This is a genomic window from Halogeometricum sp. S1BR25-6 (assembly GCF_031624495.1).
GTDB lineage: Archaea > Halobacteriota > Halobacteria > Halobacteriales > Haloferacaceae > Halogeometricum > Halogeometricum salsisoli.
Genome location: NZ_JAMQOP010000002.1, coordinates 1 through 109,718 on the forward strand (window position 1 = coordinate 1; position 109,718 = coordinate 109,718).

Annotated in this window: 109 protein-coding genes, 3 tRNA genes and 1 pseudogene (1 of these 113 running past the window's edge); 60 read left to right on the plus strand and 53 right to left on the minus strand. The window is 67.8% G+C overall.

Annotated features, from left to right (window positions below):
* Positions 1-426: 426 nt before the first annotated feature.
* Positions 427-1,764, plus strand: coding sequence for a hypothetical protein (locus tag NDI76_RS09865; RefSeq protein ID WP_310923904.1), 1,338 nt, complete (start codon positions 427-429; stop codon positions 1,762-1,764).
* 72 nt (positions 1,765-1,836) lie between these two features.
* On the opposite strand, the gene NDI76_RS09870 is transcribed toward NDI76_RS09865, so the two are convergent.
* Both NDI76_RS09870 and NDI76_RS09875 read right to left on the minus strand, forming a co-directional pair.
* A complete protein-coding gene (locus NDI76_RS09870) occupies positions 1,837-2,226 on the minus strand; it encodes a hypothetical protein (protein WP_310923905.1) in 390 nt (129 codons plus the stop codon).
* Complete coding sequence (locus tag NDI76_RS09875; RefSeq protein WP_310923906.1) at positions 2,223-2,582, minus strand: DUF8124 family protein; 360 nt, start codon at positions 2,580-2,582, stop codon at positions 2,223-2,225. The genes NDI76_RS09870 and NDI76_RS09875 overlap by 4 nt, the downstream gene beginning before the upstream one ends.
* Before the next feature lie 175 nt (positions 2,583-2,757).
* Between NDI76_RS09875 and NDI76_RS09880 the strand changes: the two genes are divergently transcribed.
* Positions 2,758-3,948, plus strand: coding sequence for a redox-regulated ATPase YchF (locus NDI76_RS09880; protein ID WP_310923907.1), 1,191 nt, complete (start codon positions 2,758-2,760; stop codon positions 3,946-3,948).
* A gap of 140 nt (positions 3,949-4,088) precedes the next feature.
* On the plus strand, positions 4,089-4,370 hold the full coding sequence (locus NDI76_RS09885) for a hypothetical protein (protein ID WP_310923908.1): 282 nt from the start codon (positions 4,089-4,091) through the stop codon (positions 4,368-4,370).
* 140 nt (positions 4,371-4,510) lie between these two features.
* Here the strand turns inward: NDI76_RS09885 and NDI76_RS09890 are convergent, their stop codons facing one another.
* A complete protein-coding gene (locus tag NDI76_RS09890; protein ID WP_310923909.1) occupies positions 4,511-5,176 on the minus strand; it encodes a helix-turn-helix domain-containing protein in 666 nt (221 codons plus the stop codon).
* Positions 5,177-5,260: 84 nt separating this feature from the next.
* Between NDI76_RS09890 and hutU the strand changes: the two genes are divergently transcribed.
* The 5 genes and pseudogenes from hutU to NDI76_RS09915 all read left to right on the plus strand — a co-directional run.
* Positions 5,261-7,174: a urocanate hydratase gene (gene hutU / locus NDI76_RS09895; protein ID WP_310923910.1), complete on the plus strand. Its 1,914-nt coding sequence runs from the start codon at positions 5,261-5,263 to the stop codon at positions 7,172-7,174.
* Positions 7,171-8,124: a formimidoylglutamase gene (gene hutG / locus NDI76_RS09900; RefSeq protein ID WP_310923911.1), complete on the plus strand. Its 954-nt coding sequence runs from the start codon at positions 7,171-7,173 to the stop codon at positions 8,122-8,124. The genes hutU and hutG overlap by 4 nt, the downstream gene beginning before the upstream one ends.
* Complete coding sequence (gene hutI / locus NDI76_RS09905) at positions 8,121-9,365, plus strand: imidazolonepropionase (protein ID WP_310923912.1); 1,245 nt, start codon at positions 8,121-8,123, stop codon at positions 9,363-9,365. The genes hutG and hutI overlap by 4 nt, the downstream gene beginning before the upstream one ends.
* Positions 9,362-10,951 (plus strand): histidine ammonia-lyase, encoded by a 1,590-nt coding sequence (gene hutH, locus NDI76_RS09910; RefSeq protein WP_310923913.1) that lies wholly within the window; start codon positions 9,362-9,364, stop codon positions 10,949-10,951. The genes hutI and hutH overlap by 4 nt, the downstream gene beginning before the upstream one ends.
* Before the next feature lie 128 nt (positions 10,952-11,079).
* Positions 11,080-11,817 (plus strand): annotated as a pseudogene (locus NDI76_RS09915) (DUF2270 domain-containing protein); the annotation flags it as partial.
* Positions 11,818-11,967: 150 nt separating this feature from the next.
* On the opposite strand, the gene NDI76_RS09920 reads toward NDI76_RS09915, so the two are convergent.
* Both NDI76_RS09920 and NDI76_RS09925 read right to left on the minus strand, forming a co-directional pair.
* On the minus strand, positions 11,968-12,312 hold the full coding sequence (locus NDI76_RS09920; protein WP_310923914.1) for a DUF7521 family protein: 345 nt from the start codon (positions 12,310-12,312) through the stop codon (positions 11,968-11,970).
* Positions 12,309-12,662 carry an ArsR/SmtB family transcription factor gene (locus NDI76_RS09925; protein ID WP_310923915.1) on the minus strand — a complete coding sequence of 118 codons (354 nt, stop codon included), beginning with the start codon at positions 12,660-12,662 and terminating at the stop codon, positions 12,309-12,311. Before NDI76_RS09925 ends, NDI76_RS09920 begins: the two co-directional genes overlap by 4 nt.
* Before the next feature lie 117 nt (positions 12,663-12,779).
* On the opposite strand from NDI76_RS09925, the gene NDI76_RS09930 reads away from it, so the two are divergent.
* A complete protein-coding gene (locus tag NDI76_RS09930; protein ID WP_310923916.1) occupies positions 12,780-13,304 on the plus strand; it encodes a hypothetical protein in 525 nt (174 codons plus the stop codon).
* Between the two features lie 183 nt (positions 13,305-13,487).
* On the opposite strand, the gene NDI76_RS09935 is transcribed toward NDI76_RS09930, so the two are convergent.
* The 5 genes from NDI76_RS09935 to NDI76_RS09955 all read right to left on the minus strand — a co-directional run bounded on the left by NDI76_RS09935 (position 13,488) and on the right by NDI76_RS09955 (position 16,945).
* Positions 13,488-13,562 (minus strand) — tRNA-Glu (locus NDI76_RS09935).
* A gap of 105 nt (positions 13,563-13,667) precedes the next feature.
* A complete protein-coding gene (locus tag NDI76_RS09940; RefSeq protein ID WP_310923917.1) occupies positions 13,668-14,867 on the minus strand; it encodes a metal-dependent hydrolase family protein in 1,200 nt (399 codons plus the stop codon).
* 97 nt (positions 14,868-14,964) lie between these two features.
* Positions 14,965-15,885, minus strand: coding sequence for an MOSC domain-containing protein (locus NDI76_RS09945; protein ID WP_310923918.1), 921 nt, complete (start codon positions 15,883-15,885; stop codon positions 14,965-14,967).
* Positions 15,886-15,891: 6 nt separating this feature from the next.
* The gene (gene psmA, locus NDI76_RS09950) at positions 15,892-16,644 is read right to left on the minus strand and encodes an archaeal proteasome endopeptidase complex subunit alpha (protein WP_310923919.1); all 753 of its coding nucleotides are present in this window, start codon (positions 16,642-16,644) and stop codon (positions 15,892-15,894) included.
* Between the two features lie 121 nt (positions 16,645-16,765).
* Positions 16,766-16,945: an HVO_2922 family protein gene (locus NDI76_RS09955; RefSeq protein ID WP_310923920.1), complete on the minus strand. Its 180-nt coding sequence runs from the start codon at positions 16,943-16,945 to the stop codon at positions 16,766-16,768.
* Positions 16,946-17,116: 171 nt separating this feature from the next.
* On the opposite strand from NDI76_RS09955, the gene NDI76_RS09960 reads away from it, so the two are divergent.
* The gene (locus NDI76_RS09960; protein ID WP_310923921.1) at positions 17,117-17,608 is read left to right on the plus strand and encodes a hypothetical protein; all 492 of its coding nucleotides are present in this window, start codon (positions 17,117-17,119) and stop codon (positions 17,606-17,608) included.
* Between the two features lie 26 nt (positions 17,609-17,634).
* Here the strand turns inward: NDI76_RS09960 and NDI76_RS09965 are convergent, their stop codons facing one another.
* Positions 17,635-18,147 (minus strand): dihydrofolate reductase, encoded by a 513-nt coding sequence (locus NDI76_RS09965; protein ID WP_310923922.1) that lies wholly within the window; start codon positions 18,145-18,147, stop codon positions 17,635-17,637.
* A gap of 1 nt (position 18,148) precedes the next feature.
* A complete protein-coding gene (gene thyA / locus NDI76_RS09970; RefSeq protein WP_310923923.1) occupies positions 18,149-19,150 on the minus strand; it encodes a thymidylate synthase in 1,002 nt (333 codons plus the stop codon).
* A gap of 127 nt (positions 19,151-19,277) precedes the next feature.
* On the opposite strand from thyA, the gene NDI76_RS09975 reads away from it, so the two are divergent.
* Positions 19,278-19,856, plus strand: coding sequence for an MBL fold metallo-hydrolase (locus tag NDI76_RS09975; protein ID WP_310923924.1), 579 nt, complete (start codon positions 19,278-19,280; stop codon positions 19,854-19,856).
* Between the two features lie 7 nt (positions 19,857-19,863).
* On the opposite strand, the gene NDI76_RS09980 is transcribed toward NDI76_RS09975, so the two are convergent.
* The 4 genes from NDI76_RS09980 to NDI76_RS09995 form a co-directional block, all read right to left on the minus strand.
* Positions 19,864-20,169 carry a DUF5827 family protein gene (locus NDI76_RS09980; RefSeq protein ID WP_310923925.1) on the minus strand — a complete coding sequence of 102 codons (306 nt, stop codon included), beginning with the start codon at positions 20,167-20,169 and terminating at the stop codon, positions 19,864-19,866.
* A 147-nt stretch (positions 20,170-20,316) separates the two neighbouring features.
* Positions 20,317-20,916, minus strand: coding sequence for a superoxide dismutase (sod, locus tag NDI76_RS09985; RefSeq protein ID WP_310923927.1), 600 nt, complete (start codon positions 20,914-20,916; stop codon positions 20,317-20,319).
* Between the two features lie 102 nt (positions 20,917-21,018).
* Positions 21,019-21,636, minus strand: coding sequence for a DJ-1/PfpI family protein (locus tag NDI76_RS09990; protein ID WP_310923928.1), 618 nt, complete (start codon positions 21,634-21,636; stop codon positions 21,019-21,021).
* Positions 21,637-21,722: 86 nt separating this feature from the next.
* Positions 21,723-23,129, minus strand: coding sequence for a cryptochrome/photolyase family protein (locus NDI76_RS09995; RefSeq protein WP_310923930.1), 1,407 nt, complete (start codon positions 23,127-23,129; stop codon positions 21,723-21,725).
* 270 nt (positions 23,130-23,399) lie between these two features.
* On the opposite strand from NDI76_RS09995, the gene NDI76_RS10000 reads away from it, so the two are divergent.
* Complete coding sequence (locus tag NDI76_RS10000; RefSeq protein ID WP_310923931.1) at positions 23,400-24,329, plus strand: DUF8054 domain-containing protein; 930 nt, start codon at positions 23,400-23,402, stop codon at positions 24,327-24,329.
* A gap of 65 nt (positions 24,330-24,394) precedes the next feature.
* Here the strand turns inward: NDI76_RS10000 and NDI76_RS10005 are convergent, their stop codons facing one another.
* Positions 24,395-25,069, minus strand: a complete 675-nt coding sequence (locus NDI76_RS10005; protein ID WP_310923932.1) for a 6-hydroxymethylpterin diphosphokinase MptE-like protein — start codon at positions 25,067-25,069, stop codon at positions 24,395-24,397.
* A gap of 184 nt (positions 25,070-25,253) precedes the next feature.
* Complete coding sequence (locus NDI76_RS10010) at positions 25,254-26,444, minus strand: dihydropteroate synthase (protein ID WP_310923933.1); 1,191 nt, start codon at positions 26,442-26,444, stop codon at positions 25,254-25,256.
* Between the two features lie 115 nt (positions 26,445-26,559).
* Here NDI76_RS10010 and NDI76_RS10015 point away from each other — a divergent pair, with 115 nt between their 5' ends.
* Together NDI76_RS10015 and NDI76_RS10020 are read left to right on the plus strand one after the other, a co-directional pair.
* The gene (locus NDI76_RS10015; protein ID WP_310923934.1) at positions 26,560-27,135 is read left to right on the plus strand and encodes a DUF8114 family protein; all 576 of its coding nucleotides are present in this window, start codon (positions 26,560-26,562) and stop codon (positions 27,133-27,135) included.
* A 5-nt stretch (positions 27,136-27,140) separates the two neighbouring features.
* Entirely contained in the window at positions 27,141-27,953 is an 813-nt protein-coding gene (locus NDI76_RS10020; RefSeq protein WP_310923935.1) for an RNA methyltransferase, read from the plus strand.
* A 1-nt stretch (position 27,954) separates the two neighbouring features.
* On the opposite strand, the gene NDI76_RS10025 is transcribed toward NDI76_RS10020, so the two are convergent.
* A complete protein-coding gene (locus tag NDI76_RS10025; RefSeq protein ID WP_310923936.1) occupies positions 27,955-28,230 on the minus strand; it encodes a hypothetical protein in 276 nt (91 codons plus the stop codon).
* Positions 28,231-28,344: 114 nt separating this feature from the next.
* Here NDI76_RS10025 and NDI76_RS10030 point away from each other — a divergent pair, with 114 nt between their 5' ends.
* The gene (locus NDI76_RS10030) at positions 28,345-29,274 is read left to right on the plus strand and encodes a M48 family metalloprotease (protein WP_310924941.1); all 930 of its coding nucleotides are present in this window, start codon (positions 28,345-28,347) and stop codon (positions 29,272-29,274) included.
* Between the two features lie 338 nt (positions 29,275-29,612).
* Entirely contained in the window at positions 29,613-30,035 is a 423-nt protein-coding gene (locus NDI76_RS10035) for a MaoC/PaaZ C-terminal domain-containing protein (protein WP_310923937.1), read from the plus strand.
* Here NDI76_RS10035 and gatE read toward each other — a convergent pair.
* From gatE to NDI76_RS10050, 3 genes are all read right to left on the minus strand, one after another.
* Positions 30,032-31,900, minus strand: coding sequence for a Glu-tRNA(Gln) amidotransferase subunit GatE (gene gatE, locus NDI76_RS10040; RefSeq protein ID WP_310923938.1), 1,869 nt, complete (start codon positions 31,898-31,900; stop codon positions 30,032-30,034). The genes NDI76_RS10035 and gatE overlap by 4 nt on opposite strands.
* A 227-nt stretch (positions 31,901-32,127) precedes the next feature.
* Positions 32,128-32,292, minus strand: a complete 165-nt coding sequence (locus NDI76_RS10045) for an HVO_2901 family zinc finger protein (RefSeq protein ID WP_310923939.1) — start codon at positions 32,290-32,292, stop codon at positions 32,128-32,130.
* A gap of 174 nt (positions 32,293-32,466) precedes the next feature.
* A complete protein-coding gene (locus NDI76_RS10050) occupies positions 32,467-33,873 on the minus strand; it encodes a class II fumarate hydratase (protein WP_310923941.1) in 1,407 nt (468 codons plus the stop codon).
* 350 nt (positions 33,874-34,223) lie between these two features.
* On the opposite strand from NDI76_RS10050, the gene NDI76_RS10055 reads away from it, so the two are divergent.
* Genes NDI76_RS10055 through NDI76_RS10070 form a run of 4 tightly spaced genes read left to right on the plus strand, consistent with a single transcriptional unit; the run spans position 34,224 to position 38,672 of the window.
* Positions 34,224-35,609: an ABC transporter substrate-binding protein gene (locus NDI76_RS10055; protein ID WP_310923942.1), complete on the plus strand. Its 1,386-nt coding sequence runs from the start codon at positions 34,224-34,226 to the stop codon at positions 35,607-35,609.
* 9 nt (positions 35,610-35,618) lie between these two features.
* Complete coding sequence (locus tag NDI76_RS10060; protein ID WP_310923943.1) at positions 35,619-36,635, plus strand: carbohydrate ABC transporter permease; 1,017 nt, start codon at positions 35,619-35,621, stop codon at positions 36,633-36,635.
* Complete coding sequence (locus tag NDI76_RS10065) at positions 36,632-37,531, plus strand: carbohydrate ABC transporter permease (RefSeq protein ID WP_310923944.1); 900 nt, start codon at positions 36,632-36,634, stop codon at positions 37,529-37,531. The genes NDI76_RS10060 and NDI76_RS10065 overlap by 4 nt, the downstream gene beginning before the upstream one ends.
* Before the next feature lies 1 nt (position 37,532).
* Positions 37,533-38,672: an ABC transporter ATP-binding protein gene (locus NDI76_RS10070; RefSeq protein WP_310923945.1), complete on the plus strand. Its 1,140-nt coding sequence runs from the start codon at positions 37,533-37,535 to the stop codon at positions 38,670-38,672.
* 109 nt (positions 38,673-38,781) lie between these two features.
* Here the strand turns inward: NDI76_RS10070 and NDI76_RS10075 are convergent, their stop codons facing one another.
* Entirely contained in the window at positions 38,782-39,051 is a 270-nt protein-coding gene (locus NDI76_RS10075) for a BolA family protein (protein ID WP_310923946.1), read from the minus strand.
* 293 nt (positions 39,052-39,344) lie between these two features.
* On the opposite strand from NDI76_RS10075, the gene NDI76_RS10080 reads away from it, so the two are divergent.
* Complete coding sequence (locus NDI76_RS10080; protein ID WP_310923947.1) at positions 39,345-41,618, plus strand: methyl-accepting chemotaxis protein; 2,274 nt, start codon at positions 39,345-39,347, stop codon at positions 41,616-41,618.
* 51 nt (positions 41,619-41,669) lie between these two features.
* A complete protein-coding gene (locus NDI76_RS10085; RefSeq protein ID WP_310923948.1) occupies positions 41,670-42,188 on the plus strand; it encodes a DUF7988 family protein in 519 nt (172 codons plus the stop codon).
* 27 nt (positions 42,189-42,215) lie between these two features.
* Here NDI76_RS10085 and NDI76_RS10090 read toward each other — a convergent pair whose 3' ends face one another.
* Complete coding sequence (locus NDI76_RS10090) at positions 42,216-42,539, minus strand: ribbon-helix-helix protein (protein WP_310923949.1); 324 nt, start codon at positions 42,537-42,539, stop codon at positions 42,216-42,218.
* 104 nt (positions 42,540-42,643) lie between these two features.
* On the opposite strand from NDI76_RS10090, the gene NDI76_RS10095 reads away from it, so the two are divergent.
* The gene (locus NDI76_RS10095) at positions 42,644-43,597 is read left to right on the plus strand and encodes an A/G-specific adenine glycosylase (protein WP_310923950.1); all 954 of its coding nucleotides are present in this window, start codon (positions 42,644-42,646) and stop codon (positions 43,595-43,597) included.
* 110 nt (positions 43,598-43,707) lie between these two features.
* On the opposite strand, the gene NDI76_RS10100 is transcribed toward NDI76_RS10095, so the two are convergent.
* The 3 genes from NDI76_RS10100 to NDI76_RS10110 form a co-directional block, all read right to left on the minus strand.
* Positions 43,708-44,202: a universal stress protein gene (locus NDI76_RS10100; protein ID WP_310923951.1), complete on the minus strand. Its 495-nt coding sequence runs from the start codon at positions 44,200-44,202 to the stop codon at positions 43,708-43,710.
* A 271-nt stretch (positions 44,203-44,473) separates the two neighbouring features.
* Positions 44,474-45,358, minus strand: coding sequence for a carbonic anhydrase (locus tag NDI76_RS10105; RefSeq protein WP_310923952.1), 885 nt, complete (start codon positions 45,356-45,358; stop codon positions 44,474-44,476).
* Positions 45,359-45,522: 164 nt separating this feature from the next.
* A complete protein-coding gene (locus NDI76_RS10110; RefSeq protein ID WP_310923953.1) occupies positions 45,523-46,071 on the minus strand; it encodes a DUF8159 domain-containing protein in 549 nt (182 codons plus the stop codon).
* A gap of 92 nt (positions 46,072-46,163) precedes the next feature.
* Between NDI76_RS10110 and NDI76_RS10115 the strand changes: the two genes are divergently transcribed.
* Positions 46,164-47,429: a cation:proton antiporter gene (locus NDI76_RS10115; RefSeq protein ID WP_310923954.1), complete on the plus strand. Its 1,266-nt coding sequence runs from the start codon at positions 46,164-46,166 to the stop codon at positions 47,427-47,429.
* Positions 47,430-47,538: 109 nt separating this feature from the next.
* Positions 47,539-47,958, plus strand: coding sequence for an SHOCT domain-containing protein (locus tag NDI76_RS10120; RefSeq protein ID WP_310923955.1), 420 nt, complete (start codon positions 47,539-47,541; stop codon positions 47,956-47,958).
* 37 nt (positions 47,959-47,995) lie between these two features.
* Here the strand turns inward: NDI76_RS10120 and NDI76_RS10125 are convergent, their stop codons facing one another.
* Positions 47,996-48,334, minus strand: a complete 339-nt coding sequence (locus NDI76_RS10125; RefSeq protein ID WP_310923956.1) for a DsrE family protein — start codon at positions 48,332-48,334, stop codon at positions 47,996-47,998.
* Between the two features lie 108 nt (positions 48,335-48,442).
* Here NDI76_RS10125 and NDI76_RS10130 point away from each other — a divergent pair, with 108 nt between their 5' ends.
* The 7 genes from NDI76_RS10130 to NDI76_RS10160 all read left to right on the plus strand — a co-directional run bounded on the left by NDI76_RS10130 (position 48,443) and on the right by NDI76_RS10160 (position 58,599).
* Complete coding sequence (locus tag NDI76_RS10130; protein ID WP_310923957.1) at positions 48,443-49,024, plus strand: NADPH-dependent FMN reductase; 582 nt, start codon at positions 48,443-48,445, stop codon at positions 49,022-49,024.
* Positions 49,025-49,146: 122 nt separating this feature from the next.
* A complete protein-coding gene (locus NDI76_RS10135) occupies positions 49,147-49,734 on the plus strand; it encodes a thymidine kinase (protein ID WP_310923958.1) in 588 nt (195 codons plus the stop codon).
* Between the two features lie 9 nt (positions 49,735-49,743).
* On the plus strand, positions 49,744-50,346 hold the full coding sequence (locus NDI76_RS10140; RefSeq protein ID WP_310923959.1) for a YIP1 family protein: 603 nt from the start codon (positions 49,744-49,746) through the stop codon (positions 50,344-50,346).
* Between the two features lie 220 nt (positions 50,347-50,566).
* Positions 50,567-52,768 (plus strand): DHH family phosphoesterase, encoded by a 2,202-nt coding sequence (locus tag NDI76_RS10145; protein ID WP_310923961.1) that lies wholly within the window; start codon positions 50,567-50,569, stop codon positions 52,766-52,768.
* Positions 52,769-52,882: 114 nt separating this feature from the next.
* Entirely contained in the window at positions 52,883-54,652 is a 1,770-nt protein-coding gene (locus tag NDI76_RS10150) for a tRNA uridine(34) 5-carboxymethylaminomethyl modification radical SAM/GNAT enzyme Elp3 (protein WP_310923962.1), read from the plus strand.
* A 212-nt stretch (positions 54,653-54,864) separates the two neighbouring features.
* Positions 54,865-55,953 (plus strand): DUF2891 domain-containing protein, encoded by a 1,089-nt coding sequence (locus NDI76_RS10155; protein WP_310923963.1) that lies wholly within the window; start codon positions 54,865-54,867, stop codon positions 55,951-55,953.
* Between the two features lie 366 nt (positions 55,954-56,319).
* Positions 56,320-58,599, plus strand: a complete 2,280-nt coding sequence (locus tag NDI76_RS10160; RefSeq protein ID WP_310923964.1) for a PAS domain S-box protein — start codon at positions 56,320-56,322, stop codon at positions 58,597-58,599.
* An 86-nt stretch (positions 58,600-58,685) separates the two neighbouring features.
* Here the strand turns inward: NDI76_RS10160 and NDI76_RS10165 are convergent, their stop codons facing one another.
* From NDI76_RS10165 to NDI76_RS10175, 3 genes are all read right to left on the minus strand, one after another.
* A complete protein-coding gene (locus NDI76_RS10165; protein ID WP_310923965.1) occupies positions 58,686-60,191 on the minus strand; it encodes a methyl-accepting chemotaxis protein in 1,506 nt (501 codons plus the stop codon).
* A gap of 68 nt (positions 60,192-60,259) precedes the next feature.
* Complete coding sequence (locus NDI76_RS10170; protein ID WP_310923966.1) at positions 60,260-60,772, minus strand: GNAT family N-acetyltransferase; 513 nt, start codon at positions 60,770-60,772, stop codon at positions 60,260-60,262.
* An 85-nt stretch (positions 60,773-60,857) separates the two neighbouring features.
* A complete protein-coding gene (locus NDI76_RS10175) occupies positions 60,858-61,076 on the minus strand; it encodes a DUF7835 family putative zinc beta-ribbon protein (protein WP_310923968.1) in 219 nt (72 codons plus the stop codon).
* Positions 61,077-61,269: 193 nt separating this feature from the next.
* On the opposite strand from NDI76_RS10175, the gene rqcH reads away from it, so the two are divergent.
* The 5 genes from rqcH (at position 61,270) to NDI76_RS10200 (ending at position 66,776) form a co-directional block, all read left to right on the plus strand.
* Positions 61,270-63,369 (plus strand): ribosome rescue protein RqcH, encoded by a 2,100-nt coding sequence (rqcH, locus tag NDI76_RS10180; protein ID WP_310923969.1) that lies wholly within the window; start codon positions 61,270-61,272, stop codon positions 63,367-63,369.
* A 336-nt stretch (positions 63,370-63,705) separates the two neighbouring features.
* Positions 63,706-64,419 carry a DUF4013 domain-containing protein gene (locus tag NDI76_RS10185; RefSeq protein ID WP_310923970.1) on the plus strand — a complete coding sequence of 238 codons (714 nt, stop codon included), beginning with the start codon at positions 63,706-63,708 and terminating at the stop codon, positions 64,417-64,419.
* A 70-nt stretch (positions 64,420-64,489) separates the two neighbouring features.
* Positions 64,490-65,176, plus strand: a complete 687-nt coding sequence (locus tag NDI76_RS10190) for a DUF4013 domain-containing protein (protein WP_310923971.1) — start codon at positions 64,490-64,492, stop codon at positions 65,174-65,176.
* Positions 65,177-65,230: 54 nt separating this feature from the next.
* On the plus strand, positions 65,231-66,298 hold the full coding sequence (locus NDI76_RS10195) for an mRNA surveillance protein pelota (RefSeq protein WP_310923972.1): 1,068 nt from the start codon (positions 65,231-65,233) through the stop codon (positions 66,296-66,298).
* Between the two features lie 43 nt (positions 66,299-66,341).
* On the plus strand, positions 66,342-66,776 hold the full coding sequence (locus tag NDI76_RS10200) for a DUF8215 family protein (RefSeq protein ID WP_310923973.1): 435 nt from the start codon (positions 66,342-66,344) through the stop codon (positions 66,774-66,776).
* 21 nt (positions 66,777-66,797) lie between these two features.
* Here NDI76_RS10200 and NDI76_RS10205 read toward each other — a convergent pair whose 3' ends face one another.
* Positions 66,798-67,796, minus strand: a complete 999-nt coding sequence (locus NDI76_RS10205) for an ornithine cyclodeaminase family protein (RefSeq protein ID WP_310923974.1) — start codon at positions 67,794-67,796, stop codon at positions 66,798-66,800.
* 219 nt (positions 67,797-68,015) lie between these two features.
* Positions 68,016-68,264, minus strand: coding sequence for a DUF8015 family protein (locus NDI76_RS10210; protein WP_310923975.1), 249 nt, complete (start codon positions 68,262-68,264; stop codon positions 68,016-68,018).
* A gap of 292 nt (positions 68,265-68,556) precedes the next feature.
* Between NDI76_RS10210 and NDI76_RS10215 the strand changes: the two genes are divergently transcribed.
* Positions 68,557-69,855: an MFS transporter gene (locus NDI76_RS10215; RefSeq protein WP_310924942.1), complete on the plus strand. Its 1,299-nt coding sequence runs from the start codon at positions 68,557-68,559 to the stop codon at positions 69,853-69,855.
* 59 nt (positions 69,856-69,914) lie between these two features.
* Here NDI76_RS10215 and NDI76_RS10220 read toward each other — a convergent pair whose 3' ends face one another.
* Positions 69,915-70,337 carry a DUF3054 domain-containing protein gene (locus NDI76_RS10220; protein ID WP_310923976.1) on the minus strand — a complete coding sequence of 141 codons (423 nt, stop codon included), beginning with the start codon at positions 70,335-70,337 and terminating at the stop codon, positions 69,915-69,917.
* Between the two features lie 131 nt (positions 70,338-70,468).
* Here NDI76_RS10220 and NDI76_RS10225 point away from each other — a divergent pair, with 131 nt between their 5' ends.
* Entirely contained in the window at positions 70,469-70,687 is a 219-nt protein-coding gene (locus NDI76_RS10225; protein ID WP_310923977.1) for a YgaP family membrane protein, read from the plus strand.
* A gap of 2 nt (positions 70,688-70,689) precedes the next feature.
* Here NDI76_RS10225 and NDI76_RS10230 read toward each other — a convergent pair whose 3' ends face one another.
* A complete protein-coding gene (locus tag NDI76_RS10230; RefSeq protein ID WP_310923978.1) occupies positions 70,690-71,289 on the minus strand; it encodes a class I SAM-dependent methyltransferase in 600 nt (199 codons plus the stop codon).
* A 72-nt stretch (positions 71,290-71,361) separates the two neighbouring features.
* Between NDI76_RS10230 and NDI76_RS10235 the strand changes: the two genes are divergently transcribed.
* The 3 genes from NDI76_RS10235 (at position 71,362) to NDI76_RS10245 (ending at position 73,686) form a co-directional block, all read left to right on the plus strand.
* On the plus strand, positions 71,362-71,961 hold the full coding sequence (locus NDI76_RS10235; protein WP_310923979.1) for a GNAT family N-acetyltransferase: 600 nt from the start codon (positions 71,362-71,364) through the stop codon (positions 71,959-71,961).
* Positions 71,962-71,988: 27 nt separating this feature from the next.
* On the plus strand, positions 71,989-72,969 hold the full coding sequence (gene fen, locus NDI76_RS10240) for a flap endonuclease-1 (protein ID WP_310923980.1): 981 nt from the start codon (positions 71,989-71,991) through the stop codon (positions 72,967-72,969).
* 120 nt (positions 72,970-73,089) lie between these two features.
* Positions 73,090-73,686 (plus strand): hypothetical protein, encoded by a 597-nt coding sequence (locus NDI76_RS10245; RefSeq protein ID WP_310923981.1) that lies wholly within the window; start codon positions 73,090-73,092, stop codon positions 73,684-73,686.
* A gap of 28 nt (positions 73,687-73,714) precedes the next feature.
* On the opposite strand, the gene NDI76_RS10250 is transcribed toward NDI76_RS10245, so the two are convergent.
* Positions 73,715-75,064: a class-III pyridoxal-phosphate-dependent aminotransferase gene (locus NDI76_RS10250; protein WP_310923982.1), complete on the minus strand. Its 1,350-nt coding sequence runs from the start codon at positions 75,062-75,064 to the stop codon at positions 73,715-73,717.
* Between the two features lie 60 nt (positions 75,065-75,124).
* A complete protein-coding gene (locus tag NDI76_RS10255) occupies positions 75,125-76,432 on the minus strand; it encodes an MgtC/SapB family protein (protein ID WP_310923983.1) in 1,308 nt (435 codons plus the stop codon).
* 105 nt (positions 76,433-76,537) lie between these two features.
* Between NDI76_RS10255 and NDI76_RS10260 the strand changes: the two genes are divergently transcribed.
* Positions 76,538-77,848 (plus strand): AI-2E family transporter, encoded by a 1,311-nt coding sequence (locus NDI76_RS10260; RefSeq protein WP_310923984.1) that lies wholly within the window; start codon positions 76,538-76,540, stop codon positions 77,846-77,848.
* 28 nt (positions 77,849-77,876) lie between these two features.
* On the opposite strand, the gene NDI76_RS10265 is transcribed toward NDI76_RS10260, so the two are convergent.
* Together NDI76_RS10265 and NDI76_RS10270 are read right to left on the minus strand one after the other, a co-directional pair.
* Entirely contained in the window at positions 77,877-78,173 is a 297-nt protein-coding gene (locus tag NDI76_RS10265) for a PadR family transcriptional regulator (protein ID WP_310923985.1), read from the minus strand.
* A gap of 369 nt (positions 78,174-78,542) precedes the next feature.
* Positions 78,543-78,689 carry a hypothetical protein gene (locus tag NDI76_RS10270; RefSeq protein ID WP_310923986.1) on the minus strand — a complete coding sequence of 49 codons (147 nt, stop codon included), beginning with the start codon at positions 78,687-78,689 and terminating at the stop codon, positions 78,543-78,545.
* A gap of 127 nt (positions 78,690-78,816) precedes the next feature.
* On the opposite strand from NDI76_RS10270, the gene NDI76_RS10275 reads away from it, so the two are divergent.
* On the plus strand, positions 78,817-79,527 hold the full coding sequence (locus tag NDI76_RS10275; RefSeq protein WP_310923987.1) for a DUF7117 family protein: 711 nt from the start codon (positions 78,817-78,819) through the stop codon (positions 79,525-79,527).
* A gap of 42 nt (positions 79,528-79,569) precedes the next feature.
* Positions 79,570-79,803, plus strand: coding sequence for a DUF7385 family protein (locus tag NDI76_RS10280; RefSeq protein ID WP_310923988.1), 234 nt, complete (start codon positions 79,570-79,572; stop codon positions 79,801-79,803).
* Positions 79,804-79,830: 27 nt separating this feature from the next.
* On the opposite strand, the gene NDI76_RS10285 is transcribed toward NDI76_RS10280, so the two are convergent.
* The 3 genes from NDI76_RS10285 to glyA all read right to left on the minus strand — a co-directional run bounded on the left by NDI76_RS10285 (position 79,831) and on the right by glyA (position 82,849).
* The gene (locus tag NDI76_RS10285) at positions 79,831-80,724 is read right to left on the minus strand and encodes a bifunctional methylenetetrahydrofolate dehydrogenase/methenyltetrahydrofolate cyclohydrolase (RefSeq protein WP_310923989.1); all 894 of its coding nucleotides are present in this window, start codon (positions 80,722-80,724) and stop codon (positions 79,831-79,833) included.
* Between the two features lie 121 nt (positions 80,725-80,845).
* A complete protein-coding gene (locus NDI76_RS10290) occupies positions 80,846-81,499 on the minus strand; it encodes a hypothetical protein (RefSeq protein ID WP_310923990.1) in 654 nt (217 codons plus the stop codon).
* 102 nt (positions 81,500-81,601) lie between these two features.
* Positions 81,602-82,849: a serine hydroxymethyltransferase gene (glyA, locus tag NDI76_RS10295; protein WP_310923991.1), complete on the minus strand. Its 1,248-nt coding sequence runs from the start codon at positions 82,847-82,849 to the stop codon at positions 81,602-81,604.
* Between the two features lie 197 nt (positions 82,850-83,046).
* Here glyA and NDI76_RS10300 point away from each other — a divergent pair, with 197 nt between their 5' ends.
* The 4 genes from NDI76_RS10300 (at position 83,047) to NDI76_RS10315 (ending at position 88,625) form a co-directional block, all read left to right on the plus strand.
* Positions 83,047-85,119, plus strand: coding sequence for a hypothetical protein (locus NDI76_RS10300; RefSeq protein ID WP_310923992.1), 2,073 nt, complete (start codon positions 83,047-83,049; stop codon positions 85,117-85,119).
* 263 nt (positions 85,120-85,382) lie between these two features.
* Positions 85,383-86,207, plus strand: a complete 825-nt coding sequence (tbsP, locus tag NDI76_RS10305) for a transcriptional regulator TbsP (protein WP_310923993.1) — start codon at positions 85,383-85,385, stop codon at positions 86,205-86,207.
* 93 nt (positions 86,208-86,300) lie between these two features.
* Positions 86,301-88,013 (plus strand): YcaO-like family protein, encoded by a 1,713-nt coding sequence (locus NDI76_RS10310; RefSeq protein WP_310923994.1) that lies wholly within the window; start codon positions 86,301-86,303, stop codon positions 88,011-88,013.
* Between the two features lie 402 nt (positions 88,014-88,415).
* Positions 88,416-88,625, plus strand: coding sequence for a DUF7835 family putative zinc beta-ribbon protein (locus NDI76_RS10315; RefSeq protein WP_310923995.1), 210 nt, complete (start codon positions 88,416-88,418; stop codon positions 88,623-88,625).
* A 25-nt stretch (positions 88,626-88,650) separates the two neighbouring features.
* On the opposite strand, the gene NDI76_RS10320 is transcribed toward NDI76_RS10315, so the two are convergent.
* Positions 88,651-89,790 (minus strand): DUF63 family protein, encoded by a 1,140-nt coding sequence (locus NDI76_RS10320; RefSeq protein WP_310923996.1) that lies wholly within the window; start codon positions 89,788-89,790, stop codon positions 88,651-88,653.
* Between the two features lie 85 nt (positions 89,791-89,875).
* Entirely contained in the window at positions 89,876-90,325 is a 450-nt protein-coding gene (locus NDI76_RS10325; RefSeq protein WP_310923997.1) for an Lrp/AsnC family transcriptional regulator, read from the minus strand.
* Positions 90,326-90,493: 168 nt separating this feature from the next.
* Here NDI76_RS10325 and NDI76_RS10330 point away from each other — a divergent pair, with 168 nt between their 5' ends.
* The 3 genes from NDI76_RS10330 to NDI76_RS10340 all read left to right on the plus strand — a co-directional run bounded on the left by NDI76_RS10330 (position 90,494) and on the right by NDI76_RS10340 (position 92,230).
* A complete protein-coding gene (locus NDI76_RS10330; RefSeq protein ID WP_310923998.1) occupies positions 90,494-90,760 on the plus strand; it encodes a DUF8101 family protein in 267 nt (88 codons plus the stop codon).
* 497 nt (positions 90,761-91,257) lie between these two features.
* Positions 91,258-91,896 carry an RNA ligase partner protein gene (locus tag NDI76_RS10335; protein WP_310923999.1) on the plus strand — a complete coding sequence of 213 codons (639 nt, stop codon included), beginning with the start codon at positions 91,258-91,260 and terminating at the stop codon, positions 91,894-91,896.
* Positions 91,897-91,948: 52 nt separating this feature from the next.
* Complete coding sequence (locus tag NDI76_RS10340) at positions 91,949-92,230, plus strand: hypothetical protein (protein ID WP_310924000.1); 282 nt, start codon at positions 91,949-91,951, stop codon at positions 92,228-92,230.
* 327 nt (positions 92,231-92,557) lie between these two features.
* Here the strand turns inward: NDI76_RS10340 and NDI76_RS10345 are convergent.
* Together NDI76_RS10345 and NDI76_RS10350 are read right to left on the minus strand one after the other, a co-directional pair.
* Positions 92,558-92,641 (minus strand) — tRNA-Leu (locus NDI76_RS10345).
* Positions 92,642-92,713: 72 nt separating this feature from the next.
* Positions 92,714-92,956, minus strand: coding sequence for a hypothetical protein (locus NDI76_RS10350; RefSeq protein ID WP_310924001.1), 243 nt, complete (start codon positions 92,954-92,956; stop codon positions 92,714-92,716).
* A gap of 102 nt (positions 92,957-93,058) precedes the next feature.
* Here NDI76_RS10350 and NDI76_RS10355 point away from each other — a divergent pair, with 102 nt between their 5' ends.
* Positions 93,059-93,544, plus strand: a complete 486-nt coding sequence (locus NDI76_RS10355; RefSeq protein ID WP_310924002.1) for a DUF309 domain-containing protein — start codon at positions 93,059-93,061, stop codon at positions 93,542-93,544.
* 53 nt (positions 93,545-93,597) lie between these two features.
* The gene (locus NDI76_RS10360; protein WP_310924003.1) at positions 93,598-94,413 is read left to right on the plus strand and encodes a M14 family metallopeptidase; all 816 of its coding nucleotides are present in this window, start codon (positions 93,598-93,600) and stop codon (positions 94,411-94,413) included.
* 23 nt (positions 94,414-94,436) lie between these two features.
* Here the strand turns inward: NDI76_RS10360 and NDI76_RS10365 are convergent, their stop codons facing one another.
* Both NDI76_RS10365 and NDI76_RS10370 read right to left on the minus strand, forming a co-directional pair.
* The gene (locus tag NDI76_RS10365) at positions 94,437-94,886 is read right to left on the minus strand and encodes a UPF0179 family protein (RefSeq protein ID WP_310924004.1); all 450 of its coding nucleotides are present in this window, start codon (positions 94,884-94,886) and stop codon (positions 94,437-94,439) included.
* Between the two features lie 33 nt (positions 94,887-94,919).
* A complete protein-coding gene (locus NDI76_RS10370) occupies positions 94,920-95,384 on the minus strand; it encodes a DUF5820 family protein (protein ID WP_310924005.1) in 465 nt (154 codons plus the stop codon).
* Positions 95,385-95,885: 501 nt separating this feature from the next.
* On the opposite strand from NDI76_RS10370, the gene NDI76_RS10375 reads away from it, so the two are divergent.
* From NDI76_RS10375 to NDI76_RS10400, 6 genes are all read left to right on the plus strand, one after another.
* Complete coding sequence (locus NDI76_RS10375) at positions 95,886-97,958, plus strand: PrkA family serine protein kinase (protein ID WP_310924006.1); 2,073 nt, start codon at positions 95,886-95,888, stop codon at positions 97,956-97,958.
* 1 nt (position 97,959) lies between these two features.
* Positions 97,960-100,239 carry a PrkA family serine protein kinase gene (locus tag NDI76_RS10380; protein ID WP_310924007.1) on the plus strand — a complete coding sequence of 760 codons (2,280 nt, stop codon included), beginning with the start codon at positions 97,960-97,962 and terminating at the stop codon, positions 100,237-100,239.
* Positions 100,230-101,558, plus strand: coding sequence for a YeaH/YhbH family protein (locus NDI76_RS10385; protein WP_310924008.1), 1,329 nt, complete (start codon positions 100,230-100,232; stop codon positions 101,556-101,558). Before NDI76_RS10380 ends, NDI76_RS10385 begins: the two co-directional genes overlap by 10 nt.
* Complete coding sequence (locus NDI76_RS10390) at positions 101,555-103,558, plus strand: SpoVR family protein (RefSeq protein WP_310924009.1); 2,004 nt, start codon at positions 101,555-101,557, stop codon at positions 103,556-103,558. The genes NDI76_RS10385 and NDI76_RS10390 overlap by 4 nt, the downstream gene beginning before the upstream one ends.
* Positions 103,559-103,643: 85 nt before the next feature.
* Positions 103,644-104,252 carry a DUF7344 domain-containing protein gene (locus tag NDI76_RS10395; RefSeq protein ID WP_310924010.1) on the plus strand — a complete coding sequence of 203 codons (609 nt, stop codon included), beginning with the start codon at positions 103,644-103,646 and terminating at the stop codon, positions 104,250-104,252.
* A 74-nt stretch (positions 104,253-104,326) separates the two neighbouring features.
* Positions 104,327-105,778, plus strand: a complete 1,452-nt coding sequence (locus tag NDI76_RS10400) for a DASH family cryptochrome (RefSeq protein ID WP_310924011.1) — start codon at positions 104,327-104,329, stop codon at positions 105,776-105,778.
* 7 nt (positions 105,779-105,785) lie between these two features.
* Here NDI76_RS10400 and NDI76_RS10405 read toward each other — a convergent pair whose 3' ends face one another.
* From NDI76_RS10405 to NDI76_RS10425, 5 genes are all read right to left on the minus strand, one after another.
* Complete coding sequence (locus NDI76_RS10405) at positions 105,786-106,217, minus strand: disulfide bond formation protein B (protein ID WP_310924012.1); 432 nt, start codon at positions 106,215-106,217, stop codon at positions 105,786-105,788.
* Between the two features lie 43 nt (positions 106,218-106,260).
* Complete coding sequence (locus NDI76_RS10410) at positions 106,261-106,863, minus strand: DUF7344 domain-containing protein (protein ID WP_310924013.1); 603 nt, start codon at positions 106,861-106,863, stop codon at positions 106,261-106,263.
* A 218-nt stretch (positions 106,864-107,081) separates the two neighbouring features.
* Positions 107,082-107,819, minus strand: coding sequence for a hypothetical protein (locus NDI76_RS10415; protein WP_310924014.1), 738 nt, complete (start codon positions 107,817-107,819; stop codon positions 107,082-107,084).
* Between the two features lie 267 nt (positions 107,820-108,086).
* Positions 108,087-108,161: transfer RNA gene (locus tag NDI76_RS10420), tRNA-Glu, on the minus strand.
* A gap of 69 nt (positions 108,162-108,230) precedes the next feature.
* Positions 108,231-109,718, minus strand: partial view of a 3-hydroxyacyl-CoA dehydrogenase/enoyl-CoA hydratase family protein gene (locus NDI76_RS10425; RefSeq protein ID WP_310924015.1) — the 3' portion only. It continues 492 nt past the right edge of the window; 1,488 of the gene's 1,980 nt are visible here — the last part of the coding sequence; the start codon falls outside the window, past its right edge; the stop codon is at positions 108,231-108,233.

The window sequence follows — 109,718 nt, forward strand, 5'->3', positions numbered from 1 at the left end:
TTAAGCTCGCCAGCGTGAACGCAAGTACTGGAGTGTGCGAACCTCTGGGAACACGTTCTCGCCGCCTCCCACTCATACTCAAACGCAGACGCGAACGATACTCAACTGCGGATTCATTCGCCCGCGCAGGACCGACCCGCGCGGGCGAGTTTCATTTCGAAAAGCGAAGAGCGACTGCCACGCCCGAGACGCATCTGCCCGTCGTGGACTCGATAGCCGGGGTGCTGCGGACGCCCCGAACCACGCTCAGAATCTGTTCGGCGAGGGATTCCGTCCATTCGCTCTTGGTACCGACTACGGTCTTCGTTTCGCGACGAAACCCGCGCAGTCTGCCGATTAAGCCGAATTAAATCCGGCTAAAACGAGCTATAGTCGGATTTAGATACTATCTCTATTATGTGTATGTAGGGTGTAGATGAGAGTGCAATGCGCATCAAATCACTGACGGTCGTGCTGGCACTGCTGGTCGTGACCGCCGCCCTTCCGGGGGCGGCGAGTGCGGCGACGAGGGTGAGCGTCGACGTCGAACAGGACGAGGCGACGGGCGAAGCGCTCGTCCTCGTCACAGACAACGGAACCGCGGTCGAGAACGCGACGGTGAACGTCACCGGGGAACTGGCGTACGCGGGCGCGGGGACGTACCAAACGGACGCGAACGGGAGCGTCACGCTCCCCGAACCCGCGGAGACGCAGAACGTCACCGTCGTCGCGACGGACGGCGACGCGACGGACGAGACGACTGTCCGTCTCGTCGGCGCCGGACTGACGCTCGACGTCGCACAGGCCGACGACGGTACCGTGACCGTCGGCGTCGCCCGCGACGGTAGCGGAGTCGCGAACGCGACGGTCAACGTCGCCGTCGAGAACGGTAGCTACGCCGCGGCCGGCAACCACACCACCGACGAGAACGGCACGGTCGAACTCGCCGCGCCCGCGGAGAACGTCACCGCGACGGTCACCGCCTCGGAGGCCGACGAGACGGCCACCGAGACGGTGACGCTGCTCGCACCGACGGTGCCGCTCGAGTTGACCGTCGAACAGGATGCCGGCGTCGAAATCGGCGTCTCCCGCGGCGACGGCGCGGTGGAGAACGCGACGGTGACCGTGGCGAGCGCCAGCGACTACGTGGGGACCGGAACCTTCGAGACCGGCGAGGACGGAACCGTCTCCCTGCTCGCGCCGACGGAGAACGTCTCCGTGACGGTGACCGCGACGGCCGACGGCGACACAGTCTCCGAGACGGTCGCGTTGACGACGGAGTTCGTCGGAGAGCAGAAGAACTTCGGACAGGCGGTGAAGACGTTCCTCGACGCACTGCGCGCCGCGGGCTTCAACGGCCCGCCGGGACGGATCATCTCGGACTTCGTGACGGCGAACAATCCCGGTAACGCGGACGACGCGCCGGGCCGGTCCGATGCGGCGGACCGCTCGAACGCGCCGGGCCGGTCTGACGCGGCCGGACAGGGAGCGAACGCTTCCGCGGCCGCCGACCGAGGCGCCGACGGCGAACGCGGGGCGCCGGAGCACGCGAAGAAGGGGAAGAACCCGGACGACTCCGATTCGGACTCCGACGCGCCGGAAGACGACCGAGCGGCGAACGACGCCGGTGAAGACGACGTCGACGAGGACGACGCCGACGGCGCGGACGAGGACGATTCCGACGACGACGAGGAACGCTCCTCCTCGAACCGAGGCAACGGAGGGGGGAACGGGAACGGGAACGGGAACGGGAACGGTAACGGCAACGACAGAAAGAACGAGTAACCGCTCGGAACGCGACCGAACCCGACGTCGATACCGACATCGACATCGACCCGGGTTATCGACGCCCGGGGGTCACGGCTCGGTACGCTCTTTTGCGAGTCGGGTTTCGAGGTCGGAGAGCGGGACGCCCGCGCGCGCGGCGACGCGTTCGGGGTCGACGTCGAAGCGTTCGGACGCACACACCGCGCCGACGGCGACGAGTTCGTTGCGCGTGTCCGGCGGCGACCACGTCGGAACGAGCGGTTCTGACTCGGCCGTCGACTCCAGGGCGGAGACGGCGACGGTGCACACCAACGCCGCGGTCAGCGGGTCGGACCGCGGGTCGCCGGCGTCTTCGCGGGCGCGTTCGACCGCGCCGGCCAGCGCGAAGTAGCGTCGCGCGTCCGACGCTTCGAGCAGCGCCCGTTCGAGGGCGCTGTCGACGACGGCGGACAGGGCGTCCACGTCGGGCGAGTCGGTCACGCCTCGCCCGTCGCTTCGAGGTCCGCGCCGACGACGGTGCCGTCCGGGCGGAGCGTGACGCGTCCGAGCGTCACCGTCTCGCCGTTCGGCGTCTCGGTCGCGATGGCGCGAAGGGTGCGCTCTCGGTCGAGTCGCTCCCAGACGACTTCCTCGACGAGACGCTGGAACTCCTCGGGGTCGGTCCACCCGGAGTCGATGTCCGAGGGGACGCGGACGACGAACTGCAGGTCGGACTCGGTGACGTGGATGCCGACGCCGAACGTGTCCCCGGCGGCGCGGCCGTCGGTGTCTCCGTCCGCGTCCGCCCTCGCCCTCTCGTTCTCGTCTGCCTTCGCGTCCCCGTCGCTGTCGGTCATGTCGGGTCCTCGGGGGCGACGCGGCAAATAATCGGTGGTGCGTCGGGGGAGTCGAAGCGTCGGCACGTCGGCGCGGCGACGACTTGCGACGTCCGGCCCCGTGCGAACTGCCAGCACGGGCCTGAGAGCGAACGGATAGGACGCCTTTTGCCCGCCGAGTAATTTCGAGAAGTCAATGAGCTACAAGATCGGACTCGTCGGCAAACCCTCCGTCGGCAAGTCCTCTTTCTTCAACGCGGCGACGATGAACGACGTGCCCGAGGGCGCGTACCCGTTCACGACCATCGACCCTTCCGTCGGCGAGGCGTACGTCCGCGTCGACTGCGCGGCCCCCGAGTTCGACGAGACTTGTACCCCCTCGGTGGGTTACTGCGACGACGGCACGCGCTTCGTCCCGGTGAAACTCGTCGACGTGGCCGGTCTCATCCCCGGCGCGCACGAGGGGAAGGGCCTCGGTAACCAGTTTCTCACCGACCTGAACGAGGCGGACGTCCTCGTCCACGTCGTCGACTTCTCCGGCGAGACGGACATCGAGGGCGAGGCCACCGAGGGCCACGACCCGCGCGAGGATATCGACTTCCTGGAGGGCGAACTCGACATGTGGTATCTCGACATCTTGGAGAAGGGACTGGAGCGCTACCGGACGGGATACGACGGCGACGAGAAACACGTCGAGGAGGACCTCGCCGAACAGATGTCGGCGTTCAAGACGAACAAAGACGAGATAAAGCAGGTCGTGCTCGGTCTCGGCCTCTCCTTGGACCCCGACGAGTGGGACGCCGAGGACAAGGAGGCCATCGCCCGCGAGATTCGCAAGCGGACGAAGCCGATGCTCATCGCGGCGAACAAGATGGACAAGCCGGCCGCACAGGAGAACTTCGCGGAGATAACGTCGGACCCCGAGTACGAACACCTCACGTTCGTCCCCGCCAGCGCGCACGCGGAGAAGGCCTTGAAGAAGGCCGCCGACGGGGGCGTCGTCGACTACGAACCGGGCGCGGCCGACTTCGACATCGTCGGCGACGTGAGCGACGACCAGGAGGCGGGACTCGAACAGATCGGGGAGTTCCTCGACGCCTACGACGGGTCGGGAGTTCAGCAGTCGCTGGAGGCCGCCCTGTTCGACGTGATGGGCGCCATCGCCATCTTCCCCGGGAGCGCCAACGGGAAGTCCGACTCGGAGGGGGTGTTCCGCGACTGCTTCGTCCTGCCCGAGGGGTCGACCACCGAGGACTTCGCGTACCACCTGCACTCGGATATCGGCGACGGCCTCCTGCACGGCATCGACGTTCGGTCGAAGCGACAGGTCGGCTCCGACCACGAACTGGCGCACAGGGACGTGCTCGAGATCGTAACGACTGGTTAACTTTCGGACTGGTACGACTTACTACATAAGGCGAGTCGCATGAACTATGGGTGATGAGCCGATACGGACCTACGATGCGGGAGGAAAGCCCTGCTCTCGACGCCACCCTTTCTGGGGAAATCGGTGGCCTCGGAGGAGACGTGACGCTCGACGACCTCTTCGGGGACGACTGGATGGCGATGCACACGGACAGCGAGTCCATCGCCGAGTTCATCCAGTCGTGCGACTACGAGGTCGACGACCAGGAATCGTTCGAGAACATTCCGGACAGGAAGTGGGACGACCACGTGGCGGCCCACTCGCAGTTCGACGACTGGCGTTCGATGCTGTCGGCCGCCGTCGAGACGTACGTCGGTATCGTGCGTCCGACGCCCGACGCCGGGTCCGACCCGAACGACCCGGCCGCGGAAGCGAGCGACTGACCGACCGAGAGCGACACGCTATCCATCCCGACTCACCTTACCTGACGCGACCCGAGTCCGGTCGGTTCGAACCGGACCGACCCGACCCGGCTCGAATCGACTCGATACGATACGAGTCGCGACCGACTGACTGACCCGACTCACCCCGCGCCGCGACGGCCGCGGAGGTGTTCGAAGACGGCACCGACCAGTTTGTTCTCCGCGCGGCGGAGATGCTCCTCCGCCGTCCGTCGACCGACGCCCAGTCGTTCGGCCAGTTCTTCGGTCGTCGTTCGCCGCGGAATCTCGTAGTGCCCCTCCTCGACGGCCGCGCGCAGGGCGTCGTACTGGCGCGGGCTGAGGTCCGGCAGGAGGTCCGCCGGCGACGGCGGCGACCCCTCGGCGACGGCGTTCACGCGCCGCTTCGACCGCACGTCGACGGCCGTGCCGTCGGCGACGAGTTCCCGGTAGACGGCCGTCAGCGACGCGGGGTCGAGGGCGAGGACGCGGCAGAGTTTCGCGCCGCCCTCGTAGCGGACGGGCGGGAGCAGGAGGCAGTCGTTTCGGACGAGGTACGCCTCGATGGCGTTCGGTTCCCGCCGCCGCAGGCAGTCGTCGGTGATAAGGAGGACCTCCCCATCCCTGTCGAGTCGCTCCCGGACGCCGACCGCGCGTTCGACGCGTTCGACCACCGCCTCGGCGGACGGCCCGCGGATGTGCAACAGGTCGCAGTGTTCGTTGCACCACAGTTCGAGCGACGCGTCCGTCTCCGCCGTCGCCAGCGTGTAGCCGCCGTCTCCGACTATCTCGAACGTCGCCTCGTACACGCCGACACGTCCGCGGCGGTAGTATATAAATCACCCTCCGAAAGGAGGCCGAGCGAGTATCCGTGGCGGGCGTCGACTAGTTGCATGGACGAGACGAACGGACGAGACGGGGCGGCCGGACGTGAGCGTCCGAACGGCGGACGCGAAGAGAGCGGGGAGACGGGCCGACGCCGGTTCGACGTCGGCGACCCCTCCGCGGAGTGGAAGCGGTATCAGGGGTCGCCCACCGGAACGGATATCGAGTGCCGGGGATGGCGACAAGAGGCGGCCCTGCGGATGCTGAACAACAACCTCGACCCGGAGGTGGCCGAACGCCCCGAGGACCTCGTCGTCTACGGCGGCACCGGCCGCGCGGCCCGGTCGTGGGACGCCTACGACGCCATCCTCGCGGAGTTGCGCGAGTTGGGCGACGAGGAGACGCTCTTGGTCCAGTCGGGTAAACCGGTCGGGCGCTTCCGCACGCACGAACGCGCCCCGCGGGTGCTCATCGCCAACTCCAATCTCGTCGGGAAGTGGGACAACTGGGAGCACTTCCACGAACTGGAGGCCGAGGGGAAGATGATGTACGGGCAGATGACCGCGGGGTCGTGGGCGTACATCGGCACGCAGGGCATCCTGCAGGGAACGTACGAGACGCTGGCCGAACTCGGCCGCCGGCATTTCCCCGACGAGGAGGGCCTCCGGGGCAGAATCGCCGTCACCGGCGGTCTCGGCGGGATGGGCGGCGCGCAACCCCTCGCGGTGACGATGAACCGCGGCGTCTGCATCGCCGCCGAAGTGGACGAAGAGAGAATCGACCGGCGCATCGAGACGGGGTACTGCGAAGAGAAGACCGACTCCGTGGCCGAGGCGGTCGAACGCGCCGAAGCGGCCGCGGAGGCGGGCGAACCGTACAGCGTCGGCGTCCACGGCAACGCGGCCGACGTGCTCGAAACCATGCTCGAACGCGGCTTCGTCCCCGACGTCGTCACCGACCAGACTAGCGCGCACGACGAACTGGAGGGGTACTACCCGAGCGGGTATTCGGTGACAGAAGCGGACGCCCTCCGCGAGTCGGACCCCGAGCGATACGTCGAGGAGAGCGTCGACACGATGGCGCGGCACGTCGGCGCCATCCTGGCGATGCAAGAGCGGGGGAGCGTCGCCTTCGAGTACGGTAACAACATCCGCGGGCAGGTGGAGTCGTACCGAGGGGACGTGGACGTTCCCGCGCGCGACGCGGGCAGCGGCGGGGCCGACTCCCGGTCGCCCTTCGACTTCCCCGGTTTCGTCCCGGCGTACGTCCGGCCGCTCTTTTGCAGGGGCAAGGGACCGTTCCGCTGGGCCGCTCTCTCCGGCGACCCCGCGGACATCCGACGGACCGACGACGCGGTCCTCGACCTGTTCCCCGACGACGACCGCCTCGCGCGGTGGATTTCGCTCGCCCGCGAGGAGGTGCAGTTCCAGGGACTCCCCGCCCGCGTCTGCTGGCTCGGGTATCGGACGGACGAGGAGGGCCTGACCGAACGCGCTCGCTTCGCCCTGCGGATCAACGAACTCGTCGCGCAGGGCGAAATCTCGGCGCCGATAGTCGTCACCCGAGACCACCTCGACGCCGGGAGCGTCGCTAGTCCGCACCGCGAGACGGAGGCGATGCGCGACGGCACCGACGCGGTGGCCGACTGGCCGATTCTGAACGCCCTGCTCAACTGCGCCGCCGGCGCCGACATCGTCAGCGTTCACGACGGCGGCGGCGTCGGTATCGGCAACGCCCTGCACGCGAACAACCACATCGTCCTCGACGGCTCGGACCTCGCGGCCGAGAAGGCGCGCGCGGTGTTCACCACCGACCCCGGTATGGGGGTGATTCGCCACGCCGACGCCGGCTACGAGGAGGCGCTGGACGAGGCGGAGCGCTCGGGTGCTCACGTCCCGATTCCGCCCACGGAAACGGGGCCGGCGGCCGGCGCGTCGGAGTCGGACGAGCGAGCGGAGGAAAAGGAGGCAGAACGCCGATGACGGCGGAGATGGACCCCGCCCCTGAGTGGACCGGTACCTCCGCGGACCCGAACGACGAGCAGTTCGGCCACGTCGTCGAGCGGACGACGCTCGACTCCTCGGACGAGTACGACGCCGTCCTCGTCGGCGAACCCTACGACGGCGCGGTCATCGGCCGTCCCGGCGCGCGCGGCGGCCCCGCCGCCATCAGGGAGGCGCTCGCGGGGGTGAAGACCCACCACTTCGACGGCGGACCGGTCGGAACCGTCGCCGACGCGGGCGATGTTCGCGTCGCGCGCGGGGCTTCGTCGGTCCGCGACGTGCAGGAGTCGCTGCGAGAGACGACGAAGGAACTGTACGAGGCGGGAGCGCTCCCGGTGTTCCTCGGCGGCGACAACTCGCTCACCTACCCGAACGTCGTCCCCCTCGTCGAGTCCGCGAGCGCCGACGGCGGGCGCGTCGGCGTCGTCAGCCTCGACGCCCACCTCGACTGCCGCGAGGTGCGCGAGGGCGAGGGACCGACCAGCGGCACACCCTACCGACAACTCCACGACGCGGGGTTGGAGACGCTCTGCGTCGTCGGCGCGCGGCACTTCGAGACCAGTTCGATATACGCCGACTACCTCCGGGAGCGAGGCGGCACCGTCGTGACCGCCGAGTCCGTCGCGGCGGGCGTCGACCCGACCCTCGAACGGATTCGGAGCGCCGTCGCCGACGCGGACTCGCTGTATCTCAGCATCGACGTCGACGTGCTCGACGCGGCGGCCGCGCCGGGCGTCAGCGCGCCGACGCCGGGCGGTCTCGCGTCGAGAGAGCTGTTCGCTCTCGTCCGCGGCGTCGCCGCCGACGAACGGGTGCGAGGGTTCGAGGTGGTCGAGTGCGCGCCGCAGTTGGACCCGACGCCGACCGGCCTCACCGCCGCGACGGCCGCCCGCGCCGTCGCCCACTTCTTCGCGGGGGTGGCGGCGTGACCGACCTCCTCCTGACGAACGCCGCGGAAGTCGTGGCGTACGCCGACCACGAGCGACTGGAACGAGTCGAGGACGGCGCCGTCGTCGTCGAGGAGGGTCGCGTCGTCGCCGTCGGTCCGACCGACGAGGTGCTCGGAGACCATCCCGAGAGCGGCGCCGACGAGGTGCTCGACTGTTCGGGACGAGCGGTCGTCCCGGGCTTCGTCGACCCGCACACGCACGCCCTGTTCGCCGGCGACCGCTCCGACGAGTTCGAGGCCAAGTTACGGGGGAAGACGTATCAGGAGATTCTCGCCGACGGCGGCGGCATCCTCCGGACCGTCGACGCGGTGCGGGAGTCCTCGACCGGCGAGTTGGTCGAGAATCTCGTCGAGCAGTTCGACGCGATGCTCGCGCACGGGACGACGACGGTGGAGGTGAAGTCGGGGTACGGCCTCGACGCGGAGACCGAACTCCGGATGCTGGAAGCGATAGACCGGGCGGCCGCGGCGCACCCGATTCGCGTCGTCCCGACGTTCATGGGCGCGCACGCCGTCCCGCGGGGCAGCGACGCCGACGACTACGTCGAGGAGGTCGTCGAAGAGCAGATTCCGGCCGTCGCGGGGCAGGGAATCGCGGAGTTCTGCGACGTCTTCTGCGAGGAGGGCGTCTTCGACGTCGAGCAGTCTCGACGAGTGCTGGAAGCCGGGAGGGAACACGGTTTGACCCCGAAAGTCCACGCCGAGGAGTTGAGCCACCTCGGCGGGACGGGACTGGCCGCCGAGGTGGGGGCCGCGAGCGCCGACCACCTCCTGCACGCGACGGGAGACGACATCGACGCCCTCGTCGACGCCGGCGTGACGCCCGTCCTCCTGCCAGGGACGGCGTTCGGCCTCGGCGCCGAGTACGCCGACGCCGAGGCGTTCCTCGCTCGCGACGCCCCCGTCGCACTCGCCACCGACTTGAACCCGAACTGCTACTCGCAGAGCGTGCCCTTCGCCATGACACTCGGGTGCGTCGAGATGGGACTGACGCCCGCGCAGGCGCTCGGCGCGTCGACGGTCAACGCCGCGCGCGCGGTGGACCGCCCCGACGCCGGCCGACTCGAATCCGGGTCGCCGGCCGACCTCGCAATTCTCGACGCCCCGAGCCACGTCTATCTCCCGTACAACTTCGGCGTGAACAGCGTGGACGCCGTCGTCGTCGGCGGAGAAACGGTCGTCGAGGGCGGAACGGTCCTCGACCGGGAGGTGGTCGCGTGAGCGATTCGCGCGACGCCGAGACGGTCGTCGTCGACGGCGCCTCGCTCACCCCCGCGGACGTGGCGGCGGTGGCCCGCCGCGGCGCGACGGTCGAGATAAGCGAGGACGCGCGGGCGGCCGTCGTCGCCTCGCGCGAACGCGTCGAGGAAATCGTTGAGAGCGGACGGGCCGCGTACGGACTGAACACGGGGTTCGGCCAACTCGTCGACACCCGCATCGAGGAGTCGGAGATAGAACGCCTCCAGACCAACCTCCTGCGGAGCCACGCCTCCGGCGCCGGCCGCGCCCTCGACGAGGAGGAGGTGCGGGCGATGCTGCTGACGCGGCTGAACGCCCTCGTCAAGGGCTACTCCGGGGTCAGAGCGGTCGTCGTCGACCACCTCGCGACGATGCTGAACGAGCGGATACACCCCGTCGTGCGGTCGCGCGGGAGCCTCGGCGCCTCGGGCGACTTGGCGCCGCTGGCGCACCTCTCTCTCGTGCTCATCGGCGAGGGTGAGGCCACCGTCGACGGCGAACGCCTCTCGGGGGCGGACGCGCTGGCGACGGCGGGGCTGACGCCGCTGACGCTGGCTCCCAAGGAGGGACTGGCGCTCATCAACGGGACGCAGTTGACGACGGGCGTCGCCGCCTTGCTCGTCGTCGACGCCGAACGGGTCTGCGAGGCCGCCGACGCCGCCGGCGCCCTCACCACGGAGGTGACGATGGGGACGACGGCGAACTGCGACCCGGCCGTCCAGCGCGTCCGCCCGCATTCCGGGCAGGCCGCGACGGCCGAGCGAATCAGGAGACTCACCGCCGACTCCGAAATCGTCGAGTCGCACGCGAACTGCGACCGGGTGCAGGACGCCTACTCGATTCGATGCATCCCGCAAGTCCACGGCGCGGTGCGCGACGCCGTCGACCACCTCCGCGAGGCCGTCGAAGTCGAACTCAACAGCGCCACCGACAACCCGCTGGTCTTCGGTGCGGCGGAGGCCGACAGCCGAGCGACCGGAACGGACGACGCGGTGGTCATCTCCGGCGGCAACTTCCACGGCGAACCGCTGGCGCTCCGTCTCGACTACTTCGTCGGCGCGCTCACGGAACTCGCGGCCATCTCCGAACGACGGGTCGACCGAATGGTGAACCCCAACCTCCAGGAGGCGCACCTGCCGCCGTTTCTCACCCCCGAACCCGGTCTCAACTCGGGGTTCATGATTCCCCAGTACACCGCCGCCTCGCTGATAAACGAGATGCGCGCCACCGGGCGGCCGTCGACGGACAACACGCCCGTCAGCGGCGGACAGGAGGACCACGTGAGCATGAGCGCCACGAGCGCCTTCGCCGCCAAGTCGGCACTGGAGAACGCCCGGACCGTCGTCGCCGTCGAACTGCTCACCGGCGCGCAGGCCGCGGAGTTCGTCGACGACTCTTTGACGCACGGCCGCGGGACGAGCGCCGCCTACGAACTCGTCCGCGAGGCGTCGCCGCCGGTGGTCGAAGACCGGAGCCTCGACGGCGACATGGAGGCCGTCGCCGGCCTCGTCGCCGACGGAACGCTGTCCGAACGCCTCGCCGACGCCCTCTCGGACTCGCCCCGGTAGCCCGGAGACCCGGCGATACCGCCCCGAACTATCACGGTCGTTCCACCGGAAACCGGGTGCGCCGGGGACGATTGCTCGCCGCTCGGACGCAATTGTTTTCACAGTCTACACAATACTATACAATATAGATGTCCGAGAATCGTGGCGGTACCCGCGGACGCGACCACCCTCCGACGGAGTCGAACAGCGACCGGTCGGGCGACCGACCCGCGGCGGACCCGAACGTGGGCCGGGGGTTGCTCGACGAGGAGATGGGTCCGAGTTCGGCGATGGCGCACCTCTACCGAGGCGAGATACACCGGATGACGCTCTGGCGCGAGCGACTGGACCGGACGACCAACTGGGCCGTCATCCTCCTCGTCGGGGTGCTCACGTGGGCGTTCTCGCAGGCGACGAACCCCCACTACGTCCTCCTCCTCGGCAACGCCGCCGTCGGCCTCTTTCTCGTCACCGAAGCGCGTCGTTACCGCGCGTACGACGTGTGGCGCTCGCGAGTGCGTTACCTGCAAGAACACGTCTGGGCGCCCGGCCTCGACCCGGAGGCGTCGCTGCGGGACGAGGACTGGCGCGCCGAACTCGCGCGCGACTACCGGAACCCGACGCTGAAGATAACGCTCGAGGAGGCCCTGGCACACCGTCTCAGACGCGTGTACCTGCCGCTGTTCGCCGTCCTGAACGGCGCGTGGCTCCTCCGCGTGACGTCGTTCGCCGGCGACCCCTGGCCCGCCAGCGCCGCCATCGGCCGGATTCCCGGCGCCGTCGTCGTCGCCGCCGTCGTCGTCCTGTTCGTCGGCGCCGCGGCCATCGCCTACCGGCCGCGGACGTGGCACACGCGCGGCGAACTGCTCGCAGAGGACCTGCGCCGCTACGAGGGGAGCGACAGCCTTCGGCACACGCAGGCGGAGTCCCGGTCGGAACGGCGCGACAGACGGGAGCGGGAACGCGAATCGAGGACGGAGGGGAGCGACGACCCGGAGAGCCACTGACGTCGTTCGGGGACCGCGAGTCCCGCGCAGTCAGGTCTCCAGGCGGTACAGCGAGGCGAGGAGCAGTCCGACCCCGACCGCGAGGAGCGTCGCTTCGGCGGTCCTGAGGAGGTACAGTTCCCGACCGAACGCCTGGTAGCCGCCGTTCACGCCGAACTCGTACACCGCTTCGGTGACCGACCCGAACGCGAGAAAGGAGAAGCCGGCGGACGCGACGAGAAACGACGTCGCCCCCTCTCGCCGGTACGCCTTGTACGCGATGCTCGCCAGCAGCGCAAACAGGAGGAAGACGACGAGGTTCGAGACGCCGAACGCGACGGCCTCCGCCGACTCCTGCGCCTGCAGTGTGACGCGGGCGACCGGAAGTGCCCTCATCCGCTCTGTGACTCACCCAAGGAGCGCCACACGCGGCTGAACCGGTCGACGAGGTCGTCTCGAACCGTGACGTCGACGCGGAACCGCTCTCTGTCGACGGTGAGCGTCACCGACCGGACCCGGGTCTCGTACGTGCTGTAGTGGTCACCGTCGTCGGTTATCTGCGTCTCCTCTCGCAGCAGGTTCGCGTCGACGAGGTCGTCCGTGTGCCGGTACACCGTCGCGACGGAGACACCGACCTCCTCCTGTAGGTTCTGCGCCGACATCGGCTCGCGGTTCGCGAGGCAAAGTATCTCTCTGGCGTCCTCGCTGGCCAGCGCGTCGACGAGTTCGTCGGTGTCTGCGTCCATCCTCCCACCCGTACCCTACCGGTCGGACACGTTTCACCGTTGTGCCGGCACCGCGTTTGCAGGACCTGTGAACGCGGTTCGGCTTCAAGGGGCGAGCGCCGCTACGTTCGACCAGAGATGAGCACCGACTGGGAGTCCGTCGCCGGTGACGCACACGCATCGCACGCGAGCGAAAACGCGGACGTCGCAGTGAGGGCGCCTCTCGAAGCGTTCGGCGCCGAGCGGTGGGACGGCGTCGACGCCGACCCGCCGATGGAGCGAATCGTCGTCGACACCGACGCTGGAGGAGACGACGAAGTGGGCGTCACCGTCGAGGGGCGACTCGAAGACGCGAGCGTCGACTCCGTGGTTGCGCTCGTCGCGGAGGACTACTGCGCCGACAGAATAGTGGTCGACGACCCGTCGTCGTCCGAGGACGCGGCGAGCGTCTCCTTCGAGGGCGGCTTCGACGAACGGACCGGACTGCTCGGAGAGGTGGCCGGTTCAGACGCCGACTTCGACCATCTCGCCTTCGACCCCGAGCGAGGGGACGGAGACGATATCGGATTCTCGCTGCACGGTCGGTTCGACGATGCGGGGGTCGGCGGAGACGGTGACTCCGTCCCCGACAGCCGCATCGTCATCGAACCCGAAGGCGAGTGAGCGACGTTCCCGTTATCTGACCCGTCTTCGAGCGGCCACCATCGCGTGGACGACGCGACCGCTCCGCGCTGCATCCCGTACCGTTCCGCGACCGCTCTCGCACCGAGACCATCGCGGAGCCGAGCGTCTCCGATCTGACTCCGCGAGGAAACGCTCCGCTCTTCACGTACTACGTTCGGAGAATGCTCCGGCAGGGATTCGAACCCTGGTCATCACCGTGAGAGGGTGATATGATTGGCCGGACTACACCACCAGAGCGCATCCTACCGTATCGCTCCGACGAATAAAACCGTTCCGTTTCGGGACGGGTGTGGCGTGCGGTGGCGCATCGTCGCGCCGCCCTCGTCGGGGTGTACGGACGACCTACGCCGCCCGGTCGCCGCCGCGGTAGACGGCGTCGGCGTCGCGCCACGCCGTCGCGTCCTCGTTCGGGTCGGCGTCGAGAACGAGGAGGTCCGCGCGGTACCCCTCCGCGACGCGGCCCGCTTCGACGCCGAGCAGTTCCGCGACGGTGGCGGTGGCCGCTTCGAGCGCCTCCGCGGGGGTGAGACCGTACTCGACCAGCAGTTCCATCTCGCGGAGGGCGTTCTCGCCGTGGAAATTGAACGGCGTCCCCGCGTCGGTGCCCATCGCTATCTTCACGCCGGCGTCGAGGGCGTGCTCCCACGCGCGCTCGAAGCGCTCCTGTGCGTCCTCGGCCTTCTCCACCGCCTCGTCGGGGATGCCCGCCTCGACGCCGTTCTCGACGATACCCTCCAGGGCGCTGGCCGTCGGCACCCAGTACGTTCCCTCGCGGGCCATCAGGTCCGCCGTCTCCCTGTCCATGAACGTCCCGTGCTCGACGCTCGTGATTCCGGCGCGGACGGCGTTCTCGATGCCATCTTTCCCGTGGGCGTGCGCGGCGGTCGGAACGCCCGTCGCCGACGCCGCGTCGACGAGGGCGGCGAGTTCGTCCTCGGCGAGTTCCGGCGCGCCCGTGACCGCGCCCTCGGTGAGGACGCCGCCGGTGGCCATACATTTCACGACGCCCGCGCCGCGCTTCAGTTGCTCGCGAACCGCCTTTCGGACCTCGTCGGGACCGTCGGCCTCGCGACCGAACCAGTGACCGTGCCCGCCGGTCATCACGACGTTCCGCCCGCAGGCGACGACGCGCGGGCCGGAGAGCACGCCCGCCTCGACCGCCCGGCCGGCGTCGAGGGCCAGCGTCCCCGGCGCGCCGAGGTCCCGAACCATCGTCACGCCCGCTTCCACGGTCGCACGAAGGTTCGCGGCGGCGCGATAGCTCAGCATCTCTCGGCTCTCGGCGTCGACCGTCGCCACGTCCGGCCGGCCGTCCATCATCAGGTGGACGTGCGAGTCGATCAGTCCCGGTGCGAGCACCTTGCCCGCGGCGTCCACCGTCTCGGTTTCGCCCTCGTCCTCACTGCCGTCGGCCGAATCGGCCGCGTCCGTCCCCACCGCGACGATGGTTCCCGCGTCGGTATCGACGACCACGTCCGCCCGTCGCGTCCCGTCGGCGTCGGCCACGCGCCCGCCGACGAAGACGAGTCTGTCTGCGTCCATGCCGCGTCGGTTTTGCGCCCCCCGGCCTAAGCGTCCGGGTAGCGGTACCCTACGACGTCGGCGGGTGGCGGAGTCGAACGAGAAGACACGGGGAGGCTCAGTCGTCCGTCGGGCGCGAGTCGCCGACGCGAACCTCGTCGCCGACGGCGAGCGTCTCACCCCACGAGGACGCCGCGACGCGCGTGTTCACCATGAGGCGGAAGTCGTGGTCGAACCAATCGCCGTCGGACTCCGTCCGACGAGACCCGGAGCGTCGCTCCGGGACGCCGCCGGACCACGCGGGCATCGTCTCGCGCCGACGCCGGACGAACGTCTCGCGGAACCCGTCGTACGCCGCGCCCGTGTCGGGGTCGCGCGAGGGGACGACGCAGCGCTGACACGGGTTGACGCCCGCGAACTCGACGTCGCCGATTCGGAAGTCGACGACGCGGCCCCGTCGGTCGAACAGGCGGTCCTCCCAGAACGCCGGCAGGTCGCCGTCGAGACCGCCGAGTTCGACGTTCGCGCGCAGGCGTCGGCGCATCTCCTTGACGCTGATACCGTCGAACCACGAGGCGACTTCGCGAAGCGTCGCGGTGCTGACGACCGTCGGGCCCGACGCCTCGGTGTCGTCCGGAAAGCCGCCGTCGCGGTTCCGCCGGAGCGACACCTCGTAGCCGACGTGTTCGGAGAGCAAGCCGGTCAGCCTCCCCCTGTCGCCGTCGTCGTCCACGTCGAACCGTTCGGTTTCCCGGTCGGGAAGTGTCACTCCCAGCGTCCGCGTCTCGGGGTCGAACTCGGTTCCGACGCGGTGAATCGAGCGCTCCCGCTTGCCGTTGACGTACTCGCCCGCAGAATCGAACAGCGCGAACTCCCGGTCGCCGTCGAGGCCGCCGTTGCGGACCACGCGCACCGACTCGCGGTCGCACCCGTCGAGTGATTTCACCGGAAACGTCGTGAGGCGCCGGACGACGGCCGTCGGGGCGTCGTCTGGGTCGAAGCGAGTTCCCGACGTCCGTTCGGTCCGGTCGTCCGTCATCGCGCCTTACTGGGCTTCGTCGGAGTCGTCCGTTCCGGGGACGTGTTCGGAGAGCACTTCGTCTATCTCGTCCTCGTCGACGTCGCGGTAACCCTCCGAGGAAAGCGTGACGGCGCTCACGTCCGGTGATTCGAGTTCGTCGTCGGTGACGAGGAGGCCGCGGACGGCGAGGTCGACGCCGTCGGACAGCGACAGTTCCTCGGTCCACTCCTCTTCGAGGAACTCCTGGATGTCGTTGCGCTTCGCGCCGATGGCGACCGCCTTCCACTCCTGCGGCGCCCCGGAGGGGTCCGTCTGGAACAGACGCGGTTGGGCGTCCTCGCCCTCGCCGTCCATCCCGCCGATGAGGAGGGAGGCGCCGAACGGGCGGGTGCCGCCGCGCTGGGTGGTCTCCTGAATCATGTCGGAGAGCGACGTGGTCAGCGTCTCCACGCCGATGGGTTCGCCGTAGCGAAGGTGGTTCACCTGCGCCTCCTGCCGAGCGTCGTCGACGAGTTGCCGGGCGTCGGCGACGTGTCCCGCCGTGGCGGCGCCGAGGTAGCTATCCAGTTTGTGTATCTTCTCGATGCTCTCGGCCTCCATGAGCGACGAACTCGTCCGGCGCTGTGCGGCGAGGACGACGCCGTCGGCGGTCCGGATACCGAGGCTCGGCGCGCCTCGTTTGACCGCCTCGCGGGCGTACTCGACCTGATAGATACGGCCGTCGGGGGAGAACAGCGACGTACCTCGGTCGTACGCCTGCTGGTCGTTCCGATTCATGCCCCCATATCCGACCCCCGGAGGTATAAAAGCACCACCGAGGGCCGATAGTACCGCATCCCGGTAACGTATTTACGTGCACCGCGCGAGCCACGGGCCGGACGTCGCGCGGGCGGCCGGTTCAGAGCGTCTCGACCGGCGCGTCGGGGGCGTTCTCCTTCACGCTCCGAATTCCCTGTCTGGCCTTCTGTCTCGTGGCGTACCCCTCGCCGCTGTCGGCGAGGATGTTGCCGTTGCGGTGGACGAGTCGCCAGCGGTACTTCTCCTCTTTGTCCTCGTAGAGTTCGAACGTGGCGGTCACGCTCTCCGGTTGGTGAGGCGGCGACAAAAAGCGTCGTTCCGGACGGACCGACGAAGGACGCACCCCAGAGCGTCCGTTCGCTCGGAGGCGGGACGACGGCTTCGACGACCCGAACGACGGTGTCGCACCGCGCAGACGAACCTTTTCTCCGTGGACGCCGTTCGGACCGACGTGTCCTACACCTCTCGAACCGTCGTCGCGGTGTTCGTCGTCGGCCTCCTCGTCGGCGGCGGTGCAGTCGCGTTCGTCCTGCCCGGGTCGGTGACGACGAGTCCGACGTCCTCGACGGGCGCCGCCACGGGGTGCGTCGCCGACCCGCCCGCCGGGCCGTCGTCGTACCTCGTCCGCGTCCCCGACGGCGACCTGACGACGTTCCTGTTCAACCGCACGTTCGCACACGAGTCGACGTCGCTCCAGATTCGCGGCACCGTCGAGACGCCCGAACCCGGCACGTACGTCTATCGCGTCACGACGACGCCGGATGCCGACTCCGAGAAGCCCGCTCCCGAGGACTGCACGCCGTTCACGCGGATGGACGGCGTCGCGTCCGTCCCGAGCGACTACGAGCGGTTCTCCGTCGTCGTCGACGGCGAGACGCTGGCGACCGTCGAGAACGACGGTTCGCACGTCATCTTCCGACGCGTCGAGAACGGGACGGCCTGAACCCGCGGTCCGACCGTCTGCGGTCGCTACTCCTCGGTTCGTTCGTAGGTCACGAAGTCGAACTGCTCGCGTTCGTCCCGTTCGACCTCCCGCCACGCCGACTCGTCTCTCGTAGGGAACGCCGTGTCGCCTTCGTAGGACTCGGGAATCTCGGTCAGAATCAGCCGACTCGCCCGCGGGAGGAACTGCTCGTAGACGCGCGCGCCGCCGGCGACGTAGACGGTGGAGACGCCCATCTCCCCGGCGGCGTCCTCGGCCGTCTCGACCGCCTCCTCGAACGACTGCGCGAGCACCGCGCCCGCGGGCAGGTCGAGGTCCCGCGAGGAGAGCACGACGCTCGTCCGGTCGGGGAACGGTTCGCCGATGGCTTCGAGGACGCTCTCGTACGTCTTCCGGCCGACGACGACCGGGTGGCCCGTCGTCGTCCGCTTGAAGTGCGCCATGTCTTCGGGGAGGTGCCACGGCATCCCGCCGTCCCGTCCGATGACGCCGTTTTCGGCGACGGCGGCGACGAGGACGAATTCGACTTCTCCGCGCATCTCACTCGGCCACCGCGAATCGGATGCCCCCGTCGGGCTCGTAGCCGTGCAGTTCGACGTCGTCGCGGGCGAGTTCCTCGAGCGGTTTGTCGGCCACCTCGATAGTCGGCTTGGCGCGCGGTTCGCGGGCGCACTGGGTCAGGAGGCCGGGGACGTGGTCGTAGTCTTCCTCGCCCTCGGGTTCGTCGGGCGCCGCCGCAACCACCCAGTCGCGCACGTCGAGGTACTCCTCTCGCGAATCGACGCCCGTGAGTCGCTCCTGCAGGTCCGAGAGGTGCTCGCCGTACCACGCGCCGCGGTCGCCCGTCCCGCAGTAGACGTGGGCGTCGACGACGGTGTGGGCGAATCTGCCCACCTCGAACCCCGTCCGCTGGGCGACGGCGTGCGCGAGGAGGGCGTACGCCGCGAGGTTGAACGGGACGCCGAGCGCGATATCGCCCGACCGCTGCGTGAGGTGGAGGTTCAGTTCGTCGCCCTGCACGTTGAACACGAACGAGTAGTGACACGGGGGGAGCGTGGAGACGGCGGCGTTGGCGGGGTGCCACGCGTTGACGACCATGCGCCGGGAGTTCGGGTTCTCGCGGAGCGTATCGAGGACGTACTGAATCTGATCGAACGTCCGTTCGCCCTCGTTCATCCAACGGTGGGAGTCCTCGGGCCAGGCCTCGCCCGGCAGTCCCGACTCGGGGACCGGAAAGCGCCGCCAGAAGCGGCCGTAGGCGGTGTCGAGGCGGCCCTCTTCGTCGGCCCACGCGTCCCAGATGCCCGTCTCCTCGCGCAGCGTCCGGATGTGCTCCTCTCCGGACATGTACCAGACGAACTCGTGGAGCAGCGAGTTCCAGCGGAACCCGGAGAGGTCCTTCGTCGTGAGGAGGGGAAAGCCCTCCTGCAGGTCCACCTCGTAGTGGCGGCTGAACGACGAAATCGTGTCGACGCCGGTGCGGTTCGGCTTGTGGTGGCCGCCGGAGAGCACGTCCGAGACCAAGTCGAGATACTGGCGCATGGGGGAAGTTGGGGTTACGACTGTGGACACAGTTGCCGCCTAAAGAGTGTACGATACGGGTCCGACTTGCCGAGTAACGCCGACCCGGAGAGAAAGACGAAAGTCCCGTTCGCGTCTACGCGAACCCGTGATAACCAACCTCGCGCAGGGCGTGCAGGCGTTCACGAGCAACGTCTTCCTCGTCACCGGCGACACCACCGCCGTCGTCGACCCCGGAGCGAACTTCGACGTCGTCCCTCGAATCGAAGAACGCGTCGACGAACTCGACCGCGTGTACCTGACGCACACCCACTCCGACCACGTCGGCAACGTCGACGCCGTTCGCGACGCGTTCGACGTGGAGACGTGGGGCTTCGACGCCGACCGCCCGGAGGTCGACAACGAGATAGCCGACGGCGAGACGGTGCCCATCGGGAACGACTCCTACGAGGCGCTCCACACGCCGGGACACAAGAACGACCACCTCTGCCTGTACTCGCACGCGGCCGGCGTCCTGTTCGCGGGCGACTTGGTGTTCGCCAACGGCGGGTTCGGGCGGACGGACCTAGAGGAGGGCGACCGACCCACGCTGATAGATAGCCTCGACAGACTCCGCGAAGCCGTCGAGGAGGACTTCGCGGAGATGCACGCCGGCCACGGGCCGAGCGTCACGCAACGGCCGTTCGACGACGTCGAGGCGGCCGGGCGCGCCGCCCGGATGGGATAAGCCCGGACTACTCGTCGGCGTCCTCGGGAATCTCGTCGGCGGGACGCGACTGCGAGTGGAGGCCGAAGTAGCCCGGTTCGTCGCCCTCGGGGTCGTTGATGACCAACTCGTCGGCGTGCGCCATCAGCCACGGCACCGTCCAGACGACGATTCGCTCCTCCGTCTCGGCGTCCAGTTCCGTCTCCGGGTCGAGTCCCTGCAGGACGCGCGATATCTCGGGCACCGTGTACATCAGGCCCTCCTCCAGTATCTCCTCGGGTTCGTACAGTTGATAGGGGTACAGCGTGTCGAACTCGTCTTTCGATTTGGGCATGTCGACACAGTCGACGGCGGCGCACGTAAGCGCGGTGCATGCGCGGCGCTGGGGGAGGCGTCGCTCGCGGGTCGGATGCGGCGTCGAAAGAAAAGTCGGGGTGTACGCTCGGAACGCTCGAAGCGAGCGACCTCCGAGCCTCGTCGCTTACTCGAACAGCTGAACGGCTTCGCCGTAGCGGGAACTGGGTTCCTCCCAGTCGACGACCTCGAAGAACGCGTCGATGAAGTCGCCGCGTGCCGGGCCGTAGTCGTGGTAGTAGGAGTGTTCCCAGACGTCCAGCGCGAGGACGGGGTGAGAGCCCCAGAGAGCGCCCTGGTCGTGCTTGTCGACGACGACGTTGCGCAGCTGGTTCGAGAACGAATCGTAGACGAGGAGCGCCCAACCGCTGGCGTTCTTCGCGGCGGCCTCGAACTCGCCCTTCCAGGCGTCGTAGGAGCCGAAGTCCTCCTCGATGCGGTCGGCGAGGTCACCCGAGGGTTCCTCGCCGCCCTCCGGCGACATGTTCTGCCAGAACAGGTCGTGGAGGATGTGCCCGCTGCCGTTGTGCGTGACGTTGCGCAGCGCGCTCCCCGAGGAACCGAACTCGCCGTCCTCGCGGTTGGACTCCAGGGTCTCCTCGGCGTCGTTCCAGCCGTTCACGTAGCCCTGATGGTGCGTGTCGTGATGCCACGTGAGCACCTGCTCGGAGATGTGCGGTTCCAGCGCGTCGTAGTCGTACGGTAGGGGGTCGAGTTCGTAGCTCATGAGAGGTTCCTCCACCCCGTAGTTGTCTCGGACCGATGTTAAACGTTGAGGAGTGCTATGCTAACACGACACTGTCATATTCGGTGACCGTCTCCCGGTCGGTTACTTTTCGACCGGTTCGCTCCGCCGTTCGTACTCGATTTCCCCCGCCACACGGGCGGCGACGTCGGCGCCGCACTCGCGTTCGACGAGGTGGAGCGCGAGGTCCAATCCGGAGGTGACGCCGCCGGCCGTGAGCACGTCGCCGTCGTCGACGAACCGCGCCTCGGTCACGACGGCGTCCGTCGCCCGCAGGTCGTCGAGTGCGCTCGCGTGGGTCACGGCCCGTCGGCCGTCGAGGACGCCGGCGCGGGCGAGAAGCATCCCGCCGGTGCAGACGCCCGCCACGACGCCCCCGCGGTCGGCGTGCGCGGCGACGGCCTCGGGAATCGCACCCTTCTCCGCCTCCATCCCCGCGCCGGACTTTGAGGAGTCCGACCACCCGCCGCCGGGGACGAGGAGGACGTTCGGTCCGCCGGCGTCCGGGTCGTGCGCGTCTCCGAGCGTCCCGTCGACGCCGACCCGGAGGCCGTGACTCGCCGTCACCGATTCGGCGTCCGCGAGCGTGACCATCCGCGCCTCGCAGTCCGCGCCGAACGCGCCCGCCGTCTGGAACACCTCGTACGGACCGACAGCGTCGAGTTCGTCGAAGCCGTCGTAGAGGAGGATGTCGACGTTCATACCGAAGCATCGAGAGCCGGGAGTATGAGTGTACCTTCGCGGGAGAGACCCGCCGCCCGACCCACCGCTCCCTCCGGTGCCGGTCGTCAGTCGTCCTCGTCGTCGCCTCGCGCGTCTTCGAACATCGAGATGGCCATCTCGCGGCGTTCGGCGTGGTCGACGATGGGTTCGTAGTAGTCCGGCGCGGCCGACTCGCGCTCTGTCGGCGACAGCTCCGGCCAGTCGTGAATCTCGTCGGCGGAGGCGTCGCGGAGTTCGGGGACGTACTCCTTGATGTACGTCGCGTCGGGGTCGTAGCGCTCCCCCTGCGTCGTCGGGTTGAACACGCGGAAGTAGGGCTGGGCGTCGGTGCCGGTGGAGGCGGCCCACTGCCAGCCGCCGTTGTCGTTGGCGGTGTCGTGGTCCGCGAGGTGCTCCCGGAAGTGGGCGTACCCCTCGCGCCAGTCGAGGAGCAGGTCCTTCGTGAGGAACGAGGCGACGAGCATCCGCATCCGGTTGTGCATGTACGCCTCCTCGCGCAACTGCCGCATCCCGGCGTCGACGATGGGGTACCCCGTCTCGCCCGCCTTCCACGCCGCGAGCGCGTCGTCGTCGTCGCGCCACTCGATTCCGTGCTCGTAGGACTTGTAGTTCTCCGTCACCACCTCGGGGTTGAAGTAGAGGACGTGCGCGTAGAACTCCCGCCAGGCCAACTGCGATTGGAACTCCTCGACCGACTCGGCCTCGTCGCCGTCTGCGTTCTCGGCGGCCTCTTCGGTGGCCTCGTACGCCTCCCGAACTCCGATGGTCCCCCACTTCAGGTCCGTCGAGAGCCGCGAGGTGGCGTCGCGTTCGGGGTAGTCGCGGTCCTCGGCGTAGCGGTAGATGGCGTCCTCGCAGAACGTCGAGAGGCGCTCGCGCGCCGCTTCGGTCCCCGCCTCGGACACGTCGGCTGTCGGCTCCTTGAAGCCCAGTTCGTCGATTGCGGGCAGGTCCTCGCTCGTCACGTCGGCCAGCGAGTCGGCCCCCGGTGCCGGGTAGGGGTCGGCCTTCTCCCGGTCGCGCCACTTCTTCCAGAAGTAGGTGTACACCGAGTAGGGGTCGCCCGCGTTCGTCGTTATCGACCCCGGTTCGTGGTGAATCGCGTCGTGAACGGACTCGCGGGCGACGCCCGCATCGTCCAGTGCCCGCCGTACCGCCGCGTCCCGGGTCCGTGCGAGTCCCGAGTAGTCCTGATTCCAGACGACGCGCTCGGCGTCGTACTCGGCCGCGAGGCGCGGAATCTCCTCGGCGGGGTCGCCGCGGGCGACGACGAGGTCGGAGCCTCGTTCGCGGTACCACTCCCGCAGTCGGGCGAGAGCATCGAGCATGAACCGGACCCGCGCGGCGCCGGCGTGCGCCAGCACCCCGTCGTCGAACACGAAGACGGGGACGACCCCGCCCGCGTCCGCCGCCGTCGCCAGCCCCCGGTTGTCCGACGCGCGCAGGTCGCGGCGGTGCCAGTGGAGTTGCATATCGATGGCAAGGACGAGGTACCCCTCAAACTACCGGCATCGGATGAGAACGTCTCTCTCCGGCCGAGAACGCGTCCGAAATCCGAACCGTCCGTCCGGTCTGTTCCGTTTTGGTGAACGTTATTCGCTGGTATCCGGCGATTATCGCCGGGACGATTCGACGATGCACCGCTTAACGGTCGATAGGACGGGCGAAAAAACGGCGGATATGTCGTGAATCGGGAGTAAGCGCCGCATACCTAACCCGGAGCACCCGTTGGTGTTCAGGTAGTGGCGAGAGTGCTCGACCGCGTCCGCAGACGCACCGCGACAGCAGGTACGTCCATTCGTTCGATAGCCCTCGCCGCGCGACGCCGCCGGGACCCCCGTGTCGTCGTGCTGACCGTCGCGGCGTTCGCCGTCCTCGCGGGCGTCGTCGTCGGGACGGCGGCGCGGTGGCCGACCGCCGGCGTCGTCGTCTCGTTCGTTCTCGCGGGAACGGCGGCGGTGGTCATCGCCGACAATCCGGCGTTCCGCGCCGCGGTCCGACGCCTCCCCCGTCGCGTCGCCGCCGGGGCGCGCGGTCTCTTCGCCGACGACGCCCGACCCTCCACGGAGTCCGGCCTCGACCCGGCCGAGTTGCATCTCCGCCGCGCCGACCTGCTCGTCGACGGTGAGGCCGACGTCCCGCGCGTCGACCCGGCGTTCGAGCGGACGTGGCGCCGTCGCATGGTCTCGATGGGCGACCGGAGCGAGGACCCAGCGGCCCTCGCCGACCTGCTCTCGGTCCCTGCTCGGGAGGTGGACCTCTCATGGGAGGCCGACGACGGGACGCTGGTCGCCTCGGTCCGCGACCGACCGGCGGGCCGGTGGCCCTCGCGCGCCGCGTTCCTCGCGGACGTCACCGCCGTCGAGGAGTTCCGGACGCGGTTTCCCGAGTGGTGGACGCTGGACCCGATGACCCGCGTCCGCGTCCTCGCGGCGCTCAGACTCCGCCTCGACTGGTGTCCGGTCTGCGACGGCGCGATCTCCGTCTCCCGAGTCGGGTCGCCGGCGACCGGCCTCGGCCCTCACCCGACCCCCGCCCACGACTCCACCCTCGCGAACGAGTCGGTCCTCGCAGCCACCTGCGACGCCTGCGCCTCCCGTCTGTTCGAGGCGTCGGTCGAACCGGTTCCCCTCGACCGGCCGCTCCGACGCGACGCCGACGCGGAGGTCTAAGTACTCTTCGCGGGCCACCGGTCCCACCGGTTCCGTCGGTTCCTCCACCCTCGTTTCTCCCGTTCTTACGGCGGCCGTATCGACTCCCGTCGCCCGTCGAGCACCGCGAATCGCTCGCCGCGGCGCCCTTCGAGGAGATACAGTAACCGCTCCGCCCACCGCAACTTCCGCGCCTTCGCGGCGCCGACGCTCGGGTCGTCGAAGTCCCACCCGACGAACCGGAGTTCGGCGGCCCCGAACGCGTCGGCGAGGAACGCCGCCCGGTCGCCGTCGGTGAACCCGCCGTGGTTGACGACGTTTCCGACGGGCGCCGCCTGCGTCGTCGCCAGTACGTGTTCGGCGTCGAACCGGGGCATCCACTCGCGGACGGCGGGGACGTTGTCGCCGTGAGCGTGCGCCGCGACGGGTCGCCCGGCGCGCGTGCGTTCCCGCGCCGTCTCGGGGTTCTTGTCCAAGTCGGTCACCATCAGGTCTACCCGATACCCCGCCTCGCGAACGACGTCCGCCGCCGTCGAGGCGGCGAACACCCGGTCGGCGTCGGCGACGGTGCCCACCTCCGCCGGGAGCGACGGCGCGGCCCCGACGACGGCCACCGTCTCGCCCGCGCAGTCGACGCTGGTCGCGTCGAACGGGCGCGCGAACTCCGCCATCGCGTCGCGGGCGCGTTCGTCGCCCTCCCGCGGGTAGCCGAAATCCGCCAGAATCCGCTCGTAGACGGATTCCCAGTCGGTGAACTCCATCGGTTAGGACTCCGCAAAGATAGTTCGGTGTGGGCCGGAATGGCACCAAGTACCCCTACCCGTGTGCCCTTCCGGCTTCCAGTGGACCGATTCTCGGTCGTCCGGCATAAGTTTTCTCTTAGCTAAGTGTCCGGGTGATAAAAATACAAGCACCGCACGGCGCTTTTCGCCGTCTCTCGGGCGCTCAGAAGACCGCCTGCCTCACCGAGTCGAGCGCCGACCGGAGCGCATCGGACTCACCCTCGGCGACAGTCGCCGCCTCGCGGAGGGCGCGGGGGGTCCCGAGGAGGAGGACGTCGTGACCGGCGGCCCCCGATACCGTCGTCCCCCGCGCGAGCGTCGCTCCCGCGTCGCCCGCCGCCGCGGCCAGCGTCCGCACGTCCTCGTCGGCGAGGCCGTCGAGTTCGAAGACCCGGACGACGGACTCCTCGGCGACGGACGCCGGCGCCTCGACGCCGAGGCGGTCGAGGTGGCGTTCGGCCTCCCGAGGCGTCGTCACGTCGAGTTCCTCGACGCTCACGTCGCCGTCGCCGGGGTCGGAGGAATCCTCGCGGGTCCGCGTCCGCCGCCGGGCGAACTCCTTCCCGACGAGCGCCGCGTCCCGCGTCTCCGCCACGTCGTGGGTCCGAATCACGTGCGCGCCGCGTTCGACGGCCATCGAGGTGGCCGCCAGCGAGACGGGCAGGGCGTCCTCGGTGTCGCGTCCGGCCACCTCGCGGAGGAAGTTCTTCCGGTTGATGGAGACGAGTATCGGCCGACCGTACCCGCGGAACTCGCGGAGGCGGCGGAACGTCTCCCGGTCGTGTTCGAGCGTCTTCGCCTCGGACCACCCGCCGAACGCCGGGTCGACGATGGTTTTGTCGGTGAAGCCGTTCCGCGCGAGAGCGTCGTAAATGTCGTCCACCTCCTCGACGGCGCCGGGCCGTTCGAGGTCCGGCGGCGACGCCATCTTGGCGACGGCGGCGTCGTGGTCCTCGCAGACGACGGGCATCTCCGGGTCGGCGAAGCCGCAGATGTCGTTCACCATGTCGAACCCCCGCGAGAGCGCCTCGTCGGCCACCTCGTGGTAGCGCGTCTCGATGGAGAACACGGCGTCGCCGGAGACGCTCTCCATCGCCTCGACTGCGGTGTCGAGTCGGTCGAGTTCCTCCTCGGCCGACAGCACCTCGAAGCGTTTGTTCGCCGACTCCAGACCCACGTCGACGATGTCGGCGCCCTCGCCGACGAGGGCGTCGTCGACGTACTCGGCCGCCTCGCCCGGGTCGTCGAACACGCTCGGGGAGTACGGCGACTCCTTCGAGATGTTCAGGACGCCCATGATTCGCGGCGGTCGGTCGTCACCGATTTCCAGTCCGGCCGCGTCGACGGTCTGCATTGATGGGGACGTAGGATGGGACCGACATATGCGGTCCGGTCTCGGCGGCCCTCGCTTTCACCCTCGAACGCCGGAGTCACGCTCTTTTTATCCGCGCGCCCGCTACGTTCCGCTCATGGCGAAGGTCAGTATCGGACTCCGCGGATGGCGCTTCGACGAGTCGGAGGTGTTCACCGGCGAGGGGGAGTTCCGTCCGCTCGACGAGGTTCCCGAGGACGCCCGGACGCGACTCATCCGACTCACCTACCTACAGTCGAAACCCTGCGACGCCTGCTACTTAGTCCACGGCGAGGCGGAGAAGCGGCGCTGTAACCCCGCGGCGGTCGTGTACGGCGAACCGATGGAGGAGGTGCTCCTCTGTCCCGACCACGAGGTGGACTTCTTCTACTGGTACCGCGAGGCCGGCGGGTCGGAGTACCGCGGCGAGGAGACGTTCAGAGACGAGTTCCACGAGTGGTTCGCCGCCGGCGGTCGCGCCCCCGACGACTACGAGGGGCCCGACCACGTCGACACCGACCCGGACGAACTGCCGACGCCGCCGGACCCGGCCGAACTCAACCGCCGCCTCAACGAAGGACAGAAGGGCAAGCGCAAGCGCATCGACTTCAAGAAGGGCGAGGTAACGTACGAGGACTGGAACGACGAGGACCAGAACCGACTCGACTTGGGGCAGGACTACCCCACGAAGTGACGGCGATGCCGCGCAGTCACACCCCCATCGTCGTCGTCGTCGAACCCGAGACGCCCGGAAACGTCGGCACCATCGCGCGGGCGATGAAGAACTTCGGGCTGACGGACCTCAAACTCGTGAACCCGCCGGAGCTGGAACCCGACGGCGAGGCGTACGGATTCGCCGGCCACGCTCGCGAGGACGTCCTCCCGAACGCCGAGGAGGTCACCTTCGAGGAGATAGTCGACGCCTACCACACCGTCGGCACGACGGCCATCACGAACGAGGACAGCCGAAAGCACGTCCGCTACCCGTTCAAGACGCCCGTCGAGGTGCGCGAGAGCTTAGAGACGGTCGACACGAAGACGGCTCTCGTCTTCGGCCGGGAGGGGCGCGGCCTCAACAACGACGAACTCGCGCGCCTCGACGAGGTGTGTTCCATCCCGGCCAGCGGCGAGTACCCCGTCCTCAACCTCGGACAGGCCGCGACGGTGCTGTTCTACGAACTCCGTTCGCTGACCGTCGCGGAGACGCAGTTACCCGACGTCGAACGCGACAGGGCCGAGGAGGGGGACATCGAGCGGTTCTACGACAACTTCGGGTCGTTCCTCGAACGCGTCGAGCACCGCGACCACAAGCGCCCGAAGACGATGCGCATGATGCGCCGCGTCGTCGGCCGCGCTCACCCCACGGACCGAGAGATACACACGCTGACGGGCGTGTTCCGCCGCGCCACCGACCGACTGGAGCGGCTGGGCGGGTTCGGCGACAGGGAGGCGGAGGACGCCACGAAAGCGGTCGGAGAAGTCGGCGACGAGAGCGACGGGGCCGACGGGTAGCTTACGCCGCTCCGCTCTCGTCCCCGCTTTCGTCCCCGTTCTCCCCCTCGGTTCCGTCTTCGCGCCGCGCGAACAGCGTCAGCGCGACCATCGAGCAGACGACCTCCGCGTCCGTCTCACCGTCGTCCCGGTCACCGCCGTCGACTCCGTTCTCGCCGTCCGCGTCCGCGACGCCTCTAAGAACCTCGATTCGCGTCTTCACGAGACCGCGGTCCGACCGTTCGGCCTCCGTCTCCTCGACCGTCAGGCGGAGCGAAAGCGTGTCGCCGAGACGCACCGGCCGCCGGTCCCCTCGTCGAACGGACCGCCGCCGAACGAACCGTTTTGACGCTCGGTTCCCTACCGGCCCTCGATGTCCGCCTCCCCCGCCCGCGGCGGTATCCGGCTTCTGATGGTTCTCGTCGGCGTCGTCGTCCTCCTGTTCTACGGCCTGTTGGCGTACGGCAGTTACGTCGCGCTGGCGACGCTGTGGCGCTTGCGACCCGACCCGACGACGGCCGTCCTCGCCGTCGTCGTCCTCACCGTCGTCTTCGGCTACCTCAGCCTCCGGGTCGGGACGGCGCGCCTCCTCGCCCAACTCGACGCCCGCGAACTGTCCAGAGCGCGCGTTCCGGGCGCCTACGAGGTGCTCGGCGGCCTCGTCGAACGAATGGACGTGGAGGCGCCGCGCCTGATGGTCGTCAGACTGCAGACGCCGAACGCGTTCGCCCTCGACACCGCGGGCCGCGACACCGTCGTCGTCGACGCCGCCCTGCTTCGTCTCCTCGACCGCGCGGAGTTCGAGGGGCTGTTGGCGCACGAACTGGCGCACCTCGAACGCCGCGACAGCCTCGTTCAGACGCTCGCGTTCAGCACCGTTCAGACCGTCGTCAGCCTCGCGTACGTCGTCGTCTCGCCCGTCGTGTTCCTCGTCAACGGACTCGCCTTCGCGGCGGCGTGGTTCCGCGGCGACCCCTCCTCGTGGGGCGAGACGGTCCCCGGACGCGCCCGCCGGCGCCTCGAACAGGGCGTCACCGTGGCGATGGCCGCGGTGACGCTGTTCGCGCGGGCGCACTCGCGTCGTCGCGAGTACGCCGCCGACGCCCGCGCCGCCGCCGTCACGGGCCGACCGCTCGCCCTCGCGCGCGCACTGGAGAAGATAGAGCGCGCGGCGACCCCAGAGTTCGGCATCCTCTCGCCGCTGTGGATTCGCGGCGAAGTGGAGTCCGGCGGGGAACGCGCCCTCCGCGACCTGTTCTCGACGCACCCGCGAACCGAGGACCGCGTCGAGCGACTCCGTCGCCGCGCCGAGGACGACGGGGTACGAATCGGGATTCGTTGACGCAACGGCGCTGAGAGGGAGAGAGTGCCCAGACGGACGTCGGAGCGACACCGGTTCGTTGGATTTAACAACCATGGGATACAAACACACGCATGGGAAGGCCGGTCGCCCCGGTCTTCTGGCGGGCTTGTCGGGCCACACAGGCCCAACCAGAACCTGTGCACTAGCTAAGAACCCAAACGCGTGAATACGCTTCCTCGTTGATCGTCGGGGAGAAGTCATCGAGAGTCCGCACGCCCGGCCCGACGCGCCTGCTTTTCCGTTCTGTCCCGACTCGACTGTCCGTAGACGGCGCCCCGGAGACAGGTTCTTCCGCCGGCGGCGAGTGCGTCCGAACCATGCCTCAGCGTCCGCGCGAGGGAGACACGCACGTCGTCGAGCGGTCGTTCTCGACCGAGGAGGTCCGACGGTTCGCGGCGCTCTCGAACGACGACCAACCGAGACACACCGAACCCGACGCGGACGGTAGACTGCTCGTCCACGGCCTCCTGACGGCGACGCTGCCGACCGAAGTAGGCGGCGACCTCGGCGTGCTCGGTCGCTCGTTCGCGTTCGAGTTTCACCGACCCGTGTACACCGGCGACAGCGTCCGCTGTGAGTGCGTCGTCGAGAGCGTCGAAGAGCGAGACGACCGGCACGACCTCTCGGTGGACGTGACCTGTACGCGGGAGAACGGAGCGGATGGTGAATCCGGAGACGGCGGCGCCGACGCGGAAGTGGTGATGACGGGGACGGTGACCGGACTCGTTCGGAAGCCCTAGGCGCGCTTCTGTATCTCCTCGCGGAGCACCGAACTGACGACTTCGCCGTCGGCCTTCCCGCGGAGGGCGCCCATGGCCTCGCCCATCAGCGCCGAGAACGCGCCCATGCCCTGCTCTTCGACCTGCGCGCGGTTGCGCTCGACGACGTCGCTCACGGCGTCGCGCACCTCGTCTTCGTCGACGCCGGAGAGGCCCGCCTCCTCGACGGCCGCCTCGGCCGTCAGCGACGGATTCTCCGCGATGGCCGTCAGTACGTCGTTGACGCCCTCCTTCGCCAACTCGCCGTCCTCGACGAGGTGCATGAGGTCGAGGAGGTGCTCGTCGGAGACGTTCTCAACGGGCACGTCGTCGCGGCGGAGTTCGGTCAGCGTCGATTCGAGGAGGCCGGCCGCGAACGTCGCGTCGACGCCCTCGTCGGTCGCGCGTTCGAAGAGCGGCATCTTCCGGCCGTAGGCGACCTGTTCGGCGAGGCCGGCGCCCAGACCGAACTCGGATTGGTAGCGTTCGACCTTCTCGGTGAGCAGTTCGGGCGTCTCGACCTCCAAGGGGTCGAGTTCCACGGGCGGAACGTCCGTCTCGGGGTACATCCGCGCCGCGCCGGGGAGGGGGCGGAGGTAGCGGGTCGTGCCGTCCTCGTTGGCGCCGCGGGTCTCCTCGGGGACGCCCGACAGCGCCGTCTCCGCGCGGGCCTGCGCGGCGTCGATGGCGAGTTCGGCCGTCTCCGGGTCGGTGGCGACGATGACGACGGCGTCGTCCTCGCCTGCGCCGACGGCCTCGCGGAGGGATTCTACCTCCTCGTCGGTGACGCCGTAGGCGGGCAGTTCGTCGGTGTGGAAGATGCCGCCCGCGCCGTGGCGCTTGGCGTGGTCCGAGAGTTCGGTGCCGAGGCGGCGGTCGGGCTGAATCTCCCGCCCGACGAGGCCGTCGAAGCCGAACAGGGGGACGGCGCGGACGACGCCGCCCGAGGAGAGGGCGCCGCCGACGACGCCCGAATCAGTGTCTTCGAACACGTCGGTCACGTCGGTCGTCTCGCCGACCGAGGCGTCTCTCGACTCCAGTTCGTCGCGGATGGCCAGCAGTTCGACCTGCCGGCCGACCTCCTGCCGAACGATGTCGTCGATGGCGTCCAGCGCCTGCACGCCCTTTATCTCCACGCGCGCGCCCTCGGCGATGGAGACGTTCACGTCCTGCCGGATGGTGCCGAGGCCGCGTTTCACCTTCCCGGTCGAGCGCAGCAACATTCCGATGGTCTCGGCCGCCTCGCGCGCCTGTTCGGGCGAGGAGATGTCCGGCCGGGTGCCGATTTCGACGAGCGGAATCCCGAGTCGGTCCAGCGAGAACGTGACGCCGTCCTCGCGCTCTTCGACCCGCTGTGCGGACTCCTCTTCGAGCATCAGGTCCTCGACGCCGACGGGGCCGTCGCTCGTCTCGATTTCGCCGTCTTGGGCGACCAGGGAGGAGCGCTGGAAGCCCGAGGTGTTCGAGCCGTCGATGACGAGTTTGCGCATGACGTGCGCTTGGTCCACCGCGTCCATGTCGAGGAGCGAGGCTATCTGCATGACTACCTCGCGGGCCTCCCGGTCGAGTCGGTGCGGCGGTTCGTCGTCCTCTTCGACCAGACAGGTGGTGTCGTAGGCGAGGTACTCGAACTCGCGGTCGACGCGGCTCTCCTCTAAGGCCGCCTCGTCGAGTTCGCCGAGTTCGCTCTTCGTCGGGTGGAGAAACCGGGTGAACGTCCGCTCGGCGTCGTCGGGGTCGCGGATCGCGGTCGGACACCCGCAGAACAGCTTCGTCGCGGTGTCGAGTTGCTGGTGGATTTCCAGCCCCGCGACGAGTCCGAGGTCCTCGTAGTCGTACGCGCTCATTGGTAGCCAATGCGAGTGCGGGGTGTAAAAAGGATTCACAACGAACGCCGGCGCCTCGGGTCGGAGGAGAGTCGGGACGAGAGACACGGGGCCGCGGGCGGAGGCGCTCCTCAGGTCTCAATTAGCGAGCGGGTGCGGCCGACGCCGCATCCGCCGGAAATCGACGCTCCGCGCTCCATCCTCCCGTTTCGGCTCGGGTCCGGGAGCGGACCCGTTCTGTCCGTCGCTTAGACGCGGCGCAAGCCCTGACCGAGACCCGTCGCCTCGTTGCACTCGGGGCACTCGTAGTGCCATCCGTCGTTCGTCGCTCGCCCCTCCGGGAACGTGGCACCGCACCCTCGACACTCCAACATGTCGCGGCCGTGCTCACGCCGATACTGAAGGCTCGGCATGATTGCTATTTCTACGGATTCCGGCATCAAAATACCGATTCTGTCCGTCGTTCGTGACTGTTGCGCACGGCTGCGGCGCCGTCGCACGATTACCGAGCGGACGATTCCGAAAGAAACTATTGAGAGGCGATATCACGGCACATCGACTCCGTGTCGACCCGGCCCGGTGCGCCCTCAGTCGTCGCCGAGGATGCCCCGGTGCGTCATCTTCTCGGGGTCGAGCACCTCGTCGGCCTCCTCCTCGGAGAGGTAGCCCTTGTCGACGACGACTTCTCGGACGGTCTTGCCCTCCTTCAGCGCCGTCTTCGCGACCTCGCTCGCCTTGTCGTAGCCGATGGTCGGGTTCAGGGCGGTGGCCAGCGCCATCGAGCGCTCGACCTGTTCCTCGCAGACCTCCTCGTTGGCTTCGAGTTTGCGGACGAACTTCGTCCCGAACGTCTCGGCGGCGTTCGAGAGCATCTGCGTCGATTCGAGGACGTTGTGCGCGATGACGGGCTTGTAGAGGTTGAGGTCTATCTGCCCCTCGGCGGCGCCGGCGGAGACGGCGGCGTCGTTGCCGACGACCTGCTTGTGGACCTGGTTCACCGCTTCGGCGACGACCGGGTTGATCTTCCCGGGCATGATTGAGCTTCCGGGCTGGTTCTCGGGTTGCTCTATCTCGCCGAGGCCGTTGCGCGGGCCGGAGGCGAGCAGGCGCAGGTCGTTGGCTATCTTGTTCAGCGAGCCGGCGACCGTTCTGAGCGCGCCGTGCGCCTCGCTCATCGCGTCGTGGGCCGCCTGCGCCTCGAAGTGGTCGTCGGCCTCGCGGAACTCGATGCCCGTCTCCTCGGAGATGTACTCGGCCGCTTTCTCGGGGAACTCGGGGTGGGTGTTCAGCCCGGTGCCGACCGCGGTGCCGCCGAGCGCGAGTTCCGAGAGGTGCTCGCGGACGTTGTCGAGGCGGCCGAGGCCCTTCTCGACCTGCGTGCGGTAGCCGCCGAACTCCTGTCCGAGCGTGATGGGCGTCGCGTCCTGCAGGTGGGTGCGGCCCGTCTTGACCACGCCCGAGAACTCCTCCTCCTTCGCTTCGAGCGACTCCCGGAGGGTGTCGAGGGCGGGCAGGAGGTCCTTCTCGACCGCTTCGAGCGCGGAGACGTGCATCGCCGTCGGGATGACGTCGTTCGAGGACTGCCCGTAGTTGACGTGGTCGTTCGGGTGGACGACCCGGTCGCCGATGTCCTCGCCCATCAACTCGGCGGCGCGGTTGGCGATGACCTCGTTGGCGTTCATGTTCGAGGAGGTACCCGACCCTGTCTGGAACACGTCGACGGGGAACTGGTCGTCGTGTTCGCCGGCGATGACCTCGTCGGCGGCCTCGACGATGGCGTCGGCCTTCTCCGCTTCGAGGAGTCCGAGGTCGCGGTTCGCCTGCGCGGCCCCCTTCTTCACGACGCCCAGCGCGCGGACGAACCGACGGCTGAACGTGATACCTGAGATGGGGAAGTTCTCGACGGCCCGTTGGGTCTGCGCTCCCCAGTAGGCGTCCGCTGGCACCTGCATCTCTCCGAGACTGTCCCGTTCGGTACGGAAGTCCTCGCTCATATCTCGGGGGACGACGGGTGCCCGCGTAAAACCGTTGGTCCCGGTTCCATTCGTCCCCCAGCACGCCCGAGCAGCCGTTTCACGAACCGAAACCAATCTTTCGGGAACTGGAACGAAACATCGGTCGAGCGGCTCGAAAGACGATTGTTCGGAGAGATTTTCTTCGCCGTCGTCAGCAAAGACCTGTCGGGTAATTTATTAATATCGACGATACCTGACCGGAGTCAGTCGATTTAGTGTATGATATTCTTTGGCTATATATCGATTCACTCATATATCAGTAAAGACCGGAAATGTTTAACTAAACCATGCGGTAATGGTTTACGCGCAACTGTCAACGACAAATTACCATGAACGAAAACACTACCGACGACGGACTTTCCCGACGCACGTATCTCCGACTCAGCGGTCTGGCCGGGGCCGGCATGGCGGGACTCGCCGGCTGTTCGAGCGGCGGCGGCGAGGGGACCGAGACGGAGACGACACAGGCGGGCGGCGAGGGGACGAGCGGCGAGTCCACCGAGACGACGACCGAAGGGAGCGGCGGCAGCGGCAACGCGCTCGAACTCGTCCACTGGTGGACGGCCGGCGGCGAGCAGGACGCGCTGAACGCGCTTTTGGAGGGGTTCAAGCAGGAGTACCCCGACGTGCAGGTCAACAACAACCCGGCGCCCGGCGGCGCGGGGTCGGCGCTCGACACGGTCGTCAAGAACCGCGTGCTCAACCAGAACCCGCCGAGCACGTTCCAGATTTGGCCGGGTAAGGCGCTCACCCAGTACGTCGAGGGCGACGTGCTGAACACGCTGGGCGACTCGGTGTGGAGCCAGGACATGCGCGACGCCTACCGGCAGGGCGTCCAGCAACTCGCCCAACCGGCGGGTAACTACGTCGCGGTGCCGCTCAACATCCACCGGCTCAACAACCTCTTCTACAATACGGCGGTCCTCGAGGAGGCGGGCGTCGACCCCTCCAACCTCTCGAACCCCGCGGCGGTTACCGACGCGCTCGGCACCGTCGCAGAGAACACCGACGCGGTGCCGATGGCCCACCAGACGCAGTCGCCGTGGTCGTCCGTCCAACTGTGGGAGACCATCTTCCTCGGGTCCAACGGCGTCGACGCGTACAACGACGCCATCGTGAACGGCAACATCGGTCAGCACGAGAGCGCGGTCAGCGAGTCGCTCCAGACGCTGAAGGACTACCACCAGCACTTCAACGACGACGCCGGCTCCATCTCGTGGGACCAGGCGAACAGCAAGGTCGTCAACGGCAACGCCGCGTTCATCCACCAGGGCGACTGGGCGGCGGGGCAGTACAAGTCCGCCTCGGACTTCGAGTACGAGAGCGACTGGAACATGGTCCCGTTCCCGGGCACCGGTTCGATGTACTCTGTCGTGACCGACTCGTTCGTCTTCCCGAAGAACAACCCGTCGCCGGACGCGACGCGGAAGTTCCTGAGCTACTGCGGCACCGTCGACGCCCAGGAGCGGTTCAACCCCATCAAGGGTTCCATCCCGCCCCGAACCGACGTGCCGGCCGACCAGTTCGGGCCGTTCCTCTCCTCGCAGATAGAGGACTTCAAGAACTCCGAGACCCAGCCGCCGACCATCGCGCACGGGACGGCGGTCACCCCGGACGTCCACGGCAACATCGACGAGGCGTTCGCGGGCTTCAACGAGCAGTGGAACGTCGAATCGACGACCACCGCGCTCGTGAACGCCTTCCCGTCCAACTAACGGGCGACGATGCTCGAATCACTCTTTCGACGACTCGCGACCCGCGGCGGCGAAGGGAGCGACCCGAGCGACAGCGACGGCGACGTTCGGACCGACGGCGGCACCGTCACGCAGACGGCGGGGTCGACCGAACAGTCCCAGCGCTCGTGGCGCGAGTCGGAGTTCGTCCGCTCGCTCCCCTTCTGGCTCCCGCCGGCGCTCCTCATGGGCCTGTTCGTCTACGGCGCCATCGGCTGGAACGCGGTCATCTCGCTGACCGAGTGGGAGGGGTTCGGCAGTCCCGACTACGGCAACCTCGATTTCTCGATGTACGGGCGGATGCTGGCGGACCCGACGTTCGTCGCGGCCGCGCGCAACACCGTCGTTCTGCTGGTCGCGTTCACCGTCGTCTCGCTGGTGGTCGGTCTCCTCGTCGCCATCCTCGTCGACCGGGGCATCCGCTTCGAGAACACGCTGCGGACCATCTACCTCCTGCCGATGAGCCTGTCGTTCGTCGTGACGGCCATCTTCTGGGCGTGGATGTACAACCCTGAGTTCGGCCTCATCAACGTCCTTCTCAGGAGTACCGGCCTCGGCTTCCTCGCGAACGACTGGATCAGCGACCCGAACACGAAGCTCGCGGCGGTCATCTTCGCGCTGATGTGGCAGTTCAGCGGCTACTGCATGGTCGTCTACCTCGCCGGTCTGCGCGCCATCCCGAGCGACCAGTTCGAGGCGGCGCGCATCGACGGCGCCTCGACGCTCCGCATGTACTGGCGCGTCATCATCCCGCAACTGCGCGCCTCGACGATGAGCGCCGCCGTCGTGCTGATGGTGTTCGCGCTGAAGGCGTTCGACTTCCTCTACGTCATGTTCGGTGACACGCCGGGCCCCTCGACGGACATCCTCGCGACGATGATGTTCCGCGAGGCGTTCAGCTCCTCGAACTGGGCGTATGGGGCGGCCATCGCAACCGTGCTGTTCGGACTCGCGTTGGTGGTCATCGGCCCCTACCTGTACGTGCAGTACCAGCGGGGTGACCTATGAGCGCAGACACCGAGGACGGACGCTTCCCGAGCGTCTCCCGCATCGCGCTGTACGCCGTTCTCGTCGCGATGGCGCTGTTCTACCTCGCGCCGCTGGAGACGGGGCTGATGACGGCCATCAAGACGCAGGACGCGTTCTTCTCGTCGACGCCGTTCGTGCCGCCGTTCGGCGACGGCTTCACGCTCGAACCGTGGTACGAGGCGTGGGCGACGATGCAGGGTCCGCTCACGGACTTCTCCGGCGCGCTGTACAACAGCGCGTTCGTCGCCATCCCGGCGACGGTGCTGTCGGGCCTCATCGGGTCCGTGGCGGCGTACGGGCTGACGAACCTCAACTGGCGCGGACAGGCCGGCGTGCTGATGCTGTTCGTCGCCGGGATGTTCGTCCCGTACCAGTCCGTGCTCGTCCCGCTGACGCGCTTTTGGACCATCGTCGGCCTGCAGAACTACCTGGCCGGCGTGCCGTTCCTCGCCCAGCGGGTCGGACTCATCGAACTCGTCGTCACGCACACGGCCTACGGGATACCCATCTGCACCATCCTGTTCCGGTCGTACTACGCGAGCTTCGACGAGTCGATGCTGGAGGCGGCGCGCATCGACGGCGCGACGTTCTCGCGCATCTACCGGCGCATCATCTTCCCGCTGTCGAAGCCGATGTTCGCGGTGGTGCTCATCTACCAGTTCACGCAGGTGTGGAACGACTTCCTGTTCGCGCTGGTGTTGGTGTCCTCGCCGACGAGCGAGGTGGCGACGATCGCGCTGAACAAACTCCAGGGCTCGATGGTCCAGCAGTACAACGTCCAGATGGCCGCCGCGTTCGTCGCGGCACTCCCGACGCTCTTGGTGTACGTCCTGTTCGGCGACCAGTTCGCCGAAGGGGTCGCAGGTGAAACATAGCATGGCAGAACTCACACTCGATCACGTTACGAAGGTGTACGACGACGACGGCTCGGACATCGTCGCGGTCGACGACGTCTCGATAGACATCCCCGACGGCGAGTTTCTCGTCCTCGTCGGCCCCTCGGGGTGCGGGAAATCCACCACGCTCCGGATGATAGCGGGGCTGGAGACGGTCTCCAGCGGCGACATCCGCCTCGGCGGCGACGTCGTTACCGGGCGCCCCCCGCGCGAACGCGACATCGCGATGGTGTTCCAGTCGTACGCGCTGTACCCGCACATGACCGTCCGCCAGAACATGTCGTTCGGCCTCGAAGAGTCGACCGACATGGCCGACGGCGAGATATCGTCGGTGGTCACCGACACCGCCGAGATGCTGAGCATCGGCAACCTGCTCGACCGGAAACCCGGCGAACTCTCGGGCGGGCAGCAACAGCGCGTCGCCCTCGGCCGCGCCATCGTGCGCGACCCGAAGGTGTTCCTGATGGACGAACCGCTCTCCAATCTGGACGCCAAACTCCGCTCGCAGATGCGCACGGAGCTGCAGCGCCTACAGGAGGACCTCGGCGTCACCACCGTCTACGTCACGCACGACCAGACGGAGGCGATGACGATGGGCGACCGCATCGCCATCCTCAACGACGGCATCCTCCAGCAGGTGGCGACGCCCCTCGAAGCGTACCACCAACCCGCGAACCTGTTCGTCGCGGGGTTCATCGGCGAACCCTCGATGAACTTCTTCGAGATGGAGGTGCAGGGCGACCGGTTGAGCGGCGACCAACTCGACTACCCCATCTCGCAGGAGACGCGCGAGGCCATCGGCGACGCGACGAACGTCACGCTGGGCATCCGCCCGGAGGACGTGCAACTGGTCGACGAGGGACAGGGCGACCACGACTTCGGCACCGTCGTCGACGTCGTCGAACCGATGGGCAACGAGAACAACGTCTACCTCTCGTTCGAGACGGACGACCCAGCGGACTTCGTGGCGACCATCGACGGGATGCGGAGCCTCGACGCCGGGCAACCGGTCGTCGCTCGTATCCCCGAGGACGCCGTCCACCTGTTCGACACCGACACGGGTGAGACGCTGAAGAATCGCTCGCTCGCCGAACTCGAAGAGAACGAACCGCGCGTCTGAGCGGACCGCTCCGTTATAGTAGCGTCTGCACGTCTCCACACACTCGACCGCACGACGGCGTGCGGTCGGATGAGTACACAGTTGCAGACGCTACTATCGCTCTTCTTCCTCACGCCGACTCGCTCGCCGCCTCGTACTCCTCGGGCGTGTACGTCTTCAACTCCATCGCGTGGATGTCCGTCGTCATCGACTCCCCGAGGGCGTCGTACACCATCTGGTGCTGTTGGACGAGCGTCTTCCCGTCGAACGCCGGCGAGACGATGACGGCCGCGAAGTGGGCGTCCTCGTGCTCCTCGTCCGGAACCCGGGGGAGCGTCACCGTCGCCTCCGCGTCCTCGATACCCGACTCGATGAGTCGTTCGACTTCTGCTGTCTCCATACCCGCCGGTGGGGTCGCCGCCGGATAAAGTCCTCCGGGAGCGACCGGTCCGTCCGCCCGCGTCCTCTCAACCGCCGCCTCTGGAGTCAGAGGTGATAACCGACGAGGAACGAACGTAACCACCCTACTGAGAGCAGAGCGCCCGAACCGAAATCGGGGCCGCTGGAGCGCGATGTGTTCGTACTGGTCACCGATTCTCGAATCGACAGCTCCGGCGTCGAACCGGATTTTAAAATCATATCTGATAACCGACGGCGAACTGTTTTGACCCGAACTGTCATCGAACGAGTCAGATGAACATCGCCCGCACGCTCGATGATCTGCTCCCCGACCGACTCCGGGGAAACTACCTCGCGAAACTCGCCCTCCTGTTCGCCGTCGTCACGGTCGTCGTCGTCGCCGTCGGCGGCTACACGTACGTCACGGTCGCCGAGGAGGTGAGCGACTCGGCTCAACGGGACCTGCAGACGACCGCCACCCTCCAGTCCGAACAGCTCTCGGGGTGGATGACCCAGCAGCGACAGACCGCGCGGATGGTCTCGCGGTACAACGTGTTCCAGACGGCGAACGACCCCGTCATCTCGCAGTACCTCCGCCGCGAACGGGCCGTCCTGCCCACCGCCGTGGCCGAGGTTCACTACGTCGACACCGAGTACTCGAAGGTCGTCGCCAGTTCCCGCGAGGACGCCGTCGGCACCGCGCCGCTGCCCGAGGGGACCGAGTTCGTCGAGGGGTCGATGGAGATGCCCGTCGCCGACGACGTGTCGGTCACGCGACCGTACCGCCGCGACGGGCGGACACTGATGGCGTTCGTCAGCCCGGTCCAACTGAAATCGAACAAGGTGGTGATGGTCGTCGCCGACGTGAGCTACGCCGAACTCACCCTCGACACCGCCGTCGACGGAAGCTTCGCGCAGGTCGTCACGACCGACGGGCGGGTCCAGTTCGACGCCTCCGGGCGCGGCGACTACGGCGACTACGGCGTCGAGGACGCGACGGCGCTGACCGACGGCGCCGCCGGAAACGCCGGCGTCTACGAGGAGGCCGCCAACGGGGTGATGGACGAATCGCACCTCGTCGCCTACGCGCCCGTCGCCAACACCGACTTCGTTGCCGTCGTCCACGCCCCGAGCGTCGCGGTGTACGCGGTCGAATCGCAGGTCGGCGAGCAGTTGCTCGTCCTCCTCGGCGTCGTCGTCGCCGGCTTCGTCGCCCTCGGCGCCATCATTCACGCGACCACCGTCAGCCCCCTCGCCGCGCTGGCGGGGCGCGTCGAACGCCTCCGCGAGGGGGACCTCGACGTGTCGCTGCCGACGGGCCGCACCGACGAGTTCGGCTCCGTCGTCGACGGGGTCGCGTCGCTCAGAGACGACCTCCGATCCCAGCGCGGGGACGCCCGCCGCTACAGCGACGTGATGAGCGAGGCGGCCGACGGCGACCTGACCGTCCGCATGGACGCCGACTCCGACTCCGCGGACATGCGGACCATCGCCGCCGCGTTCAACGAGATGACCGCGGAGTTGGAGGCGACGCTGCTCGCCCTCACGGCGTTCGGCGAGACGGTCGCGTCCGGCAGTTCCGGCGTCGCCGAGGGCGCCGCGGAGGTCAGCGCCGCCAGCGACGAAATCGCCCGCTCCGTCGAGCACATCTCCGCCGGCGCGCGCGAACAGGCCGACCACCTCTCGGACCTCTCCGGGGAGATGGGCTCGCTGTCGGCGTCGGTGCAAGAGGTGTCGGCGACGACCGACGACTTGGCCGTCGGGTCCGCGCAGGTCGCCGGGCGGGCGGACGAGGGACACGGGGCGGCGAACGAGGCGCTCGACAGCGTCGAGGCCATCGAGGCGGAGACGCGCGAGGCCGTCGCCTTGGTCGAGGACTTAGACGAGGAGATAGCCCGCATCAGCAGCGTCACCGGCGTCATCGCCGACCTCGCCGAGCAGACGAACATCCTCGCGCTGAACGCCTCTATCGAGGCCTCCCGGGCGGGCGAGGCGGGCGCCGGGTTCGCCGTCGTCGCCGAGGAGGTGAAACACCTCGCCGAGGAGACGGCGACGTACGCCGAGACCATCGAGACCCACGTCGAGACGCTCCAAGACAAGCGCGCCGAGGTGGTCGACGGCATCGAGGGGATGCGCGAACGGGTCGCGGCGGGAACCGACGACGTCGACGAGGCGCTCTCGTCGTTCGACGAGATAGCCGCCGGCGTGAGCCAGAACAGCGCGAGCGTCGAGGAAGTCGCGGCCGCGATGGACGAACAGACCGGCGCGGCCGACGAGGTGCTCTCGATGGCCGACGAACTCGCCGGCATCGGCGAGGAGACGACCGCCGAGGCGCAGAACGTCTCCGCGGCGACCGAACAGCAGACCGCGACGCTCGCCGACGTGGCCGACGGCGCGACCGACCTCGCCGACCGGGCGGGCGAACTCCGGGGGCTGCTCGCGGAGTTCCGCCTGACGGACGAGGCAGTGGACTTCGAGGGTGACCTCGGTCTCGACGCGCAGACGGCCGCCGCACTCGAAGACGCCGTCGGTGCGGTCGAGACGACGCCCGCCGCCTCCGACGACTGAGCGGCGGCCGACGACGGGCTTTTCTCCCGACGCTCCGAGGACGGGCCTACCGTGTGCGATTCTTCCGGTTCGCCCGACCTGCCCGGTTCGTCCGACTCGCCCGACTCGCCGGACCGGCCCGAGGTCGTCGGCCGCGTCGAGCGACGTCTGTCAGCCGAACACGCAGACGTACTGGAAGCTCTCTCGGCCTGCGCGGACGCCGTTGCGGCCGAGTGGGGCGACGGAGGTGACAAAAATGATGGCGAGACCGCCGCCGAACGCCCCCCGCGGACGACCGACAGAGAGGCCGTCGGCCCCCCGCTTCACCGGGCGCTTGACGCCTCGGGACTGCTCGCGCACCTCCCGTGCGTCCTCTCGGACCTCGTGACGGCCGCCGGGCGTCCGATGCCCGCCTCGCCCGTCGCGGCGCCGCCGTACGTCGTCGTCACCAGCGAGGGCGTCCTCCTGCGGGCGTCGCTGGACGACGGTCGGTTGGTCGTCTCCCTCCGCGTCTTCGACATCGACCGGAGCGGCGGAGAACCCGGTTACGTCAGACGCGACGGCGTCGACCCGGCGGTCGAGTTCCGCTGACCCGGCGCCGTCCGACTCCCCCGACGCTCACATCTGGTAGCGGCGTTCGTCGTCTCGCTGCGGGTACTGGTCCTGCCCGGTCATCTCGTCGTACGTCATCCCCGAGAGGTACTCGTCGTACGTCACGTCGTAGCCCTGTCGGAGGTGGAAATCGAGGGTTCCCCGGTCGACGGTGGTCTGAAAGAGCAGGTGGACCGCCCGGCGGAGCAGTTCGTCCACCTCGTCGGTCTCGAAGGCGGCCGACAGCATCGCCAGTTCGTGTCTCGTCTCGCGGTCCAGCGAGGCCGTCGACTCCTCGTCGATGTCGGCGTACGCGGCTTCGACGTCGTCGGTGAGTTCGTCGAGTCCCATACCCGCCTCCGACGAGAGCGGCGCGTAAGGTTTCTGCGACTCGGAGCGACCGACGCCGACGCGGAATCACCACCCCTAAGCCCGCACCGACCCACCTCCGCACGATGACCGACGGCGACGCTTCGACCCTCGACGCCGACGACGGTGACGCTCCCGCCCTCCCCGACGACCCCGCGGAGGTGGACGCCGTGCGCGACGCCCTCGTCGAGTGGTACGAGGCGGACCACCGCGACTTCCCGTGGCGGCGGACGCACGACCCCTACGAGATTCTCGTGAGCGAGGTGATGAGCCAGCAGACGCAACTCGGTCGCGTCGTCGAGGCGTGGGCGGACTTCTTGGAGGAGTGGCCCACCGCCGCCGACCTCGCGGCGGCCGACCGCAGCGACGTGGTCTCCTTCTGGAGCGGACACAGCCTCGGCTACAACAACCGCGCGAAGTACCTCCACGAGGCGGCCCGGCAGGTCGTCGAGGAGTACGACGGGGAGTTTCCGCGGACGCCCGACGAACTGTCGGAACTGATGGGCGTCGGTCCGTACACGGCGAACGCCGTCGCCTCCTTCGCGTTCGACAACGGCGACGCGGTGGTGGACACGAACGTGAAACGGGTTCTGCACCGCGCCTTTGACGTTCCCGACGACGACCCCACCTTCGAGCGCGTCGCCTCACATCTTATGCCCGACGGCGAGTCGCGCGTCTGGAACAACGCGGTCATGGAACTCGGCGGGGTCGCCTGTCAGAAGACGCCGAAGTGTGATGAGGAGGGCTGTCCGTGGCGGACATGGTGTCACGCCTACGAGACGGGTGACTTCACCGCTCCCGACGTACCGACGCAACCCGAGTTCGAGGGGAGTCGACGACAGTTCCGGGGGAGGATTATTCGCGTCCTCGGCGAGTACGACGAACTTCCCTTGGCCGACCTCGGCCCGCGAATCCGCGTCGACTACGGCGGCGAGACGGGGGAGGAGTGGCTCTGCGGTCTCCTCTCCGACCTCGCCGACGACGAGTTGGTTGAACTCGCGGAACGCGACGGCGAGACGGTCGCTCGGCTTCGTGGCTGAGCGTCGCTGCGCCCGAAACGAGACACGGAGCGGACGGCGATTGTCGCGGAAAGAGCGGATAGCGGAAAGAACGGACGGCGAAAAGACTCGTCCGAGGGTACCGAGTTCCTCTACTCGGTGTCCGCGCGGACGAACGTCACCGGACACGGCGCGGAGAGCATGATCTGCTGTGCGAGGCTCCCGAAGACCGCCTTTCCGGTGGGAGAGCGCTTGCGCCCGCCGACGAGGATGCGGTCGGCCTCCGATTCCTCGGCCAAGGCGGTGATACCCTCGTCCTCGATGCCGACGGTGCCTCGAACCTCGTAGTCGATTCCCTCGGCGTCGAGGCGGTCAGCGAACTCGCGGATGACGGAGTACCGGACGGCCACGCTGTCGGGGGAGACGTCGTTCGCCGCTTCGCTGAAGCCCAGCGCCTCGACTCGGTCCTCGAAGTCCTCGGGGCTGAAGATGTGCGCGAGGACGACGGTCGCGCCGGTGGGGCCGGCGACGTCCACCGTCTCCTCGACGAGGCGGTCGAGGCGGTCGCTGTCGGTCGGTCCGACGGCGACGAGAACGTTCTGGAGTCCGGCCTGCGTGGGTTTTCGAGTCGCTACTGGCGTTTCCATACGAAACCGTACGCGAGGAGCGCGGATAAACCTTCTGTAGATTAACTCTATTCCGAGTAAATATTTGTACCGTACGTTCGTGAGGGTCGGGCGGCCGGGTCGTTCTCAGCGGATTCGCGGGCGGTCCGCTCTTCACGACCGACCACGGCGCCGGACGGGGGTCACCGCCGGAAGCGCCCGTCCTCCGAGAGACCGCCCGCCCGAAACACGCGCTCGCCCGAACGGCTTCGGCGGTGAACGGGCCTCCGAGAGGCGGGACGACGCGGCGACCTCAGTGGAGCAGACTCCCGACGAACTCCTCGTAGCCGTCCGGGACCGTCTCCCGAAGCGCGTCGGGGTCGGTCTCGCCGTCCGCGTTGACGAGCACGGTCCGACCGTCCACGTCGCCGTAGGCGCTCTGGAAGTCGTAGACGAAGCCGTAGAGGTCCTTCTCTTCGGACACCTCGTCGCTCCCGCGGAGATACTCCACCTGCGCGTGGACGTTGTACTCGACGAGTTGGTTGATGACCGCTCGTCTCTCGGCGTCCGTCTCGACGGCGCCGTCGTCGAGGGCCTCCTCGACCACGTCGACGATAGGTGCGACCTCCTGTTCGATTCCGGGGGGTTGCTCCCCCGCCTCACCGACGACGGACTCGTAGGCGGCCGTGACGGCCCCGCATCCCGTGTGGCCGACGACGACGCCGGAGGAGGCGCCGGACACCTCCAACCCGTATAGGAAGCTCCCGTCGACCGCCCGCTCCCCGTCGACGCGCGTCGTGACCTTGTTGCCGATGTTGGACGGTTTGAACAGGAAGCCGGCGTCGAGGGGCGCCGCGAACATCCCCTCCTGTGAGACCCGAGAGTCCGAGCAACAGACCGAGACGACCGCCGGGGACTGGGAGGTCCGGACGCCCTCGAAGTACCCCTCCGGAAGCGCGCCCGACCAGAGGCCGTTGCGTTCGAGCAGCCCCGGGAGGTCGCCGCCGAAGGCGAACTCCTCGCGGTTCGACTCGGCCTCCGACTCCGACGTCGAGTCCTCACGGTCCTCGTCCGCCCCCGATTCGGCGTCGGCGGCCGCTACTCCTCTCGCCCCGTACCCGAGGATACCCAGCATCGTCGCACCCGCGCCGCCGGTTTTCAGTGCCGTCCGTCTGCTTATCTCGGTGTCGTCGCTCATGCGCTTCGCGGTTCTCTCAATCCGTACTTAGAAGCGGTGGCCGCGACGCCCTCGGCGGATTCGGGGGCGTCTGCCTCTCACGACCACGAACGCGCTACGCGGGGCGCAGAAGTGAGCGCTCGGTTGCCCGAAACTCGCCGCCGGTATCTCCGCCTTTTCCGCGACTACGGCTTCGTCTTCAGCGTTCCGAGGACGGCCTCGCCGTACTCCGTGGCGGTCCACTCGCCGTCGACGTACCGCTTCGCCCACGGCGTGACGACCTGAAACGACCCGAACGGCCTCTTTCCGTCGTCGAGAAGCGCGACGCTGACGCGCTCGAAGGAGTCGTCGCTCCGGACGAGGGCGGCGTAGGCGCCGGCCACGTGCCCCACGTCGGTGACGACGCCCCGCCCGGCGGCGTCGCTCGGGGTCGCCTTCAGTTCGAGTTTCTTCCCGCGCTTCGTCAGTTTCTCGACGGCCGGCCCGCCGTCGGCGACGGCCGCCTCGAACGCGTCGGCGTCGGCGACGTCGGCCGACGCGGCGTCCCCGACCGACCGCTCGGCGACCGACCACCGCTCCTCGACGGGGAGGGCCGGCAGGTCGCCGTGGGCCGGAGTCTGTCGTTTCGCCGCCGTGGGCGTATCGCTCCCGCCATCCGCCTTCGCCGCGCACCCGGCGGTGAGGCCGACTGCGAGGGCGGCCGCGCCGCGACGGAGGATGTGGCGTCGTCGCATGAGATGAATGGATGTTTATTCTACGCCAGCACGAATAAATATTTTTGCAGATTGGCGATTATTTATTTACGCGACCGGGGAGAGTCGCCGTCATGGCCCTCGAACCGTACTTCTTCGCGCAGTTGGTCGTCGGACTCGCCCTCGTCGGTCTCGCGGTGCTCCCCCGATTCGTCAGCGACTGGCCCGTCTCGCTCCCGATATTCTACGTGAGCCTCGGCTTCGCGGCCTTCTCGCTTCCGCTGGGGCTCCCGGCGCCGGACCCCTTGAAGTACGGCACCGTCGCGGAGAAGCTAACCGAACTCGGCGTCATCCTCGCGCTGACCGGAGCCGGGTTGAAACTCGACCGCACCCCCAGCCTTCGCGATTGGGCGTCGACGTGGCGGCTGCTCGGCGTGACGATGCCGCTGTCTATCGCCGCCGCGGCGCTGCTGGGGTGGGGCGTCGCCGGGTTCGCACTCACGACCGCACTGCTGCTCGGCGCCGTGCTCGCACCGACCGACCCGGTGTTGGCCTCCGAGATGCAGGTCGAAGAACCCGGCGCGGGCGCGGAGGACGAACCCGTCGAGGGGGCGGCCGGAAAGACGGACGAGGTCCGCTTCGCGCTCACCTCGGAGGCCGGACTCAACGACAGCCTCGCGTTCCCGTTCACGAACCTCGCCATCGCCGTGGCGCTGCTCGGCGTCGACCCGGGCCTCTGGCTCGGCGAGTGGGCGCTCGTCGACGTCGGGTACAAACTCGCGGTCGGACTGCTCTCGGGGTACCTCGTCGGCCGGGCGCTCGGCTGGGTCGTCTTCGCCGGCAGCCCGGACTCGGAACTCGCGCGGAGCGTCCGAGGGATGGAGGCGCTCGGCGGGACGCTCCTCGTCTACGCGTTCACCGAACTCGTCGGCGGGTACGGCTTCCTCGCCGTCTTCGTCGCCGCCCTCGTCGTCCGGGACGCCGAGCGAGAGCACGACTACAACGAGACGCTTCACGACGTTGCCGAGAAGAGCGAGCAGACGCTGATGACGGTGCTGATGGTGCTGTTCGGCGGGGCGCTCGCCGCCGGACTGCTCGACCCGCTGACGACGGCGGGCGTCGCGGTGGCGCTGACGCTCGTGTTCGTCGTCCGCCCTCTCGCCGGCGCCGTCGGTCTCTTCGGGTTCGACCGCGACCCCTTCGAGCGCGGCGTCATCGCGTCGTTCGGTATTCGGGGACTGGGTTCGTTCTACTATCTCGCGCACGCGTTGAACGTCGCTCCCTTCCCCGAGGCCCGGCGGCTCTGGGCGCTCGTCGGCGCCGTCGTCCTCGTTTCCGTCGTCGTTCACGGCGTCTCGGCCACGCCGGCGCTGAAGCTGCTCGAACGCCGGTCGTCGTGAGAGGCCGACGTCCGCGGCCTCCCGAGTCGCCGCACACGGTTCCCGGTTCGAGGGAATCGGATCCACTCCTTATCTCCCCGCCGTTCGTCCGTTCGAACGGGTGACTCGAATGACCAGAAAGCGACTCGTCGACTGGACCGTCGGCGCCGTCGTCGCGGCGGCCGCGTTTGCCCTCGGCGCCGCGGCGGTCGGCGGGACGAACGGCCGGTGGATGCCTCACGTGGGCGCGGGCGGACGGATGCCCCACGGGGCTGCGAGCGGCTGGATGGGTCCCGGAACCGGGATGATGGGTCCCGGCACCGGAGCGATGGGCGGCGGCTGGGGGTTCGGGATGCTGTTCGGCGTCCTCCTCTGGACGGCCCTGCTCGTCGGCGTCGCGGTGGCGGCCTACCGACTGTTCGCCCGCGAGGGGGGCGACGAACGCGCCCGACCCGACCCCGCGATGGACGAACTCCGGGCCCGGTACGCCCGCGGCGAGATAGACGACTCGGAGTTCGAAGAGCGGAGGCGGCGGCTCACGGGTCAGTGACCGACTCCGCCTCCCGGCGGAGGCAGCGGCCGGGTTCTCACGGCACTTTCAGGTACGCGTAGCCGTCGGACTGCAGGCGCGTGAGTTCGCCGACGCCCGAGGGGACCGAGTCGACGTTCGCCAGCAGTTTCGACTCGGGGATGTCGCGGCCGGTCAGCGAGTTGCTGCACCCGAGACAGCGCACGTCGTCGCCGAGGGCGCGCACGTCCTCGGCCAGCGGCGACCCCTCCGCGAACAGGTGGATGGCGTCGCCGTTGACGAGGAGCACCGTCTCCTCCACTTCGACCGTCCCGTCGTCGAGGAGGTTGGTCACGTTCCCCAGCGCGCGCCGCCAGTCGTCTACGTCGCCGCTCGTGAGGTGGAACACCGTCTTCATACCGTGCTCCACGCCCGTGGCACCCTTCAGCGTTCCCGCCGTTCGCCGTCGTCGGTGCTCGAATCGCCACCGCGCACCACTTTTGCCCCCGCGGACGAACCGTGTGGTATGGAAGCGACGCACGTTGTGGCCGTCTGCGGGAGCCTTCGGAAGCGGAGTTACACTCGATTGGCGCTGGAGCGGTCGCTCGACGGCGTCCGCGAGGCGGGCGGGACGGGGGAGGTGCTCGACCTGCGCGAGTACGACCTGCCCGTGATGAACGCCGACGAGGACGAGACGGGCGACAGCGCGGCGGTGGTCGAGCGAATCGGCGAGGCGGACTCGCTCCTCCTCGGAACACCGGTTTATCACGGCTCCTACTCGGGGGTGCTGAAGAACGCGTTAGATTACTGCGGGTTCGACGAGTTCGACGGTAAGACGGTCGGCCTGTTGGCCGTCGCGGGCGGCGGGTTTCCGGTGACGGCGCTCGAACACCTCCGGTCGGTCTGTCGGGCGCTGAACGCGTGGGTCCTCCCGCACCAGGCCGCCCTCCCGCACGTCTCCGCGCAGTTCGACGGCGAGGAGGTGACCGACGAGGGGTTGGACCGGCGGGTGCGCGTCCTCGGTCGGCGGGTCGTGGAGTACGCGAGCATCGAACCCGACCCGGCGACGTTCGAGGCGGAAGAGAACGTGGGTGCCGGCGGGCGATAGTCGAGGAGACCTGCTCGCGGCGAGGGGCGAACTCGTAGCGCCCGCGACCGAGCCACGACACCGACCCCCTCGGGGCGACGAATGGGGAACGGTTTTGCCGTTCGCTCGCACCCGAAGGAGGTATGCACGCCATCACGAAGAGCGGGTGGGTGGAGGTCATCACGGGGTCGATGTTCTCCGGGAAGACGGAGGAACTCCTCCGACGCCTGCGGCGCGCCGAGATAGCCGGACAGGAGGTCGGGGTGTTCAAACCCGCCGTCGACGACCGCTACGGCGAGACGACGGTGGGGTCGCACGCGGGCAGTCAGTGGGAGGCGCACGTCGTGCCCGCCGAGGGCGACGACGTCTGGGAGATTCTTGAGAAACTGAACGGCGAGGACGTCGTCGCCGTCGACGAGGCGAACTTCTTCTCCGCCGAACTCGTCGACGTCTGCGAACGACTCGCGGCCGACGGCCGCCGCGTCCTCGTCTCCGGCACCGACCAGACGTTCCGCGGCGAACCCTTCGAACCCCTGCCGCAACTGATGGCGACGGCCGAGTACGTCGACAAACTGCAGGCCATCTGCACCGTCTGCGGCGAACCCGCGACCCGCAACCAACGGCTCGTCGACGGCGACCCCGCCCGGTACGACGACCCGACCATCGTCGTCGGCGCGGAGGAGTCCTACGAGGCGCGATGTCGCAACTGTCATACGCTCCAGCGCGAATAAGCTAGCGACGTGACTACGTGGGTCGAACATCCGGAAGGCGGGCGCGAACGCGGCCCCCGCGGCGTCGCCCGGGCGTGGGTCGAGGTGCTCGTCCGTCCCCGTCGGTTCTTCAAGAACGGCGTCGCGCCGGGCGACCAAGCGCCGGGACTCGTCTTCGCCGTCGTCGTCGCCGTCGCGTACACCGCCGGTCTGTTTACGTTCGCGCCCGACCGCATCCCCACCTTCGCCGGCGGCCCGGCCGTCTCGGCGCTCCTCGGTCTCGCCCTCGTCGCCCTCCTCCTCGCGCCCGCGGTGCTGCATCTCACCGCGGCGATACAGACCGTCCTACTCCTCGTCGGCGTCCGCGACAGGGGCGGAATCAGCGAGACGGTGCAGGTGGTCGCCTACGCGACGGCGCCGTGCGTCCTCGCGGGCCTCCCCTCGCCGGAACTCCGCTTCGTCTGCACCGCCTACGGCGCGGCGCTCCTCGTCGTCGGCCTGAGCGAGGTGCACGACGTGAGTCCCCGCCGCGCACTGGCCGTCGGCGCGCTTCCCGCCGCGTTCCTGTTCGGCTACGCCTTCGAGGGGTGGGCGGCGTTCGAGCACGTCCTCCGACTCGCGGGTCTCATCTGAGGTTTCGGCTCCCGTCGACGCGCCGGGCGTGCATCCCGGCGGCACCCTGAAAACGCCGTGCCGCGCGCAGAAAATTTCGCCCGACGGTCACGTAACCGAATCGAGACGTTCGGACGGTTCCGGCCGAATCCGACGGCAGAACGGAGCAACGGCGCCGAGACGAACGGCCGCCGAGAGCGATTCGACAAGGGTTTTAGTCCCGGGTCGTTTGTTGCACGCAATGGATTGGATTACGCACGACGAAGACGTGTGGTTCGAGTTTCGGGGAAATTCCCCACAACAGCTGACGCCGGGGCGCTATTACAAGGGTACGGTCGACGGCTTCGCCGAGTTCGGCGTGTTCGTCGACCTTGCGAAGGGAGTGACGGGTCTACTGCACCGCAGCGAACTCGACCGTCGACTGGAGAGTCTCGACTGGGAGTCGGGCGACACCGTGTTCGTACAGGTGAAGAACATCCGCGACAACGGTAACATCGACCTCGGCTGGTCCATCCGCCAGTCCGAACGCGAGTTCCGCGGGTCGAAGATTCACGACCCGAACGGCGACCACGACGGCGAACCGGTCGACTCCTCGGACGACGACGACTCCGGCCCGGTGAAGATGAAGCCGAAGGGGTCGACGGAGTCGACCTCCGGTCGCGGCAACGGGAAGAGCCAGTCCCGGAGCGACGAAGGAACGGACGAGGAGAGCGACGCCGGGCGGAGCGACGCTGACGACGGCGGCGCGGACGCCGCGTCGGCCGATGTCGACGAGACGAACGCCGACGCCGACGCTCAGAACGAAACGCACGAGAGCGAGGCGGACGAGAACGAGGAGCGAGCGGTCGCGGGCGACGACGGCAACGCCGACGACGTGGCCGAGACCGACGTCGACGAGGACCGCTTCACGCTGGTCACCGTCGACAGCCTCGAAGACCGCGTCGGCGACGACGTGCGCCTCGAAGGCGAAGTCGTCAGCACGCGACAGACCGGCGGCCCGACCATCTTCGAACTCCGCGACGAGACGGGCGTCGTCGACTGCGCCGCCTTCGTCGAGGCGGGCGTTCGCGCCTACCCCGACATCGAGGAGGGCGACGTCGTCCGTCTGGACGGCGAGGTCGAGATGCGCCGCGACGAACTGCAGGTCGAGACGGAAGACCTCGCGGCGCTCGACGGCGAGGAGGCGCAGGCGGTCCTCCAGCGCCTCGAAGACGCGCTGGCGGCGAAGGCCCGCCCCGAGTCGGTCGAACCCCTGGCCGACCACGCCCCGGTCGAGGCGGTCACCGAGCGGTTGACCGACGCCGCGGAGGCCATCAACCGCGCCATCCTCGAATCCCAGCCCATCGTCGTCCGCCATCCGGCCACCGCCGACGGCTACGTCGCCGGCGCGGCCGTCGAGCGCGCCGTACTCCCCCGCATCCGCGAGGAGCACGACCGCGCGGACGCCGAGTACCACTACTTCACCCGCCGACCGCTCGACGACCCCGTCTACGGGATGGACGCGGCGACGAACGACGTGACGCGGATGCTGCAGGACGAACAGCGCCACGGCGAGAAACTGCCCCTGGTGCTCCTGCTCGGCGTCGGCGCGACGTCCGAATCGCTCGACGGACTCGGTCTCCTCGGCGTCTACGGCGCGAACCGCGTCGTCGTCGACGCCGCGGACGCCGACGAGGACGTCGAGAGCGAGGCCGACGTGGTCGTCAGTCCCGGACTGGTCGGCGCCGACGCGGCCGACCTCTCGACGGGCGCCCTCGGCGCGAACCTCGCCGCCACCCTCGACACCGACATCCGCGAGGATATCGGTCACCTGCCCGCCGTGAGCTACTGGGAGAACACCCCCGAGGCCTACCTCGAACTGGCCGATGAGGCCGGCTACGACGCCGACCGGACGCGCGAACTCCGCGAGGCCATCGCCCTGGAGGCGTACTACCAGTCCTACGAAGACAAGCGCGAACTCATCACCGACCTGCTGTTCGACGACGGCGTCTCCTCGGGCGCCCAGCGCGCCGCCGACGCCGTCGAGGGCAACCTCGCCGGCCACATCGCCGAGCAGTTCCGCATCAAACTCGACACGGAAGTCGAGACGGCGCAGGCGAACCTCGAAGAGCGAGAGGAGGGCGACGTCACCGTCGCCGTCCTCGACGCCGACGCGTACACGCACCGCTTCGACTTCCCGCCGACGTCGCTGCTCGTCGACGAACTCCACCGCCGCAACCGCGAGGGCGACGCCTACGTCACCGTCGCCACGTCGACGGACGAACTGTTCGTCCGCGGCACCGCCGACGTCGACATCCGCGCCGTCGCCGAGGCGGCCCGCGAGGCCGTCCCCGAGGGCGGCGTCACGGCCGTCGCCGTCCGGGACAACCGCATCGAGTTCCTCTCGGGCGCGCGCGACGCCGTCGTCGACGCGGTCATCGACGCCGTCGTCGACCAGTTCTAACCTCGCTCCTCCGGCCCCAACCGCGGTCGGTTCCGCGCCGCTCCGTTCGATTACCCGCGAGCGACGGCTTCGCGCCGTCGGGAGCGGTCGCACGGCGGCGGCCCTCGCCGGGGGATGACGCCGACGAGCGACACCCTTAACCCCGAAACGACGCGACTGAGAGGCAACGATGTCTCTCGTCCGAACGTCCGTCGCGGCGGTGGTGGCGCCGTGAGCGCGGACGCCGACTCGACAGAGGAGCAAGAGCCCGCCGAGACGGAGGCGTTCCGACGCACCTGCGAGGCGCTGGTCGAACGCATCCTCGACGGCGAAATCGAGCGTGACGACCTCGAATCCGCGAAACTCGACGCCTGCTCGGAGCACTCCTCCCCGAAGGTACCGAAGAACGCCGAAATCCTCCAACACGCTCCGGAGGGTCGGCGCGAGGAGGTACAGGAGGTCACCCAACGGAAACCCGTCCGGACCGCCTCGGGCGTCTCGCCCGTCGCCATCATGACCTCCCCGCACATGTGCCCGCACGGCAAGTGCCTGTACTGCCCGGGCGGCCCGGCCTCGGAGTTCTCCTCCTCGCAGTCCTACACGGGTCACGAACCCGCCGCGGCGCGCGGCGTCCAGAACGACTACGACCCGTACGGGCAGGTGACGCTCAGATTAGAACAGCTCAGACACATCGGTCACCCCGTCGACAAGGTCGAACTCATCCTGATGGGCGGGACGATGACGGCCCGGAGCCACGACTACCAGGAGTGGTTCGTCAAGCGCGCCCTCGAAGCGATGAACGACTACGACCTCGACTCGGAGCCGAACCCCGCCGAGGACCGGTCGTTCAAGCCCGACCCCGAGGACGTTGAGTTCTCCTACCTGGAGGACGTCATCGCCGAGAACGAAACGGCCGACGTGCGCAACATCGGGACGACGTTCGAGACGAAACCCGACTGGTGCGACCCCGAGCAGATCGACCGGATGCTCGATTTGGGGGCGACGAAGGTCGAAGTCGGGGTGCAGACTACCTACGAGCGCGTCAACCGCGACATGCACCGCGGGCACGGCGTGCAGGCCTCCCTCGATGCGAACCGCCGCCTCCGCGACTCGGCGTTCAAGGTGGGTTTCCACATGATGCCCGGCCAACCCGGGATGACCAAGGAGATGTGCGTCGAGGACTTTCGCCAACTGTTCGAGAACTCCGACTGGCGGCCCGACTACCTCAAAATCTACCCGACGCTGGTCGTCCGCGACACGATAACGTACGACATGTGGCGCAACGAGGAGTACGACCCGCTGAACAACGAGGAGGCCGCGGAGGTGGTGAGCGAGGTGATGGGGATGATTCCGAAGTACACGCGCCTCCAACGGGTCCAGCGGGACATCCCCGCGGACTTCATCGACGCCGGCGTCTGGAAGTCGAACCTCCGGCAGTTGGCCGAACAGCGCGCCGAGGAGAAGGGAATCGAGGTGAACGACATCCGCGCCCGCGAGGTGGGGATGAACGAGGCGAACCCCGACCCCGAGCGCGTCGAACTGCAGGTGGAGACGTACGAGGCCGCCGGGGGAACCGAGCACTTCCTCTCCTTTGAGGACCCCGCGGAGAACCTCCTCGTCGGGTTCTGTCGACTCCGGTTCCCGAATGAGCCGGTTCGTCGCGAACTCGAAGACGCCGCCCTCGTCCGCGAACTGCACGTCTACGGCTCCGAAGCGGGAATCGGCGCGGACGGCGACTGGCAGCACAAGGGCTACGGCCGCCGTCTCCTCGAACAGGCCGAAAAGATGGCCCGCGACGCCGGCTACGACAAGGTGAGCGTCATCTCCGGCATCGGCGTCCGCGAGTACTACAAGCAGAAGTTGGGATACCACCAGGACGGGCCGTACGTCTCGAAGCGGTTCTGAGGAGCGGTATTTTTCCTCCAGGTTTTCCGGGGCGAGCGGAGTTCCCGTGAGTCGAAGGCGAACGGGTGCACGGGAGAACTTCGTTCTCCCGGAGCGAGCCTCGGAAAAAGTGGGTCTGTAGGTTTCGAAGCGGTTCCGAGAGGCGGTCTCTCCTGTGTCATCGATTACCGCAGGACCGAACGGACTATGCCCGGCCCCCGAGACGCCTTCGCATGGACGACAGTATCGACGCCGACCGGGTGCGCTCCGGGCGGAGCGACCGGTTCGGACCGGAGACCTGGCGGCGACTCGCGCGCCAGCCCTTGGATGCCGTCGACACCGAGTTCCCCCACCACGTCCGGCAGGTCGACTCTCCGGACGGGGGGCCACGCCCGCGCGAGCGACACCCCGTCTTCTACGGCTGTTACGACTGGCACTCGTCGGTCCACAGCCACTGGGCGCTGGTCCGACAACTCAGACTGGCCGGAACGCACCCGAACCGCGCGGACATCGTCGAGAGCGTCGACGCGCGACTGACGCCCGAGAACGTTCGACGGGAGGTCGAGTACCTGGAGGCGAATCCCGCCTTCGAGAAACCGTACGGCTGGGCGTGGCTGTTGCACTTGGACGCGGAACTGTCGCTGTGGGACGAGGAGACTGCCGAGCGGTGGCGCTCGACGCTCGAACCGCTGACGCGGACGGTGCGCTCGCTCGTCGGGTCGGAGTTCCTGACGCAGGAGCGGCCGTTCAGAGTGGGGACGCACGGCAACTCCGCGTTCGCCCTCCACTGCGTCCACGACTACGCGCGGACGACGGGCGACGACTCCGTGCAGAGTGCCGTCGCCGAGACGGCGGAGGCGTTCTTCGGTGGGGACGAGGACTACCCCGTCGAGTACGAACCGCTCGGCTGGGACTTCCTGTCGCCGGCGCTGACCGAGGCGGACCTGATGCGACGCGTGTACGACCGAGCGGAGTTCCGGGCGTGGGCCGACCGATTCTTCCCCGACGTGACGACGGCGCCGTACGACGCGCTCCTCGAACCCGCACGCGTCGGCTCCGACCCCGAGGAGGGGGTCGCGCTCCACCTCGTCGGTCTGAACGTCTCGAAGGCGTGGGCGCTGGCGGGCGTCGCGGACGCCCTCGGTGACCACCCCTACGCCGACCCGTTCGAAGAGAGCGCGCATCGACACGCCGAACTGGGAGTCGAACAGGCGTTCACCGACGACTACGCGGGGTCCCACTGGCTCTCGTCGTTCGTCTGCTACCTTCTGACGAGGAACGACGGCGGAATCGCGCCCGCGCGAACGCCGTCCGGCAGTTGAGGACGCCGTCTCGCCCTCGCGCGGCCGAATCGCCTCGAACCGACCCCGCCGCCCGCCGCGCGTCGTCCACTAAACTAGACAAATCATTTATGGTATATGTTCTTGAAGGGAGAGCACGAACGAACCGAGCGCACCGGGGCGGGTCGAACGGCCGTCGGACTCCTCGCGGAAGAGAACGGGGGTACGGGAGTCGCCGCCCGGTCCGCTCGGCTCGCACCGTCTCAGCAGAACGATGGCATTCACTCGCACGACAGCCGTATCCGCGGTCGGCATCGCACTCCTTCCCGCAGGCCTCCGTCACCGAACGGACGGGGACCGTCCGACTGTCCCCCTCGGGACGACTCACGGAGACGAGGGGGAAAACAGATGAACGCACCGTCGGCCGCGTCCGGGGCCGAGGTGCCGATTCGCGTCCTCCACGTCGACGACGAACCCGACTTCGCCGGACTGACCGCCGCGTTCCTCGAACGCGAGTCCGAGGGGACGACCGTCGAGACGGCGACGACCGCCGCCGAGGGACTACGACTGCTCGCCGAGGAGCGCTTCGACTGCGTCGTCTCCGACTACAACTTGGCAGAGACCGACGGCTTGGCGTTCTTCGAGTCGGTGCGCGACGCGGGCGTCGACGTTCCCTTCATCCTGTTCACGGGTCGCGGGAGTGAGGAAATCGCCAGCGAGGCGATTTCGACCGGCGTCTCGGACTACCTCCAGAAGGAGACCGGAACCGGACAGTACGCCGTGCTGGCCAACCGGATTCGGAACGCCGTCGACCAGCACCGCTCGCGAACCGCGCTGGAGACCAGTCAGAAGCGACTGGCCCTCTTCGTCGAGCAGTCCCCGCTCGGCGTGTTGGAGTACGACGAGAACTTCCGAATCGTCGCCATCAACGGGGCCGCCGCGGAGATACTCGGCTACACCGAGGACGAACTGCGCGGGCACACCTGGGAGAAAATCGTCGCGGACGCCAGCTACGAGAGCGTCGACGCGGTCACGTCCGCGCTGATGAAGTCCGAAGGCGGCTACTACAGCGTCGACGAGAACGTGCGCAAGAACGGCGAACGCATCGTCTGCGAGTGGCACAACCGCGTCGTCACCGACGAGCACGGCGAAATGGTCGCCGTCTTCTCGCAGTTCCGGGACATCTCCGAGCGACATCGGCGCGAAGAGCGCCTCCGGCGCACCACGGCCAGACTCGAAGCGCTGTTCGAGAACTCGCCGGACATGATAAACATCCACGACCAGGAGGGAGTGATCACCGAGGCGAACCCCGAACTGTGCGCGAAAACCGGCTACGACGCGGACGAACTCGTCGGCACGAGCGTCTGGGACCTCGACGACGACATCCACCCGGACGAGGCGCAGGCGCTCTGGGCGAACATGACGGCGGGCGACCGGTCTAAACTGGAGGGGTCGTACCGCCGTCGGGACGGGTCGTCGTTCCCCGTCGAGGTGCACATCAGGCGCCTCGCGCTGAACGGCGAGGACCGCTTTCTCGTCATCAGCCGCGATATCTCCGAGCGAGTCGAGCGCGAGCGCCGTCTCGAGGAGACGACGAACCGCTATCGGACCTTAGTCGAGAACGTCCCCGACGGCGGCGTCTTCCTGTTCGACAAGGACCTGCGATACACGCTGGTCGGCGGGGAGGAACTGCGCAGCATCGGAGTGTCGGCCGACGACTTCCTCGGTAAGGGGCCGCACGACCTGTTTCCGGCGGCCCTCGCGGACGAACTGGAACACTACTACCAGGAAGCGCTCGCGGGGAACGACCACACCTTCGAGCAGCGGCTCGACGGGGAGGAGTACCGGATACGGACGCTCCCGATACGTGGCGACGACGGCGTCGACGCGGGCATGGCGATGTCGCAGAACGTCACCGAGCAGCGACAGCAGGAACGGAAGCTCAGACAACAGAAAGAGAGCTTAGCGGAGTTCGCGAGCGTCGTCTCCCACGACCTCAGGAACCCGCTGAACGTCGCCGAGGGCCACCTCGAACTGATTGACACGGACGACGCCGACAGCCTCGACGCGGTGCGGCGCGCGCACCGGCGGATGCGGACGCTCATCGAGGACGTGCTGACGCTCGCGCGGGAGGGAGCGGCCGTCGAGAGCCTCGACGACGTCGAACTCGCCGCGGCCGTCGAGGCGAGTTGGCTGAACGTCGAGACGGGCGAGGCGTCGCTCGCCGTCGACACCGACCGCGCGATTCGGGCCGACGAGAGCCGGCTTCGACAGCTATTCGAGAACCTGTTTCGGAACGCTGTCGAGCACGGCGCTCGACAGGCCTCCGGTCGCTCCGCTCCCGGAGACAGCGTGGAACACAGTTCCACGAGCAGTCGGGCGACGCCCGACGACGCTGTCGAGCATAGCTCTACGGGCGATTCGACGGCGTCGGATGAGGCCGTGACGGTCACGGTCGGCGCGCTTCCGGACGGGTTCTTCGTCGCCGACGACGGCCCCGGAATCCCCGCGGAGTCGCGCGAGTCGGTGTTCGAGGCCGGGTACTCGACGTCGCGGGACGGCACGGGGTTTGGGCTCCGCATCGTCGAGCAGATAGCCGAGGCGCACGGCTGGTCGGTGGCGCTGACCGAAAGCGAGACCGGCGGCGCGCGCTTCGAGTTCTCCGGCGTCGCCCCCGCGGCCGAGTAGCCGACCGTCGCCGGACCGGTTCGCGGATTCTTCGGAAAACCCTCGAAAACCCTCGCTGCTCCGGGTTCGTTCCATGCCGTTCCCCGTTACCGCGTCAGTTCCGCGAGCATGGCGTCCAGTCGGTCCGCGGACTCGTGTTGGGACTCCATGACGGCGACGATGTCGCTGATGGCCTCCTCTATCTCCGCGGCGTCGTCGCTGACGTCTTCGACCGTGACGACGACGCTCTCGACCGATTCGGCCTGGTCGTCGCTCGCCGTCGAGAGTTCGCTCACGCCTTCGACCGCCTCGTCCATCGCGTCGGCCGCTTCGCGGAGCGACGCGACGGTGTCGTCGATGGCCGCGTCGGCGCGCCCGACGTCTTCGTGGGTCGTCTCGACCAACCGCGCCGTCTCGTTCGCGCGCGACTGCACGCGTTCGATGCGCTCTGTGACCTGTTCGGTGTGCGTCTGCGTCTCGTTGGCGAGCGATTTGACCTCCCCGGCGACGACGGCGAACCCGGACCCCGCCTCGCCGGCGCGGGCCGCCTCGATGTTCGCGTTCAGCGCGAGGATGTTCGTCCGCTCGGCTATCTCGGAGATGAGAGAGACCACCTCACTTATCTCCGTCATGTCGGCTTCGAGGGCGTGAACCGTCTCCAAGAGTTCGTCGCTGCGCGCTGTGACCTCGTCCGTGACAGACCGTGTCTCGGCGGTCGAATCGAGCGAGGAGTCGACGTTGACGCGCGCCCGGTCGGCCCCCGCCTCGACTTCGGTCGAACTCGCCGCCACCTCCTCCATCGTGGCGCTGAACGCCGCCAGGTCGTCCCGAGCCGTCTCCAGCGCGAGTCGCTGTTCGGTCACGCGGCTGTCGATGTGGTGCGCGGCGTCGTTCGCCGTCGTCGCCGCGCCGCTCACATCCGCGGCGTGCCCCTCGACGTTCGCGACCAGCGACTCGAAGCGCTCCAGCGTCCGGTTCACCTCGCCGACGATATCGAGCAGCCCGTCTTCGAGGAGGTCCGCGTCGCCCTCGTACTCCACGCGAGCGTCGAGCGCCCCGGTTGCAGCGTTCCGAAGTGTCGCCGTCACCTCCGTCACGAGCGATTGCAGCGCCTCGCGCCGCCGGAGTTCTTCGGTCCGGTCTTGGATGACTTCGAGGACGCCCAGCAGTTCGCCGTCGGGGCCGCCGTCGAACAGCGGCATCACCTGGAACCGGATGTCGACGTCGCTTCCGGCCGCCGTGCGCAGGCGGCTCTCGCGCTCGTAGACGTGGTAGCTCGTGTACGGGCTGTCGAGCCGGTTCACACCGTACTCCTCCGCGGCGTTGCGCGGGGCGAGAAGCACCTTGTCGGCGAACGAGAGGGAATCCTCGTCGTCGCCGACGACGATGGTCTCCCGGCTGTCGGACCCGAGCGCGTCCTCGGGAGCGATTCCGAGAAGCGTCTCCATCCCGTCGCTCCATCCGACGACCGTGTGGTCGGTGTCGAGGACGAACGCCGGCATCGGGAGCGCGTCGAGCACTTGCCCTACGCCGGTAACCCGTTCCAGCGCGCCCTCGCCGCCGCCCGCCGGACGCATCGCAGCCGCAACTCCCGCGGACAGTATCTCTAACATCGAGTATATCATCGGATTATGAAACAAAAGCCTACCCGCCCGAGTACCGGATTTGATACCCGACCTGGTTAGTCGAGAGACTTCTGCATCTCGACGTGCGGGATTCCGGCGTCCTCGAACTCCTCGCCGACGGCGCGGTAGCCGAGCGACCCGTAGAACTCCCGGACGCGGACCTGCGCGTGGAGTTTCACGCGGGAGAACCCGGCCGCGTACGCCTCGTCCTCGGCGGCGTTCATCACGCGTTCGCCCCACCCTTCGCCGCGTCGGTCCTCGGCGACGACGACGCGTTCGATCTTCGCCGTCTCCTCGTCGTACGGGCGGACCCGCGCCGCGCCGACGACGACGCCGTCGTCGTAGGCGACGAGGTGCGTCGCCTCGGCGTCGGGTTCGTCGTGTTCGTCCCACTCCAACTCCTCGTCGACGCCCTGTTCGTCCACGAACACGTCGAAGCGGACGGCGAAGGCGTCTTCGCGTTCCTCGTCGGTCCGGACGACGGACACGCCCGTGCGCACCTCGTCGTCCGCCGTCGCGTTCGCATCCGCGTCCGAATCCGCGTCGCCGTCTGCGTTCCGGTCGGTCATGTCCTCTCGCACGCCCGCCCGGGGACTGAGCGTTTCGGTGCAGTCCGGCCCCGACCGTGAAACGACCCCGACGGCCCGCCTCCGCTCACCGAAGCGACTCCAACTCCGTGTTCCCGCAGTAGACACATTCGTACACCCGATGCGGCTGTCGGGCGTACTCTTCGTTCTCCTCGCGGACGTAGTCGTGTGCGTCGGTCTCCGCCACGGTGACGCTCACCTCGTGTTCCCGGTCGCCGCCGCACTCCGAACAGTGTCTGATTGTCTCCCCCTCCTCTTCGTCGACGCGCCGGTGCGGCTTCGACATACGTGTCGACACTCCGTCTCGTACAATATCGTTTTTGGCTGCTGTTGTGAGTCTCCTCACACAACGATTATCAGAATGATGAAAAATTATTACTTCGCTCCCGACCCTCGGCGGGGAATCTCGCCGGCGTCCGACGTCGCACCCTCGTCGGTCGAACGTGCGGCTTTTCATCCGCGGCCGTGAAGGCGGGGGTATGGACCCGAAGCGGGAGTTGACGAGCGTGGACCTCAGCGCTCTCGTCACCGAACTGAACCGGTACGAGGGGGCGAAGGTCGACAAGGCCTATCTCTACGGCGACGACCTGCTTCGCCTGCGGATGCGCGATTTCGACCGCGGCCGCGTCGAACTCATCCTCGAAGTCGGCGACGTCAAGCGGGCGCACGCCGCCAAACCCGAGCACGTGCCCGACGCGCCCGGGCGGCCGCCGAACTTCGCGATGATGCTCCGCAACCGCCTCAGCGGCGCGGACTTCGCGGGCGTCGAGCAGTACGAGTTCGACCGCATCCTCACGTTCTCGTTCGAACGCGACGACGAGGACACCGACATCGTGGTCGAACTGTTCGGAGAGGGCAACATCGCCGTCCTCGACGAGACGGGCGAAGTCGTCCGCAGTCTGGAGACCGTCCGGCTGAAGTCCCGGACCGTCGCCCCCGGCGCGCAGTACGAGTTCCCCGCCTCGCGCCTGCACCCCTTCACCGTGAGTTACGAGGGGTTCAAGCGCCGGATGGAGGACTCCGACACCGACGTGGTGCGGACGCTGGCGACGCAGGTGAACCTCGGCGGCCTGTACGCCGAGGAGTTCTGCACCCGCGCGGGCGTCGAGAAGACGATGGACATCGAGGAGGCCGGCGGCGAGGAGTTCCGCGCCGTCTACGACGCCATCCAGTCGTTCCGCGACCGCCTGAAGTCCGGCGACTTCGACCCGCGCGTCTACGAGGAGGACGACGCCGTCGTCGACGCGACGCCGTTCCCCCTCGAAGAACACGAGGCGGAGGGGCTGAACAGCGAGTCCCACGACACGTTCAACGACGCGTTGGACGCGTACTTCTTCCGTCTCGACCGCTCCGCGGAGGACGACCCCGAGGAGGAACCGGGGTCGAATCGCCCGGACTTCGAAGAGGAGATAGAGAAGAAAAAACGCATCATCCAACAACAGGAGGGCGCCATCGAGGGCTTCGAGGAGCAGGCCGAAGAGGAACGCGAACGCGCCGAACTGCTGTACGCCCACTACGACCTGGTGGACGAGGTGCTCACGACGGTCCGGGACGCCCGCAAGGAGGACGTCCCGTGGGACGACATCCGGGAGACGCTCGAAGACGGCGCCGAACGGGGCATCCCGGCGGCCGAAGCCGTCGTCGACGTCGACGGAGCGGAGGGCACTGTCACCGTCGAACTCGACGGCACGCGCGTCGAAGTCGTCGTCGACACGGGCGTCGAGAAGAACGCCGACCGACTGTATACGGAGGCAAAGCGCGTCGAAGGGAAGAAGGAGGGCGCCCTCGCCGCCATCGAGGACACCCGCGAGGAACTGGCGGAGGCCAAGCGCCGCCGCGACGAGTGGGAGGCCGACGACGAGGACGACGACGAAGAGGAGGAACCCGAGGACATCGACTGGTTGTCCCGTTCGTCCATCCCCTTGCGTACCGAAGAGCACTGGTTCGAGCGGTTCCGCTGGTTCCACACCTCCGACGGCTACCTCGTCATCGGCGGGCGAAACGCCGACCAGAACGAGGAGATAGTGAAGAAGTATCTGAACAAACACGACCTGTTCTTCCACACGCAGGCGCACGGCGGCCCCGTTACCGTCGTGAAGGCGACGGGTCCCTCCGAACCCTCCGAGGCGGTGGAGTTCCCCGAGTCGACGAAGCGCGAGGCGGCGCAGTTCGCCGTCTCCTACGCCTCCGTCTGGAAGGACGGGCGGCACGCCGGCGAGGCGTACATGGTGACGCCCGACCAGGTGTCGAAGACGCCCGAGTCCGGCGAGTACTTGGAGAAAGGTTCGTTCGTGGTCCGCGGCGACCGGACGTACTTCCGAGACGTGGAGGCGAAAGTGACCGTCGGCGTGCAGTGCGAAGGGGAGACGCGCGTCCTCGGCGGACCGCCGTCGGCCGTCGAGGACCGCTTAGAGGCGAGCGTAACCCTCCAACCCGGTCGCTACGCGCAGAACGACGCGGCGAAGATGGTGTACCGCCGCTTCAAAGAGATGTTCGCCGACCAGTCGTTCCTCCGCAAGGTGGCGAGTCCGGACAAAATCCAGGAGTTCCTACCGCCGGGCGGCAGCGAGATACTATAGTAGCGTCTGCAAGTCATCACACACTCGACCGCACGACGGCGGGCGGTCGGATGAGTACACAGTTGCAGACGCTACTATAGACGACTCACCGTCCGCGGCGTGCACTCCGAAGGGTTCCGACCGGACCGAACCCTCGCGCCCACTGGCCACAAAGACTATAACGTTCAACTAACCGGACAGAACTATAATATATATTTATCTCTCGAAACAGCGTTAGTCTATCCGAGCGTACCACTCCGTCCACCCGACGGAACGACGGCCCGGGAGACAGTCCCGGTGTGACGGTCGGCCGCACGCAGCGGTAAACTGGGGGCAGGAGAACGCTCGTGATACACCATGATTAGCGAATCACTCAACTACTTACGAAACGACGAGGAGGGCTGGGTTCGGACCGTCCTCATCGGCGGCGTCCTGAGCCTGCTCGGCGTCCTCGTCGTCCCCACGATTCTGGTCGCCGGCTACCTCGTCCGCGTCGTCCGCGCGACGATGCACGGCGACGAGCGACCCCCGGCGTTCGACGAGTGGGGTGACATGGCCGTCGACGGTCTGAAGGCCACGGTCATCGCCTTCGCGTACGCCCTCGTGCCCATGATCGTCGCCGGCGTCCTCGTCGCCGGGAGCCTCTTCACCCTCTTCTTGGGACAGGGCTCCAACGGCGCGAGCATCCTCGGTGGCCTCGGCTTCCTCGTCGGACTGCTGGCCTCGTTGGTGCTCGGTCTCCTCGCCGCGTACGTCATCCCCGCGGCGGTGGCGAACTTCGTCGAGACCGACCGGATGGGCAAGGCGTTCTCCGTGAGCGACCTGCGCCCCGTGCTCACCTCGGGTAAGTACTTCACGGCGTGGATCAGCGGCTTCGCCGTCATCGTCGTCGCCGGTATCGTGGGTGGCGTGCTGAACGCCATCCCCGTCCTCGGACTGATCGCCAGCGGGTTCCTCGGCTTCTACGCCGCGGTCGCCGCCTACTACATGATCGGTCACGCGTGGGGCGACCTGCGCAACATCGAGATACGCGAGATGGGCGAACAGCCCGACGAACAGGCCGTCATCTGAGCGGCTCAGCCCCCGCCGTCACTCGTTTTTTCGCAAAGAGTTAACTGAACAACTGCTGTCGGTTCGGTCGATGTTAGGCGATGCGCTCTCGTATCTCAAGAACAGCGACGACTGGATTCCGACCCTGCTCATCGGCGGCGTTCTCAGCGCACTCAGCGTTCTCATCCTCCCCGCGTTCGTGGTTCAGGGTTACCTCGTCCGCGTCCTCCGCGGGGCGGCTAAGAAGGACCGCGCGGCGCCGTCGTTCACCGACTGGGGCGGCCTCGCCGTCGACGGTCTCAAACTGTTCGTCGTCAGCGTCGTCTACGGCCTCGCGGCGATGGTTCCGATTGTGGCCGTCCTGTTCGCCGTCTTCGGCATCTCCTCGGTCACCACGGACCCGACCACCGGCGCGCCGAACGCCGCTGTCGGAATCCTCGGACTGGTCGCCACCCTCTTCGTCCTCCTCTTCGGAGTCCTCGTCGGCTACTTCGCCCCGGCCGGGTACGCGAACTTCGCCGTCGAGGACTCCCTCGGCGCGGCGTTCGACGTCTCGACCATCGTCGCGGCGGCGACGACGAGCGAGTACCTCAAGGGGTGGCTACTCGCCGTCGTCGCCGGCGTCGTCCTCGGACTCGTCGGGGCCGCTCTCTCCGCTCTCGTCGTCGGCGTCTTCGTCCTGTTCTACGCGCAGGTCGTCACCTACTACCTGTTCGGCCGCGGATTCGCGGAGGGGCTGAGCAAGAAGCGCCGCGGCGTCGCCGAGTCGAACTTTTAGGACCCCGCTCCGCCGGATAGCAGCACCTTTCCGGACCGGCGACGGACTCCGAGTATGCGCATTTCGAGTCGCGGGCGCGGCGAGGAGGGCCGCGAACGCATCACGCTCGTCCCCGAGAACGTGGACGACCTCTGGCACCTCTCGCACGTCCTCGAATCGGGCGATTTGGTCTCCGGCGACACCACCCGCCGCATCCAACGCGACGACGACCAGATGCGGGACACCGGCGGTCAGCGCGAACACCTCAGCGTCACCATCAGCGTCGGCGACGTGGAGTTTGCCCGCTTCGCCAACCGCCTCCGCGTCGGCGGCGAAATCGTCGGCAGTTCCCGCGAGGACCAACTGGGTCACCACCACACGCTGAACGTCGAGGAGCACGACGAGGTGACCATCGAGAAGCACTTCAAGCCCGACCAGAAGAAGCGCATCGAGGAGGCCGAGGAGGCCGCGGAGAACCCTGACGTGGTCATCGCCACCGTCGAGGAGGGCGCGGCGTACATCCACACGGTGGCGCAGTACGGCACCGAGGAGCGCTTCTCCTTCACCGCGCCGACCGGGAAGGGCGAGTACGCCCGGCCTCGCTCCGAACTGTTCGCGGAACTCGGAAAGGCGCTCGCGCGGATGGACGTCGACGCCATCATCCTCGCCGGACCCGGCTTCACGAAGCAGGACGCCCGCGACTACATCGCCGAGAACCACCGCGACATCGTCGAGAAGATAACCGTTGTCGACACCTCCGGCGTCGGCGACAGGGGCGTCCACGAGGTGCTCAAGCGCGGCGCCGTCGACGAGGTGCAGACGCAGACGCGCATCTCGAAGGAGGCGGATCTCATCGACGACCTGATGGAGGGCATCGCCACGGGCGAGAAGGTGTCCTACGGTATCGAGGAAGTCGCCGAGGCGGCCGACTTCGGCGCCGTGGAGACGCTGCTCGTCCTCGACGAACGACTCCGGGAGGAGCGGCAGGGCGCCGGCGACTGGGACGTCGACGTCAACGAGGTCATCCAGACCGTCGAGCGGCAGGGCGGCGAGGTGGCCGTCTTCTCCTCGGAGTTCGACCCCGGCCGCCAGTTGAAGAACCTCGGCGGCATCGCGGCCATCCTGCGGTACCGACTGCAGTGAGCGTCGACAGAAGCGTTTTGTCGACTCTATCCTAATCGTTCGTGTGGTTCGACGCGTCGTGAGGGCGATTCGGCGGTTCGACCGCTTCATGGACCTGACGCTGTTCGCGGGCATGGAGGTGTCCGCGTTAGCGGTGCCGACGCTGTGGTTCCTGCTGTTCGCCCGACCGTCCGAAGCGGTGGCGCTGTCGGCGCTGTCGGCGCTCTGTGCAACCCCGCTGGCCGTCGCGGCGTTCCGCGGCGGCTACGTCGGCGGCGCGCGGTGGCCCTCTCCCGGACACCTCGGGACGCTCGCCGGACGCTCGGCGTACTACAGTCTCGTCGTCGGCGGCGGGACGTACCTCGGCGTCGCCGTCAACCTGTACTGGGGGTCGTTCGCCCTCGGGGTGTTCGTGCCCGCCGTCGCGTGCGCCGTCGCCGTCTCGGCGCTGCCGCGGGCGTTTCGGGCGTTCGCTCGCCTGTCGCGTCTGTCGCTGTGAGGAGCGACGGGAACAGTCAGTTCACTCGCCGGTCAGCGACTCGCTCGCCGGCGAGAAGTCGATGGTCGTGCCGAGTCCCTCCGATTTCGCCTTCTCGTAGAGGAGGTACCCGCCGGCGACCGTCTCGATGCCGGTGCCGCCGCTGTCGAAGACGGTGACCTCTTGGTCGTTCTCACGACCCTCCACTTCGCCCGCGACAACCTCGCCGAGTTCGGCGTAGATATGGTCCTCGTCGACGACGCCCTCGTCGAGGGCGTGCATGAACGACCCCGCGTCCTGCGTCGCACGCGCCCGCAGGTCGGGCACGTACTTCGCGCGCTCGATGGTCGTCGCGTCGAGTTCGCGCTTGCCGGGCGTGTACTGGCCCATCGCGGTGACGTGCGCGCCGTCCTCCAACCGGTCGCCGTCGAACACCGGTTCCGAGGCGTTCGTCGCCGTCACGACGATGTCCGCGTCCTCGACGGCCGCGGCCGGGGAGGCGACGGCGGCGACGCTGGCGTCCAGCCTGCGGTCCATCTCGCCGGCGAACGACTCGCGGCTCTCCTTCGTCGGCGAGTACACCCAGACCGTCTCCAAGTCCCGCACCGCCGCCGTGGCTCGAAGCTGTCCCCGCGCCTGCGCGCCGCTGCCGAGTATCGCGAGCGTCGTCGCGTCCTCGCGAGCGAGGGCGTCGACGCCGACGGCGCCGGCGGCGCCCGTCTTGAACGGGTTCATGCTCGCGCCGTCGATGAGCGCCAGCGGTTCGCCCGACTCGGCGTCGAACAGCGGCGTCATGAACCACGCGTCGCTCGCGCCGAACCCGGCGCTGTAGGCGTACCCGCCCATCGCGCCCGTCTCCGGGAGGACGGCGGCGTAGGTGGTGAGAAAGCCCGGTGGGTCCTCGTTCGTGAGCTTCGTTCGCGGTTCGGCCGGCGCCCCCTCGCCGCGCTGTCGGTAGGCGTCGCGGACGGCGTCGACGAACTCGGCGGGCGTCGCGAGACCGGCCACGTCGTCGCTCGTCAGAAACAGCGTCTCGGTCATGGGGGGTACATCGAACGCCAGCGTGATGAACGTGCGGGACGGCGGCGCGGTGAAGAACGGCGTCTCCGCCGGACCGTCCGACTGCGGACGATGCGGCGGCGGACGACACGGCGGCGGACGGCGCGTCAACCGACGCGAACGGCGCCGTCGCTCGCGGAGAAGTTGTCGGGAAAGTGATAATTCGAACGCAGATGTCGTCGGTGTGACAGGGAGAGACGACTAGTCGGCGTCGACGGGCGTCGCGGGGTTCGAGTGCGCGTTGGTCGACGCGTCCGTCTTCACGGTCCGCCCCGCGCGGGAGGAGACGGGTCCGTTGACGAACAGCGCGTGCCCGACGATGCCGGCGGCGACGGCGGCGGCGACGGGAACCGCCTGCGTCAGGTCGAATCCGACGAGCGACAGCGTGCCGGTGAGACCGAGAAGTGCGAGCGGAATGAGGCCGAGAACGTAGTCGTAGTACCCTGTCATAATACATACTACGATACGGGTACACGTCATATAATTCTTTTCCATTGCTCACCGGTACCTACTCTGTTAGCACCTCGTGGGTTTTCTATAAGTTATAGAGCCGTGTGGAGCGTATGATTCCTGTTAGCACATCATTCACCCCGCTAGTTCAGGATACAAACAAATACTCCGAAAGGGCAACCTCTCCGAGTGCAGGTCCGTTCCACATTCTGCCCCCACCCGAGCGTTCAACTGTGCGCTGGTTCGACTCACCGACGTGAATCGTAACGACCGTTCGATCGTCGCCCTCGTGATGCTCGCTCACGGGATGGTGCACACCTACGAACTGTCCATCCCCATCTTCGTCTCCATCTGGCTGACGGAGTTCGACGTGGTGAACCTCGGCCTCACGCAGGTCGAGGTGACGGCGGCGACGCTCGGTATCGTCGTGACGGCCGGCTACGGACTGTTCGGCGTCGGCGCCCTCCCCGGCGGCGTCCTCGTCGACCGCATCGGCTCGCGGCGGCTCATCTCGCTGTGTCTGTTCGGCATGGCCGGGTCGTTCGTCCTCCTGGGCCTCTCTCCGAACCTCGTGGTCGTCACCCTCGCCCTGCTCTGCTGGGGCGCGGCCGCCAGCGTCTACCACCCCGCCGGCCTCGCCCTCATCTCGAAGGGCGTCGACGAACGCGGCACCGGCTTCGCCTACCACGGCATCGCCGGCAACGTCGGCATCGGCCTCGGTCCGCTTCTCACCGCCGTCCTCCTCATGTTCCTCGACTGGACGACGGTTGCGATGCTGCTCGCCCTTCCCGCTCTCGCGGCCGGCGCCTACGCCCTGCGCGCGCGGTTCGACGAGAGCGCCGCCGTCGACGCGGGCGCCGGTGGGTCCTCGAAGGCCGACGCCGGCGTCGACTCCCTCGGGGAGTTCCTCGCGGAGTCCAAGCGGATGGTCGCGGGCGGCTTCGTCGTCGTCTTCCTCGTCGTCATGTGCTCGGGGCTGTACTATCGCGGCGTCCTCACCTTCCTCCCGGACCTGCTGTCGGGGCTGGGAACCTTCGAACCGGTCCCGTTGGCGTCGCTGCTGCCGGCGGGCCTCGCGAGTGCGCTGGGCGTCACCGCCGACTCCGGACAGACGCTCCAACCCGAGCGCTACTTCTACTCGGGGCTGCTGATGGTCGGCGTCCTCGGGCAGTACGCCGGCGGGAAACTCACCGACCGTCTGCCCGTCGAGTGGGGCCTCGTCGGCTCCTTCGGCGCCCTCGCCGTCCTCGCTGTCCTCTTCCTGCCCGTCGTGAGCGCCGGCCTCGTCCCTCTCCTCGCGTTCGGCGCCGTGCTCGGCTTCTTCCTGTTCGTCATCCAGCCGTTCTACCAGGCCACCGTCGCCGAGTACACGCCCGCCGGCACGCGCGGCCTCTCCTACGGCTACACCTACCTCGGCGTGTTCGGCGTCGGCGCCCTCGGCGGCGCCCTCGCCGGCGCCATCCTAACGTACGCGACGCCGACGGCGCTGTTTGTCACGCTGGCCGGCATCGCCGTCGCCGGCGCGAGCTTCGGCGTCTACCTCGCGCGGCGGGGCGGGAACTCAGCGGGGGCGGAGGTCGCCTCGGACTGAGCGCTCGGCGCTCGATAGCGTCGAACTCGGACGAACCCGATTCGGAAAAGAAACCGCGACTACCCGAGAATCTTGAAGTACAGCCAGCGCCACCCGACGAGGGCGACGAGGCCGGCGACGATGATGACGACGGCGAACACCAGTTCGACGCCGCCCTCGAATATCGCCGTCCACCGCAGGATGAGGCCGACGAGCGCCGCCGGAATCCACCCGCGAATCGCCAGCGCGATGGCCGATTTCGCCGTCTCCGCCGCGCCCGCCGAGTACGCGCCGATGAGCGTCCCGCAGACGGCCCAGCCGAGGAGGAACGGGACCATCGTCAGAATCCACCCCGCGGGGTTCGTCGAGAGGTACTCCACGCCGTTGTGGTTCACCACGCCGTAGGTCAACACGAGCGCCAACGCGACGAAGTCCCCCACCGCGAGGGGCAACGCGTCCGAGTCAACCCGTTCGTCGAGGAACGAACTGTTCGAGGTTCCCATGTCCGTTGGATTCGGACCGTCCTACATGACTCTCCCGTTTCGGTGTCGGTTCGCGCGAGCGAGGGGTTCGCGGCGCGGCCGCTCCTGTCAGCGGGGTAAGTATTACGGCGCCCGTCTCCGTACGGTCGGGTATGAACGTTCCGCGAAACGTCGGCGGGTGGGACCGCATCGCTAGGGGCGTGCTGGGAATCTGGCTGTCGGTCGTCGCCGTCGCCGCCTCCCTCGACGAGAAGCCGACGACCGCGACCATCGCCGCCGTCGCGGGCGCCGGTCTGCTCCAGAACGCCGCGACGGGCTTTTGCGGCTGTAACGCCCTGTTCGGCATCGACACGACGCGCGACGGCGAGTAGCGCTACGCGTCCATCGTTTCTGCGCGCCCGACGACGACGTACTCGAACCCCTCCGAGACGATTCTCGCGTCCAGTCCGACCCGCTCCAGCAGGGCGCACAGTTCCGCCGGCGTCCAGAACTCGGAGTCGAAGCCGACGGCGCGTTCGGCGAGGACGAGGCCGCGCCCCCGGAGCGTCCGCGGGCCGAACTCCTGCACGACGACGACCCCGCCGGGGGCGACGACGCGGGCCGCCTCCCGCAGACTCCGTTCGGGGTCCGGGAGGTGGTGGAGGGCGTCCACCACGACGACGGCGTCGACACCGCCGTCGCGGAACGGCAGCGACCCGGCGTCCGCGCGGACGACCGGGTGGCCATCGGCCCGCGCCCGCGCCAGCATCCCCCGCGAGAAGTCGACAACCACGGGGTCGAACCCGCCGCGATCCAGCGCTCGCGACGCGCGACCGGTGCCGCCAGCCACGTCCAGCACGCGCGCGACGTCCCGCCGGGCGAACGCGAGGCCGGCGCGCAGAGCGTCGGCGTCCGCGGAGGGCATCAGACGGTCGTAGAGCGAGGCGACGCGGTCGAAAAAGCGCACGTCGCCCCGGCCGTGGAGGCTCGCCATACCGACACCTGCGGTTCGGAGGTGAATAAGAGTCACCGACGCACTCAACCCCGCGGCCCCCCTCGTTCACCCATGGAGTTCGTCGTCCTCGGATGGGCGGACGACGAACCGACGCTCCGTCTGGACTACCGTCGGTTCGCCTACGCCGGGAAGTTCGTCATGTCGAACACGGGGAAGGCCGTCGTCGTCGACCGGTGGGACCCGATGGCCGCCCCCTCCGACGAGTACGACTCGGCGGTGGCCGCCGCGGCGGCGTTCAACGAGGACCGGACGGACGAGTCGACGCTGTGGATTCGCTACGTCACCGTCCGCTCGGACCGCAAGCGGCGGGGACTGGGACCGCGGCTCTGCGCGTTCGTCACCGACGCGGGCCGCGGCGCGGGCTACGAGCGGATTCGAATCGCCGTCAACAACCCGTTCGCCTACGAGGCGCTTCACAAGGCCGGGTTCGCGTGGACCGGCGAGACGTCCGGACTCGCCGAACTCGTGCTCGAACGGCCGGCCGACGCGCCCGCGGCGCGTCTGCGGGAGACGTACCAGGCGGGGTTGGACAGCTATCGAGAGAGGGACCTCACCGACCCCGAGACGGCCTTCCTCGCCGCGCGGGAGGGGTCGGACCCGCCAGCCCTCCTCGACGGCGTCGGAGACGACACGGCAGACGCGGGACGTTAAAGCGCCCCGCGACCCAAGCGAGCGGTAATGGGCAACGCAGACCTGCGGACCTTGGCGTCCCTCTCCGACGTGTCGTTCGACGACGTGGCCGGGAGCGTCGTCGCCGTTGACGCGCACAACTGGCTGTACCGGTATCTGACGACGACGGTCAAGTTCACCCCCGACGACGTCTACACCACCGCCGACGGCGAGGAGGTGGCGAACCTCGTCGGCATCGTGCAGGGGCTTCCCAAGTTCTTCGAGCACGACCTCGTTCCGATATTCGTCTTCGACGGCGGCGTTACGGAGTTGAAGGACGCCGAGGTGTCCGAGCGCCGCGCGCGACGCGAGAAGGCCGAGGAGCTGAAACGCGAGGCCGAGGAGCGCGGCGACGCCCTCGCCGCCTCGCGGTTGGAGGCGCGAACGCAGCGCCTGACCGAAACGATTCAGACGACGAGCCGCGAACTGCTCGAACTGCTGGACGTGCCCGTCGTCGAGGCGCCCGCGGAGGGGGAGGCGCAGGCGTCGCACATGGCCAAGCGGGGCGACGCCGACTACGTCGGCAGCGAGGACTACGACACCCTGCTGTTCGGCGCGCCGTACACGCTCAGACAACTCACCTCGAAGGGCGACCCCGAGTTGATGGACCTCGACGCGACGCTCTCGGACCTCGACGTGACTCACGAACAACTCGTCGACATCGCCATCCTCTGCGGCACCGACTTCAACGACGGTCTCTCCGGCGTCGGTCCGAAGACGGCGCTGAAGGAGGTGAAGGCGCACGGCGACCTGTGGGCCGTCCTCGACGCGCGCGACGCGTACATCGACAACGCGGACCGGGTACGCGAACTGTTCTTCGACCCGCCCGTCACCGACGACTACGCGTTCGACACGGACGTCTCGCCGGACGTCGAGGCGGCCCGCGCCTTCGTCACCGAGGAGTGGGGAATCCCCGCCGAGAAGGTCGAACGCGGGTTCGAGCGCATCGAGGAGTCCGTCGTCCAGACCGGACTCGACCAGTGGACCTGACCGGCCGACGGTGCGGACCGCGGGACCGCGCCTCCGTACCACTCGCCGACCGAGTCGTCGCTGAAGTGCGCCTTTGAGTCACCGATACAGGTAACACCCCCGACACCGTCAGAACTGACAATGAGACGACGTTCGCTCCTCGTCGGGGTCGCCACCGCGTTGTCGGGGTGCGCCGCCGCGCGGGACGCCGCGGACCGCATCCCCTTCACCGGCGCCTCCTCGACGAACGAGTCGACGGTCGTCGAGGCGGACGAGGGCGCACTCGGTGTGGATGGAACGGCCGAAGGCGGGTCCGGACGTGCCCGCGCCGACCTCCCCCCGCCGAGCGTGGGAACCGTCTCGCAGTTCGACCCCGCGGACGTCTTCGAGCGCGTATCGGTCGGCGCGGCGGAACAGTACCACCACCGCGTCGTCGTCTGGAACGCCGCCCCCGAGGAGCGGGAACTGACGGTCCGCCTCAGCGACGCCGACGACGACCGGACCGTCCTCGACGTCGAGACGGACTTTCCGGCGTACCAGGCGTTCGAGGTGCGCCTGTTCGACCCGGCCGACTACGTCCTCGCCGTCGCGGCCGACGGGGAGGGGGGGCGTCGCCTCGGCGTCCCGCGGTCGTTTATCGACTGCGACGGGTCGGAGACGGTCGTCGCGGTCCGACCGGGCGGCGGCGTCGACGCCGCGGTGCGGTCGACGACGGTGCTGTGCGACTTCGGCGGGTAAGGAGTAAAAGGAGAGTCCGAGGTCCGACTCAGGCGCACGCCTCGACGGCCTCGCAGAACAGCGACGCGCCGAGTTCGATTTCGCGTTCGGTCACGTCCAACGGCGGCAGGATTCGAATCACGTCGTAGCCGCAGGCGAGGGTGAGAAGGCCCTTCTGGAGGCAGGCCTCCTGGACGTCGTTCCGACGCTCTTTCGAGTCGAACTGGACCGCGAGCAGTAGCCCCTTGCCGCGCACGTCGGTGACGGGTGCGAGGTCGGCGTCGCGCACGAACTCCTGGAACTGACGGCCGCGTTCGACGGCGTTGGCCATCAGGTCGTAGTCGCGAATCGCGTCGATAGTGAGCGCTCCCTGCAGCGAGGAGATGATGTCGCCGGCGCCCCACGTCGAGGAGATGCGCGCCTTCTCCTCGGGGAACACGTCCCGGCGGGAGACGGTCGCCCCCACCCGAAGCGCCTTCGCGGAGGAGATGACGTCGGGTTCGATGGCGTAGTGGTCCGACCCCCACATCTTCCCCGTCCGACCCACGCCCGTCTGAATCTCGTCGGCGACGAGCGTGATGTCGTGCTCCGAACAGAGCGCCGCCACCTCGTCCATGAACGCCTCCGAGGGGATGCGGTAGCCCCCCTCGCCCTGAATCGGTTCGAGGACGACGAACGCCACGTCGTCGGAGTGGACGTTCCCCCGGTCGGGGTCGAGTTTCTGCCGAAGACGCGAGACGCCGGAGTCGTCGGGGAAGAAGCCGCAGTCGCAGGTGTCGGCCGTGCAGGCGCGCGAATCGCAGTACGGGATATCGACGATACCCGATAGCTCGGGGAAGTCGCGGCGGTAGACCGACTTCGAGCGGTTCAGCGAGAGGGCGCCGAGCGTCCGGCCGTGGAACGCGCCCTCGAAGGTGACGCCGTACTTCGCGCCGCCCGACTCGTCGTAGGCTATCTTGATGGCGTTCTCCACCGCCTCCGCGCCGGAGTTCGAGAGGAAGACGGTGTCCATGCCGTAGTGCTCGGTCGCCTCGACCAGTCGCTCCATCAGGCCGGCCGGGCCGGGGAACCGCTCCTCGCCGGGTCGCTGACCGTCGGAGACGTAGAAGTCCTGCCCCGCTATCTTCAGGGGGTCGACGAGGTCGAACTCGCGGAGGCGGTCGAGTATCTTCGGGTTGTTGTAGCCGAGGGGGGCGGCGGCGACGTGACTCGTGAAATCGAGGAGGACGTTGCCGTCCACGTCGGTACAGAACGGTCCCTCCGCGTCGGCGGAGACGTCCCAGACGAAGTCGTAGACGTAGGTGCTGGGGGCGGCGTTCGAGCGGTGGTACTCGACCCACTCGCGCGCCTTCTCGCCGGGGAGGGTGTCGACTCGTGGCGTGGCCGTCTCTCGGTCCATGACCGCCCTACGGCAACCTCCACGATAAGAAGTTCGCTCGGGGGTGACGTACACCGAATCTCACAGGACGCCCAGGGCGACGAACGCGCCGGTGAGGGCGCCGACGCCGACGAGGAGCGCCGCCGACCAGAGCGCGACCGCGCGGGTGAACTGCCGGGGACCGGCCAGCGAGAGCAGCACCTTCACGACGACGCTCGACGCCGTCGCGAGGAGTATTGCGAGCGTGGCGGCCGTCGAGTCGATGCTCCCCCCGCGGTACAGCAGGATGGCCGTCGTCGTCGCGCCCGCCGAGGAGACGAACCCCGAGACGAACGAACTGACGTAGAGGCCGAGCGTCCCCAACTCGCTCTCCGCGACGGTGCCGGCGACGAGGATGGCGAGGAAGACGGCGCCGAACGTGAGCGCGTTCCGCAGCGAGAACGGACTCTCCAAGGGGATGTCCACCTGCTCGCTCCAGTCGGCGGCGAACCACGCCGCGACGACGCTCCCGACGACGAGACAGCCGAGGGGGAGCGCCACCCCCAGCAGCGCCCGGTTGGTGGCGGTGAACGTCAGCGCGATGACGAGGTTGCGGACGGCCATCGCCGCGTCGGCGAGGAGGACGGCGGCGACGCCGTAGCGGTAGGCGTCGGGATGCTGGCGGACGTGGTCGAGCATCGTCCCGACGACGGCCGACGAGGAGGCGAGGCCGCCGAAAAAGCCCGTGACGGCGATGCCGCGGCCGCCGTACTGCTGGACGATGACGTAGTTGACGATGCCGATGCCGGCGACGGTGACGACCATGAGCCACGCCACCCGCGGGTCGTCGATAGTGACCCCGTAAACGGTGTAGGACTCCGCCGGCAGGATGGGGTAGGCGACGAACGCGAGGATGGCGAACTCGGTCATCGAGCGGAGTTCCTGTCGGTCCAGTCGGCCCGCCAGTCCGTGGAGTTCGCGCTTCAGCACCAACAGCAGCGACGAGACGACGGCCACACTGACGCCCTGCAGGGCGTAGCCGAGTGCGACGAGGACTCCCACGCCGTAGGCCGCCATGAGCGACATCGAGGTGGTGAGAGAGAGGCCGGTTCCGTCCTCGCCGAGCAGGCCGCTGACGGCGAGCAGCACCCCCTGCACGATGACGAGCACCCCTCCGATGGCGAGCAGCGAGACGCCGAGGTCCGACTCGACGGCGACGAGCGTGAACACCGCGCCGACGAGGCTCGTCAGGCTGAACGTCCGAATCCCCGCGGACTTCTCGGACCACTCGCGCTCCAACCCGAGGAACATCCCGAGGAGGGCCGCCAGCACGAGGCGGACGACGTCGTTCGACAGCGGCGCGGACAGTAGACCGCCGGACTGCAGAGCGAGAGCTGGGAGAGACGACATTGAGTGCCCGTTCGTGGGGCGACGGCTTTAGTTCCGTCGTAGCCCCCGCCGAAACACGTTAGAATTCACGACAGACTTTTGCCGTCCGGGGGTCCGTTCTCAGGTATGTCCCTCCTCGATATGAACCGCGCCCGGTTGGCGTGGTGGGCGGTCGGCGCCGTCCTCGCGGTTGCGCTCGCCTACGTCTTCTACTCGTTCGTCGGTACGTTCGTCTTCGGTATCTTCATCTACTACTCGACGCGCCCCATCTACCGCCGCCTGAACCGCCGCATCCGTCCGCCAAGTCTCGCGGCCGCCATCGCCCTGTTCGCCCTCGCGCTCCCGGCGTTGGCCCTCGTTACCTACGCGTTCGCCATCGTCGTCAACGAACTGGTCAAACTCACGAACAGCGGCGTCTTCGACCTCTCGCAGGTCCCCATCACGACCGAGCAACTCGCCCGCGTCACCGATTTGAGCGTGCTGCTGTCGTTCAACATCTCGGATATCACCGAGACGCAGATGTCGCAGATTCTCCGGTCGCTCGGCTCCGCGGCCGACACGCTCGCGTTCTTCGGCATCGGCGCCATCCACCTGTTCGTCATGATCGCGCTGGCGTTCTATCTGCTGCGCGACGACCACCGCTTCGCCCGCTGGTTTCGGACGCAGTTCGCGGACGACCGCGGGGTCATGGAGGCGTACGTCAGCGCCGTCGACCGCGACTTCCAGAACATCTTCTTCGGGAACATCCTCAACGCCGTCCTCACGGGCACCATCGGCGTCATCGCCTACTCGGCGCTGAACGCGGTGGCGCCGCCGGAAGTGGAGATTCCCGCGGCCGCCCTCGTCGGCCTCCTCGCGGGCGTCGCCAGTCTCATTCCCGTCGTCGGGATGAAACTCGTCTACGTCCCCGTCGCCGCCTACCTCCTCGCGGTGTCGTACTTCGCGGACCCCACTACGGTCTGGTTCGTCCTCCTCTTCGCCGCCGTCTCGTTCGTCGTCGTGGATACGATTCCGGACCTCGTCCTCAGACCGTACGTCACCGGGCGGAGCCTCCACGTCGGCGCGGTGATGATCGCGTACACGTTCGGCCCCCTGCTGTTCGGGTGGTACGGCATCTTCTTCGCGCCGATGATTCTGGTGCTCGTCGTCAACTTCGCGCGGTACGTCCTGCCGGAACTGGTGGTCGGGTCGCCGATTCGACCGTACGCCGTCGACCCCGCGGCCGAACGGGAGACCGAGGCCGACGACGCCGGACCGTCGGCGCCGACGGCGGCCGAATCCCTCGGCGGGTCCGAAGAGAGAGACGAAGCGGCAGAAACGGAGTCCGGGGTCGACGCGGCCGAATCGCCGGCCGAGGAGACTCCGCCGACGGAGACGGGCGTCTCGGGCCGTAGGAAGTCGGGGGCCGCGAACGAAGACGAGTCGACGCCCTCGTGAGGCGCTTACCGTTCGAGAAGAGCGTCGTTCAGACGCGGACGCCGTCGTACTCGACGTCGACGTAGTTCGCTTCCCACTCCTTGCGGGCCTTCAGTTCGCGGCGACCGCGGCGCGTCAGCGTGTAGAAGTTCGTCCGCCGGTCGCGCTGTCCCTTCTCGACGAGGCCTTTCTCGACGAGGGTGTCGAGGTTCGGGTAGAGCCGTCCGTGGTGGATCTCCTTCTCGTAGTACCCTTCGAGTTCATCCTTGATGGCGAGGCCGTGCGGTTCGTCGAGACCGGCGATAACGTACAGTAGGTCACGCTGAAATCCTGTCAAGTCGTACATCGGTACTTTCGATTAGATTCTTATCGTCTAGCTGGAATAAGTATATCGAAGCGGAACGACCGTCACCGCGCGTGTATACGCGGAATCCGGGCGTTCTGGCTGACAGTTTCGGTCGCCGCGCCGCCCGTACCCAGAGGCGGCGCCGAACCCGTCGCTTCGACGAGAAGAACCGACGGCGCACTCGCTGCAGAACGTGAGTATCGGAAAAGGAAGCAAGCCACGCGAAAATCGCGTGGATGCTTGCCGCCCTGAATTGGTCCCCGCTGACGCTTCGGCCCTCCAAAGCGAAGCGTCACCCGTATCTATCCGTTGGTATATATTAAAGATACCGGCACGTGTGAGGATTGCCCCTTGTCGTGAGCGCCCCCCTCACATGTGCTCTTCCTCGAGAACCCAGCCGAGCGCCCGTTTGTAATGTGTGAACAGTTCTCTGACTCCGGCGTGGCGCATCTCCTCGGAGTCCAACTCCTCGGCGAGGAACTCGTACTGCTCTCTGATCTCCTCTTCTGAGCGCATAGCGTCGATACGAGCCTCAGAGGCATGAAATTGGTGCGGGTGGTCGAACGTCGTCCGCCGCTGTCTGTCGTCGCCCGCGACCGACCGCGGCGTCGGGCTTTTGTCCCGGGACCGCGCACGTCCGCACATGGAGATTCGGGGTCGCCGGCGCTGTAAGTCCTGCGAGCACGAGTGGTCGTACTACGAGACGGGCGAAGTCGCCTGTCCGGCCTGCGGCAGCATGCGGAGCGTCGGCGTCGGCGAGCGAGCGAGCCACACCGACAGCGCCGAGGAACTGGACCTCACCGAACACCGCGCCGCGGCGGAGGCGGAGTCGATAGAAGCCGTCGCCGACGACCTGAAGTCCGACCTGCGGGCGTACCTCCGGGCGCGCGGGTTCATCAGCGGCGGCGAACTCCGCGACCCCGACGACACCTACCTCGCGGCGCGCGAACTGCTGCACGCGGTGGACGTGTACGTCCGTCGTCGCGACCCCGACGAGGCGCTGGAGTTGTACGTCGTCTCGCTCCTGAACGGCGCCGAACGCGGCGACCGCCCCGCTCCCGAGGCGGTCCCCGAAGCGATGACGGCCGCGCGCGGCCTCGCCTATGCGGAGTCGCTGAACGCGTTCCGGCGCGACTTCTCGACGTGGCTGAAAGGGGAGTCGCGCCCCGAGGCGCGGCGGACGCTCTCGACGCTCGGCGAGCACCTCAAGCGCGCCGAGGCCCTGCAGGGCGACGTGTCCGTCGAGCACTCGGAGGCGCTCGTCCGCGCCGCCCGCGAACTCGCGACCTACGCGAGGGAGGGCGACGAGTCGGCGCTGTCGACCGCGCGGGACCGACTGTCGCGCCTCGACTGAGAGAGAGCAACGCCTTTCGTTCCCGCCGCCCCTTCACCGCCGATGGCCGACCGATTCGACCAACACGCCGTCCGCCACCGGATGAAACTGCTCCGCGACGACGGCGACGTGACGCTGTACGAGAACCGCGACGGCGTGCCGTGTCCGGCCTGCGGCGACGTCTTCGACCGCCTCCTTCTCACCGAACGCGGAGCGCACTCCTTCGACGTGGGCGAGCACGCGACGTTCTGCGTCGCGCACGAGGACGAGCGGCTGGTGGTCTGTACGCACCGCTGAGAACGGGTGAGGAAGTGAGAGGCTCGGCTACGGCAGGTCGACGGCGACGCCCTCGGCGTCGCCCGCCGCCTTCACCGTGTTCCACAGCAGCATCGCGCGCGTCATCGGGCCGACGCCGCCGGGAACGGGCGTGATGGCGCCGGCTTTCTCCTTCGCCGACTCGTACTCGACGTCGCCGACGAGTTCGTAGCCCTTCTCGGTGTCCGTCTCGACGCGGTTGATGCCGACGTCTATCACGACGCAGCCCTCCGAGAGCATCTCGCCGTCTATCATCTCGGGGACGCCCGCGGCGGCGACGACGATGTCGGCGGCGCGCGTCTTCGCCGCGAGGTCTGCGGTGCGGGAGTGACACACCGTCACCGTCGCGTTGCCCGTCTCCGACTTCTGCAGGAGGAGGTTCGCCATCGGCTTGCCGACGATGTTCGACCGGCCGACGACGACGGCATCCGCCCCCTCGGTGTCGACGTCCGCCGAGGCGAGGAGCTTCTGGATGCCGTGGGGCGTGCAGGGTTTGTACCGGGGATGACCGGCGACGAGACGGCCCACGTTCTCGGGGTGGAAGCCGTCGACGTCCTTCGCGGGGTCGACCCGCCGGAGCACCTCTCGCTCGTCGACGTGGTCGGGGAGGGGCATCTGCACGAGGATGCCGTGGACCGACGGGTCGGCGTTCAGTTCGTCGATGGTGGCGTACAGTTCGTCGGCGGGCGCCTCGGGGTCTAGCTCGTAATCACGCGCCTCGATGCCCACCTCCTCGCAGTCGTTGTGCTTCATCGAGACGTACGTCTCGCTGGCGGGGTCGTCGCTCATCAGGACGGTGGCGAGACAGGGCGTCGCGCCCGCGTCGGCGAGCGAATCCATCGCGTCGGCGAGACCGGTGCGAACCTCGGCGGCCACGGCGTTGCCGTCGATGATATCCGTCATACCTCGAACGCCGCGGCCGCCGCACTTCAATGGTGCGGGTTCGTGTATACCTTGCACGAAGAGAATCGAACGATACGCACGAACGTGCTCAGTCTCCCGCTTTATCGGACCGGACGCGCTGTCAGGGACACGACGCCGCCAGTCGGTCGTTCGCGACGGGGTCGGTTCCCTGACGGAGGAGGACCGTCTCGCCGGACTCGACGTTCGCGAGGACGACGCTCCCGCCGTAGCCGTGCGTCCGGTCGTGTCCGCGCACGACGACGCAGGTAACCCCGCGGGGGACCGAGACGGTCGTCGACCGGGTGAACTCCCGCGTCCCGTGGGCGTGCGCGAGTTCGCGGCGGCCGAGTTCCTTGCCATCGAGGCCCTCGACGACCCAGCGGTCGGCGTACCCGTCCTCCCCATCGTCATCATGGATGAGCGTCACGTCGAAGCGGTACGCGCCGTCACCGGCCGCCTCGACGGTCACGCCGACGACGTTCGCCTCGCGCAGGTCGAGTTCGCCCTGTGGCGACGTCGCCGACGTCCTGGATTCGGTCGCGCCTCCCGTTCCGTTCGCCGTCGTCTCGTCTGTGGTCGTCGCGGTCGTCGTCTCCCTGTCCGTCGCCGTATCCGTCTCGCTGCCGACGCGGCCCGTCCCGCGGTCGGGACTCGGCGTCCCGCCGACCTGTCCGGGGTCGTCGTCGTCGGTCCCGACGTCGGGCGCGTCCGTGCACCCGGCGAGACCGGCGGTCGCGAGAGCGAACGCGGCGAGGAAGCGTCTCCGGGTGGACATGGTGGGAGGGTTACGCCGCGCGAGCAAAAGTCCGGCGCGACGCCGCGGACGAAGAGAGACGAAGCGAGCGGAGAGGGGACGAGCGGAGCGAGCGTCGTTCGCTCAGTCGTAGAGGGGGTGCTCCTCGCAGAGTTCGTGCACCCGGTCGGAGACGGCGTCGACCGCCTCCTCGTCGTCGTGGTCGTCGATGATGCGGACGATGAGTTCGCCCACCTCGCGGACGGCGTCCTGGTCGAACGCGCGCGTGGTCAGGCCGGCCGTGCCGGCGCGGATACCGCTGGGGTTGAACGCCGACCGGGTCTCGCCGGGGACGGTGTTGGCGTTGAGGACGATGCCCGCCTCTTCGAGGGCGGCCTCGACGTCCTTGCCGGTGGTGTCGGGGTGCGAAGGGCGCAGGTCGGCGAGGACGAGGTGGTTATCGGTGCCGCCGGAGACGACTTCGATGCCCTCCTCTTCGAACGTCTCGGCGAGCGTCCGCGCGTTCGCGACGGTCCGCTCGGCGTATTCCTCGAACTCCGGCTCTAAGGCCTCCTTGAAACCGACCGCCTTTCCGGCGATGTTGTGCATGAGGGGGCCGCCTTGTGCGCCGGGGAAGACGGCCTTGTCGACGGCGTCGGCGTGCTCCTCCGTGGTCATGATGATGCCGCCGCGACCCGCGCGGATGGTCTTGTGCGTCGACCCCGTCACGAAGTCCGCGACGCCGACCGGCGAGGGGTGGACGCCCGCGGCGACGAGGCCGGTGATGTGGGCGATGTCCGCGAGGTGGTAGGCGCCGACGTCGTCGGCCACGTCCTGAATCGTCTCCCACTCGACGACGCGCGGGTACGCGGAGTATCCGGAGACGATGATGTCCGGTTCGAACTCCTCGGCCTGGTCCGCGAGGGCCTCGTAGTCGATGTAGCCGGTGTCGGGGTCGACGTGGTACTGCTCGACCTCGTACGTCTGGCCCGTGAAGTTCGCGGGGTGGCCGTGACTCAGGTGGCCGCCGTGGCTGAGTTCGAGGGAGAGAATCTTGTCGCCGGGGTCGAGCATCGCGAGGTAGACGCCCATGTTGGCCTGCGTGCCCGAATGCGGTTGGACGTTGACGTGCTCGGCACCCCACAGTTCCTTCGCGCGGTCGACCGCGAGTCGCTCGACTTCGTCGGCGTACTCACAGCCCGCGTAGTAGCGAGAGCCGGGGTAGCCCTCCGCGTACTTGTTCGTGAGGGCGCTCCCCTGCGCCTGCAGGACGGCCTCGCTCACGTGGTTCTCGCTCGCGATCATCGCCAGCGTGTCCCGCTGTCGTTCTACTTCGCCCTCCAGCGCGTCGGCGACCGCGGGGTCGACGCCGCGGACGTGGCTGTGGTCCATGTTGGAACCGGCGTCCGTGCTCCCAATAAATGTGTTCACTTTGGCAGTCCCGGCCGGCGTCTCTGTGCACGCTCGTGCGCACGCCCCCGACGCGTTGGCCACAACACTCAAGTGGGCAGAGAGGCGTCTTAGCCGCTCGCTCGGGGGATTTCGGCGATAGACATAAACCTATCAAACCCCGCTTTCGAGTGTACCTGATGGTCAAGGTGAAGGCGACCGACGCCGGGGTCCAAGCGGTGGGTCCCGGCACCGCTTCTGCGGTCGTCGCCGCCGAGGGGTGGGCGGCGAGCGACCCACAGCACGACCTCCCGCGGGCCGCCGTCGACGCGGCGGGCGGCGAGGCGACCGCACTCAGACTCCCGCCCGGGCTGTTGCGACTCCAGCGCGTCGACTCGGGGGCGGAGCAGGAGCCGACGGCACCCGCAGAGGGCACCGTGCAACTTCCGGACGCACCCCACCTCCTCCGCGTCGAGGGTGCGGCCGTCGTCTTCGTCCGCTTCGACGGCGCCGCGACGCTGACCGACGCCGGCGGCGCGCCCGTCCTCTCGTTTTCGGAGCGACGAGCCGTCACCGTCGGCGTCGGCGACCGCTCCGAGCGACCGGAGACGGTCACCGTTCCTCGGTCGCCGGAGGGAGTCGCGACGGCGCTGTCGGCGATGCCCGCCGGCCACCTGACCGCGACGCCCGACCGGTCGCTCCCCGAGATGCGGGCGCCCCCGCCGCGCATCGAGTACGGCGACGAACAGTCGATTCCGGACAGCGTCGACGCCCGCCGGCCGGAACCCTCGGTCGTCCTCGAACTGCCGCCCAGCCTTGACTACCTCGTCCCGGCGGCCTCGCTCGTCCACTACCTCGGCGCCGACGTGCGAATCGCCGACGACGAGGACGCGTGGCCGACGCTCCGAACGGCCAACCTCGAACGCGAGTTCGACCCGAACCCCGGCTACCAGTCGGAGGTCGCGCGCATCCTCCGCCGAGCGTTCCTCTTGGACTGTCTCGTCCGCGGGGCGGGGCCGAACGGCCGGGACGTCGCCGAGACCGACCTCCTCTCGGAGGTGAACCTCGACGCCGAGTCGCTGTACCGAGCGGACGCCGGCACCCGACTGAAGGCCTACCTCGACGCGCCGTTCGAGGAGATATCGAACCGACTGCCCGACTGGCACCTGTCGATGTACGTCTCCTCGACGTACGACCGCGTCCGAACGCTCCCGTACCTGCTGCCGAACGTCCCGAACGTGTTCCTCCCCGAGGCGAACCCGCTCGGAACCGACGAACGCCTCTCGCGGTCGCTAGATGATTTCTACCGCGCCGGCGGTCCCGACGACGCCGAGAGGCAACGCGCTCAGTCGGGCGACGTCCCCGAGGTGAATCCGGTAAAACCCGTCCTCGGGGCCGGGCGCGTCCACGGTTGGTTGGCCGAGGGAGTCCCTATCGACGTGTTCAAATCGGTGCCGGAGGCGTACGAGCACCGCTCGCGGTACCCCGAGGACCCCCAGTCGCTGTCGGTGGTCGCCGTCCTCAACGACAAGCGGATGATAGACGAGTACAACGACGCGGCGGAGATATACGAGTCCGGTCCGGCGGGGTTGGATATCGAGGTGGAGGTGAAGGAGCGGACCACCCGGGCGGAACTCACCGAGGTGTTCGAGTCCGCCCACGACTTGGTTCACTACATCGGCCACTGCGACGAGTCCGGTCTCCGGTGCGTCGACGGCAACCTCGCTATCGAGAACATCGAGGAGTCGAACGTCGAGACGTTCTTCCTCAACGCCTGTGGCTCCTACTACGAGGGGCTCGAACTCGTCGAGAAAGGCAGCGTCGCGGGCGCGGTGACGTTCGACAAGGTGCTGGACGGCCACGCCGCCCGCGTCGGCACGACGTTCGTCCGCCTGCTCATCAACGGCTTCAGCCTCGAACGTGCGCTGGCGCTCGCCCGCCGCCGCATCATCATGGGAAAAGATTACAGCGTCGTCGGCGACGGGACGCACGTGCTCACGGAACCGGGCATTCCCGCGCCCGCGGTGGCGACCGTCGGCGAGAACGACGACGGGACCTACCGCCTGAAGTACGACACGAACTCCCCGCGCGTCGCCGGGGACATCTACGCCCCGCCGTTCCCCGAGACCGAACGCTCGCATCTGCTCGGCACCTCACATCGCACGGACCTCGCCGCGTCGGACCTCTTGGACTTCCTCGACCGAACCGACATCCCCGTCATCTACGACGGCGACATCCACTGGTCGGGGGACCTCTACCGGACCCTGGCCTGATTTCGGTCCGCGCGGGCGACACTGACCCCGACCGTCGCCGGCCCGACGGAGACGCCTCCGAAGCGGACGGGGGCAGTTGATTCCGTCCACTACTTCGACTGATACAGACGAGCCGAGAGTTTATTCAATGAAATCAATCTGGTATTAATTCTGAGACGATATCCGGAATTCCTTCGCATACGGGTTGATATAAGTCGCTACCTCGTGATTCTGATAGTCGGCTTGCGTTAATATTAAATATTCTCGCAGTCATATTCTAAAGCATGACTATCAGCTCGAATATGCTCACAGAGGGGGTCGAGGACATCCTTCGAACGGTTCTCGACTCGGGCACGGGTGAGGTACTAGTGGTCGATCCGACGCGGGACGTCATCGACACGCTGGTCGCCGTCGCCTCCGAATACGACGACGACCTTCCGGAGACGAAGTTGGTCGCCGACGAGGCGATACTGAAGGAGGTCATGGACGACTTCATCGTCGCGAGCAACGCGGCCGACCTCGTCGAGGGGGGGTCGCTGTCGATGCGGACCTCCGGCGACCGAGCGGAGAACGCCCTCCTCATCACCGAGGAAGCCGTCGTCTCCCTCGTCACCGCCGGCGACCACGTCGCCGGTCTGGTGACGACCGACGAGGAGTTCGTCGAGGCCGCCCGCGGCACCTACACCACCATGTGGGAGGAGGCGCCGGAGTACAAACTCCGAACCCCGCCCATCACGCGGGTGCGCGCCAGCCTCGAACAGGAGATCAGTCCGAACGCCAAGACGGACTTCGACGCCGTCCTCTCGTCGCTGCAGACGGCGCGCGGCGACGGCGACGGCCTCGACGAGGTGACCATCAGCCTCCTCGTCGCCGCGAAGAACGAGGTGCTGCTCTACGACATCTCGAAGTGGGGCGAGGACGTCGGCATCGCCTCGAAGGCGACGTTCTCCCGAACGAAGACCAAACTCGAAGAGATGGGTCTCATCGACACCGAGAAGGTTCCCATCGACGTCGGTCGGCCGCGCCTCCGCCTCAAACTCGGCGACGACCGACTCGTCAACTCCGGCCCCGACCAACTCGCGGGCGTCGCGCAGAGCCTCCTGACGTAGGTCGGGCGTCCGCCCGTTCGCACGCGCCGACCCGCGGCGCGCCACCGCCCCGTATCCCCTCGATTTTTCCCCCGTTCTCTCGTTCTCCTCACCGTGACAACGCACGACATCGCACTCGTCGGGAGCGGTCCGGCCGCCGAGGCGGTCCGGGCGGCCCTCGCGGACTGCGACGCCGCCGCGACGGAGACGACGCCCGACGGCGTCGACGGCGAGAGCGCCCTCGCGGTGGTCGTCGCCCCCGCCGGCGCCGACGCGCCGCGGACCGTCGACGGGAGCGCAGACCACCTCGTCGTCGTCGAACTCGGCGGCGTCGGCGGCGTTCCCGTGCCCGCCCTCGACGCCGCCGTCTCCGTCTTCTCCGGGGAGACGCGCTACGCCGACCTGCGGACGAGGGTCGCCGCCACGACGGAGGCAGAGGGGTCGCCCTCCGGCGACCGGAGCGCGGTCCGGTTCGCGGGCGCCCTCGCGGGCCGCCGGGCCGTCGCCCTCCTGACCGGTGACGAGTCCGTCGCGGGGACCGTCGCGGAGGTGGCCGGCACCGGCGTCGCCGCCGAGCGACCCGTCCTCCCCATCCCCGACCCGACCGACCGGGACCGGGAGGTCGGACGCGAGTATCGGGACGTCTCCGTCGACGACGCCCTCGCCCGGGCCGAACGCGCCCTCGACGACCGGACGGGCCTCGTCGCGCAGGTGGGCGAGCGCGAATCGTTCCCCGTCCCGTACTATCTCGCCCAGACGACGGACACGCGCGGATTCAGCGACGCCCGGGCGGCCGAGTTCGCCGCCGGCGTCGACGCCGACTGGGACGCCTCGTTCATGAAGGCGCTGGGGGAGGCGCTCGAACGCTACTGCGCCGGCGTCTATCGGTCCTCGGAGTTCACCGTCGCCCCCGAACGAACCCGCGCCCGACCCGTCTCACCGTCGCGGTTCGTCCGTCCCGAGAGCTACCGGGCGCCCGACTCCGAGGAGCCGATTCCCTGGGTCGACGGCGAACACCTCGCCACCGGCGACGACGTCTCCGTGCCCGCCGAGTTCGTCCACCACCCGCCGCCGGACGCGCGGCACAAACCGCCCATCACGACGGGGTTGGGTCTGGGTAACTCCGGCGCCGAGGCGCTGTTGTCGGGGCTCTACGAGGTGCTGGAGCGCGACGCGACGATGCTGTCGTGGTACTCCTCGTTCGACCCGCTGGCGCTGGACGTCGACGACGAGGGATACCGTAGACTCGCCAAGCGCGCCCGCGCGGAGGACCTGACGGCGACGGCGCTGTTGGTCACGCAGGACGTCGACGTGCCCGTCGTCGCCGCGGCGGTGCACCGGGAGGGCGAGTGGCCGCGGTTCGCGGCGGGGTCCGACGCGTCGCTCGACCCGGCGGACGCCGCGCGGTCGGCCCTCGCGGAGGCGCTCCAGAACTGGATGGAACTCAGGGCGATGGGGCCCGAGCAGTCGGCCGCCGAGGAGGGGGCGATAGGCGAGTACGCCGACTTCCCGGCGGCGGCCCGGCGCTTCGTGGACGCGGGAACGGCGGTGCCCGCCGAGAGCGTCGCCCCCGACGAGGTGCCGACCGGGGAAGGCGAACTCGCGGCCGTCCTCGAACGCGTCGGCGACGCCGGACTCGACGCTTACGCCGTCCGGACGACCACGGAGGACGTGGCCGGACTCGGGTTCGAGGCCGTCCGCGTGCTGATACCCGAGGCGCAACCGCTGTTCCAAGGCGACCCGTTCTTCGGAGAGCGAGCGGAGGCGGTGCCGGCGGAACTGGGGTTCCGGGCGGAGTTGGACCGGCCGTACCACCCGTTCCCCTGAGCGGCAACCCGCGCGGGTACGGTCCGACCGGTCGTCGGACGTTTGATAGGGGGTAGGAATGGGGAAAATTTCGGTATCGGGAGACGGACGGTCGGCCGCGCCCGCGGCGGACGCGGCGGACCGAGAGTCGCTCCCGCCGAGCGGGAAGTCGTGGGGTGTGGTCAGGTGAAGGCTTCCCGCCACTCGGTCGTGGGGGACGGAGACTAAAATGCGTGACGATGAGTGGTGTAATTTGAACGCCCTCTGATGTAAATTACTCACGCGGCGATGCGGAGACGTTGGTCGCTCCGGGCAGTGGCGCCGTCCGGAGTATTCGTCTTAAATGTCCGATTCCCGACACAGTGTACCGAGACTGAGAAAAGTACTTTGTGGCGACGAACTCTCGGATGAATGAGGGGAGATATGCAAGAGAATAGCACGCCTGCGCTCCGGGCCCCCGTCGCGGAGTGTACCCACTGTGGCGAGGAGAAGGCGCACGAAGTGTCGATTTCGATACGAGAAGAGACGACTCGAGACGACGTCCGCGGGGAGAACGAGAAGTTCTCCCGGCGACCGCACGTGGTGTATCGGTGCCCCGACTGCGGCCGTTCGACGGCGGAGAAGGTCGAGTAAGTCCGCCGCCGCGGCCCGCTCTCTTTCAGACGCCGAACGTCGCGCGGAGCATGTCGCGCGTCCCCGGTCCGAGGCCGACGGCGAGGACGGCGACGAGGAGCAGCATCGTGTAGCGGGGGCTCTCCTCGAAGATGCCCTCCTCGAACACCCAGACGACGAACGTCGCGGCGACGAGTTTCACGAGGAGGAACGGCCAGGCGTCGCCCGTGACGGCGAGGACGGAGGCGGGAAGCGTGCTCGCCGTGAAGTCGACGACGAACTGGTTGACCGGGTGTTTGGGAACGAGGTTCGGTCCCGCGCCGAGCGCCGTCATCCAGTCGAGGCCGACGACGTTGGCCACGCCGTCGACGGCGTGCCCCCAGATGATGACGAAGCCGATGGTCTCGGTGCCCGAGTTTATCTCCGGCGCGAACCGCTCGATGAGCCACCACGTCGCCCCGGCGGCGAGCGTCGCGCCGACGAGCATCACCACGAGCACCTGCGGGTAGAACTCCACGCCCTCGGCGCCCGAGACGGCCAGCCAGAGCAGGTAGCCGAGGGTGACGGCGAGGACGACGACGCCGATGCCGAACAGCGGTCGCTCGTACTTGGGTACCGTCCCCGTCCGTTCGAGGGCGACGGCGACGACGACGGCGGCGAGGGTGATGAGAAACACCGTGAAGTAGATGATTGGACTGATGACGAGCGCGTTCCACGGGTAGGAGATGAGCGCCTCCGTCGCCCCCGGCGTGTCGTTCGCGTCCTCGACGACGCGGAGGGCGCCCCCGAAGAACATGAACGGCAGGAGGGCGTAGAAGAAACTCCGCCGCCGGCCGATGTCGAGACGGCGCATGAGGAAGACGACGCCCGTCAGGGCGAACAGCAGCGTCAGCATGTACCCCACCTCGGAGACGAGCGTGTAGCCCGGGTAGGCGACGGGTTCGGCCGCCGCGGCGCAGGCGCTGGCGCTGTTCAGGTACTCGGTGACGCCGCCGGAGCGGACGGCGCAGACCGCCGAGTTGGCGTCGGCCTGCACCGGCCCCCAGAAGTAGTGCCAGAGGAATCGGTCGTAGACGAGTTCGGGGAAGGCGATAGAGCCGCCGACGAGGACGACGAGGGCGACGAGCGCTGCGCCGCCCCACAGTCGTTCGGGGTCCACGCCGACGCGCTCTGCAACCGTAGCCATACCCGAATCCCCGGCGTGAGGCGTGTTGAGGATTCCGGTCTCTCGCACGCGGGGGCGGAGTCGGTTCTCCCGACGCGACGCGACGTTACACCGGCAGCGACGGGTCGTCGAAGTCCGTCCCGAGGATGACCATCGTCTGCGACCGGGCGAATCCCTCCATCTCGGCGACTTCGTCGAACATGAGGTCGCGGAGCGCGTCCGTGTCCTCGGCGTACACGCGCAGCATCACGTCCCACTCGCCCGTCGTGAGGTGGACCTCCGTGACGCCGTCTATCTCCCGCAGGCGTTCGAGGGCGTTCTCCTCGCGGCCCTGCTCGACGCGCAGTCCGACGAGCGCCGACGTGCCGTAGCCGACCTTCCGCGGGTCCACCTTCGCGTGGTAGCCCTCGATGACCCCCGCGTCCTCCAACCGGCCGACCCGGTCGTGGACCGTCGCGCTCGACATGTCGATGCGCCGCGCTATCTCGCTGAATGGCGTCCGGGCGTCCGCCTGCAGGATTCGGAGGATGGCGCGGTCCGTTTCGTCGAGTTCCATGCAGAAGGGTGGGAAACGGGCCTCTTTTCGCTTGCGGATGGGTCGTCAGTCCGCTCAGCCGTCGCGTCCGTCGATTTCGAGCGCCGCCCTCGGGATCGTGCCGGTCCCGTCGCCCGCGCCGGCGGCGTTTCCGACACGTTTTATCCGTCCCGCCACTGGGGGGAAGACGTGTCGGACGAACTTCCCGACGACGTGCGCGAGAACCTCTCGGACCTCCTGGACCGCGGGTCGGACGCGGCCCGCCGGCGCGACGAACGGGCCATCGAGGGCGTCGTCGATTCCGTCGAGACGCTCGCCCACCACGACATCGCAGACGAGGAACTCCGAGCGGTGCTACTGCACGGCTGTCGGCGGGTCGCGGCGACGCGGGAGTCGGAACCGCTGGTCGCGGCGGCGTACTTCGAGGCGATGCGGCGGGTCGTCGACGGCGGGTAGACTACGGGCCGAAGCGGAAACGAACACAAAAACGGGGACTCAAAGACGGAATCGCGTGGCTCTGCGGTGAAAACATCGGAAACTGAGGCGCGATTAAGGCCCGGGCGGGATGCGTTTTCCTCGACCCACACGTCTCTTTCGGGGCACCCTTCTTAGGGGGTCTTCCGACTTCCCGAACTCCGCTTTCGCGTGGTCCGGTACTTGGACTTCGCCCCGTCCGTTCGGGACGGCGACGGGTCGTCGCGGTCTTCCTTCGACGCGTTGACCTCACGTTCCTGTGACGGACAGCTCGGTGTTTGCGTCGACGCCGTTCCTCCCCTCCTTCCGAAGGTTCGGTTCGGTCGCCCGGTACGCCCTCGCGCACCAGCAAATACAGTAGATGTCCCCGGAGGAGATAAATCTATCTGAAATTTTCATGATACTCTCGCGGCGACCGGGACCCGAATAGGTCGCGTCCGTGCGATTCCTCATATAGGATGCCGCCGTAGGGCGGCCCAATGGCCGAACACTCGCCCAAGCAGCGCTTCGTCCTCGACACCTCCCTGTTCCTCTCCGAGGAGATACGGACCGAGGGCGAGACGCTGGAGGCCGCCCTGTACCGACTGCTCGACGCCATCGCGCGGGCGAAACTCCGACTGGACGTCTCCTGTTACATGGCGCCGTCGGTGCACGCCGAACTCGTCGGCATCCTCCACGACCGGGGTATCGACGGGGAGATAGAGACGCAGTTGAACACGTGGGTCATCAAGAAACACCCCGCGCGCTACGAGGTGATGGTCCCCGCGGCCGTCGTCCACGAGTTCGTTCACGAGATGTCCGACCGGGTGGACCGCGGCCTGCGCGTCTCCGAGGAGGCGGTCAGGCGCGCGGGCGAGGAGGGTGAGGACCCCGAACGGGTCGTCTCGGACCTGCGAACCGAGTACCGGACGGAACTCCGACGGGGCGTTCTCGACTCCGGGGAGGACTTCGACCTCCTCATCCTCGCGCGGGAACTCGACGCCGGCGTCGTCACCGAGGACACCGGCATCGTCGACTGGGCGGAGGACTTCGGCCTCCGGTACCTCCGCGGGCGGGACTTCCTCCCCCTCCTCGACGCGTACCTCTCGGGGACGGGGCGCGACGAGCCGCCGAATTAACTCAATTCCGAGTCGGAGTACACTTTAGTATTCACGGCTCATCGTGTGGAATATGCGCCCCGCAGACGCCGCAAAACAGCTTCAGTACGCGGTCGCCTCGCAAACCGACGACTACCAGATCAAACACTGGGAAGCGCACGCTTACAACGACGTGTTCGCCGACGTGGTCGAACAGGGCGAACTCGACGACGTGATGACCGTCGTCGAGACGCTCGGCGGCGAGTTCACCGAGGAGTCCCGCCCGTCCGTCGACCGCGCGCGCGTCGTCGCCGACGACGTACTCACCGAGAACGGCCGAATGCTCACCGACGGCGGCCCGGACGCCGACGACTGAAGCGGGTCTTTCTTCTCGCGGGCCGCGACGCCGACAGCGACTGCCCCGCGTTCTTCGTTTTTCTCGTCGGCCGGAGCCAATGCTCCGGGGTTCGGGGCCGGAGTGAGCGCGGAACCTGCGAGGGGAGGGATTGGTACCTCACTCGCAAATCGGAGATTTGCTCCCCGATTCAAATCCATACGTAGCTATCGCTCTGCTCACTGACGTTCGCAGAAGCGATGCGAGGGGAGGGGAGGAATTTGAACTTCCGAGACTCGCTGACGCTCGTCTCGACGTTCAACTTCTCCGTCCGACTTTCACCTCTCGCTGTCGCTCGGGGATGAAAGGTGCGAGGGGAGGGATTTGAACCCACGGACTCCTACGAGAGCGGATCTTGAGTCCGCCGCCTTTTCCAGACTCGGCCACCCTCGCGCGTTACCTCTTCGGACACCGCGCCGCTAAAACGTTCCGAACTGCGCCGCGGCCGCCCGAATCCGCCGTCCGCTACGACGAACCGAACCGCGCCTTCAGCCGCGGCGGTACTTCGAGAACGATGGCGACGCCGATGGCCGGGAGGATGACGCAGAGGAGGACGAGAACGACCCCCATTCCGAGCGGTGACAGCCCCATCCCGAGGAAGACGACGAGGAAGACGGCGGCGTAGAACGCGCCGCGTCCGGCCGCCGCGGCGACGCCCGTCGCGTAGGCGGCGAGCGCTCCCGGCAGTTCGCTGAGTCCGTTGCTCATGCGAATACAGACGGCGGCGGCGGGCATATAGCTAGGCCGGTCTCGGATTTTTCTCCCCGCGTCGGCGATGCCGTTAGGTTGCTTCGCCGTGAGATGGTTCGTATGGACGACCACACCCGCGACCCGAGCGTCGCGCCGCCGCTCGGCGACCCGTCCGGGTGGCGGACCGACCGCCGCGAGTGGGAGCACGCGACGCTCCGCCGCGCCACCGAACACGGCGTGCGCCTGTTCAACGCCGCCGACTACCACGAATCCCACGACTGCTTCGAGGACGAGTGGTACAACTACGGCCGGGGGTCGACGGAGAGCGCGTTCCTCCACGGGATGGTACAGGTCGCCGCGGGCGCGTACAAGCACTTCGACTTCGAGGACGACGGCGGTATGCGCTCGCTGTTCGCGACGGCACTGAACTACCTGAACGGAACGCCCTCGGACTTCTACGGCGTCGACGTCGACGACGTCCGCGAGACGCTCCGGGCGGCGCTCGACGACCCGACGGTGCTGCACGGCTGGCAGATAGCGCTCGACGGCGAACGGACGACGGCCTACCCCGCCGACTACGAGTACGTCGAGCGACTCGAACACTGACCGTCGGGGGACGATTCGAACCGGTTTTCTTTCTCGCCCCCGTGAACTTGGTCATGCGAATCTACGAACTCGGGGACGGTACCCCCGAAGTCGCCGTCATCGGTTCGATACACGGCGACGAGCCCTGCGGTGCGCGCGCCGTCGAGCGGTTCGTCGCCGGCGAACCGGAGGTCCAGCGCCCCGTGAAACTCATCGTCGCCAACGAGGAGGCCCTCGACGCCGGCGTTCGATACCTCGACGAGGACCTCAACCGCGCGTTCCCGGGCGACTCGAACGCCGACACCCACGAGAGTCGCCTCGCCGCCGATTTAGTCCGCGAAGTCCGCGGCTGTACGACGCTCGCCCTTCACTCCACGCAGTCGTACGCCAAGCCGTTCGCCCTCGTCGGCGACGTCGGCGCCGTCTCGCGTTCTATCTGTCCCCACCTCCCCATCGACGAACTCGTCGAGACGGGCGAGTTCGCCGGCGGCCGCCTCATCGACCACGCCCACACCGTCGAAGTCGAGTGCGGGCTACAGGGCTCCGCGGACGCCGAGGAGAACGCCTACTGGGTCATCCGGTCGTTCCTCGCCGCCACGGGCGTCGTCTCCGCGCCCATCGAGGACGAGGAGTCGCCGATCACCTTGGGCACGCGCGAGGACGACCGAGTGACGGTGTACCGGATGCTCGAACGCATCCCCAAGGAACTGGCCGAGACGTACGAGGTGTTCGTGAACAACTTCGAACTCGTCGAGGAGGGCGACCGCTTCGCCGCCGCGGACGACCGGACGTTCACCGCCGACAGACCGTTCTACCCGGTGTTGCTCTCGGCGTACGGTTACGAGGACGTGTTCGGCTACGCCGCCGACCGGGTCGGTACGCTCGACTGACCGCCCGCCGACGCGCCTCCGTTCTACTCGCCCTCGGGCGCGAACTCCACCAGCGTCAGGTCGCGGTCGAGATAGCAGAACTCGTGCGGCGGGTCTCCCCGCACCTCGTTGATGCGGTACTCGCGGTCGAACTCCGCGCCCTCGGGGACGCAGTACTCGTGGCTCGGGCACTCGGTGTGCGGGCAGGGTCCCGCGAGGCTCGATTTGCTCCCCGCGTAGGCGCCCTTGGCGGGCACGTTGGCGACGACGGGCGCGGGTTCGACCTCCACCGCTCGAACGCCGGTGTCGTGGACGGCGCAGTCGAGCAACTGCGCGTTCTCGCGGACGTCGGTCACCTCGTAGCGGACGCCCGATTCGAGGTTGAGACACTGCTTCCGGTAGGGACAGCCCTCGCATCCGGAGGAGGGACCGCGGTAGACGAACTGCGTGCCGGGTTCGGCGAGTCGGTCGCCGATGAGGGTGACGGTGGTCATGGTGCGAATCGTAATCGGTCCGGTCGGATAACGTTACTCGTCCGTCTCGTCGCCCGCCCGACCGGTGAGTTCGTCCAGTTTGTCCAGGTACGCCTCCGGCGGCACCTGGTACAGTTCTCGATACTCTACCTCGCCGTCGGCGAACCGCCGCGCGAGTTCGTTCCCGCTCTCGATGGCCGCCTCGCGCGCGTCGAACTCCTCGACGGGTCCCTCCACGTCCGGTTCGAGTCGGAGCACGGCGTGCCACGTCTCGGTCCGGATCTGTGAGGCGCCCGGTCGGTTCGCCCGGGAGCCGTTCCAGACGAACACAGTCGGCAGGTACGCCGCGTGGAAGTTGCCCTCGTTGAACACGTCCGGCCGGTAGGCGAGGATGCGCCGGCCGCCGGGTTCGTCGTTCCACACCGTCCACCCTTCGGGCGCCGCCTCCGCCTCCGCTTTCGACTCCGATACCGAATCCGTCGCCGACGCCTCCGGGTCGTCGGCCGCGTCGTCGCTCATACCCCGAGCGTATCGCCGCGAGCGGTGAATCACCTTCGGTTCGCCCGCCGCGTGCCTCCGTGAGACGGTCGCGCTCGGAGAGAAAGCGCTCACCTCGCACGAATCGTACATATGATAGCTGTTACCTTATTTCACTACGGAAGTACTGTCTATGGCCTCGTACTGTCCGGTATCGCTAGAAGGGACGTTTCCCCGTCCCGTCGTTCGATAACGGTGTCAGACATCCGAGGAAGACTTATATGCGTGTGTCTCTCACACACAGACAGCCTCGGTCGACCGGACCGAGCGACCGTCCCTCCGCGCACCGTCCGCCGAACACTCGACGACTCGTCGCTCGCCGCCGATTATGCCGCCGTTGGTCGTGACCCGCGCGCGTACCGGGCGGTTCGATACGACCGACCACGGAGCACGGACCTCGTCCGAACGGGCGCGGTCCGGCCGTCGGCCTCCCCCGAGGCACGGGAGGCGCGTGGTCGCTCATATCAACACCCGACACCAACAATGAATGGCGATATCGAAACCCTCGAAGGGCTGAGCAAGCACTACAAAGACTCCGTTCCCGCGGACCTCCGCGAGGCGAAGAGCTTCGGGTGGTACTTAGACGAGGTCTACGAAGAACCCAGAATTGCCCGCAACGCGCACCAGCGCGTCGCAGACATGTTCGACTACTACGGCACCGAGTACGACGAGGACGCCGGGATAGTCGAGTACGAGATGGCCTCGCAGGACCCCATCCACGACGGGGAGAACACCTTCTACGGCCGGGAGGTCCACGAGTCTATCCACGAGTTCGTCAACAAGGTCAAATCGGGCGCCCGCGGACTCGGCCCCGAGAAGCGCATCAAACTCCTCCTCGGACCGGTGGGCTCCGGGAAGTCCCACTTCGACTGGATGGTCCGGCGCTACTTCGAGGACTACACGATGCGCGATGAGGGCCGGATGTACACGTTCCGGTGGACCAACCTCACCGACGTCATCCGCGACCAGGACCCCGCCGACGACGTGGTCACCTCGCCGATGAACCAAGACCCCATCGTGCTCCTCCCGCAGGAGCAACGGGACATGGTCATCGAGCGACTGAACGAGGCGCTGGACGCGCCGTACACCATCCGGAACGACCAGGCGCTCGACCCCGCCTCGGAGTTCTACATGGACGAACTGCTGGCGTACTACGACGACGACCTACAGGAGGTCGTCGAGAACCACGTCGAAATCATCCGGCTGGTCGCGAGCGAGAACAAGCGTCAGTGCGTCGAGACGTTCGAGCCGAAGGACAAGAAGAACCAGGACGAAACGGAACTGACGGGCGACGTCAACTACTCGAAACTGGCCGTCTACGGCGAGTCCGACCCCCGAGCGTTCGACTACTCGGGGGCGTTCTGCAACGCCAACCGCGGGCTGTTCTCCGGGGAGGAACTGCTGAAACTCCAGCGGGAGTTCCTGTACGACTTCCTGCACGCGAGCCAAGAGCAGACGATCAAACCGAAGAACAACCCGCGCATCGACATCGACCAGGTCATCGTCGGCCGGACGAACATGCCGGAGTACCGCGAGAAGAAGGGCGACGAGAAGATGGAGGCGTTCAACGACCGGACCAAACGCATCGACTTCCCGTACGTCCTGGAGTACTCCGAGGAGTCCGACATCTACCGGAAGATGCTCCGGAACGCCGACGTGCCCGACATGCACATCGAACCGCACACCTTGGAGATGGCCGGGTTGTTCGGCGTGCTCACCCGCATCGTCGAACCCGACGGCGGGAACATCACCTTAGTCCAGAAGGCGAAGGCGTACAACGGCGAGATAGACGACGGCGACGACGTCGACGTGAAGAAACTCCGCGAGGAGGCCGAGTCGAAGACGGACATCGGCGAGGGGATGGAGGGCGTCTCCGCTCGCTTCATCGGCGACGAGATAGCCGAGGCCATCATGGACTCGACGCACCGCGGCCGCGGCTACCTCTCGCCGCTGTCGGTGTTCACCCACTTCGGGGAGAACTTGGAGAACCACGGCTCCATCCCCGAGGACAACCTCGAACGCTACCACCGCTATCTGGAGATGGTCCGCGAGGAGTACAAAGAGCGCGCCATCGAGGACGTCCGCCACGCCCTCGCCTACGACTTAGACGAGATTCAGCGGCAGGGCGAGAAGTACATGGACCACGTGATGGCGTACATCGACGACGCCACCGTGCAGGACGAACTTACCGGCCGCGAGCAGGAACCCGACGAGAAGTTCCTGCGCTCCGTCGAGGAGAAACTCGACATCCCCGAGGACCGCAAGGACGACTTCCGACAGGAAGTGTCCAACTGGGTCTCCCGCCGCGCCCGCGAGGGGCAGGCGTTCGACCCGCAGGACAACGACAGACTCCGCCGCGCCCTCGAACGCAAACTCTGGGAGGACAAGAAGCACAACATCAACTTCTCCGCGCTCGTCAGCGCCAACGAACTGGACGACGACGAGCGGAACGCGTGGGTCGACGCCCTCGTCGAACAGGGCTACTCGCGCGACGGGGCGAGAGAGGTGTTAGAGTTCGCCGGCGCGGAGGTGGCAAAGACCGAGTTGGAAGGATAGCATGACGCCAACGAGAGACTACATCCGTCGGGCGGACGAGCGCCTCCGGGGCACCTACGAGGAGCCGATGAGCCTCGCGGAGTACGTCGACGCCGCGTTCGAGTCTCCGGCCATCGCCTCGCACGCCTCGAAGTACCTCCTCTCGGCCATCGAGGCCGCCGGCACCCGTACCGTGATAGAGGAGGGCGAGGAGAAGGAGCGCTACCGCTTCTTCGACGACCCGGCCAACGACGGCGAGCACGCCGTCCTCGGCAACACCGAGGTGCTGAACCGCTTCGTCGACGACCTGCGGACCATCGCCGCCGAACGCGGCAAGAGCGAGAAGATAATCTGGTTCGACGGGCCGACGGCGACGGGCAAATCCGAGTTGAAACGCTGTCTCATCAACGGCCTGCGGGAGTACTCGAAGACCGAGGCGGGGCGGCGCTACACCGTCGAGTGGAACGTCAGCACCGCCGCCGACAGCAGGGGGCTCTCCTACGGCGGCGAGATGGACGGCCCCGAGGAGGAGGACGACTGGTACGAGAGTCCGGTGCAGTCGCACCCGCTGTCGGTGTTCCCGGCGGAGGTGCGACGGGACCTCTTGGACGACCTGAACGACGCCGCGACCGACCACATCCCGGCCTCGTTGGACGAGGAACTCGACCCGTTCTGCCGGGAGGCGTACGACTACTTGGAGGAGAAGTACCGCCGCGACGGCAAGCGAGAGCTGTTCAGCGCCGTCAGCGACCCGAAGCACCTCCGCGTGAAGAACTACGTCGTCGACGTGGGGCGCGGCATCGGCGTCCTCCACTCCGAGGACGAGGGGACGCCCAAGGAGCGACTCGTCGGGTCGTGGATGCCGAGCATGCTCCGCGAACTGGACTCGCGGGGGCGGAAGAACCCGCAGGCGTTCAGCTACGACGGCGTCCTCTCGCAGGGTAACGGCCTGCTCACCATCGTCGAGGACGCGACGCAGCACGCGGACCTGCTGCAGAAGCTCCTGAACGTGCCGGACGAGAGCCACGTGAAACTGGACAAGGGCATCGGGATGGACATCGACACGCAACTGCTCATCATCTCGAACCCCGACTTGGACGTGGAACTCGACAAGTACTCCGACCGCAACGGGCGCGACCCGCTGAAGGCGCTGAAGCGCCGCCTCGACAAACACGAGTTCCGGTACCTGACGAACGTCTCCTTGGAGACCGAACTCATCCGCCGCGAACTGACCAACGAGACGGACGTGTGGGACGTCGAGGACCGAAGCGACCTCGAAACGCGCATCCGCGAGGGGCTGTTCGTGGACGTGCGCAGCGGTCCCGGCGAGATAACGCGCCGCGAACTCGCGCCGCACGCCGTCGAGGCGGCGGCGCTGTACTCGGTCGTCTCCCGACTCGACGGCGATGACGTGCCGGACGGCTACAGCCTCGTCGACAAGGCGATACTGTTCGACCGGGGTCACCTGCAGGACGGCGACACCCGCGAGGACATCGACGAGTTCGACTTCGACGCCGAGGACGAGGGCACCCACGGGATTCCCGTGACGTTCACCCGCGACGTCATCGCGGACCTCCTGCACGAGGACCGCGACAGACACCACCCCGAGTTGGACGTCGGGACGGTCATCATGCCCGACGACCTGCTGGAGGCGATGGCCGAGGGTCTCCACGAGGCGCCGGTGTTCTCGCGGGCCGAGCGAACCGAGTACGAGGGCCGCGTCGCCGTCGTGAAAGACCGTGTGTTCGACCAGCAGGAGGAGGACGTGCTCGCGGCCATCCTCGCCGACAAGCACGTCGAACAGGAGACCGTCGAGGAGTACGTCGAGCACGTGTACGCGTGGGATGCGGACGACCAGATAGAGACCGACCGCGGTCCGGTCGAACCCGACGCGCTGTTGATGAAGCTGTTCGAGGTCGAACACCTCGGGCGGTTCGCCGAGAGCGACTACGCCGGCAACGACCCCTCCGAGACGGTCGAGCGCTTCCGCCGCGAGAAGGTCATCACCGCGCTGAACCGATTCGCGTGGGAGAACAGAGACGAGGGGTTCACCGTCGCCGACGTGGACCTCTCGGAGATACCCGTCATCCGGACGGTGCTGGAAACCCACGAGTGGGACGACGTCCGCCGCCTGTTCGAGGATTTCGACCCCGCCCAGTGGGACGACCCGCCGACCAACACGGAGACAGCACGCGTGAAAGAACGAACGATAGCGGAGATGGTAGAGAACGGCTACACGCCCGCGTCCGCGGAACTCACCTCGCGGGCGGTCATGAACGAGGTGCGCCACCGATGGGACTGAGAGAGGACATCGAGCGGTTCCGCGAGGTCGGCGAGGACCGCCGCGAGGACTTAGAGGAGTTCATCAGCTACGGCGACCTCGGCGGGTCCGGCCCCAACAGCATCAAGATACCCATCAAGGTCGTCGACCTCCCGAAGTTCGAGTACGACCGCCTCGACCAGGGCGGCGTCGGACAGGGCAAGGGCGGCACGCCCGACGTGGGCCAACCCGTCGGCCAACCGCAACCCGGCGACGGCGACGAGGAGGGCGACCCCGGCGAGGAGGGCGGCGAGCACGAGTACTACCAGATGGACCCCGAGGAGTTCGCCCAGGAACTCGACGAGGAACTCGGTCTCGACCTCGAACCGAAGGGAAAGCAGGTCGTAGAGGAGAAGGAGGGCGACTTCACGGACATCACTCGAACGGGGCCGCACAGCACCCTCGATTTCGAACACCTGTTCAAAGAGGGGTTGAAGCGGAAACTCGCGATGGACTTCGACGACGACTTCGTCCGCGAGGCGATGAAAGTCGACGGCGAGGACGCCCAGTCCGTCTACCAGTGGTGCCGCGAGCGGAACATTCTCGTGTCGCTGCCGTGGATCGAAGACGAGTGGACGAGAATTCCTGACGACGAACGGGGGACGTGGGCCTCCTTCGAGGAGATGGAGGAGAACGTCGAGCGGTCGACGACGCTCCAGCGTATCCGCCGAGATGGCCTGCGCAACATCCCGTTCCGTCGCGACGACGAGCGCTACCGCCACCCCGAGATAATCGAGGAGAAAGAGAAGAACGTCGTCGTGGTGAACATCCGCGACGTCTCGGGGTCGATGCGCGAGAAGAAGCGCGAACTGGTCGAGCGGACGTTCACGCCGCTGGATTGGTACCTCACGGGCAAGTACGACAACGCCGAGTTCGTCTACATCGCCCACGACGCCGAGGCCTGGCAGGTCGACCGCGAGGAGTTCTTCGGCATCCGGTCGGGCGGCGGCACCCGCATCTCGTCGGCGTACGCCCTCGCCAAGGAGATTCTCGACGAGCAGTACCCGTGGGCGGAGTGGAACCGCTACGTGTTCGCCGCGGGCGACTCGGAGAACTCCTCGAACGACACGACGGAGAACGTCGTCCCCCTGATGAGAGAGATAGACGCGAACCTCCACGCCTACGTGGAGACCCAACCGGGGGGCACCGCCATCAACGCCACGCACGCCGAAGAGGTGGAGAAGGCCTTGGAGGACCAGGAGAACGTCGTCGTCGCGCACGTCTCCTCGCCAGAGGACGTGATAGACGCCATCTACTCCATCCTCAGTACCGAGGCGGAGAAACCGCGAGCACAACCATGAGACGATTCAGACACATCGCACAGAAGGCGGCCGAGCAACTGGAGGAACCCGTCCGCGAGGCGGGTAACCTCGCCCGCAAACTCGGCCTCGACCCGTACCCGGTGAACTACTGGGTGGTCGACTACGAGGACATGAACCAACTCATCGCCTACGGCGGGTTCCAGCGTCGGTACCCGCACTGGCGGTGGGGGATGTCGTACGACCGCCAGCAGAAGCAGGACCAGTTCGGCATGGGCAAGGCGTTCGAAATCGTCAACAACGACAACCCCTCGCACGCGTTCCTCCAAGAGTCGAACTCCCTGGCCGACCAGAAGGCGGTCATCACGCACGTCGAGGCGCACGCCGACTTCTTCGCCAACAACGAGTGGTTCGGGATGTTCTCCGGCGAGTCGGATTTGGACGCGGCGGCGATGCTCGAACGGCACGCCGAGACCATCCAGGGCTACATGGACGACCCGGAGATAGACAGAGAGGACGTCGAGCGGTTCATCGACGCCGTCCTCTGTCTCGAGGACAACATCGACCAACACCGCACCATCACGGACGCGGCCGGCGGGCGCGAACGGGTCCAACCCGAGGACCTGCGCACGCGGTTGGACGACATGGACATCTCCGAGGACGTGCGCCGACAGGTGTTCAAAGAGGAGTGGTTGGACGAACTCGCGGAGGCGGAGGCCGAAGCGGCCAGACTCGACGCGCCGCGACGGGACGTCTTGGCGTACCTGCGCGAGCACGGCACCTACTACGACGAGGAGGAGGGCAAGGCCGTCGAGATGGAGGAGTGGCAGAAGGACGTCCTCGACGTGCTCCGAACCGAGTCGTACTACTTCGCCGCCCAGAAGATGACGAAGGTGATGAACGAGGGTTGGGCCGCCTACTGGGAGTCGCTCATGATGGGCGAGGAGCGCTTCGCCGGCACCGACGAGTTCCTCACCTACGCCGACCACCAGGCGCGCGTTCTCGGCTCTCCCGGCCTCAACCCGTACAAACTCGGCAAAGAGCTGTGGGAGTACATCGAGAACACGACGAACCGGCGGGAGGTGGCCGACAAACTCCTGCGCGTGAAGGGCGTCTCCTGGCGCAACTTCCACGACGCCATCGACTTCGAGGAGGTACAGGAACTGCTCGCTCCGGACCCGGCCATCGACGGCGTCCGCTCGGACACCTTGGACCTCCTCGCCGAACTGGACGAGGACGACCCGCGCGTCGACTGGGAGACGCTGGACCGGGCGCTGTCGGGCGAGGACGTCGACGTCGACGCCTACCCGTGGAAGGTACTCACCTACGAGGGCCTCGCGGAGCGACACTTCTCGCTCGTGAAGCCGCAGAACCGCGGGTTCCTCCGGCGGGTGCGCCGGTCGGAACTCGAACGCCTCTCGCGGTACATGTTCGACGACGAGGTGTACGACACCGTCGCGGAGGCCGTCGCCGACGTGGACTACTCGGTCGGGTGGGACCGCATGCGCGAGATACGCGAGAGCCACAACGACGTGACGTTCCTCGACGCGTTCCTCACCCAGGAGTTCGTCACTGACAACCACTACTTCACCTACGAGTTCACGCAGTCGACCGGCGAGTACCGCGTTGCCTCCGTGGATTACGAGGACGTGAAGAAGAAACTGCTCTTGCAGTTCACGAACTTCGGTAAGCCGACCATCGTCGTCTTCGACGGCAACTTCGAGAACCGCGGCGAACTGCTGTTGGCCCACCAGTACAACGGCATCATGCTCGACGTGAATCAGGCGCGGGGCGTTCTCGAACGTATCTACGACCTCTGGGGACGCCCGGTGAACATCGCGACCATCGTCAAGGAGTACGACGACCACGACGTGGAGGTGGCTCGCCGCCGCAACCGCGAACCGACGCCCGTCGAAGTCGGGAAACGAATCCGCTACGACGGCGAGGAGTTCGAGACGTTCGACCTGGAGAGCGACATCGAAGAGCGCATCCAAGCCACCGACGTCGACTACGACACGAAGCCCGAGGAGTGGCTCTCATAACACCCTCTTATTCCAAAAAGTATCGTATACAAGAAATTATAAAATACAGATAGGTTGATGTTCCTCCGGCCGAAAGAGGGGGTGTATGCACACGGGAGGGGCCGGGACGGTGGGAACAACCCGGCGCGGAGACGAAGACAGCCTCGACCAGTCGGATATCCACGACGTACTGCGCAACGACAGGCGACGTCACGTTATCGAGCGACTGCAGTCGAGCGACGGGGCGGAGAGCGTCGCGGACCTCGCCGAGTTCATCGGCGCCGTCGAGGCGGGGGAGTCGCCCCCGCCGCGCAACGTCAGACAGAGCGTCTACGTGTCGCTCCATCAGACGCACCTGCCGAAACTGGACGAGTTGGGTATCGTGACGTACGACAGCGACGCGAAAACCGTCGCGCTGGCAGACGCGGCCGACGAGGTGACGGTGTACATGGAAGTCGTCCCGAAGTACGGTATCTCCTGGGCGGAGTACTACCTCGGCCTCGGCCTCCTCGGACTGCTCTCGATACTCGGGTCCGGCATCGGCGTGCCGACGCTCACGTCGGCCGGGCCGGCGCTCCTGGGCGGCGCGTTCTTCCTCATGTTGGTCGTCTCCGCGGCGTACCAACTGGTGGACCAGCGGAGTTCGGTGTTCCACCGACTCGGGACGGACGACGACCCCGAGTTCGAGATGCCGGCGGCGGCCGACGAGGACTAAACGGGCTAAACTGAAACGGACGAAGGCGGGGCCGTCGGCGAGCGTTTCAAGCGACCGCCGACCTACTCGAAGGCATGACCGAGACGGCCCTCGTCTGGTTTCGGCGCGACCTCCGGGTTCGCGACAACGCGACGCTGGCGGCCGCGGCCGACGCTGACCGCCTGATTCCGGTGTACTGTTTCGACCCCCGCGAGTACGGTCTCCGGGCGTACGGCGGCGAGCGCTCCTTTCGGTTCCGCAAGACGGGGAGCCACCGCGCCCGTTTCCGTCGGGAGTCCGTCGCGGACCTGCGCGCGTCGCTCTCGGCGCGCGAGTCCGGCCTCGTCGTGCGATGCGGTCGCCCGGAGACGGTGCTTCCGGACCTCGCCGCGGCGGTCGACGCCGACCGCGTGTTCGCGCAGACGCTCCCCGCGCCGGAGGAGGTAGCCGTCGGGAATCGCGCGACCGCGGCCCTGCGCGATCGGGGTCTCGCGGTCCACCGCTTCTGGACGCACACGCTCTATCACGTCGCCGACCTCCCGACGCCGTTCACCGCCGTCGACGACACGTACACGCCGTTCCGGAAGACCGTCGAGGCGGAGGCGTCCGTCCGCGAGCCGGTCGCCGTCCCGGACCTGCCGCCGCTTCCGGCGTCGGTCGAGAGCGGTCGCGTCCCCGCCGGGGAGGTTCCGTCGCCCGCCGACGTGGACGGGGAACTCGCGGACCCGACGCCCGACGACCGGACGGTTCATCCGTTCCCCGGCGGGGAAGAGGCCGGCCGCGACCGACTGGAGCGCTACCTCTGGCGGGGGGACCACCTCCGCGAGTACAAGGAGACGCGCAACGGGATGGTCGGCGCCGACTACTCCTCGAAGCTCTCGCCGTGGTTGAACGAGGGCTGTCTCTCCCCGCGCACGGTCGAACGCGAGGTCCGCCGCTACGAGGACGAACGCGTCGCCAACGAGTCGACGTACTGGCTTCTCTTCGAACTCCTGTGGCGCGACTTCTTCCAGTTTCAGGTTAGAAAGCACGGCGGGCAGTTCTTCCGGCGCGAGGGGATTCGCGCGCGGACCGATTTGGAGTGGCGCGGCGACGGCGAGCGGTTGCGACGCTGGAAGGCGGGGGAGATGGGCGTCCCCTTCGTCGACGCCAGCGTGCGCGAACTGGTGGAGACGGGGTACGTGTCGAATCGGGGGCGGCAGAACGTCGCGTCCTTTCTCGCGAACGACCTCGGCGTGGACTGGCGGCGCGGGGCGGCGTTCTTCGAGACGCACCTCGTCGACTACGACCCCTGTTCGAACTACGGCAACTGGGCGTACGTCGCGGGCGTCGGGAACGACTCGCGCGACCGGTCGTTCGACGTGCTCGGACAGGCGCGGACGTACGACCCCGACGCCGAGTATGCGAAGACGTGGCTGCCGGAACTCGACTCGCTCCCGCCCGAACGCGCGCACGAACCGTGGACGATGAGCGAGGCCGAACAGGAGTCGTACGGCGTCCGACTCGGCGTCAACTACCCCGAACCGGTCGTTCGACCGGACGGGTAGCGCGCCGTCAACGGCTCCACGCGCCCGCGTCGTCTCCTCGGCGGGCGAGAGCGCCCACGAGGACGGTGATGAGGACGAACGCGACGAGCGCGAGTCGCGGGATGGTCAGCAGACCGCCCAGCATCGGGTACTGGATGGACGAACAGCCGCCGCCGAGCGTGCACCCCGTCGACACCGGGAACAGTTGGATGTAGACGTGGTACGAGGAGACGAGGATGCCGAGCGTCGACAGCGGAAGCGCCGTCCGATAGACGTCGGTTCGCTCCTCGGCGGCGGCGACGCCGAGGACGACGACGAGCGGATACATCAGGATGCGCTGGTACCAGCAGAGTTCGCACGGGACGAGGCCGAGGCCGAGACTGAAAAACAGGCTTCCCGCGGTGGCGACGGCGGCGACGAGCGTCGAGAGGGCGAGGACGCCGCGTGTCGGAGGCGCCATACTCGGACCCCGAGAGCGGGCGGCTTCAACGTATCGGAGTCGGTCAGTCGCCGTCCCGTCGCTGGAGGTCGGTCAGGAGGGCGAGGCTCCGCGGCGTCTCGTGCGCCTCGGCGCGTCGCTCCGCGTAGACGTGTAGCGCGGCGGAGGCAGCGAATCCGAGTCCGATGAGGAGCCCGTATCCGAGGTCCGGCAGCAGCGAGAAGGGGAAGAGCCGGGTCCACGCGAGGGCCACGAGGAGTATCGACAGCGTCGACAGACCCAGATAGTACGCCGGCCACGGTGTCGAACGGGGTGCTTCGTCGGCGTCGGCGAGGAAGGAGTCGAGTTGGGTCGACAGCGGCGTCAGCGAGATGGTGCCGCGGTCGCGGTCGTACACCACGACGCCCACGTCGTCGAGTTTCGGCAGGTGCGTCTGGTGCAGCGACGTGTAGACGCGCTTTCGCTGTTTGTACGTCACCTCCTCCGCGCCGATACCGTTCTCTAACGCCGCCACCTCCTCGGAGAGGTCGCGGACCGACACCTCCTCCTCGGTTCGGCGGAGATGGTTGAGCACCAACCGGCGTCGGCGGTTACTCAACATCGAGTAGATGTCGTCTTTCGTCAACCGCTCGGCTTCGTCGTCTGCGAACACGCGTTGTACGCTCACCTCCTCTCCCCTCCCCACCGACTACGTCCATCTATTCCGTGCGATGGTATAAACGGTCCCCCCCGAACGGCTGTGTCTCGCGAGGAGATCCGTGTATGACTCACACTACAGACTTTCTCTATATGAGTAAAATTCTATCGGCAGAGAAATAATATCTGAAAACCACGTTCGGCGGTTCGACTCCGGCCGCGTCGGTCGACGAGGGCGAGCGCCGACTGCTATCGAATCTCGCGAGCCGAACGGCGGTACGTCTCGTCGAGAGCGGGCCCGCCGAGGCTGTCGTAGAGTTCGATCAGGTCCGCGACGTCGCTCAGGCAGTAGTCCTCGAGGAGTCGCGTGAGCGCTCGGTGAACGCTGGTCGCCTCGATACCGACGCTGACGTTCTCGACGTACCGTGCTCCGAGCACCTGCCCAACGTGTTTGCCCTGCACGGCGGGACCGTCTATCTCCGAGAGGTAGACGTCCGGGAAGTCGTAGTCGTCGTACCAGACGCTGTCGTTGTCGATACCCGCGAGGTCGTACGCTTTCCAGTCGGGCAGGATGTACTGGTCTTCCCACAGTTCGTCGGCGTACGCGTCGGCCGCGGCGAGTGCGACGTCGACGTGGTTCTCGAGGAGTTCTTCGAGTCGTCGCCGGAACTCGCGGTCGGTGGACGCGTCGAGTTCGTCGGCCCAGTTGAGGAGGTGCTCGCAGTCGAACCACGTGCCGTTGTACGTGAGAACCCGGTCGACGGTCCGTTCGTCACACCACTCGAACAACCGCTCGAAGAGGTCGACGGCGTACGCGTCGTCCCAGTCACCGCGGCGGAACAGCACCTCCGTCTCCGGCGTCTCGTCGAGTTCGTCGGCGTACGCGAGACTGACGGCGACCCACTCGTAGTACTCCGTCTCGTTCGAGTTCTCCGGCGGTTCCTCGAAGGGACTCGCGGTTTCGATGTCGAGGACGAGCGTCCCCATTTCAGGAGCCGACCCCGACACTCGCTCGCCCGGGCGACCCGGCGAGCGCGTTTTCGGACTCCCGAGTCCGGTCGACGGCTTGCGTTCCGGTATCTACGGGTTCGTGGCAGAACACGCCGACGAACGCCGCTCGCTCGGCTAAGCCGTTTCGATTCTTCGTCCCGCGGATGCACGTTCGGCGGAGTTGCCTCCCGCTCACAGGTCGGAGCCTCGCTCGCCGGGTCGAAACTCACACTACGTGCTCTTTTCGTTAACTTCGCGGAGAAATGCTCGGTCAGGGATTTGAACCCTGGTCCTCGGCTCGAAAGGCCAAGATGATTGGCCGGACTACACCAACCGAGCCTGCACTCTATCGTGGTAGGCTAATTTGTTTAAAGATTCCGTTACGGAGTAGCCGCGGGAGGGAGTCTCTTACTTGCCCTCGAACTCGGGGTCGCGGTCGCCCATGAACGCCGTCATTCCCTCCATCAGGTCGTCGGTCGCGAAGAGGAGGCCGAACGACTGCGATTCGACTTCGAGGCCGGCGTCGGTGTCCTCCCAACCGCTGTGCATCGCGCGCTTGGTGTACTTCTGCGCGATGGGCGGTCCCTGCGCGAAGCGCTTGGCGTACTCGAACGCGTTCTCGTCGAACTCGTCGTTCTCGTACACCTCGTTCACGAAGCCGTAGTCGGCCATCGTCTCCGCGTCGTAGCGGTCGGCGGTGAAGATGATCTCCTTCGCGCGACCGGTGCCGACGATGCGCTGGAGGCGGACGCTGCCGCCCCACCCGGGCAGGAGACCGAGGTCGTGTTCGGGTTGACCGAACTCCGAGCGCTTCGAGGCGACGCGGAGGTCCGCGCACATGCTCAGTTCCATCCCGCCGCCGAGGCAGTAGCCGTCGATGGCGGCGACGACGGGCTTGTCGCAGTCTTCGAGTTTGCCGAAGGTGCGCTGACCCCGCCGGGAGAGTTCGGCCCCGACGTTTGGGTCGCCGGCGCTTCCGGCGGCGCTCTGGATGTCGGCGCCGGCGGAGAACGCGCGGTCGCCCGCCCCCGTGAGGAGGATGGTGCGGACGTCCTCGTCCGCGGCGAGAGCGTCGACGGCCGCCGAGAGGTCGGCGATGAGGTCGTCGCTGATGGTGTTCAGTCGGTGGGGGCGGTCCAGTTCGAGGTGACCAACGCCCTCGCGCACCTCGACGGAAACGTTCTCGAAGTCGTAGGGGTCGGCGTCGCCGTCGTCGGCGCTCCCGTGGAAGTTCTCGCCCGATTCGGCCAGTTCGCGCAGGTAGTCGACCGCCTCGTAGCGCTCTTCGCCCGTCTCCTCGTGCAGGTCGTCAAGCGTCTCGACCAGCGTCGCCAGACCCGCGTCGTCGGCTATCTTCGCCGGGCCGTCGGGGAAACCGCCGCCGAGTTTCAGCGCGCGGTCGATATCGGAGACGGTGGCCACTTCGTTCCCGAGGAGGCCGGCCACCTCGTTCGCCATCACGGCCGTCAGGCGGCGGGCGACGTCGTCGCGGACCTCGTCGGTGGGGACCTGCGCGCCTTCTCCGTCCTCGTAGTCGTAGAACCCCTTCCCGGTCTTCTTCCCGAGGTTCTCCGCCTCAACTTTCTCTTCGAGGAGCGGGCAGGGTTCGTAGGCGTCGCCGAGCACCTCGTGCATGTATTCGAGAACATGGTAGCCGACGTCGATACCGACCTGGTCGGCGAGTTCGAAGCTCCCCATCGGCAGGCCGATTCCGTACTTCGTCGTGGAGTCGACCTCCGAGACGGTGGCGTCGCCAGACTCCACTATCCACGCCGCCTCGTTCATCAGGGGCACTAGGATGCGGTTGGCGACGAAGCCGGGACTGTCCTTCATGACGCGCACGGGCGTTTTGTCCATCGACTCGGCGAGGTCGGTTATCAGGTCCATCGTCTCCGC

What these genes read in the sequence shown, in the direction of transcription:
- psmA (WP_310923919.1), bottom strand. Translation starts at nt 16,644, where the DNA reads ATGAATCGGAACGACCAGCAGGCGTACGACCGAGGTACGTCGCTGTTC.
- NDI76_RS10220 (WP_310923976.1), bottom strand. Translation starts at nt 70,337, where the DNA reads ATGGGAACCTCGAACAGTTCGTTCCTCGACGAACGGGTTGACTCGGAC.
- tbsP (WP_310923993.1), top strand. Translation starts at nt 85,383, where the DNA reads ATGACTATCAGCTCGAATATGCTCACAGAGGGGGTCGAGGACATCCTT.
- NDI76_RS10355 (WP_310924002.1), top strand. Translation starts at nt 93,059, where the DNA reads ATGGACGACCACACCCGCGACCCGAGCGTCGCGCCGCCGCTCGGCGAC.
- NDI76_RS10405 (WP_310924012.1), bottom strand. Translation starts at nt 106,217, where the DNA reads ATGGCGCCTCCGACACGCGGCGTCCTCGCCCTCTCGACGCTCGTCGCC.
- NDI76_RS10055 (WP_310923942.1), top strand. Translation starts at nt 34,224, where the DNA reads ATGAACGAAAACACTACCGACGACGGACTTTCCCGACGCACGTATCTC.
- NDI76_RS10390 (WP_310924009.1), top strand. Translation starts at nt 101,555, where the DNA reads ATGAGACGATTCAGACACATCGCACAGAAGGCGGCCGAGCAACTGGAG.
- NDI76_RS10170 (WP_310923966.1), bottom strand. Translation starts at nt 60,772, where the DNA reads ATGACCGACCGGAACGCAGACGGCGACGCGGATTCGGACGCGGATGCG.
- NDI76_RS10100 (WP_310923951.1), bottom strand. Translation starts at nt 44,202, where the DNA reads ATGGAAACGCCAGTAGCGACTCGAAAACCCACGCAGGCCGGACTCCAG.
- NDI76_RS09995 (WP_310923930.1), bottom strand. Translation starts at nt 23,129, where the DNA reads ATGCAACTCCACTGGCACCGCCGCGACCTGCGCGCGTCGGACAACCGG.
- NDI76_RS10165 (WP_310923965.1), bottom strand. Translation starts at nt 60,191, where the DNA reads ATGTTAGAGATACTGTCCGCGGGAGTTGCGGCTGCGATGCGTCCGGCG.
- NDI76_RS10150 (WP_310923962.1), top strand. Translation starts at nt 52,883, where the DNA reads ATGACGCCGACGAGCGACACCCTTAACCCCGAAACGACGCGACTGAGA.
- NDI76_RS10320 (WP_310923996.1), bottom strand. Translation starts at nt 89,790, where the DNA reads ATGGCTACGGTTGCAGAGCGCGTCGGCGTGGACCCCGAACGACTGTGG.
- NDI76_RS10060 (WP_310923943.1), top strand. Translation starts at nt 35,619, where the DNA reads ATGCTCGAATCACTCTTTCGACGACTCGCGACCCGCGGCGGCGAAGGG.
- thyA (WP_310923923.1), bottom strand. Translation starts at nt 19,150, where the DNA reads ATGCGCCAGTATCTCGACTTGGTCTCGGACGTGCTCTCCGGCGGCCAC.
- NDI76_RS10020 (WP_310923935.1), top strand. Translation starts at nt 27,141, where the DNA reads ATGCCGCGCAGTCACACCCCCATCGTCGTCGTCGTCGAACCCGAGACG.
- gatE (WP_310923938.1), bottom strand. Translation starts at nt 31,900, where the DNA reads ATGAGCGCGTACGACTACGAGGACCTCGGACTCGTCGCGGGGCTGGAA.
- sod (WP_310923927.1), bottom strand. Translation starts at nt 20,916, where the DNA reads ATGAGCTACGAACTCGACCCCCTACCGTACGACTACGACGCGCTGGAA.
- NDI76_RS10155 (WP_310923963.1), top strand. Translation starts at nt 54,865, where the DNA reads ATGGACGACAGTATCGACGCCGACCGGGTGCGCTCCGGGCGGAGCGAC.
- NDI76_RS10325 (WP_310923997.1), bottom strand. Translation starts at nt 90,325, where the DNA reads ATGGAACTCGACGAAACGGACCGCGCCATCCTCCGAATCCTGCAGGCG.
- NDI76_RS10095 (WP_310923950.1), top strand. Translation starts at nt 42,644, where the DNA reads ATGACCGACGGCGACGCTTCGACCCTCGACGCCGACGACGGTGACGCT.
- NDI76_RS10010 (WP_310923933.1), bottom strand. Translation starts at nt 26,444, where the DNA reads ATGCAGACCGTCGACGCGGCCGGACTGGAAATCGGTGACGACCGACCG.
- NDI76_RS10205 (WP_310923974.1), bottom strand. Translation starts at nt 67,796, where the DNA reads ATGACCGAGACGCTGTTTCTGACGAGCGACGACGTGGCCGGTCTCGCG.
- NDI76_RS10090 (WP_310923949.1), bottom strand. Translation starts at nt 42,539, where the DNA reads ATGGGACTCGACGAACTCACCGACGACGTCGAAGCCGCGTACGCCGAC.
- NDI76_RS10210 (WP_310923975.1), bottom strand. Translation starts at nt 68,264, where the DNA reads ATGACAGGGTACTACGACTACGTTCTCGGCCTCATTCCGCTCGCACTT.
- NDI76_RS10360 (WP_310924003.1), top strand. Translation starts at nt 93,598, where the DNA reads ATGCGAATCTACGAACTCGGGGACGGTACCCCCGAAGTCGCCGTCATC.
- NDI76_RS09865 (WP_310923904.1), top strand. Translation starts at nt 427, where the DNA reads ATGCGCATCAAATCACTGACGGTCGTGCTGGCACTGCTGGTCGTGACC.
- NDI76_RS10145 (WP_310923961.1), top strand. Translation starts at nt 50,567, where the DNA reads ATGGATTGGATTACGCACGACGAAGACGTGTGGTTCGAGTTTCGGGGA.
- NDI76_RS09925 (WP_310923915.1), bottom strand. Translation starts at nt 12,662, where the DNA reads ATGGACGCAGACACCGACGAACTCGTCGACGCGCTGGCCAGCGAGGAC.
- NDI76_RS10120 (WP_310923955.1), top strand. Translation starts at nt 47,539, where the DNA reads ATGACCAGAAAGCGACTCGTCGACTGGACCGTCGGCGCCGTCGTCGCG.
- NDI76_RS10110 (WP_310923953.1), bottom strand. Translation starts at nt 46,071, where the DNA reads ATGCGACGACGCCACATCCTCCGTCGCGGCGCGGCCGCCCTCGCAGTC.
- NDI76_RS10350 (WP_310924001.1), bottom strand. Translation starts at nt 92,956, where the DNA reads ATGAGCAACGGACTCAGCGAACTGCCGGGAGCGCTCGCCGCCTACGCG.
- NDI76_RS09945 (WP_310923918.1), bottom strand. Translation starts at nt 15,885, where the DNA reads ATGACGGACGACCGGACCGAACGGACGTCGGGAACTCGCTTCGACCCA.
- NDI76_RS09980 (WP_310923925.1), bottom strand. Translation starts at nt 20,169, where the DNA reads ATGCCCAAATCGAAAGACGAGTTCGACACGCTGTACCCCTATCAACTG.
- NDI76_RS10235 (WP_310923979.1), top strand. Translation starts at nt 71,362, where the DNA reads ATGGAGTTCGTCGTCCTCGGATGGGCGGACGACGAACCGACGCTCCGT.
- NDI76_RS10260 (WP_310923984.1), top strand. Translation starts at nt 76,538, where the DNA reads ATGTCCCTCCTCGATATGAACCGCGCCCGGTTGGCGTGGTGGGCGGTC.
- NDI76_RS10065 (WP_310923944.1), top strand. Translation starts at nt 36,632, where the DNA reads ATGAGCGCAGACACCGAGGACGGACGCTTCCCGAGCGTCTCCCGCATC.
- NDI76_RS10300 (WP_310923992.1), top strand. Translation starts at nt 83,047, where the DNA reads ATGGTCAAGGTGAAGGCGACCGACGCCGGGGTCCAAGCGGTGGGTCCC.
- NDI76_RS10395 (WP_310924010.1), top strand. Translation starts at nt 103,644, where the DNA reads ATGCACACGGGAGGGGCCGGGACGGTGGGAACAACCCGGCGCGGAGAC.
- NDI76_RS10075 (WP_310923946.1), bottom strand. Translation starts at nt 39,051, where the DNA reads ATGGAGACAGCAGAAGTCGAACGACTCATCGAGTCGGGTATCGAGGAC.
- rqcH (WP_310923969.1), top strand. Translation starts at nt 61,270, where the DNA reads ATGGACCCGAAGCGGGAGTTGACGAGCGTGGACCTCAGCGCTCTCGTC.
- NDI76_RS10135 (WP_310923958.1), top strand. Translation starts at nt 49,147, where the DNA reads ATGCACGCCATCACGAAGAGCGGGTGGGTGGAGGTCATCACGGGGTCG.
- NDI76_RS10050 (WP_310923941.1), bottom strand. Translation starts at nt 33,873, where the DNA reads ATGAGCGAGGACTTCCGTACCGAACGGGACAGTCTCGGAGAGATGCAG.
- NDI76_RS10340 (WP_310924000.1), top strand. Translation starts at nt 91,949, where the DNA reads ATGCGCCCCGCAGACGCCGCAAAACAGCTTCAGTACGCGGTCGCCTCG.
- hutG (WP_310923911.1), top strand. Translation starts at nt 7,171, where the DNA reads ATGACGGCGGAGATGGACCCCGCCCCTGAGTGGACCGGTACCTCCGCG.
- NDI76_RS10005 (WP_310923932.1), bottom strand. Translation starts at nt 25,069, where the DNA reads ATGGAGTTCACCGACTGGGAATCCGTCTACGAGCGGATTCTGGCGGAT.
- NDI76_RS10185 (WP_310923970.1), top strand. Translation starts at nt 63,706, where the DNA reads ATGATTAGCGAATCACTCAACTACTTACGAAACGACGAGGAGGGCTGG.
- NDI76_RS10365 (WP_310924004.1), bottom strand. Translation starts at nt 94,886, where the DNA reads ATGACCACCGTCACCCTCATCGGCGACCGACTCGCCGAACCCGGCACG.
- hutU (WP_310923910.1), top strand. Translation starts at nt 5,261, where the DNA reads ATGGACGAGACGAACGGACGAGACGGGGCGGCCGGACGTGAGCGTCCG.
- NDI76_RS09930 (WP_310923916.1), top strand. Translation starts at nt 12,780, where the DNA reads ATGAGCACCGACTGGGAGTCCGTCGCCGGTGACGCACACGCATCGCAC.
- NDI76_RS10415 (WP_310924014.1), bottom strand. Translation starts at nt 107,819, where the DNA reads ATGGGGACGCTCGTCCTCGACATCGAAACCGCGAGTCCCTTCGAGGAA.
- NDI76_RS10275 (WP_310923987.1), top strand. Translation starts at nt 78,817, where the DNA reads ATGGAGATTCGGGGTCGCCGGCGCTGTAAGTCCTGCGAGCACGAGTGG.
- NDI76_RS09965 (WP_310923922.1), bottom strand. Translation starts at nt 18,147, where the DNA reads ATGCGCGGAGAAGTCGAATTCGTCCTCGTCGCCGCCGTCGCCGAAAAC.
- NDI76_RS10335 (WP_310923999.1), top strand. Translation starts at nt 91,258, where the DNA reads ATGGCCGAACACTCGCCCAAGCAGCGCTTCGTCCTCGACACCTCCCTG.
- NDI76_RS10030 (WP_310924941.1), top strand. Translation starts at nt 28,345, where the DNA reads ATGGTTCTCGTCGGCGTCGTCGTCCTCCTGTTCTACGGCCTGTTGGCG.
- NDI76_RS10375 (WP_310924006.1), top strand. Translation starts at nt 95,886, where the DNA reads ATGAATGGCGATATCGAAACCCTCGAAGGGCTGAGCAAGCACTACAAA.
- NDI76_RS10230 (WP_310923978.1), bottom strand. Translation starts at nt 71,289, where the DNA reads ATGGCGAGCCTCCACGGCCGGGGCGACGTGCGCTTTTTCGACCGCGTC.
- NDI76_RS09990 (WP_310923928.1), bottom strand. Translation starts at nt 21,636, where the DNA reads ATGAACGTCGACATCCTCCTCTACGACGGCTTCGACGAACTCGACGCT.
- NDI76_RS10105 (WP_310923952.1), bottom strand. Translation starts at nt 45,358, where the DNA reads ATGAGCGACGACACCGAGATAAGCAGACGGACGGCACTGAAAACCGGC.
- NDI76_RS10045 (WP_310923939.1), bottom strand. Translation starts at nt 32,292, where the DNA reads ATGCCGAGCCTTCAGTATCGGCGTGAGCACGGCCGCGACATGTTGGAG.
- NDI76_RS10070 (WP_310923945.1), top strand. Translation starts at nt 37,533, where the DNA reads ATGGCAGAACTCACACTCGATCACGTTACGAAGGTGTACGACGACGAC.
- NDI76_RS10270 (WP_310923986.1), bottom strand. Translation starts at nt 78,689, where the DNA reads ATGCGCTCAGAAGAGGAGATCAGAGAGCAGTACGAGTTCCTCGCCGAG.
- NDI76_RS09880 (WP_310923907.1), top strand. Translation starts at nt 2,758, where the DNA reads ATGAGCTACAAGATCGGACTCGTCGGCAAACCCTCCGTCGGCAAGTCC.
- NDI76_RS10385 (WP_310924008.1), top strand. Translation starts at nt 100,230, where the DNA reads ATGGGACTGAGAGAGGACATCGAGCGGTTCCGCGAGGTCGGCGAGGAC.
- NDI76_RS10370 (WP_310924005.1), bottom strand. Translation starts at nt 95,384, where the DNA reads ATGAGCGACGACGCGGCCGACGACCCGGAGGCGTCGGCGACGGATTCG.
- NDI76_RS10290 (WP_310923990.1), bottom strand. Translation starts at nt 81,499, where the DNA reads ATGTCCACCCGGAGACGCTTCCTCGCCGCGTTCGCTCTCGCGACCGCC.
- NDI76_RS10380 (WP_310924007.1), top strand. Translation starts at nt 97,960, where the DNA reads ATGACGCCAACGAGAGACTACATCCGTCGGGCGGACGAGCGCCTCCGG.
- NDI76_RS10125 (WP_310923956.1), bottom strand. Translation starts at nt 48,334, where the DNA reads ATGAAGACGGTGTTCCACCTCACGAGCGGCGACGTAGACGACTGGCGG.
- NDI76_RS09940 (WP_310923917.1), bottom strand. Translation starts at nt 14,867, where the DNA reads ATGGACGCAGACAGACTCGTCTTCGTCGGCGGGCGCGTGGCCGACGCC.
- NDI76_RS09920 (WP_310923914.1), bottom strand. Translation starts at nt 12,312, where the DNA reads ATGAGGGCACTTCCGGTCGCCCGCGTCACACTGCAGGCGCAGGAGTCG.
- fen (WP_310923980.1), top strand. Translation starts at nt 71,989, where the DNA reads ATGGGCAACGCAGACCTGCGGACCTTGGCGTCCCTCTCCGACGTGTCG.
- NDI76_RS10265 (WP_310923985.1), bottom strand. Translation starts at nt 78,173, where the DNA reads ATGTACGACTTGACAGGATTTCAGCGTGACCTACTGTACGTTATCGCC.
- NDI76_RS10215 (WP_310924942.1), top strand. Translation starts at nt 68,557, where the DNA reads ATGCTCGCTCACGGGATGGTGCACACCTACGAACTGTCCATCCCCATC.
- NDI76_RS10280 (WP_310923988.1), top strand. Translation starts at nt 79,570, where the DNA reads ATGGCCGACCGATTCGACCAACACGCCGTCCGCCACCGGATGAAACTG.
- NDI76_RS10160 (WP_310923964.1), top strand. Translation starts at nt 56,320, where the DNA reads ATGAACGCACCGTCGGCCGCGTCCGGGGCCGAGGTGCCGATTCGCGTC.
- NDI76_RS10035 (WP_310923937.1), top strand. Translation starts at nt 29,613, where the DNA reads ATGCCTCAGCGTCCGCGCGAGGGAGACACGCACGTCGTCGAGCGGTCG.
- NDI76_RS10195 (WP_310923972.1), top strand. Translation starts at nt 65,231, where the DNA reads ATGCGCATTTCGAGTCGCGGGCGCGGCGAGGAGGGCCGCGAACGCATC.
- NDI76_RS10225 (WP_310923977.1), top strand. Translation starts at nt 70,469, where the DNA reads ATGAACGTTCCGCGAAACGTCGGCGGGTGGGACCGCATCGCTAGGGGC.
- NDI76_RS10255 (WP_310923983.1), bottom strand. Translation starts at nt 76,432, where the DNA reads ATGTCGTCTCTCCCAGCTCTCGCTCTGCAGTCCGGCGGTCTACTGTCC.
- NDI76_RS10245 (WP_310923981.1), top strand. Translation starts at nt 73,090, where the DNA reads ATGAGACGACGTTCGCTCCTCGTCGGGGTCGCCACCGCGTTGTCGGGG.
- NDI76_RS10115 (WP_310923954.1), top strand. Translation starts at nt 46,164, where the DNA reads ATGGCCCTCGAACCGTACTTCTTCGCGCAGTTGGTCGTCGGACTCGCC.
- NDI76_RS10175 (WP_310923968.1), bottom strand. Translation starts at nt 61,076, where the DNA reads ATGTCGAAGCCGCACCGGCGCGTCGACGAAGAGGAGGGGGAGACAATC.
- glyA (WP_310923991.1), bottom strand. Translation starts at nt 82,849, where the DNA reads ATGGACCACAGCCACGTCCGCGGCGTCGACCCCGCGGTCGCCGACGCG.
- NDI76_RS10080 (WP_310923947.1), top strand. Translation starts at nt 39,345, where the DNA reads ATGAACATCGCCCGCACGCTCGATGATCTGCTCCCCGACCGACTCCGG.
- NDI76_RS09875 (WP_310923906.1), bottom strand. Translation starts at nt 2,582, where the DNA reads ATGACCGACAGCGACGGGGACGCGAAGGCAGACGAGAACGAGAGGGCG.
- NDI76_RS10190 (WP_310923971.1), top strand. Translation starts at nt 64,490, where the DNA reads ATGTTAGGCGATGCGCTCTCGTATCTCAAGAACAGCGACGACTGGATT.
- NDI76_RS10130 (WP_310923957.1), top strand. Translation starts at nt 48,443, where the DNA reads ATGGAAGCGACGCACGTTGTGGCCGTCTGCGGGAGCCTTCGGAAGCGG.
- NDI76_RS10285 (WP_310923989.1), bottom strand. Translation starts at nt 80,724, where the DNA reads ATGACGGATATCATCGACGGCAACGCCGTGGCCGCCGAGGTTCGCACC.
- NDI76_RS10315 (WP_310923995.1), top strand. Translation starts at nt 88,416, where the DNA reads ATGCAAGAGAATAGCACGCCTGCGCTCCGGGCCCCCGTCGCGGAGTGT.
- NDI76_RS10250 (WP_310923982.1), bottom strand. Translation starts at nt 75,064, where the DNA reads ATGGACCGAGAGACGGCCACGCCACGAGTCGACACCCTCCCCGGCGAG.
- NDI76_RS10015 (WP_310923934.1), top strand. Translation starts at nt 26,560, where the DNA reads ATGGCGAAGGTCAGTATCGGACTCCGCGGATGGCGCTTCGACGAGTCG.
- NDI76_RS10400 (WP_310924011.1), top strand. Translation starts at nt 104,327, where the DNA reads ATGACCGAGACGGCCCTCGTCTGGTTTCGGCGCGACCTCCGGGTTCGC.